Raw genomic sequence first — 110,428 nt, 5'->3', positions numbered from 1 at the left:
TAAAGGCGCCAACGCCGGCCACGCCACCGAAGCCAACATGGACCGCCTCGACGGTGCCGGCGCCGCTGCCGCCGTGGAAGCCCGTGCCGTCACCGCCAACGACTCCGCCGCCATCGTGCGCGCCAAGGCCGCCCTGGACAAACTCGACGTCGCCGAAGGCCTCGCCGAGCTGGAAGGCGCCTCCGCCCGCGTCGCCGTTGACGAAAAGCGCATGATCAACTGCCGCGCCGACCTCAACCAACTCGTGCCATTCAAGTACGACTGGGCCTGGCAGAAGTACCTCGACGGCTGCGCCAACCACTGGATGCCGCAAGAGGTCAACATGACCGCCGACATCGCCCTGTGGAAAAACCCCGAAGGCCTGACCGACGACGAACGCCGTATCGTCATGCGCAACCTGGGCTTCTTCTCCACCGCCGACTCCCTGGTAGCCAACAACCTGGTGCTGGCCGTGTACCGCCTGATCACCAACCCGGAGTGCCGCCAGTACATCCTGCGCCAGGCCTTCGAAGAAGCGATCCACACCCACGCCTACCAGTACTGCATCGAATCGCTGGCCATGGATGAAGGCGAGATCTTCAACATGTACCACGAGATTCCATCGGTCGCCAAAAAGGCCGCCTGGGGCCTGAAGTACACCCGCTCGATCTCCGATCCGAAGTTCGAAACCGGCACCGTCGACACCGACAAGGAACTGCTGCGCAACCTGGTCGCCTACTACTGCGTATTGGAAGGCATCTTCTTCTACTGCGGCTTCACCCAGATCCTGTCCATGGGCCGCCGCAACAAAATGACCGGCGTGGCCGAGCAGTTCCAGTACATCCTGCGCGATGAGTCGATGCACCTGAACTTCGGTATCGACGTGATCAACCAGATCAAAATCGAAAACCCACACCTGTGGGACGCCGAGATGAAGGAAGAAGCGACCCAGATGATTCTGCAGGGTACGCAGTTGGAGATTGAATACGCGCGTGACACCATGCCTCGCGGTGTTCTCGGCATGAACGCGGCGATGATGGAAGACTATCTGAAGTTCATAGCTAACCGTCGCCTGTCGCAGATCGGCTTGAAGGAAGAGTACCCAGGCACGACTAACCCGTTCCCGTGGATGAGCGAGATCATGGACTTGAAGAAAGAGAAGAACTTCTTCGAGACCCGTGTGATCGAGTACCAGACCGGCGGCGCGCTGAGCTGGGATTGATCCGGACTAAGCGCTAAAGGAAGCCCTGGCATGTTCAGGGCTTTTTTTCGTCGGTAAAAAAGGAATTTGCTATTTCTTGAAGTCCATCACGTCAAGCACCTGGCCCAGAAGGGCTCGGATCGCATCACCAATGCTGTAGCCTTGTGCCCAATTGCCATCAGCGTTGTCATCGGTCGAGTTGTCGGGAGGCTTTTAGCGAAAGGCTTTACGCCAAGATCGGAAGACTGGCACGGGAGTAGGCTCCTGTTGTCATAGCTGATGCATGCTTAATACTATTAGATAGGACCTAGGCCAACCCGTGTACCCAGACATGCTCGAAGCCGAACCTAAGGCCTGAGTACTCTCTGCCTCCGACAAGCCTACACTCTCTTTTTTCGTTCAGAACCAGCGCCTGACCTTCCACTTCATCGGAAGTGCAAATCCGTGAGCCAATATGCCGAAAAAGGCAATCCACTCGATGATGGGATATTGAATAATAAAATCAGTCCTAATCCCAAAAAAAGGAAACTCGCCATACTTAATAACCTCAATATAGGACACCACAAAATAGCCGTTATAGACCACACAAGAATACAGCTTTATATGATTCAAATCACACCCAGAAAACCTCCTTTTCAGAGCATAAGCGGACCATACGCCACCCATCACAAACAACGCAGACCAGAGCACAATCATTCATTAAGCCTTTTATATATTTGCCTACCGGTCTCGTAGTCGGTATAAGCTTCCAACCCTAACGGCGCGGCACCCATAGTTTTATAAGCCCGTTCTTTATCTGATCTTATGTATCTAAACAATCGCCATGCGTCAGGTTTAATCACACGCCTACCAAGACTGTACATTGACAATCCTATATCAGTACCACCGTAGGCTAGGTCGCCTTCACGCTCACCATATCCAAATGACGTTGCTGCGGCGCGATATGCGCTCCTGACTGGTCCCGCTGTATCTGAGACATCATTCATTAAATTGCGACCGTTCTCATAAATATTATTAGCGCCGTGTGCCATGATCGGGATACCCGCCAGCAAACACAGCGTACCGACTGAGGCGTAGCAAATTCCTGCCCCAGTCGCAAACTGAAGTGCGCCCGCGATAACCCCGATGCCTTTGCTCCCCACCTCCAGGGATTGGTTTATGAGGCTTTTTTGTTCGCGCTTTATTTCCTTCAACCCCTGATCAATTGTTTTCCTGCCTTCCTCAACATCCCTAACAATACTCCGCGCGTAATAAGCCACCTCCCGATTGAACTGTAACCGAACAACCCCATCATTAATATTCCGAGCACTGATGGTACAAGCTTGGTTAGTCAGATACGCTGCAGCCTGACTAACCACCCAGATATCGTAAAATGTGGGCTGCTGTTTTTCATATTTTTTATTCACCGACCTGTCCCCCAAGTACTGAAGCCACTTGTACCCGCCTTATGGTGAGTCCAGATTATTTCACGATATTTAAGCGCAACATGCTCTTGTGCCTCTGCATCAATATGCAAAACAGAATGCGGTACGTCGACAGTGAGGTCGGTGATGATGCAGCCTCGAATATCGACGCTGTAGTATTTTTCATGCCAGCCCGATTGGGCGATCCGATAAAAATTGATGACGCAGTTGAGCTCTTCCCTGTTGGAGAGCGCTACCGCCAGCAAGGGTGACGATTTATCGATATTTTTGGTAATGGCAATCGGCCCATGACTCGACGCCCTGACGTTGCCCCTGTTGGCCATATTATGGTGGAAGGACAGCACCATTATCTCGTCGCAGTGCCCCTCCTGCCACTTGTTGCCGATAGAGTCTTGAGTCGAACACTTTGCAGAAATCAGACCTTGGGATTTGCCGCTGATGGTCATGTAGCCGTGGTTTGCCATAGGGTTAACGCCTTGTTGTTTTTGGCATTTACCATACGAAAAATAGCAAATAGGAAATATCGGAAAGTTCGCTTTAAGTGGTGCGAGTGGTATGTAGGAAATTTAACCCACACTCCAATCAGTCGGCCAAAACACTTGTAAGACCTAACTGCACTCGCTCTCGAATGAGCGTGCCGGAACCTCGGAAGCCCCACTCCTGGCTCAGGGGTAGTAAACTCGTATCGCCATAAACGCATGGACCGTCGCACGCACACAAAAGAGCGCAGAGGCTGACCCGCAGCGACCAGGCTGAACCGTCAACCTGAACCCCGGCAGGCAAGCGCCAGTCACAACGCTATGAAACCGCCCTACCTGATAAGGACCACCCGTGAACCCAGACATGCTCGAAGCCGGCCCCGCAGACGCCAAAGTACTTTCCGTCTTTGACTTCGACGGCACCCTCACCCACCACGACAGTTTCGTGCCCTTCCTCAAGTTTGCCTTTGGCCCCGGTGAGTTTTATGGCCGGATGGTCAAGCTCGCGGTGCCTGGGCTGCGGTTTTTGGTCCGGCAGATCAGCCGGGATGAGTTGAAGGCACAGTTGATTCGCACCTTTATGACGGGTGTGGAAAAGACCTGGGTGCAGCAAAAAGCCGAGGAGTATTGCCAGCGTAATTGGGCGCGGTTGATGCGCCCTGCGGGGGTGTTGTCAGTGGAGCAGGAGTTGGGCTCGGGGGCGGTGGTGACGCTGTGCTCGGCGTCGCCTGCGTTGGTGTTGCAGCCGTTTGCGGATCGGCTTGGGATCAAGTTGATTGGCACTGAGCTTGAGGTGGTCGACGGTGTGTTGACCGGCAAGCTCACCGGCAATAACTGCCGCTGTGAGAACAAGGTGCTGCGCCTTGAAGCGGTTTATGGCGACCTGGGGGAGTATCGGCTCAGGGCCTGGGGCGATACGCGTGGGGATCGGGAGTTGTTGGCGGCGGCGCAGGATGCGCATTTTCGGCATTTTCATGCGAAGAAGAAAAAGCTGGCTCGGTTGCAGCGGTGATGCGGGTAGGTGGGGTTGGCGGGGAGACCGAGGCGATCCCATCGCAGCCTCGCTGGGGCTCGACAGCTCCCACATTTGAGTTTTGTTGAGGCTTAGGCCGAGGTCTTCAGGTCTACACCCAGCGCTGTGGCAAAGGCTTTTACCATCGGGCTTCTCGGCGCGTTGTGGCGCAGGATCAGGTTGAACGCGGTGCTTAAATGAACCTGCTCTGGGCACAGTTCGCGCAGGCGCCCTTCCCTGACCAGTGGCGTGGCGTAGTGTTCTGGCAGAAAGCCCAGGAAGCGGCCGGTGAGGATCAGGATGGCGACGGCTTCCACTTGTGAAGCCGAGGCGGACTGGCTGTCGTGGCTGACGAAGTTGGCCTTGTCGCGATGGATCGCATACCGATGGTTGACCACTTCGTATTGGCGAAGCGCATCGGGGGTGATGTCGCTCGCAGTGAACAAGGGATGCCCTACGGCGCAGTAGGCGTGGGCCTTTTCTTCGTAGAGCGGGAAGTAGTCGAATTCTTCACGGCGTTGGTACACCGGGACAATGCCGGCGACCAGGCGCCCTTCCACTACTCCGCGTTCAACTTCGTCCAATTGCGAGGCATGTAGGCGCAATCTTATTTTTGGCGATTGGCGATGTAAGTTGCCCAGGGCGGTAATCAGCGGGGAATTGACATCCGAGACGGTGTTATCAATAACGCCCACACTCAGGTCGCCGATCAGTTCGTTTTGCGCCGAACTAAGCTTGTCGCGAAAACTGTCCACTGAGGTAAATAACTCGATGGATGCCTGATACACCAACTTGCCTTCTTCGGTCAGCCCGAACCCTTCGCGGCCCCGTGTGCACAGGCGCATGCCGATGCGAATCTCGAGGTCGGAGATCTGTTTGCTGATGGCCGCCAGGCCCACGTTCAGCTCGTTTTGCGCGGCACTGAAGCCGCCCGCTTCGACCACGGCCATGAACACGCGCAGCAATTTGAAGTCCAGCCCACTCAGTTGCAGCGGTGCTCGTGTGCCGGGTTTTGGCGGCAGGTTTCCAGAAGTGGAAAGTGGGGTTTCCATAATGCGCGTTGACCTCGAGTGCCATATTCAACAGGCTTGAACCCAATCCTTGAACATAGCCAGGCGGCGATAATGAACATAAACATCCGCCCTTGGCAACCTTGAATACGGCGCGTCAGATGCCGGTTCTACACCGATAAACTTCTGTTGAAACTGCCTCCGACTCTTCTAAAAACAAGCGTGAGGAATACCCATGTCCCAGCCCACCGACCGCCTTTGGGGCGCTCGTTTCAAGACCGGTCCGTCTGCGGCGTTGGCCGCGTTGTCGCGTTGCCCTGAGCGCTATTTTCGCCTGACGCCCTACGACCTGGCCGGCTCCCGTGCCCATGCCCGTGAGTTGCAGCGCGCCGGTTTGCTGGATGAGTCGGAAACCCTGCGCACCCTCGAAGCCCTGGACCGTATCGGTGAGGATTTCGCCGCCGGTCGCCTGCATCCCACCCTGGATGACGAGGACGTGCACACCTTTATCGAACGCGTATTGACCGAGCGCCTCGGTGCCCTGGGCGGCAAGTTGCGTGCCGGACGCTCGCGCAATGACCAGACGGCCAATGATCTGCGTCTGTTCCTGCGCGACCATGCGCGCACCATCGCCAACGAGGTGCTGGGTTTGCAGCAGGCGCTGGTTGAGCAGGCCGAGCAACATGTGGAGAGCATCTGCCCGGGCTTCACCCATTTGCAGCAGGCGCAACCCATTGTGTTCGCCCATCACTTGCTGGCCCACGCGCAGTCGATGCTGCGCGATGTGCAGCGCCTGGTGGATTGGGATGCGCGTACGGCCCTGTCGCCATTGGGCGCGGCCGCCATGGCAGGTTCGGCGATAGCGCGTCAGCCAGAGCACTCGGCCAGGGAAATGGGTTACACCGGGCCATGCGAAAACTCCATCGACGCCGTCGCCAGCCGTGACCATGTGGCGGAGTTCCTGTTTGTGGCCGGCATGCTCGGGGTGAATATTTCGCGGCTGTCGGAGGAGTTTTGCCTGTGGTCGTCGCGCCAGTTTTGCTGGGTAGTGCTGGACGATGCCTACGCCACCGGCAGTTCGATCATGCCGCAGAAAAAGAACCCGGACATTGCCGAATTGGCGCGGGGCAAGGCCGGGCGTTTGATCGGCAACCTGACCGGGCTGATGTCGACGCTCAAGTCGCTGCCGCTGTCGTACAACCGCGATTTGAGTGAAGACAAGCACAGCGTGTTGGACAGCGTGGACACCTTGCTGCTGGTGTTGCCGGCGATGGCCGGCATGGTGGCGACCATGAAGGTGCAGGTAGAGGAGTTGCGGCGCCAGGCGCCAATGGGCTTTACCTTGGCGACTGAGGTGGCGGACTGGCTGGCCACCCGTGGTGTGCCGTTCAAGGAGGCGCATGAGATTACCGGCGCGCTGGTGCAGGCCTGTGAGCAGCATGAGATTGAGTTGTGGCAAGCCTCACCGGCAATGTTGGCCGAGGTGGATGGGCGACTCACCGCGGACGTGCGCGACTGCCTGACCCTGGAGGCGGCGATTGCGGCGCGTAGTGGGTGGGGTGGGACGGCGCCGGAGCGGGTGAAGGAGCAGATCGGGCGGTTGAAGATTGCTTTGGCTGAACAGCAGAAGTGGGCTGAGAGTTATCAGGGGTTTCGGATTTAAGCCTTGGTAGGTGTGGTGAGCTCACCGGCGCTTTCGCAGGCAAGCCAGCTCCCACATTTGACCGGGTTTCAGCCGTAACACCGTGTACATCGGTTAGAGCGTCATTAGTTTTGGAGTAGCAGCATGAACCAAACCCCGGCCGAGCGCTTGGAAGCCGAGCGCAAGTTGTCCGAAAACCAGTTCGATATCACCCAGTACGAGCATGTGCCGCGGCGCTATTACGGGCGGATGTTTTTTGCCACCCTGATCGTGATTGTGTTGGCGGCGCTGTTGCGCGCGTTTGCCAATGGCCAGATCGAATGGTCCTACATTGGCCAGTTCCTTACGTCGCAAGCCATCCTCTGGGGCCTGGTGAACACCATCGTCATGTCGATCCTGGCGATGGCATTGGGCGTAGTGATCGGAGTGATCACGGCGATCATGCGCATGTCGGCCAACCCGATCCTGCGTTACGTGGCCATCACCTATACCTGGTTGTTTCGCGGTACACCGCTGATTTTGCAGCTGCTGCTGTGGTTCAACCTGGCGTTGATCTTCCCGGTGATCGCGATTCCGGGCCTGTTCAGCATCGACACCGTCGACCTGATGACGCCATTCGTGGCCGCCCTGCTCGGCTTGAGCATCAACCAGGGCGCCTATACCGCTGAAGTGGTGCGTGCCGGCTTGCTGTCGGTGGACACCGGCCAATACGAGGCGGCCAAGTCCATCGGCATGCCGAGCCTGCAGGCGCTGCGCAGGATCATTCTGCCGCAGGCGATGCGCGTGATCATCCCGCCCGTCGGCAACGAGTTCATCAGCATGGTGAAAATGACCAGCCTGGCCAGTGTGATCCAGTACTCGGAACTGCTGCACAACGCGCAAAACATCTACTACGCCAACGCCCGGGTGATGGAGCTGCTGATTGTGGCGGGCATCTGGTACCTGGCGGTGGTGACTGTTCTTTCATTTGGTCAAAGCCGCCTCGAGCGTCGTTTTGCCCGCGGCGCCGGCAAGCGTTCGTAAGCCTGGGTTGAGGAGATTTGCCCCATGAGAAGCATCGTCAAGGCTGTCAACCTGAACAAGTATTACGACCAGTATCACGCCCTGCGTGACATCAATATAGAGGTCGAGCAAGGCGAGGTGATGTGCATCATCGGCCCGTCCGGCTCGGGCAAAAGTACCCTGCTGCGTTGCGTCAATCAGCTGGAAAAGATCGACAAGGGCGGCCTGTGGGTCGATGGCGAATTGGTTGGTTATCGAGTGGTCGGCAACAAGCTGCACGAGATGAACGAAGCGCAGATCGCCCGCCAGCGCCTGGCCACCGGCATGGTGTTCCAGCGCTTCAATTTGTTCCCGCACATGACTGTGTTGCAAAACATCATCGAAGGCCCGTGCCAGGTGCTCAAGCGCTCGCCCAAGGAAGCCATCGAAGATGCGCTGGAACTGCTGGCCCGCGTTGGCCTGGCGGACAAACGCAATGCCTACCCGGTGGAGTTGTCCGGCGGCCAGCAACAACGTGTGGCAATTGCCCGGGCCTTGGCGATGCGCCCCAAGTTGATGCTGTTTGACGAACCCACATCAGCGCTCGACCCGGAGCTGGTAGGCGAAGTGCTGTCAGTGATGCGCGATTTGGCCACCACTGGCATGACCATGATCGTGGTCACCCATGAATTGGGCTTCGCTCGCGAAGTGTCCAACCGCATGGTGTTTATGGACGCCGGCCAGATTGTGGAAGCCGGCAGCCCGGAAGACATTCTAATAAGCCCACAAAACCCGCGTACCCAAAGCTTTATATCTGCCGTTCGCACTTAACTAAAAAACTAACGAGAACGCCCCCATGAAGAATATATTTATCCCTACCTTGCTTGCAGGCCTGATGGCCTCCTCGTGTGTATTCGCGGCCTTGCCGCAAGCCATCAAGGACAAGGGTGAGATCAGCGCAGCCATCGTGCCGAACTACCCGCCGATGGACTTCAAGGACCCGGCCACCAACAAACTCACCGGTTTCGATTTCGACCTGGGCAACGCCCTGGCCGAGCGACTGGGCGTGAAGATCAAATGGCAGGAAACCGGCTTCGAACAGATGCTCAGCGGCCTGACCACCAAGCGCGTGGACATCGTGCTGTCGGGCATGACCGATACCGCCGAGCGCCAGAAAGCCGTGACCTTCATCGACTACTTCACCAGCGGCCCGCAGCTCTACACTTTGGCCAAGCGCGAAGAGATCAAGGAATTGACCGACCTGTGCGGTAAAAAAGTCGGCACCAGCCGCCGCACCACCTGGCCGTCGGAAATTACCGCCTGGAGCAAGGCAAACTGCGAAGCGGCGGGTAAGCCGGCAATCGTGGTGATCGGCACCGAAGGCTCGGCAGATGCGCGGGCGCAGTTGCAGCAGAACCGCCTGGATGCGGCGATGCAGGGCAGCGAGACCATTCCTTATTTGATGTCGCTGGACAAGGGCAAGTACAAGCCGGTGGGGCTGGCGATTTCCAAGCAATTCACCGGGCTTGGGATTGAGAAGAGCAATACCGAGTTGGTCACGGCGATCAGTGAGGCATTGCAGGGCATGATTGATGACGGGACTTACGGCAAGATCCTGAAGAAGTGGGATCTGGAGCAGGGGGCGGTCGAGAAAATCACCATCAACTCTGGCCAATAACGCCATCGAATGTGGGAGCTGGCTTGCCTGCGATAACGGTGGGTCAGCTAAAACAATGTTGGCTGTTACTCCGCTATCGCAGGCAAGCCAGCTCCCACACTCAATCTGCGTTCGCTGGTGATCTGAGTCGTGTAGGTAAGAATCACAAGGAGCGCACCCCACCGTGGCCACCTACTCCCTGGTAATCCGTCGCCTGATGATCTGCTCGGTGACCATCGTGGTCAGCCGTGCCATGACCAGCCCGTTGCTGGCCCTCTGGCTGAGCACACGCCTGGGCCTCAACCAACAGGACATCGGCCTGCTGATGGGGGTCGCCGTGTTCATCGCCACGCTCCTGGGTTTGTACGGCGGCTACATCATCGACCGCCTGGAAAAGCGCAAGCTGTTGATCCTGGCCATGCTCTCCAGCTCCATCGGTTTTTTGTTGCTGACCTTTGCCAGCAACCTCTACCTCACCACGCTGACCCTTGTTGTGACTGAAGCCGCGTCAGCGCTGTTCCTGATCGGCTCCAAGGCGATCATCAGCGAAAACCTGCCGGTGGGTGAGCGCGCCAAGGTGTTTTCCCTGCGCTACACCCTGACCAATGTCGGCTATGCCACGGGCCCGATGTTGGGCGTAGTGATTGCCGGCCAATTGCCGTGGGCACCGTTTTTGATCGCCAGCGCCATTGCCTTTGGCAGCCTGTTCCTGATGATCGGCATTGCGCCGACCCAGCGCGACGACAGTCATAAGCCTCAAAGCTTCCTCAGCACCTTGCGCACCTTGCGCAGCGACCGCACGCTGATCCTCTTCACCAGCGGCAGCCTGTTGAGCACCATCGTCCATGGGCGCTACACCCTGTATCTGTCGCAGTTTTTGCTAGTGGCCTACACACCCGACCAGGCACTGAAAATTCTGTCTGCGGTGCTCGCCTGCAACGCCATCACCGTGATTTTGATGCAGTACCAAATCGGCCGATTTCTCAAGCGCGAGCAACTGCGCCATTGGATCGTGCTGGGCACCCTGCTGTTTATTGCCGGGTTGGTCGGCTTCAGCCAGGCGCACAGTCTGCTGACCTGGTGCCTGGCAATGTTCGTGTTCACCCTGGGCGAGATGATCATCTACCCCTCGGAGTTCCTCTTTATCGACACCATCGCGCCGGATGCACTACGGGGCAGTTATTACGGCGCACAGAACCTGGCCGCGTTTGGCGGGGCCATGAGCCCGGTGATTTGTGGCTATCTGCTGATCAATGCGGCGCCCACCAGCATGTTCTTTGCCCTGGCCGCACTCACGGCCATGGGCGGCACCCTGTGTTTCTTGAGCGGGCGACGCGTGGCAGTTTCTTGCTGATATTTACGCAAGATCCGGCTATTAATAGCCAAACCTCTGACGGACCCGAGCCCCATGAAATTCGACACGGCCTACAGCCTGAGTCTCGACGACAAGCTGTCGATCTACGACGTGCGAGATCTGAATTTCGATGAAACTACCGCCTTCGATTCCGACAAGGACAGCTTCCTGTGCCCCAACGACGCCTGCCGTGCGGCGTTCGATAGCGCCAATGCGTTGAGTACCTTCAACGCCAAGAACGTCAACTACCAGCGCACGCCGCACTTCAAGAACAAACCCGGCACGCGGCATATCGACGGCTGCCGCTATGCCGGCAGCCATAAACCTGCGATGGGTGAAAATGACGACGAGCGTGAGGAAAATTTTCCATCGGAATTTGTGCTGACGCGGCGACTGTACGAGCCTAGAACGCCGGTAGTCGGCACCGCTGGAAGCGTCCTGCAGGAGCCGACGAAAGTGCCCGCAAACCGCGCTACCATCTCTTCTGGCAGCAATGACTCGATCCCGGACAAAACCAGCGTATTCGCACACCCAGTGGAGTGCTACGTGTCCAACATCGATGACAAGGACAAGCTCAAGGCCATGCCTTTGAAGATCGGTGAGCACACAGCGACCTACTGGGCATTCTTCAAGAAGATTGAATACCTGCAAGACAACCAGGGTTTGATTTACTGGGGCAAGATCAAGACCATCAAAGACTACACCAGCAGTTTTCGCATCGACTTCGAAAAGAAGGTGTGGCTCGACAAAAAGCCCTATTCGGTAAATGTCTACCTGAGCAAAAAGCTTATCGAAAACTACCGCAAGCGCACGGCATTCCTGGAACAGATCAAGGCGGCAGCCAGCAGCGAACGGCCGCTGTATTGCTTTTTCTACGGAGTCACGCCGCAGCTTGTGCAGGTGCCCAGCCAGAAAAAACCCGAGCAGACGTTCGGGGTATTCAGCGCCAGGATCGAGAACCTGGATCACCTGATTATTCGTGAGGCACCAGGGCTGGAATCATAAGGGGTTGCAACGCCAGTGGATGAGCGGTAGAAACAACTGTACAAAAACACAGTATAGTTACACCTCCCCTGTCGAACCTGGAGAAACCCCATGTCCTCTCTGGCAATGAGTTCTTTCGTAGAACAACAGATCGTCTTGCATCAATTCACCACCAAACACTGCGCGCAGGCGCGCGTCATGCTTGGCTGGAGCCGCGAAGAGCTGGCTCGCCAGGCTGGCGTGGCGGTGCAAGCAATTGAGAAACTGGAAGGCCACGGCGATGTGGACGATGAAACTCGTTTGATCCTGGCGTTTCGCCTGGAGGCCGAAGGGCTGGTGTTTTTCCCGGGGTTCGCGCCGGGGTGGGGGATGAGTGCGCGGCGGTTTGATACCGCCGCAGCGCAACCTTCTGCGCAAGGCCTCATTTCCCGGTTGATGGGTTCAACCACCGCAACCATTGACTCACAAACGCCTCAACCCAATGGTGCGTAGAGTCCAGGCGTTTCTCCGGGCACCTCAATGGTTTCAAATGCACCCGTGGCGGTCGATTGAACCCTGGCACAACCTCTGCGAGGCAGCCGTCTGCAGAGGCTGATTCAAACTCAAGTGTCAGTAGTCTCAACCACGTCCTCTGTACTGGCAGGTGTCGGTGTGAAGGGAGCACCTGGGAGAAAAGCCGGTTTTTGAATGGCCTGTGAGGCTTGTTCATAACCATAGGCGACTGACAGCAAGGTGGCTTCACTGTTGGCGGAGCCATACACGTAAAGTGCCGTGGGCATGCCGTCTTCATCCATGCCTGACGGAACGGATATGCCTGGGTACCCGGCCGCAGCGCTGAAAAAATAACTGTCGGACTGGAAGTTCGACACCATGGCGTCGAGCTTGTGCTCCTTCATGGGGTCATCAATGGTGTTCTGAAATATAGGAAGAACGGCTTTCCACAGCGCATCGCGATCTTTCTTGCTGGTCTGCACCCCATTGATCATTTCCAGCTGTTTCTGGTCAGGCTCACCAGGTTTTTGGGTGCGGTTGATAAAAGCAATCAGCTCAGAGAGTGATTTGACCGGCAAACCTTCTCGCCCAGCCAGGTAGTCTTCCAGCGCTTGCCTGACGTCCGAGAACAGCGCGTTGTTATAATCGTCATAGGTTTGTTCGGGGACGCCAGCATCCAACCGCGCCACCGGCACCAGAATCGCCCCTTGGGCCTTCATCACGTCGAGCGCCGCCTCATAGTGCTTGCGGTCTGCTCGCTTGGCCGGGTCCTTGGCCTGCTCAGCGGACAACTCAGGTAAAGGGGTATAGCCAATTCGCTTGTCCTTCAAGGCGTCGGAGCGCAGGCCCTTGGTGTAGGCAGTGGTCTCGGTCATTGCGTTAAGCGCTTCTGCCGCATCACAGATATTGCGGGTAAAAGTCCCCACCGCATCCATGCGAGTGCTGGTCATGACGCCTTCGGTACTGACAAGGCCCGTCGTTGTTTTCAGGCCAAACACACCGTTGTAGGCGGCGGGGCTGATGATCGATCCGTTGGTTTCCAACCCCAGTGCCACAGGCACATGCCCTTGGGCGACCGCCACTGCCGAACCTGAACTCGACCCAGCCACCGGCCCTCCGAGTCGATGAGGGTTCAGCGTCTGGCCACCTCGAGAGCTCCAGCCATCCGCAGGTAATAGTGACCGAAAGTTGGACAGCTCACTCATATTGGTTTTCCCCACAATCACCACCCCGTGCTTCAACAAATTTTCGACAACCTTGGCGGTTTTAGTGGCCGGCGCGCCTACCAAGGCCTTCGAACCTGCACTGGTCTGCATGCGGTCGTTGGTTTCGAAGACATCCTTCAGCGCTATCGGCACCCCATGCAAGTGCTTGAGTACGCGGCCATTGGCACGTTCCTGGTCGCGGGCCTTCGCCTCCCTCATGGCATCCGGGTTGGTTTCCAAAAACGCATTGCCGCCCTGTAGCCCACGATCAATATTGGCAATCTGCTTGAGCGAGTCCCTCAACAGTGACTCTGAGGTAACGCCGCCTCCTTGGCCCATCTCCACTGACATTTGGCAGGCACTCTTGAAACCTTGCACAGGGTTTGAAAGCTCCTGAAGCAGGCCTGTTGCCCATCCGCTTACCGAAACTGGTCCGATCATGAAGTTCCCCTCTGTCTAACTGGATGTGAGCGTTATCGGTCGATAACACCGCACCAGTCTAAGAGCCGACACCCCATCACTATTTCGGGCGAATCCTGCTGCTGCGCCCTACTCTTCCCAGCCCGACGTAGTCTTCAATAACCTCTATGGCCGTAGCTGGCGGTAAGCGCGTACCAGTGCCGCCAAACGATCACCTGCCCAGCGTGCACCGTAAAACCAGACTCTGGAGCCATCCTCCAGGGTTTCACACACCGTGGGGTATCCGCTTCTCGAGGCGTTATGAAAGGCGGCTTCTGGATCTTCCGACACCAAGGCATCCAGGCGAAGGCCTGCCACCCGCTCATCGATTTCACGACAGGCCTGCTGACTGTCGCCGCTGCGCTGCATGTCCACCGCTACCCATTGGACACCGGCCCTGCGCAGGATGTCGAAGACTCGGTGCAAGGCCTCACTGTGTTCGACCCGTTCAACGTGATTGCCCTGCACATAGCGCTCGACATACCCGACCCGATAGCCCGTCAACGCCCGCGTGGCGGTGAACGTGGTGTTATTCAACACGAGCGGTACCTCTACCATCACTGGTTCGGTAGGGTCCTCGCCGCTGAGGGCGACAAGTGATAGCGCGGGGTCACGCACCGGCCGTAGATGGGGCGCCAGGGCGTTATACCCAGGGACGAGCATGGCGCCCGCAGCCTGCTCGGTGCCAAAGACAATAGAGGTGGGTGCTGCATGGGGTGGTGAAGCGGGTACGTCGGCGGCGTTCATTGGCGGGGGCAGCGGTTGGGCTGGGGCACAAGGCACCCCTATTTTCCAAAGCTTCTTACAGTGGCTGTCCATCGAAACATCCTCCCGGAAATAAAATTCCCGCGGGATCATCGCACTCTCATTTGCCCTTTGTCGCAGAGCAGAAATTCGATGAAAAACTCTTTTCCAAGCGGGCCACCTGCTCAGCTTGCTGCGTGTTCGTTGACCGGTTGAGGCTCCACTTCCAGCCACCAGGCCTGCCCGCGCTCGGGCTGGTTCAGGCGGAACGCCTGGCCCATTGCCGGAGTGGTGATCGAGACATTGCGCTCCCAGGCCAGGGCCATGATGCGGTCGAAGGGCTCGTGCCAGGCGTGGAAGGCCAGGTCGAAGGTGCCGTTGTGAATCGGCAGCAGCCACCGCCCTTTCAGATCGATATGCGCCTGCAGCGTTTGCTCCGGCTGCATGTGCACATGGGGCCAATCGACATTGTAAGCGCCGGTTTCCATCAGGGTCAGGTCGAACGGCCCGTACTGCTCGCCGATGCGTTTGAAACCGTCGAAATAGCCAGTGTCGCCACTGAAAAATATACGTCGCGTAGCGTCGATCATGACCCATGAGCACCACAGGGTCTGGTTGCCATCAAACAGGCCGCGCCCTGAAAAGTGCTGAGCCGGCGTGCAGACAAAACGAACGCCATCGACTTCGATGCCCTGCCACCACTCCAGCTGGCGCACTTTGCTGGCGTCTACGCCCCATTTGACCAGCGTGTCACCCACGCCCAGGGGCGCCAGGAAGTAGCGGGTCTTTTCGGCCAATTGGACTACCGTTTTACGGTCGAGATGGTCGTAATGATTATGGGAAAGGATCACCGCTTCCAGCGCTGGCAGCTCATCAAGACTGATGGGCGGCTGATGAAAACGCTTGGGGCCGGCCCAACTGAATGGCGAGGCGCGTTCGGCAAACACCGGGTCGGTGACCCAGAATTTACCGCGCATTTTCAGCAGTACAGTCGAATGGCCCAGGCGATAAACGCTGTGATCAGGTGCGGCCAGTAACTGCTCGCGGGTCAGTGGCTGCACCGGAATTTGCCCCACCGGCCGGGTCGTGCGCGGTTTGTTGAACAGCATGTTCCAGAAAATACGCAGGGTCTTGCCCAAGCCACCGTGTTGCACCGGGGCGTCGTTGCTGAAATGCCCCAGGCCCTGTTCGGCAGGCTTGGGCGCCGAAGGCGCCGGGTCGAGACGGGTTGAAATAGTGGCCATGACGATGTGACTCCGGCGGTCCGCTCAAGTATTACACTGCACAGTGTAGTTTCTAGATTGCAACAAAATCCGGAGCAAGTAAACTGCCCGGTGTAATTTCATTGTTGAGTCGAATGCCTTCCATGACTGCCCCCAAACGCCTCACCGAGCGTAAACGCGAAGCCATCGTGGCTGCGGCGATTGCCGAATTTCGCGAGCACGGCTTCGAGGTCACCAGCATGGACAAGATCGCCGCTACTGCTGGCGTTTCCAAGCGCACGGTGTACAACCATTTCCCCAGCAAGGAAGAACTGTTCGCCGAGATCCTCCACCAACTATGGGCCAGCAGCGTTGCCCAATTGGACGTGATCTATACCAGCGACCGCCCGCTGCGCGACCAACTGCGCACGTTGCTGGAAGCGAAAATGCAGATGATGTCGGACGCCAACTTCCTCGACCTGGCACGCGTAGCCATTGCTGCCACCATTCATTCGCCGGAACGCGCTCAAGACATGGTCAACCGCCTCAGCGCACGAGAAGAAGGCTTTACCCAATGGGTGCGCGCCGCCCAGGAAGACGGCCGTCTCACCTGCACCGACCCGGCGTTCGCCGCCCACCAGATCCAAAGCCTGCTCAAGGCGTTTGCATTCTGGCCGCAGATTACCCTCGGCCAGCCCACGCTCGACCCGGCCGCCCAGGCAGGTGTTATCGAATCAGCCATCGACCTGTTCCTGGCCGGCTACGAAGCCAGCACTCCGCCCTCACACTAAGACGCGTTATTGCAGAGCGTTTTGGCGTATTCCACCCGTTGCGTGGTCGCCCATCCGCCCTGAGTTGTCTGATGACACCTCGTCTGAAACTTCATTCGCCGGCCTGCCGCAATAGCATAATGCCGCCATTGGTCGCCTGGTCAAAATAGTCCTGCCTGACGGGCGAACTTCCAGGTCGGTTGATCACTCTGACACCGTTGTTCTACCCCCCTCTGTCAGCATCAGGAAGCTGGCAATGAGCAAGTCAACCGTAAGGCCAGGGGCCCTACGGGGTCAGGCGCAAATACATGGACCCCGAATACGCTTGCATGCCCGAGCCCTCCACCATGCTATTCAACGCTCACAAGAAAACCATCAGTACCCTGCAACACAGCCTTGCCCAACAGACCAGCCTGCTGGACGCCATCGAGCGCTCCATGGCCGTGATCGAATTCGACCTGCAAGGCACCGTACTGCGCGCCAATGACAACTTCATCAAGACCATGGGCTACCGCGCCGAACAGATCCTGGGCCAGCCCCATCGGATGTTCTGTACCCCGGCGTTCGCCCGCAGCGCGGACTACAACCAGCTGTGGACGCACCTGCGCAACGGCCAATTCCAGTCGGGCACCTTTGAACGAGTAGGCGCCAACGGCGCCTCGGTGTGGCTGGAAGCCAGCTATAACCCGGTACGGGATGAGGCGGGGAATGTGATCAAAGTGGTGAAATACGCCATGGACGTCACCCCGCGCCTACAAGCCGAAAGCGAAGCCAACGCCAAGCTCGAAGCCATCGACCGCGCCATGGCGATGATCGAGTTCAACCTCGACGGCACCATCATCACCGCCAACGGCAATTTCCTGCAGCGCATGGGTTATAGCCTGGCGCAGATCCAGGGCAAGCATCACCGCCTGTTTTGCACGCCCGAGCTGGCCAACAGTGCGGCCTACAGCGAGTTCTGGAAGCGCTTGAACCAGGGCGAGCTGTTCAATGGCCAGTTCGAGCGGGTGGATAAACACGGCCAGGTCGTGTGGCTGGAAGCCAACTACAACCCGGTGTACGACGCCAGCGGGCGCCTGTGCAAAGTGGTGAAGTTCGCCTCGGATGTCACCGCCCGCGTGCTACAGCATGCCGCTGACGCACAGAGCGCCGCCCAGGCTTACCACCTGTCGTTGAACACCCAGGAGATGGCGGAAAAAGGCGCCGAGGTGATTCAGAAAACCGCCAGCGGCATGCGCGAAATTGCCGTGGATATCGACACCTCTTCGCAACTGATCGCCAAACTCGGCGAACGCTCGCAACAGATCACCGCCATCGTCAATACCATTCGCGGCATTGCCGACCAGACCAATCTGCTGGCCCTCAACGCCGCCATTGAAGCCGCCCGCGCCGGCGAGCAGGGCCGTGGCTTTGCCGTGGTGGCCGATGAAGTGCGGCAACTGGCGGCGCGCACCAGCGGCTCCACTGCCGAAATCTCCGGCATGATCGCCATGATCCAGGACGAAACCCGCCAAGCCATCGACAGCATGGACGCCACCCGCGACCGCGCTGCCCAGGGTGTGGAACTGGCCAACCAGGCCGGCACGGTGATCCTGCAGATTCGCGAAGGCACCGGCGAAGCAGTACAAGCGGTGAGCGCGTTTGCCAATGAGCGGGGCAATCGCTGAGCCATTGGCGCTGGCTGTCTGCAGGTTAACTTCGCAGCCAGCGCACATGCCGCCCCAGTTCATCAAATAGCGTCACCACCGAGCGTAACGCCCGGCAATCAGGCCGCGTCAACAACCACAGCGCCGTATCGTGCCCTGCCAGCGCAGGGCCCAGCGGTTGCAGGCCATCGCCCATCAGAAAATCCGGCAGCGCCGCCACGCCCAACCCCGCGCGCACTAATTCGGTCACCGACTGCATGCTGTTGCACCGATAACGGAGACGCACGCCCGGCAAATGCTCACGGCGCCAGATGACGGTGGGGTGATCGGGTAAAAAATCGTCCGGCGCGATCCAGGCCAGGTCGGCCCACTCATGGTCTGGGTGCAGGCGCGTATAGTCGGCACTGGCACACACCTGATAGGTCACCGCCCCCAGGCAACGTCCGACAAGATGCGCTGGCGGCGTCCTGGTCAGGCGCAGGGCGATATCCGCATCGCGGCGGCTGAGGTTGGCGAAGTCATTGGAGGTGCTCAGCTCCAGGGTCAACGCCGGGTAGGCCGGCATGAACTGCGCGAGGGCCGGCAACAGCAAGCCTTGCAACACCGAGTCGGTGCAGGTCAGGCGCACGGTGCCGCTGATGACTTCACCGCCCTGTTCCACACCGATGCGCGCGGCCTCCAGCGCCTGCTCCGCACGCTCGGCCTGTTGTGCCAGGTTGCTCGCCAGGCTGGTGGGCAAATAACCGGCACGGCTTTTTTCAAACAGGGTCTGGCCCAGCGCAGCCTCCAGCCGCCGCACCGCACGGAATACCGTGGATACATCCACCCGCAGCAGCGCCGCCGCCCGCGCCAGGGTCCCCCCGCGCACCAGGGCCAGGATCAATGACAGGTCGGCGTAGTCGATTTGATAGTGCGTGACTGCATTGAACATGTGGGCAAACGCCAATATTGATTGCGTGAGCGCCAATCTATAGTGGGTATCACCCCACCACAAGTCATGGACGTACATGATGCCAACACCCGCGCTGCACCTTGCCCTGATCGGTGATTACAACCCCGATGTGACCGCCCACCACGCCATTCCCATGGCCCTGCAACAGGCCGCCGACGTTCTGGGCCTGAACGTCCAAGTGCAATGGCTGGCCACCGACACCCTCACCTCCACATCTGCCCTGAGCGACTTCGACGGTTTCTGGTGCGTGCCCGGCAGCCCCTATCGCTATGTCGACGGCGCCCTGCGGGCGATACGTTTTGCCCGCGAACAAGATCGCCCTTTCCTCGGTACCTGCGGCGGTTTTCAACATGCCGTGCTGGAATATGCCCGCCATGTGCTCGGCTGGGCCGATGCCCAGCACGGCGAATTAATGCCGGATGCTGAACGCGCCGTCATCACGCCGCTGGACTGCTCCCTGGTGGAGGTGAGCGACACCGTGCGCCTGGCCCCGTACACGCGCATTGCCCAGGCCTACGGCCGCCTGGACATCCACGAGGGTTACCGTTGCCGCTACGGCATCAACCCCACCTTTGCCGACGCCCTGCTGGACACCAACCTGATTCCCACCGGCCACGATTCGGCGGGCGATCTGCGCGCGGTGGAACTGCTCGACCACCCGTTCTTCGTCGCCACCCTGTTCCAGCCCGAACGCGCCGCACTCAAGGGCATCACGCCGCCGCTGGCGATTGCGCTGCTCAAGGCCTGCCAGGAGGTATCGGTATGATCGCCAAGACACCCGCCCCACCTTATTACGCGGTGATTTTCAGCTCGCTGCGCACCGACGCCGACCTGGGTTATGGCGAGGCCGCCACACGCATGCTGGAACTGGCCAGGCAACAACCGGGGTTCCTGGGGGTAGAATCGGCGCGGGAGGATGGACTGGGGATCACCGTGTCCTACTGGGCCAGTGAGGCGGCGATACTGGCCTGGAAACAGCAGGCCGAGCATCGGCAGGTGCGCGAGCAAGGGCGGGCCACCTGGTATGCGGCGTTTCACACACGGGTATGCAAGGTAGAGCGGGCCTACACCTTCTCCACTTGAATCACCGAACCCGGTGGGAGCTGACTTGCCTGCGATGCAGACACCTCGGTGATGCAGTGAAACCGCAGTGATACTATCGCGGGCAAGCCAGCTCCCACATTTGCTCGTCATCGTTAGCAAAATCGCGGACGCTCAGCTCACCAAACTACGCAACGCGCTGATCTGCGGGATCTCTACCCGGCGCATATACACGCGTAGCGGCTCGGTGATGTTGATGCGCTCGTCGATATTCTGGTCGAGCAACAACTGCAGGCGGACTCGGCACAGGGTCATGGTGTGGTCGGCGGCCGGCAGCCAGACGAACTCGGCCGTGGGGATGATGCCGTCATCGGCCACGTCCATGCCGAATGAGTCTTCGCTGAAACGTACGATGTACTGGCCGGTCTTGCGGTTGAGGCCGACAAATCCCTGGAGTTGGTCGGCGGCCTGGCAGATAAGCTCGGAAGTGATGCGCATGGTAAACCTCACTGAAAAGTCCCACAGGGACTGGAAAGATGGTTTACACGCGTGGCAGAAATTACCGCCCTCTGACGGGGCAGCTACCCGTAAGAATACTGCAACCCCCTGCAAAAAAGTCGACAAAATTGGCCGGTGCGCACGTTAATGTCGGTTTGGTGATAGCGCCGTTCGCAATCAATTGTTAAAAAGGACACCTTCTAAAAGTTACCTCCACGAAAGGACTTCGCATATGCCTGTCACGTTTTCCAAAAGCGCCTTGCTGCTGGCGTTGATGCTCGGCCTTGGCCAGGCACAGGCTGCCGAACCGGTCAGCCCGGCCGAATTGGCGACAAACGAAGGCATCCCCTATCCTGCCGTGATCGCTCACCGTGGCGCATCCTACGACGCACCTGAATCCACCGCCGCTGCCTACAAGGTTGCACGCGACCTGGGCGCCGACTACCTGGAACTGGACCTGCAACGTAGCAAGGACGGCGTACTGTTCGCCCTGCACGACAACAACCTGCAGCGCACCACCGACGTTGCCACCAAGTTCCCCGAGCGCAAAGACGCGCCTGCCAACGAGTTCACCTGGAAAGAACTGCAAACCCTCGACGCCGGCAGCTGGTTCAACGCCGCCTACCCGGACCGCGCGCGCCCTGGTTTCGTTGGCCTGAAAATCCTGAGCCTGGACGACATCATCAAGATCGCCGAAGGCAACCCCTCGCACAAACCCGGCCTGTACATCGAGACCAAGGAGCCCAAGCAGTTCCCCGGTATCGAAGCTGACCTGAAAAACAAGCTGCTCGACAAAGGCTGGCTGAGCTCCGCCGGCTCAAAACTGGGCAAGAGCAACACCGGTGTCGGCCAAGGCAAGGGCCGCGTGGTGCTGCAAACCTTCGAAACCGCCAGCCTCAAAGAGCTGCAGAAAGAAATGCCCAACACCCCGAAAATCCTGCTGCTGTGGGTGGGTGAAGGCAGCATCGAACCCAAATCCAAAGTGACCTTCGCCGAGTCTGGCGAACCCACCAAGGCCGCCTACTACGCCAAGCAAGAGCCCAAAGACGCCGCCGAATTCGAAAAGTGGGTCGATGAAGCCAAAAGCCTCGGCGCCATCGGCACCGGCCCGTCGGCAGAGCTGACCGACCACGGCGACCAGAGCTACACCGACCTGGTGAAGCCGGAAATGAACAAGCTGACCCACGACAAGGGCCTGCTGGTGCATGTGTATACCGTGGATGAGCCGGTGGACTTCGAGAAGGTCATGAAGGCCGGCGTCGATGGCATCTTCACCAACCGCGCCGCCGAGCTGTTGAAGTTCTACAAGCGCTGGCCGTCGTCCAGCGTGCAAGACCTGCTCAACGACCATAAGTACTAAAAGCGTTGGTGTCAGTGAGCCATTAAGGCTGAGTTAAGTTGCGCTGGTTAATCTGGCGCCACTTAAACAGCTCAACCTAAGAAGGACATACACCATGAAAACCTTGACTGCCCTGTTCGCCGCTACTGCCCTGACCTTGACCGCCGGCCTGGCCCAGGCTGATGTCCGTCCAGACCAGATTCCCAGCCTGCTCAAGTCCGGTGAAGTGATGGCGTTCGAAAAGCTCAACGCCGCCGCCGTCGCCCAACATGCCGGCGCGACCATCAACGATACCGAGTTGGATCACGAAGCTGGCAAGCTGGTCTACGAAGTGGACCTGACCGACACCACCGGCAAGAAATGGGATGTGAAGCTCGACGCCAAAACCGGTGCCGTGCTGGAAAACAAGCAAGACACCTGAGTTGAACCTTGAAAAAACGCGCCACCTTTGGGTGGCGCGTTTTTTTATGCGAGCCTCAAACCGTCACATAACCGTCATACCGCCTTGCAATGATTCGCTCAGGAACCTGTGAAACGTCCTACAGGCCCTTTCTCTGCGAGTCGCCATGAACCACAGCATCGACCACGGCCATCAGGATTCCGATCTGTTTGGCCTGCTTTACGGTTTTCGTTTTCGCCCCGGCGAGAAAGGCCAGCAAATTGATTCCGCCACCGCCCTCGCCGCCTTGCAGCAACCGCCAGACCCGGAAGAATTCCTGTGGCTGCACCTGAACCTGGCGCACGCCGCCTGCGAGCGCTGGATGCAGGCGCATTTGTCACTGCCAGAAGAGTTTTTTGAAGCTTTGCACGAGGGCTCACGCTCCACGCGCATCGAGCATGTGGACTCGGCCTTATTGGCCGTGGTCAACGATGTGGTGTTCAACTTCAGCAGCATGGTGTCGTCGGATATTTCCACGCTGTGGGTGTGCGCGCGCAGCCGCTTGCTGGTGAGCGCACGCCTGCAGCCGTTGCACTCGGTGGATAAATTGCGCTCGTCGGTGAAGGCCGGCGAGCACTTTCGCTCCCCCTTGGAGCTGTTGGTGCACCTGCTGCGCGACCAGGGCGAAGTGCTGACGCAGATCGTGCGCAAGACCAGCATCAGCGTTGACCAAATCGAGGATCAGCTGTTGTCTTCGCGCCTGTCCACCAATCGTGCCGAACTGGGCGCCGCCCGCCGCGTGCTGGTGCGCCTGCAACGCCTGCTGGCTTTGGAGCCGGGCTCGCTGCTGCGCCTGCTCAATCGCCCGCCGCAATGGCTGCAAAAGGAAGACGTGAAGGAATTGCGCAAATCTACCGAAGAGTTTGCGCTGATCATCAACGACCTGACCGCCCTGGGCGAACGCATAAAACTGTTGCAGGAAGAGATCGCCGCCAACCTCAATGAACAGAGCAACCGCACGTTGTTTACCCTCACGGTGGTGACGGTGCTGGCGCTGCCGATCAATATCATTGCCGGTTTTTTTGGCATGAATGTGGGTGGGGTGCCCCTGTCCCAAGATCCGGAAGGCTTCTGGATACTGGTGGCCTTGGTTGCAACTTTTACCCTGATCGCCGGGCGGTGGGCATTCCGCAAATTCTCAAGTTGAAATAAACCCTTACTGTGGGAGCTTGCCTGCGATTGCGGTGTATCAGCCAAGGCGATGCAAGCTGACCCACCGCTATCGCAGGCAAGCCAGCTCCCACAGGTTTTTGCGTTTATTCAGTGATTGAAACGTCCAGCCATCGCCCTCACGATGCTGGCGCGGCCTTGATCACTGGCCAGTGGGCATTGCGCAAATGCTCAAAGCAACGAAGATCAAATGTGGGAGCTGGCTTGCCTGCGATTGCGGTGGATCAGCCAAAGCGATGCAAGCTGACCCACCGCTATCGCAGGCAAGCCAGCTCCCACAGGGTTATGCGTATGTTCAGTGTTTGAAGCGTCCAGCCACTGATCACCAGGCATTGCGCACATTCTCAAATTGAAATGAGCCAGCTCCCACAGGAGTTTGCGTTTATTCAGTGATTGAAGAGTCCCGTCATCGCTTTGAGCCGCTTCTTGTACACCCGCCGCGCCTCCAAAGCCTCCTCCAGACTCACCGCCACAAACCCCGCTCGCTGGTTGGGCTGCATCTGCCCGATCAAGTCCAGGTCGGCGCTGATCACCGTGCCAATCATCGCGTAGCCACCGCCCGACACCGCATCGCGGTGCAGCACAATCGGTTCCAGCCCGGCCGGCACTTGAATCGAGCCAATCGGGTAGCAACTGTCCACGATGTTGGAAGGATCGGAGCCCGCGCCAAACGGCTGCTCCCGTGGCTGGAAGCTCAACGCGCTGCCGCCCTTGAAGCGATAGCCAATGCGATCGGCCTCGGAGCCGACCGTCCACGGCTCGGCAAAAAAGCTGCTTTTGGCCTCCAAGCTCAAGCGTTCGTAATACAGCCCCGGCACCACCCGCAACGTCACATCGCCGCCGACCGAACGCCGCAACGCCATCGGCAAGCTGTCGCCCGCACGCCCGGTGCCGCTGGCGGTACCGATCGGCAATTGATCGCCCTCCTGCAAGCGTCGGCCATTAAACCCGCCGAGGGCGCCGAGGGTGTAGGTGGAGCGGCTGCCGAGCACCAACGGCACGTCGATACCGCCGGCGACGGCGAGGTAGGTGCGTGCGCCGGCCTTGGGAAACTCGAACCGCAGCACCTGCCCGGCGCGTACGGCAAAGGCGGTGTCCTGATGCACCACTTCATCGTCCAGGCGCGGCGACATCAAGGCGCCGCTCAAGGCCACCAGCGCGTCCTGCTGGAACTCCAGCTCCGGCCCGATCAGCGTGCATTCCAGGCCCGCCGCGCCCACGGGATTGCCCACCAGGTGGTTGGCCGCACTCAACGCGTATTGGTCCAGCGCCCCCGATGGTGGGATGCCCAAATGGTAATAACCTTCGCGGCCCAGGTCCTGCACGGAGGTGGCGAGGCCGGGTTTGAGGACCTTGATCATGCCAGCGCCTCCTGCAGGGTTTTCGGATAGCCGATGGGGTCGGCGAGAAAGGCATCCAGGGAAAACTCCACCGGGCGAATGCGCAAGTCGAAACGCCCGGCGTCCACCTCGGCGACCGCCAGGTCATATGCCTCGCGGTCCATCGGCTTGAACTGCACGATATCGCCAGGGCGGAAGAACACCATGTGCTCCTTGAGGTACGCCAACTGCTGCGCCGGGTCGTAGATCGGTGCCGGGGTAACGCCGAACATCTGATAACCGCCCGCCCCTCGCACTGAGTAGATACAGCCAAAGCAACCGCCATGGCCCAGGGTCAGTTTCGGTGTGTCGGTGCGTGGCCGCAGGTATTTGGGCACCTGCAATTGCCGCTCGCGTTCGACCATCTGGAACATGAACGGCAAGCCCGCGACAAAGCCGACCATCGACACAAACCACGGCGCGCCACTGTGGGCGGCGATGAACGCGTCCACGTCGGCCAGGCCATTGATGCGTGCGGCGTATTCCAGGTCTGTGCCGCTGGGGTCTTGGTGGCGGTCACGAAAGCGCATCAGGGTTTCGTGGGTCCAGGGGTCGTTATAGAGCACCGGGATTTCGATGATGCGCGTGCGCAAGGTGCGCTCAGTCACCGCCTGGGCTTCGGCGCTTTGCACGGCGTCGAGCAACGCGTGAGGCGCGATGCGGTCGGGGTCGAAGCGAATCTGGAACGATGAATTGGCCAGGCAGACATCCAGTACGCCTTCCAGGGCCAGGCGCTCCACCGCACGGGTCACCGCCATGCCCTTGAAAAAAGCCTCCAGGGACATGCTGTCGCTGACCTCGGCAAACAGGTGTTCATCACCGCCGAAGCTGTAGCGGATGGGGGACGTTTCAGCCATGTCTGTTCCTCTTGGAATCATTGTAGAAAGGCAGGCAAAAAAGTAAGGGTTGGATCTTATCGGGGTGTTCTGACGTCGATACCCGCCTGGTCCAAGGCTTCACGGGTAGCCTCCACCAGATCCAGGGCGCCAGGGGTGTCGCTGTGCAGGCAGATGGAATCGAACTCGATCGCCAGGTCTTCGCCTTCGACGGTACGTACCAGGCCGGCCTGACACGCACGCAAGACCCGGGCGGCCACTGTGGCTGGATCCAGCGCCCGCACATTGCGGGTAAACACGATGGAGCCGCTCAGGTCGTATTCACGGTCGGCATAGAACTCGCGCACCACCGGCTGCCCCAGTTCCTTGGCGATGCGCCAGATCACCGAGTTGGGCATGCAGTACAGCATCAGCGTGGGCTCAATGATTTGCAGGTTCTGCACCAACAGCCGGGCGGCCTCTTCATCACGGGCCAGGTGCATGTAAAGCGCGCCGTGAGGTTTGATATGTTGCAGGGTCACGCCTTGGGCACGGGCCATTTCACGCAGGGCACCGAGCTGGTAGAGCATGTCGTCCACCAGTTCCTGGGCCGGTGCGTTGATATGCCGGCGACCGAACCCCACCAGGTCACGAAAGCCTGGGTGCGCGCCGATGGCCACACCCAGTTGCTTGGCGCGCTCGACGGTGCGGCGCATGGTGCCGGGGTCGCCGGCGTGAAAGCCGGTGGCGATATTGGCCGAGCTGATATAGGCCATCAGCTCTGCGTCGACGCCGTCGCCGATGGTCCAGGGGCCAAAGCTTTCGCCCATGTCTGAATTGAAATCCACTGCCTGCATCGGGGTCGCTCCGCCAAAGGTGATGCCCGCAAAGTAGGCCGGGGCTTGACCCCTTGGGAAGATCTATTATCAGATGGCCCATCTTCTGAAAATCAGATATCGCTCATGTCCCTCACCTTGCGCCAGGTTCGCTACTTCGTCGCCACTGCCGAGATCGGCCAGATTTCCCAGGCAGCAATTCACCTGAATATTTCCCAATCGGCGGTGACCACGGCGATCAAGGAGCTGGAAGCCATGCTCGGCGTGCAGTTGTTCGTGCGCTCGGCCCAAGGCATGAACCTCACCGACGCCGGGCGGCATTTTCTCAACCGTGCCTATGTGATTGTGCGCAGCGTGGAGGACGCCCTCAACAGCCCGCTGCCGGACTACCGCGCCAGCGGCGTGCTGCGGGTGGCGGCCAGTTACACCGTGCTGGGTTATTTCTTGCCCCACCATTTACAGCGCATGGAGCATTGGCATCCGGACGTAACCATCGAGGTGTTCGAACAGGAGCGCCAGGCCATCGAACAGGGCCTGCTCGACGGCCAGTTCGACATGGCCGTGGTGCTGACCGCCAACCTTACCCACGCGGATATCGTCTCGGAAATTCTGTTCAACTCCGAGCGCCGCTTGTGGCTGCCCAGCCATCACCCGTTGTGCGAACGCGGTGCCGTGAGCCTGGCCGACGTGGCCCAAGAACCCTACATTTTGCTCACCGTCGACGAAGCCGAACACAGCGCCATGCGCTACTGGGAACAGGCCGGGCAAACGCCCAAGGTGCGGCTGCGCACCAGCTCAGTGGAGGCGGTGCGCAGCATGGTTGCCAACGGCAGTGGCGTGGCGATCCTGTCAGACCTGGTACACCGGCCCTGGTCCCTGGAAGGCAAACGCATCGAAACCCTGACCGTGACCGACCCGGTCACACCCATGAGCGTCGGCCTGGCCTGGCACCGCGAGCGTGCGTTTACGCCAGCGATGCAAGCGTTCCGAGATTACTTTCACGACGCGTTCCTGGCGCCCCAGCAGTTGTCGGCACGCCGTTAAAGATGAGCTTGCAGGGTGGCGGTCAACCAGTCCATGAACACCCGCACTCGCAACGGCAGATGCCGCTGGCCGGCGTACAGCAACGACACATCCAACGGCGGCGCTTGGTAGTCGGGCAGCACCGCCACCAACTCGCCGCTGGCCAATAAGTCGCGTATCCCGAGCTGCGGCACCTGGGTGATGCCAAACCCGCCCAGGCACGCCGATTGATAGGCGTCGGTGCTGTTGACCGTCACCCGGCCTGCCATCGGCAGCCGCTGCACCTTGTTGCCCACCATGTATTCGAACCCGGCCGAGCGTGCGCCCAGCGGCCGCACGTAATGCACCAACTGGTGATGCGCCAGGTCTGCCAGGGTTTCGGGCACGCCATACCGTTGCAGGTATGCCGCGCTCGCGCAGTTGACCATCGGCATGCTGCACACCCGCCGCGCTACCACGGTTTGATCGGGCTGCGCGCCGACGCGCACCACGCAATCAAAACCTTCGGCGATCAGGTCCACCTGGCGGTCCGAACCGCTGATCTCCATGTCGATCAGAGGATGGCGCGCCATGAACGTGGGCAAGTTCGGCAAGATCAAGCCCCGCGCCATGACGTTGGGCATGTCCACCCGTATGCGCCCGGCCAATTGGGTTTCGTCCTGACGGAACAAACCTTCCAGCTCTTCCATATGCGCCAGCAGATCCTTGCTGCGCTCATACAACACACGACCATCCTGGGTCGCCTGCACCTTGCGCGTGGTGCGTTGCAACAGCCGTGCGCCGAGCAACTCCTCCAACGCCTGCACATGCTCGGAGACCGTAGAGCGCGGCAAGCCCAGACTTTGACCGGCCTGGGTAAAACTCGACAACTCAGTGACGCGTACGAAGGTGCGCAGCAACTCAAGCTTGTTCATTAGATTGTTCGCCTTATCCGGCCAGTGATTCCGATATCAGCCTGTTTATCACGTTATGGCCGGACAAATACACTCAGTCCCACTCACCCCATTCGAGGACTGCACCATGACCCGTAAAATCGCACTCATCACTGGCGCCAGCCGTGGCCTGGGTAAAAGCGCCGCCCTGCACCTGGCTGCGCAAGGCATCGACATCATCGGCACTTACCACAGCGCAGCGGCTGAAGCCCAAGCCGTGGTTACCCAGGTAGAGGCCTTGGGCGGTCGCGCCGCCATGCTGCAGCTGGACGTCAGCCAGAGCGCAACCTTCGATACATTCGTTGGCCAGATCGGCACCCTGCTCAAGGATGTGTTCGCCCAGGAACATTTCAACTTCCTGATCAACAATGCCGGGGTTGGCACCTACGCAAGCTTTGCCGAAACCACCGAAGCCCAGTTCGACCAGTTGGTGGCGATCCATGTGAAGGCACCGTTTTTCCTTACGCAAAAACTGCTGCCGCTGATCAGCGATGGCGGGCGCATTATCAATGTCTCCAGCGGCCTGGCGCGCTTCAGCCTGCCGGGTTATGCCGCTTACGCGTCCATGAAAGGCGCGGTGGAAGTCTTGTCGCGCTACCAGGCTAAAGAACTGGGCCCACGGGGTATTACCGTGAACACCCTGGCACCGGGTGCTATCGCCACCGACTTCGGCGGCGGTGCGGTGCGCGATAACACCGATGTGAATGCGATGGTGGCCAATAACACCGCCCTGGGCCGCGCTGGTTTGCCGGACGACATTGGCGGGGCGATTTCGATCTTGCTGGCCGATGGCAGCCACTGGATCACCGGCCAGCGGATCGAGGCGTCGGGCGGGATGTTCCTATAAGCGACGTACGCCTACGGGGTAACTGGGGTTTTACCGGCGAATTTCTCGCGCAATACGTCATAACCCCAGTGGTACACGTAGGTGTACGGCAGGAAGAACAACAACACGCCTATGTCGAGGATGAAGGCTTCCAGCAGGCTGATCTTCATCAAAGCGGCAATCAACGGCACAGCCAAGAGGATCAGGCCGCCTTCAAACAGCAGCGCGTGCAGCACACGGGTCCAACCACTGTTGGCCAGTTGCAGGCGGGTTTTAAGGCGGTCGAACAGGCTGTTGAACACCACGTTCCAGCTCAGTGCCAACAGGCTGATGCCCAGGGTCACTGCGCCCATTTCCAGCGCCGGCCGGCCGGTGATCCACACCAACAGCGGCGTGCAAATCAATAAGGCCAGCCCTTCGAAACCAAGGGCTTGAAACACGCGTTCAGTAAAGGATTTGGTAGGGGTCATGACCCGGCTCCGTGAGTGACGATGGTTGCCATGATCAGGCTTTGTCTCGATACTTCATAACCAATAACCATCGATCAAGGCGATAGTCATGGCCTCCCATGAAGTGCTCCAGGCATTTGTCCAGGCAGCCATCCAAGGCTCGTTTTCCGCGGCGGCGCGCAAGCTGGGCAAAAGCCAGTCCACCGTGAGCGCGGCAGTGGCCAGCCTTGAGATTGACCTGAACGTGGTGCTGTTTGACCGCAGCAGCCGCAAGCCGACCCTCACGCCGGCGGGGCAAGTGTTGCTGCAACGGGCAGAACAGGTGCTGGAAGCCAGTAGCCGCCTGGAGCTGGCAGCCAGTCAGTTATCGCAAGGCCTGGAGCCGAAATTGAGTATCGCCATGTCCGATACTTACCAATCCGATCGATTCGAGGTCGCCCTCACTGCCTTCGAGCAACGCTACCCGGACCTTGAGCTGGAATGCCTGATCGCGGAATGCGAAGACTTGATTGCGCTGGTGCAAAGTGGCCGGGCGCAGATCGCGTTTATCGAGAAACAAGAAGCCTACCCGCCGGACCTTTCCTTCTCCACGGTGGAGGAGCGCACGGAGATCGCACTGTTCGTCTCGCCTGGACACCCATTGGCGAGTCTGGACAAGGTTCATCCGCACACCTTGCAACAACACCGGGAGTTGCGTTTGGCGAGCATCATCAGCCCCAATGAAAACCGCGGCACGCAGCGAGTATGGTCGGCGCCGAGTTACCTGATGCTGATGGAAATGGCACAGCTGGGGTTTGGCTGGGCACCGATTCCACGCTGGCTGGTGGAGCGCTTTGGCGGTAACCAGTTGGTTGAACTCAAGGTGCGCAGTTGGCCGCGTTCGGTGGCGGTGGATGCGCTGTGGTCCCGGCACCAGCCGCCGGGGCCTGCGGGGAGCTGGTTGCTGGGCAAGATGCTGGAGTGAACGCAGTGAAATGTAGAGGGGGCCGTTAGAGAGACGTTGGCTGTCAGGCCGTCATCGCAGGCAAGCCAGCTCCCACATTGGATCGCGGGGCGTCATAACATCGTGTTGGCTATTTGAGTTCGGCGAGGCGTCGCGTGATGAAGCGTTTTTCTGGCGCCTGTTGCGTCAGCGACAGCGCTTTTTCGTACGCGCTGCGAGCTTCGTCAAACCGCCCCAACTGCCGGCAAAACTCCCCACGCGCCGAATGCGCCAAGTGGTAGTCCTGCAACTCACCGCGCTGCAAAAGGTTGTCTACCAGCACCAACCCCGCCAACGGCCCCTGCTCCATTGCCACCGCTACCGCACGGTTCAACTCGATCACCGGCGACGGCACAGACCTGAGCAATACATCGTAGAGCCCGACAATCTGCCGCCAATCGGTTTCCCCTGCGCTGGGCGCCTCGGCATGCACGGCGGCAATCGCAGCCTGCAAGCAATACGGCCCGAAGCGTGGCGTAACCAGCGCCAGCTCCACCAATGCGCAGCCTTCAGCGATCAAGGCCCTGTCCCAAAGCGTACGATCCTGAGCGTCCAACAGCACCAGTTCGCCGCTGGCAGAAGTGCGGGCAGGCCGACGCGACTCGTGCAGCAACATTAACGCCAGCAAGCCCATGACTTCCGGCTCGGGCAGCAACTCCAGCAGCAAACGCCCCAGGCGAATGGCCTCCAAGGTCAAGTCCTCGCGGGTGAGGTCGGCACCCGCCGAGGCCGAATAGCCCTCGTTGAACACCAGGTAAATCACCCGCAGCACACTGTCCAATCGTTCGGGCAATTCGGCGCGAGACGGCACTTGATAGGGAATTTTCGCCTCACGGATCTTGCCCTTGGCGCGCACGATGCGTTGGGCAATGGTGGTGGGCGTGGCAAGAAAAGCGTGAGCGATGGCCTCGGTGCTCAGGTCGCAGATCTCGCGCAAGGTCAGCGCAACCTGGGCATCGGCCGCCAACGCTGGGTGGCAGCAAGTGAACATCAGGCGCAGGCGGTCGTCTTCCACGTCGTCATCACTCCAAGGCACGGCCTCCAACGCCTCGGCCTGCTCCTCCAATAACGGGGTAAAACGCGACTGCCGACGCAGACGGTCGATGGCTTTGAAGCGGCCGGTGGACACCAGCCACGCCCGTGGATTATCCGGCACGCCATCCTCGGGCCAGCGCTGCAAGGCGACGAGAAATGCTTCGTGCAGCGCCTCCTCGGCCAAGTCGAAATCCCCCAGCACACGAATCAACGTCGCGAGCACGCGGCGTGATTCGCGGCGGTAAATAGCGTCGATCTGCTGGGTCAATCGACCATGTCCTCGGTCACCAACTTCACCAGGCGGTCCAGGCTCTGGCCCCAGCCGTCATGAAAGCCCATGGCTTCATGGGCCTGCTTGTCCTCGGCACTCCAGTGCATGGCGCGGGCGGTGTAGAGCGTCTTGCCGCCGACATCTTCAAAGGTGACTTCGGCGCTCATGAACGGCTTGCCCGAGGGCACCCAACCCGGCATGAACGCGTCGGTAAACACCAGGCGGTTGGGCGCGTCGATTTCCAGGAACACTCCCTGGGTCGGGTACTCGCTGCCATCCGGGGCGCGCATCAAGGTGCGGAACAAGCCGCCGACCCACAGGTTCATCTCGCATTCAGGGGTGGTCATGCCGTGGGGGCCCCACCATTGTTGCAGCAGGGTTGGCTCAGTCCAGGCGCGAAACACCCGGCGGCGCGGCGCATCGATCAAGCGGCTGATGGACAGTTCAAATTCGGCGGGTTGAGTGTTCACGGGAAACCTCCTCAAGTCTTTTGATTATTGTGTTGAGAGATTCAATTGGCGCACGGGGCGCACTTCCACACTGCCGACCCGGGCCGCCGGAATGCCGCCAGCCACCTGGAGCGCTTCATTGAGGTCCTTGGCGTCGATCAGGTAGAACCCGGCGAGCTGCTCCTTGGTTTCGGCAAACGGCCCGTCGGTGATCGACAGCTTGCCGTTGCGCATGCGCACGGTGGTGGCGGTGGTCACCGACTCCAGCGGCTCGGCGGCCAGCATGCGCCCGCTGGCCTGGATGGCCTCGGCGTAGGCCAGACATTCCGAGTCATGGGGGCTGTCGGGCGAAGTGTGCAACGCCTGTTCGTTGCTGTAGATCAGGCACAGGTATTTCATGGCGTTCTCCGTTTTCGGACTACTGACTATAGTTCGCGGTGCTCAAGGTTTCAGGTCGAACAACGCCGTGCCGCTTTGCATATCAAACGGCGCCGACCAGTGCTCGTGCACCACCTTCCATTGGCCATCGATGCGCTGGTAGCCGGCGGTGACACGCATCCAGCAAGCCTTCACCTCACCGTCCGGCCCGGCACCGCCGCAGTGGGCCAGCCAGTGGGCGAATGCGCTGTCTGGCGCTTCGACGACATGCAGTTCATGAAACTCGAAGATGCCGGGGCCGGGGCAGTGCTCCATGCACGCCTCCCAATGCGCGCGATAGGCCGCCTTGCCCTTGAATTGCAGAGCGGTTACAGCGTCGAACGAGACGATATCGTCGGCGTAAAAGCTGACAATTTTGTCGATTTGGCGACTGACGACGGCGTCTTTCCATTGCTCGATCAGGCTCTTGATTGCAGTGCTCATGGCGATGACTCCTTGGGGTGGAAAATCACGGAAGACACCCTTAGTCGAATGGCCCCGAGGGAAATCGACATCCCCCTGAAAAATAATTTCCCGTGGCTCAAACCCGATAAACTGCCACTTCCCTTGCAGCCGTTCGGATAGTCCCATGCCAACCCGCCTCGTTGCCTACGAGGCGCTGAACGCTGTGCAACAACAGCAAGTCGGCGCCATCGAAGTTCACCCTGAACAACTGCCGTTTTGCGGTGATATGTATTGCGCCCTCAATACCCTGCTCGCCAACCCGAGCCCTGGGGTCAAGGGCTTTGCGCTGTTGGCCGACGACCTTCCCGTGGCGTTCCTGCTGCTCAAGCGACCACCGTGCCTGCCTCATTGGGCCGATGAACACAGCGCCACACTCCACGCGCTACAGGTAGACCGGCATCAGCAGGGGCGTGGATACGGCAAGATGTGTTTGCAGGCGTTGCCTGCCGTGGCGCGCGAGGCCTGGCCGCAGATCAAGGGGTTGGAGTTGTCGGTGGATGCCCACAACCTGGCGGCAATGGGATTGTATCTGGGGGCGGGATGGGTGGATCGCGGTGAGGCGTACAAGGGTCGCGTAGGGTATGAGCGCCGGTTGAGTTTCAGGTTTAATCCATAGCGGCAATGTCACGTAAACATGACTTTTAAGCGTGCATGTCGTGTTTACGTGACATCGGGTGCAGTGTCAGCCCCGCTCCCCGATCGGCAGCCAGATTTCCACCGTCCCCGTGCCCTTCCTGGCATCGAAGTCCGCGCTATAGCGCTCGAAATCCGCGCCCATGACCTTGTAGCCCGAATGCGGCAGCCATTCGAACATGATGCGCTCGTAGGTTTGCTCAAGCGCCTGCACCGGCCCGTAGTGGGGGAACACGGCATAGTTGAGTGGCGGAATTTCGATCACCTCGAAATTGCTCGGCACGTCCTTCCTGGCCGGGACTTCAACACCTGCCAGGTAATCGAATTCACCGTGATGCGGGTTATGGCACACCCCGTAGGTCACACCGCCGACGCGCTTCTTGATGTCCTTGATGCAGGTATCGAACAACTCCCACAGCCGTGGGATATCGCCCACGGTGGCCTTCGAATATCGCCCTTGTACCCCGGCGATCACCAGGGCCTTGCCGGCTTCCAGGCGTGGCTCCAACGGTTGTTTTGTCTGCTGATCCATACGAACAGTCTCCTTCTTATGAGGGAACAAACCCGCATCGAGTATAGGGGCATATCCGCGTTGTACTCCATGTAGAAAAATTTCCTACACATCTGGACAACTGGCCATCATCGCCCGTATTGTCTGCCCCGCAGGCCACCGCAGTGGCCGACGTCGCTCGGACGGTTCCGGGCGCTTACGTACCTCGAGGCAACAATGGCAGACCAAGGTTCGCCGCGCCGCTTTGCGCGCATAGATCGACTCCCCCCGTATGTATTCAATATCACTGCCGAGCTGAAGATGGCTGCGCGTCGGCGCGGCGAAGACATCATTGACTTGAGCATGGGTAATCCTGACGGCGCCACGCCTCCTCATATCGTGGAGAAAATGGTCACCGTCGCCCAGCGTGAAGACACCCACGGCTACTCCACCTCCAAAGGCATTCCGCGCCTGCGCCGGGCGATTTCGCGTTGGTACAAGGACCGTTATCAGGTGGATATCGACCCGGAGTCCGAAGCCATCGTGACCATCGGTTCCAAGGAAGGCCTGGCGCACTTGATGCTGGCCACCCTGGACCAGGGCGATACCGTGCTGGTGCCCAACCCCAGCTACCCGATTCATATCTACGGCGCAGTGATTGCCGGCGCCCAGGTACGTTCGGTGCCGCTGATACCGGGCGTGGATTTCTTCGCAGAGCTGGAGCGCGCGATTCGTGGCTCGATCCCCAAGCCGAAGATGATGATCCTCGGCTTCCCGTCCAACCCGACCGCGCAGTGTGTGGAACTGGACTTCTTCGAACGGGTGATCGCCCTGGCCAAGCAGTACGACGTGCTGGTGGTGCACGACCTGGCCTACGCCGACATCGTCTACGACGGCTGGAAAGCCCCCTCGATCATGCAAGTGCCCGGCGCCAAGGACATTGCGGTGGAGTTTTTCACCCTGTCCAAGAGCTACAACATGGCCGGCTGGCGCATCGGCTTCATGGTGGGCAACCCGGAACTGGTCAACGCCCTGGCACGCATCAAGAGCTACCACGACTACGGCACCTTCACCCCGCTGCAAGTGGCGGCGATTGCGGCGCTGGAAGGCGACCAACAGTGCGTGAAGGACATCGCCGAGCAGTACCGCCAGCGTCGCAATGTGCTGGTCAAGGGCCTGCATGAACTGGGCTGGATGGTGGAGAATCCGAAGGCGTCGATGTACGTCTGGGCCAAGATTCCCGAGCAGTACGCGGCCATGGGCTCGCTGGAGTTTGCCAAGAAACTGCTATTGGAAGCGAAGGTGTGTGTGTCGCCGGGGATCGGCTTTGGTGAGTATGGCGACGATCATGTGCGCTTTGCGCTGATCGAAAACCAAGACCGGATTCGCCAGGCCGTGCGTGGGATTCGCGGGATGTTCAGGGCGGATGGGTTGGTGACTAAAGCCTGACCTGATCTACCTGAAGAAACCCAATCAATGTGGGAGCTGGCTTGCCTGCGATGGCAGTGTTGGATTCACTACCGCTATCGCAGGCAAGCCAGCTCCCACATTTGATCAGTTCCCACCCTTGCTTTGGGGTGTGGCTTACACCACCAACGACAGCAACATGATGAAGATCAGTGCCACGATCGACAGAATGGTCTCCATCGCCGTCCAGGTCTTGAACGTCTCGGCCACGGTCATGTTGAAGTACTGCTTGACCAGCCAGAACCCCGCATCGTTGACGTGAGACAGGATCAACGAACCCGCGCCCGTCGCCAGTACCAGCAACTCGCGGTTAACCCCAGGGATCATCCCCACCACCGGCACCACAATGCCCGCGCCGGTAATGGTCGCGACCGTCGCTGAACCGGTGGCAATCCGAATCACCGCCGCCACCAGCCACGCCAGCAGGATCGGGTTGATCTGCGCGTTCACCGCCATATGGCCGATCACGTCGCCCACGCCGCTGGTCACCAGCATCTGCTTGAAGCCACCACCGGCACCGATGATCAGGATGATCGCGGCGGTCGGCGCAAGGCTGGCGTCGAGCAGCTTGAGGATCTGCTTGGAGTGGATGCCCTGACGATGGCCAAAGGTGTACAGCGATAACAGCAAAGCCAGCAACAGTGCGGTGATCGGGTGGCCGATCATGTCCATCCAGTTGCGTACCACGTTGCCTTCGACGAACGCGATGTCGGCAAAGGTTTTGAGCAGCATCAGGAACACCGGCAGCAGCACGGTGACCAGGGTGATGCTGAAGCTTGGCAGCGACTTGTTATCGGTTTCGCGGGCCAGTTGGTCCACCAGTTCCTGGGACGGGTTGCCCGGGATGTACTTGGCGATGAACGTACCGAAGATCGGACCGGCGATGATGGCGGTCGGCAGTGCGACGATCAGGCCGTACAGGATGGTCTTGCCGATATCAGCACCGAACACGCCGATGGCCAGCAGCGGGCCCGGGTGCGGTGGCACCAGGCCATGCACCGCCGAGAGACCAGCGAGCAGCGGAATACCGATCTTGATCAACGACACGCCGGTACGCCGGGCGACGATAAACACCAGCGGGATCAGCAATACAAAGCCGATCTCGAAGAACAGCGGGATGCCCACCAGGAACGCGGCGAACATCATGGCCCACTGGACCTTCTCTTTGCCGAAGGCGCGGATCAGGGTCTGGGCGATCTGATCGGCACCGCCGGACTCGGCCATCATCTTGCCGAGCATCGTGCCGAGCGCGAGGATGATGCCGACAAAGCCGAGGACCCCGCCGAAACCGTCCTGGAACGCCTTGATGATCTTGTCCACGGGCATGCCCGAGGTCAGGCCGAGGAAACCGGCCGCGATGATCAGTGCAATGAACGGGTGCACCTTGAACTTGGTGATCAGTACGATCAACCCAATGATAGTGACTACTGCATCTAGCAGCAGGTAAGACTCGTGGGACATGCCAAACATGGGGGGTCTCTCCTGTTTGTTGTTGTTATTAAAGCGGGTGTTGAACTTCCTGCCGGGGATAGCGCTATCTTTTCCGGCAAAAAATTAATGAGTAGGTTCAAAGCCGTGCTTGCGCCACCAGGTATGGGTCTGCGCGGCCAGCTCCTCGACGCTGTCTTCACTGGCGTTCAAGGCCAGGGTCAGCGGTTCGCCCTTGGGCGATTCAAGGGTGGCGAACTGGCTGTCGATCAGGCTTGCCGGCATGAAATGGCCGGGGCGGTGAGACACGCGGTCGGCGGCGACTTCGCGGGTCAGCTCCAGGAAGACAAAACCCAGGCCCGGCGCAGCTTCGCGCAGGTGGTCACGGTATTTTTTCTTCAGGGCCGAACAGGTCAGTACAGGATGCTCGCCCGCTTTCAACGCGCGACGCAGTTCATCGCACAGGATATCGAGCCAGCCGGCGCGGTCGTCGTCGTTGAGGGGGTGGCCGGCGCTCATCTTTTCGATGTTCGCGGCAGGGTGAAAGCTGTCGCCTTCAATGGCAGTGGCGCCGTTAAGGGCGCACAGGGCTTGGCTGACGCTGGACTTGCCACAGCCGGAAACACCCATGATGACCAGGGCGGTAACAGGTTGACTCATGAAACACCTCAGGACGCAGATAGCGCTACCTTTGCATAGCGTAAGGCTAGTGCAAAAACAGGCTTTTCCCGCGCCGACTTGTCATTTTTATGGAGTGACGCGTGCATCCGTTCCAACAGATTGACTTCAAGAGCTGGACAGGATCAGGCAACCCTTTATCCAAGAATTTGCAGCCCTTTGGAGACAGCGCTACCTTAGTGCCTCGATTTTTGTTTGGCAAGCCGCCTGATGACCTCCAAGAACGATAAAAATACCCGCACGACGGGCCGCCCTACCCTCAATGAAGTGGCGCGCCTGGCCGGCGTCAGCCCGATCACGGCCTCCCGTGCCCTGCGCGGTATCAGTACCGTGGCCACCGAACTGGTGGAAAAAGTGCAACAGGCCGCCGCCGAACTGAGCTACGTGGTCAACCCCGCCGCCCGTGCCCTGGCCTCGGCGCAGAGCCATTCGGTGGTGGTGCTAGTGCCGTCACTGTCCAACCTGCTGTTTATCGAAACCCTCGAAGCCATCCACCAAGTGCTGCGGCCCAAGGGCTTTGAAGTACTGATCGGCAACTCCCATTATTCGCGCGATGAAGAAGAAGACCTGTTGCGCAACTACATGGCCTACCAGCCACGGGGTTTGTTGCTGACCGGTTTTGACCGCACCGAAAGCGCGCGACGAATGGTCGAGGCCAGCAATGTGCCCTGTGTGTACATGATGGATCTGGACCCCAATGCCGGGGTGAACTGTGTGGGTTTCTCGCAACTGGCCGCCGGCGAGACCGCGGCGGCGCACTTGCTGTCCCGTGGTCGCAAGCGCCTGGCCTATATCGGCGCACAACTGGACCAACGCACCTTGCTGCGCGGCGAAGGCTTTCGCCGCGCCTTGCAACAGGCCGGCATGTACGACCCGGCGCTGGAGCTGCTGACGCCACGCCCGTCTTCCGTGGGCCTGGGAGGCGAACTGTTTTTGCAACTGCTGGCCGCCCATCCGGATGTGGACGCGATCTTCTTCGGCAACGACGACCTGGCCCAGGGCGCCCTGCTCGAAGCCCTGCGCCATGGCATCAAGGTGCCTGAACGTGTGGCGGTGCTGGGCTTCAACGACCTACCCGCCTCGTCATTCATGGTGCCGCGCCTGAGCAGCATCAGCACGCCACGGGAAGCCATCGGGCGTCGGGCAGCAGAGCATCTGCTGACGATCATGGCGGGCAACAAGGTGGCCAAGCCAGTGGTGGATATGGGGTTTGAGTTACAGGTGCGCGAGAGCACCTGAGCGTCGAGCCGAACGCAATCAATGTGAGAGCTGGCCATGTAGTGTCCACAGAATCAGCGCCTGGCACAGATCCCCTGTGGGAGCGGGCTTGCTCGCGAAGGCGGTGGGTCAGTCAACGCATCTTCAACTGAACCACCGCTATCGCAGGCAAGCCAGCTCCCACATTTTCGACCGTGCCCGCTTCATACCCTCGCCGTCGTGCCCGGCCCCTGCTAGATTGGTCATTCTCCAAATGCCAGGGAAGCACCATGGGCCATTCACTGAAAATCTTGGGTCGTACCTCTTCAATCAACGTGCGAAAAGTACTGTGGACCTGCCAGGAATTGGGCATCGACTACGTGCGCGAAGACTGGGGCATCGGTTTCAAGCCTACCCAATCCCCCGATTTCCTCGCCTTGAACCCCAACGCCCAGGTGCCAGTGCTGATCGACGACCATGGCGTGCTATGGGAGTCCAATACCATCTGCCGCTACCTTGTCGGCCTCTATCAGCGCCATGACTTGCTACCCGTTGAGCCTGCCTTGCGTGCACGGGTCGAACAGTGGATGGACTGGCAGGCCACCGAACTCAACCCTTCGTGGGGCTATGCGTTCCACGCACTGGTGCGTCAAAACCCGGACTATCAGGACCCGCAACGCATCCAGGCGGGTGTGCAGGCCTGGAATGACAAGATGGCCCTGCTAGAACAACAGTTGACCAAGACCGGCGCCTACGTGGCCGGCGAAGAGTTCACCCTCGCTGACATCTTGATTGGCCTTTCGGTACATCGGTGGCAGATGACACCCATGGAGCGGCCGTCCTACCCCGCCATCGCGGCGTATTACCAACGCCTCAGCCAGCACGCCGGCTTCAAGACGTTCGCGCTCGACGGCCACAATTAGAGAAGCAGTTGCGCACTTTAAGCTCCAAGCCCAATAGCGGTTTGGCTTAAAGCTCGAAGCTTCCAACTCGCCCAACTGAAGGTTATTCATGCCCCCACTCGCCGCCTGCGTCTCAGACCCCACCCGCGCCGCCCACATCAGCGCCCGCATCGACCGCCTGCCCGCCGTCGCCACTATTTGGCGCCTGGTGGCGTTGCTCTCCATCGGCGGTTTTTTCGAGCTGTATGACCTGTTCCAAACCGCCTATATCAGCCCTGGCCTGATCAGCGACGGAATTTTTCATACCGGCAGCGAAGGTGTTTTCGGCTTTTCGGACCAAGCCGCTTTCGCCTCGGCCACGTTCCTCGGCCTGTTCCTCGGCGCCAGCCTGCTCAGCCCCATCGCTGACCGCTTCGGGCGACGCGCGATTTTCACCTTTGCGTTGGTCTGGTACACAGTGGCCACAGTGTTGATGGGCATCCAGACCTCGGCCGTGGGCATCATCTGCATGCGCTTTCTGGTGGGCATTGGCCTGGGTATCGAACTGGTAACCATCGACGCCTACCTTTCGGAGCTGGTGCCCAAGCGTATGCGCAGTTCGGCGTTTGCCTTTGCGTTTTTTATCCAGTTTCTGTCGGTGCCGGCCGTGGCGTTGATGTCGTGGTGGCTGGTGCCACAGGCGCCGTTCGGTATCGCGGGCTGGCGCTGGGTGGTGCTCTCAAGTGCGGTGTTTGCGCTGTTTATCTGGCAACTGCGCAAGCGCCTGCCGGAGTCACCGCGCTGGCTTGCACAAAAGGGACGCTTCGAAGAGGCCGACACGATCCTGAACAACCTGGAGGCACGCTGCCGAAAGGACCACGGCAAGCCGCTGGACGAACCTGAACCCGAAGCGATCAGCGTGCAGGGCAATGGCCGTTTCGCCGATATCTGGCAGCCGCCCTACCGTCGCCGCGCCTTGATGCTGATCGTGTTTCATGTATTCCAGGCCATCGGCTTCTTCGGCTTCGGCAACTGGCTGCCGGCCTTGCTCTCGGGCCAGGGTGTCAGCGTGACCCACAGCCTGCTCTATGCCTTCATCATCACCCTCGCCTACCCGCTGGGCCCGCTGTTGTTCGTCAAGGTGGCCAACCGCTTTGAGAACAAGTGGCAAATTGTCGGCTCGGCCATGGGTGCAGTGATCTTCGGCAGCCTGTTTGCCCTGCAAACCACAGCGTTAGGGCTGATTTTCTGCGGGGTGATGATCACCTTCTGCAATGCCTGGCTGAGCTTCAGTTATCACTCGTACCAGAGCGAATTGTTCCCCACCAATATCCGTGCGCGGGCGGTCGGGTTCTGCTATTCGTTCAGCCGTTTATCCACGGTGTTCAGCAGCCTGTTGATCGGTTTTATCCTCGAGCACCTGGGCACGCCGGGCGTGTTGGCGTTTATTGCCAGCAGCATGTTGATCGTGATGATTACCATCAGTTGGTTTGGGCCGCGCACGCGCAACCTGGCGCTGGAGAACATCGCTCACTGACGGCAACGGTTGGCCGCACAAGGAGAAGGCTTGCCGCGCCGACGACGCCAGCCCCAGTAAACACTGGGGTCTGGCAACCGGCACAGTATTTGCTCCAGCTGTCGCACCGTCTGTTTTCATAGGTGAACGATCATGCTGGTTAACAACACTCAAGCGGCGTCGAACGTGCAACAGATCACGCGACCCGACATGGACCCCGCCAACGCCGCCGCCAGTGCGCTGTACAGCGGCGCCCTGCAGGCTGCGCAACACAGCGTGACAGTGCCCGCCGCGCAGAGGGAATTGGACAAGGCCAGCGATCGCATCGACGAAGCCTTCGCCAAGACTCGCGTGCAGTTACAGGCCACAACTAATGGGGCGCGTACCGAGTTCACCGAATACATGAGCAAGACCCCAGCCGAACGTATTCGTGAACAGTTACTCAAGGAACAAGGGCTGACCGAAGAACAAGTGCAGGCGATGCCCCAGGACAAACAAGACGCCATCGCCAAACAAGTGGCCGAGCGTTTGAAGGAGCAGCAACAGCAGCAGGTGGCGGCGAAGGCTACTGTCTCGCCAGCCCAGACAATGAAAGAGACCCTGGCTGCGATCTGAACCTGTGGGAGCTGGCTTGCCTGCGATAGCATCACCTCGGCTCATCTGATACACCGAGGTGTCTGTATCGCAGGCAAGCCAGCTCCCACACTGATCGGTTCAGGGGTCTGGCTCATGGATGGCCAAGGGGCTTGAAGACAGCCTGCTGCACATCGACTTTTTTCGGGATCAGGCCGTTGGCAAAAAACAGGTCGGCGGTGCGTTGCTGGTTGGCAATGTCGATGGCCGCCAAGGGGCGGATCGGCTCGGGCGAGCGATGTTCGAAGTAGCTTTTGACCACCGCCGGTTGCAGGCCCAGGGTGCCGGCCATCAGCGTGATGCTCGCGTCGGGCTGATCAAGCGACAGGCGCTGCGCCTTGCCAAGCGTCTGGATAATCGTGTCGATGGCCCCTGGGTGCTGCTTGGCAAACGGGTGGTTGACCACGAAGAAACTACCCGCAGGGTTCAACCCTTGCCCGTCCCGCAGCACGCGTGCCGAGCCGTCGATCACGGCGGCCGAGTAGTACGGGTCCCACACCACCCATGCGTCCACCTTGCCTTGTTCGAACGCGGCGCGGCCGTCGGAAGGCGACAGGTACACCACGTTCACATCCTTCCACTGCAACCCGGCGTGCAGCAGGCTTTTGAGGAACAGGTTGTGGGCACTGGAGCCCTTGAGCAATGCCACGCGCTTGCCCTTGAGTTCGGCCACGTTCTGCACGGCACTGGCCTTGGGCACCAGCACTGCTTCGGCCTTGCCCTCGTTAGGCTCGACGGCAAAATACTGCAAGTCGATCCCGGCCGCCTGGGCGAAGATCGGCGGGATATCGCCAATATTGCCGATGTCCAGGCTGCCGGCGTTGAGCGCTTCGATCAGCGGCGGGCCACCGAGGAATTCGGTCCACTGCACCTGGGTGCCCGGCAGTGCGGCTTCGAAGAGCTTGTGCTCACGGGCGAGCACCATGCTGACCGAGCTTTTCTGGTAGCCGATGCGCAGCGTGGAAGGTTCGGCCGCCGAGGTGGGTTGCGCCAGTACCGCCAATGCCAGCAGCGAACTGCCCAGCAGGTGTTTGATTGCTTTCATAAGTTGCCTCTTGGTGGTTCGATTCAGATTCAAAGTGAGCACCGTCAGTGTGGGATTCGAGGCCGGTAACAGCGCGGGCCATGTAGTCACTGACCGAGCGCTGGGAAATCCCCAGTTCGGCGGCAATCTGGGGGTAAGTCAGGCCGTTGACGCGAGACAACAGGAACGTCGTCTTGACCTTGGCCGGCAAGCGGTCGAGCGATAGATCGATGGCTTGCAGGGCTTCGAGTACCTGGGCCCGATCCTCGGTGCAGGCTGCATCGTCATCCAACGCAGCGAAGTAGGCACGCTCCAGGTCACGCCGGCGCCACACCTGGTACACCAGGCGCTGGGCAATGGTGGTAAGCAATGCGCGGGGCTTTCGTATTGGCGCTAGCTGAGGTGCACTCAGGAGCTGGACAAAGGCGTCGACGGCGATGTCTTCGGCGTGGGCACGGGAGTTGAGGTAGCGGTGCAAGCGGCTGCACAGCCAAGGGTAATGAATGCGAAACAGTGAGCCCACGTAGTCGCTGTGAGCACGATCGGCGCCGGACATAGTGGCTCCTTCTGAGTAGGTTGCGCGGTATGTCCGGTGTTCCGGTGAAGCAATCCTAGCAAGGCTTCTTATGCTTTAATAATATTTAAAACGTATTTTTATATAACCTTATTGAAGTACCGGATAGCCGATGCTGGCGGCTTTACGCTGGTAATCCAACACCACCTGGTAGTCATCTTCGCTGGCAGGAAGCACAGCTCGGACACCGAGGGTTTGCGCCACCTGCGGCAGGTCCTGCAACGCCAGGTTCATCGCCTCACGAATCTGCGCTACCTGCGCATCGCTCAAGCCCAGCGCGCCTATGTAGGGCAAAGTCGGGCTCGGCGCGCTGCGGGCGATGACGCGCAGGCCCGCGACCTCTTCGGGGGCGAATCGGGCGAGGTAGTCGTAGGTGACGCTGTCGATGGCAGCGAGGTCGGCGCGGCCTTCACGCAGCCAACGCAAGCTCTCGCGGTGGGCGCCGCTGATGCCGACGCTGGCGAAGAACCGCCCGTCGCGCTGCAACGGCGCCAGGCAGTCACGCAGCAGGTTCATGCCGCTGTTGGAGTCGTGGTCGTTGATCACGCCGCGGCTCTGGTAGAACTGCGCCAGGCGGGTACGCGGGTTGTCAGCGCGAGTCAACAGCAGGCTGCAATGTTCGCCGTGGCTGCTGTGGGCCAACTCGTAACGGGGGCGCCCAATGATGCGCACCTGGCCGCGCAGTTGGGTCATCAGCGGGTAGCCGCAGGTTTGGCTGACGAGCAATTGCGGCGCCAGCCACAGGCCGGGCAAGTCGAGGTGGTCGGCATCAAGACGATGCAACTTCAAGCGCTCGAGGATGCGCGCCAGCCAGTGTTGATTGGCCTGCTGGATGGGCTCGGGCGCAACGTACATGCGCAGGTCGGCGTAGTGCTCACTCATGGTCGTCTCTCAGGCAAACGGGTGCCGGGGACTGTCGATGGCCTTGAGGCCGTGGCGGCTGATCAACTGGCCGTACCCTTGCACCAGGAAACCACCGCTGCGCGCCAGCCACTGCTCGCGCCGGGCACGGTACACCCTGGGCAGCAGGTACCACGGCAACTTTGGCAGATCGTGGTGCACCAGGTGCAGATTGTTGTTGAGAAACAGCCAGGCCCAGGGCCAGGACGCTTCGTTGAGCACTGTGCGCTGTTCCGGCCGGGGATGGGGGCGGTGCTCATAGAAGGAACGGATCGAGGCCAGGGACAAGGCTGGCACGCTGACCAGCAGCAGGTAATGCCATACCGCAAGCGCGCTGTAGTAGGCGATGAAACTCAGCATCAGCACAGTGACGGCGCCGTGGGCCAGCCACATCGGCCATACCTGGGGCAGGCGTTGAAACTCGTGACGTGCCAACCGGCCAATGGCCAACGGCGCAGCCAGCAGGAAGCGGCCAAACACGGTCTTGGTCAGCCAATGCACGCCACGTTCGAACAGTGAGCTGTTGTTCCATTGCTGCTGATTGAGGTAGCGGCTTTCCGGGTCGATGCCCGGCAGGGTCAGGTCATGGTCGTTATGGTGCAACAGGTGGCTGTCGCGGTACAGCGTGTAGGGATACCACACCGCGAAAGGGGCATAGCCGAGGAGTTTATTCAGCCATAACGAACGGGTCGGATGGCCGTGGAGCAATTCGTGCTGCACCGATAGCCACAGGGTCAGCAGCGGAATCAGCAGCAACATGCTCAGCCACAGGCCCAGCCACCGGCTGCCAAGGATCACCGCAAACCAGCCGGCATATACGCCGATCAACAGCAGCCAGGTCGGCCACTCGGTTCTTGCCACAAAGGTCGTCGCCAGGGCTTCGATTTCCCGGCGGTGGGTCGGATCAAGGTAATTGGCCATCGGCAGCTCAGAGCAGGTGTTTCCTGCTCTGTGCAATGAGGCGGGAAAATCTTGCAGATCGTTTGGTTCTAAGCGTGTAACTCAGTGACCGAAAAGGCCTGCTTCGGATTTTTTGGTCTTCTTGTCCGCGCGTTTTTCATCCGCGGTCTTTGCCGGTTTTTTCTTCGCGGCTTTCTTTGAATCCATACCTTTGGCCATGATGCATGCTCCATTAACAGGGGATGTAGCACTGGGTATACCACCTATTGCCCGGCAGAAGGCGCTTATAATCCCCTGCCCTGGATAACGCTTGTCTGAACCCCATGCCCCCATTGCACATCGAACCGCTGGCCGAGCCTCTATGGCCACTGCTGAACAAGTTTTACCGCAGCCACAATTCATCGATGAAAGCGCTCAAGGGCGGCCGTTTGTGGGTAGTGCGAGATGGCGAGATCGTGGCCGGCTTGTGCTTGAGCCCGGTGATGGGTGGGCAGTGGCTGACGGGGGTGTTTGTGGCGCCGACTTATCGTGGCCAGCAGCTGGCGGCGCGACTGATTAGCGAGGCCGTGGCAGGTTGTGAGGAGACTGTCTGGTTGCTGTGCCATCCGGACCTGGAAGGGTTGTATCAGGGCATGGGGTTCAGCCAGGACACGGTTTTGCCGCAATCGCTGAGTGAGCGGCTGGTGCGTTACAAGCGCAATAAACCGATGATTGCGATGGGGCTCAATGCCCCAAAACACTGATCCAATGTGGGAGCTGGCTTGCCTGCGATGGCGGTGTATCAGCTACAAATAAGGTAGCTGGCCCACCGCCATCGCAGGCAAGCCAGCTCCCACAGTTGAACTGTGAGTGTGTCAGAAGGGCTATTCGTCAGCCGTTGGGTCCAGCTCCGGGAACATCACTTCAATAAATCCGAATTTGCTGAAGTCGGTAATCCGCGATGGGTACAGCCTGCCGATCAAATGGTCGCACTCATGCTGCACCACCCGCGCATGGAAGCCGTCGGCAAAACGTACGATCGGCTCGCCTTTGGGGTCGAACCCTTCGTAGCGGATCTGCTGGTAACGGTTCACGGCGCCGCGCAGGCCGGGCACTGACAGGCAACCTTCATAGCCCTCTTCCTGCAGCGGGCTGAGCGGTGTGATCAGCGGGTTGATCAAGATGGTCTGCGGCACAGGCGGCGCGTCCGGGTAGCGTTCGCTGGCCTCGAAACCGAAGATCACCAGTTGCAGGTCCACGCCAATCTGCGGCGCCGCCAGGCCAACGCCGCCCACGTGCTCCATGGTCTGGAACATATCGTCGATCAGTTGCCACAACTCCGGGCTGTCGAACATTTCCGGCGGCACCGGCGGGGCGATACGCAGCAGGCGCTCGTCGCCCATTTTCAGGATTTCACGGATCATTGTTCAGGCTCGGTCATAGGCTTGGAGTGGTCCCGGCCTAAGCCAGAGACGTGTTGTTTTTCATCGGTGTGGCCCGGCTCGCCTATTTCCTTCTCACCGGGGTCCTTGCCCTCGGCAGACATATGCTCGATCACCGCGTTCATCTCCGCGCCCAGCAGCAGTACGGCGGCAGAGATGTAGAAATACAGGAGCAAGACAATGATCGCACCAATACTGCCATACATGGCGTTGTAGTCCGCGAAGGTCTTGACGTAGTAGCCAAAGCCAAGGGAGGCGACGATCCATACCACCACGGCCAAGACGGAGCCGGGGGTGATAAAGCGGAATTCCTGTTCGACGTCCGGCATCACGTAGTACATGAGGGCCACGGCGAACATCAGCAAGATCACAATCAGCGGCCAGCGCAGGATGGTCCACAGCGTGACCACGAATTCCTGCATGCCGATCTGCCCGGCCAGCCACTCCATGACTTGCGGGCCCAGCACCATCAGCGCGGCGGCCGCCAGCAGCATGCCGGCGATACCCACGGTGTAGAAAATCGACAGCGGGAAACGCTTCCAGATCGGCCGACCTTCAACTACATCGTAGGCGGCGTTCATGGCGCTCATCATCAGGCGCACGCCCGCAGAGGCCGTCCACAGGGCGATAACGATACCCACCGAGAGCAAGCCGCCCTTGGACTGCTGCAACTGATCGATCACCGGGTTGACCTGTTCCAGCGCCTGGGGAGGCAACACCAGCTCCGATTGCAGGCGCAGCCAACTGAAGAAGTCGGGCAAATGCAGGAAGCCGATCAGAGCAATGAGGAACAGCAGGAACGGAAACAAAGAGAACAGCATCTGGTAGGCCAGTGCCGAGGCGTAGGTAGGCATCTCGTCATCGACGAATTCCTTGATGGTGCGTACCAGCACCTTGTGCAGCTTGAGACCATCGAGTACTGGAAAAAGCATAGCGTCTCCTTTCGCCGCAAAAGAGGTTGAGTTCGTGGGCGACTCAGGGGCCGTTTTCTACATCAAAGTAGCCCATTTGGCGACTTTGAAACAATTTCGAAAGTTTAGTTGCAGCACCGGATACAAAAACGGCCATCCGTGGATGGCCGTCGGGCTGCTGGGTTCAGCCAGCCAGGACATGTTACTCAGTGGCTTTTTTCACTGCGTCCTTGGTCTTGCCCACTGCTTGCTGAGCTTCGCCTTTTTTCTCTTGGATCACGCCTTCAGCACGCAGCTTGTCATTGTCTGTGACTTTACCGACGCCTTGCTTGATGTTACCGACAGCTTCGTTCGCCAAGCCCTTTACCTTATCGGAAGTGCTGCTCATGGTATTACTCCTGATAACAATCAAATGGTTTTTGGTCACTACGTAGCGGTTGACCTGAAGCGCAACGGCAGAGTTTCAATTATTTTTGCGCAAGCATTTCATCGCAAGCGGCAGGTTTGGCTTTATGTTTTGCAGCCAACCCACGAGAATGCCCGGCACATTCAGGCTGCAACGCTGAATAACAGATCCCGTAGGAAGGTTATGAAACTCAATAAAGCACAGGCCATTGCCCGCAGAAACCAGGAACTGGGCGGTGCCGTACTCGGCGTCAACAACTGCCACTTCACCGACCTGGACCGCAAACGCAACATCTGGTGGTTCGACCTGCCGGTGGGGCGTATTGCCGTAGGCCAGTACGAGTGGATCCACCTGTTGATGCACAACGCCGACACCGACCAGTTGCTGCACCTGAAGGTGCCGACCGTGTTCCTGCGTGAAAAACTCGAAGGGCTGGTGGTACGCAATGCGGGCAAGCGCAAGCCGGAGATTACCCTGGAGCTAAGCGCGGATAAGGACTCGTTCTTGAAGGACGTACGCCCCGCCGGTGCGGGTGTGAGCTTCGCGCAGTTCGCGCTGTAACCCCGGTAACCCTGTGGGAGCGGGCTTGCCCGCGATAGCAGTGAGTCAGGCGATACAGCAGTGGCTGCTGTAGCGCTATCGCAGGCAAACCAGCTCCCACAGGGGGTAAGTGTTTCGCCAGCGCCCCCCATAAGAAACCCCGCATCGGCGGGGTTTTTTATGGGTTACTTTTTAAGACCGAGTTTCTTCAGTTCTTCATCACGCAATTCACGCCGCAGGATCTTGCCCACGTTGGTGGTCGGCAGCGCATCACGGAACTCGACGGCCTTGGGCACCTTGTAGCCGGTGACGTTGGCGCGCATGTGTTCCATCACCTGGTCCTTGGTCAGGGTAGCCCCTGGCTTGACCACGATGAACAATTTGATGTGCTCGCCGGATTTTTCATCCGGTACGCCGATAGCCGCACACTGCAGCACACCCGGCAGGCCCGCCAGCACGTCTTCCAGCTCGTTGGGGTAGACGTTGAAGCCGGAGACCAGAATCATGTCCTTCTTGCGGTCGACGATACGCATGTAGCCGTCTGGCTGGATGATCGCGATGTCGCCGGTCTTCAGCCAGCCCTCGCTGTCGAGCATCTCGTCGGTAGCGTCCTGGCGCTGCCAGTAGCCCTTCATCACTTGCGGACCTTTCACACACAACTCGCCAGTTTCGCCCAGTGCAAGCTCGGTACCGTCGTCGGCGATGACTTTACACGCGGTGGAAGGCACCGGAATGCCGATGGTGCCGATCTGGATGTGCTGGATCGGGTTGACCGTAGCCACCGGGCTGGTTTCGGTCATGCCGTAGCCTTCGCAGATCGCGCAGCCGGTCACAGCCTTCCAACGCTCCGCCGCAGCCAGTTGCAACGCCATGCCGCCCGACAGGGTGACCTTCAGCGCAGAGAAGTCCAGCTTGCGGAAACCCTCGTTGTTGCACAGTGCCACGAACAGGGTGTTGAGGCCGACGAAGCCGCTGAACTTCCACTTCGACAGTTCCTTAACCATCGCCGGCAGGTCGCGCGGGTTGCTGATCAGGATGTTGTGGTTGCCGATCAGCATCATCGCCATGCAATGAAAGGTGAAGGCATAGATGTGGTAGAGCGGCAGCGGCGTGATCAGGATCTCGCAGCCTTCATTGAGGTTGGAGCCCATCAGCGCCTTGCATTGCAGCATGTTGGCGACGAGGTTGCGGTGGGTCAGCATCGCGCCCTTGGCCACGCCGGTGGTACCGCCGGTGTATTGCAGCACGGCCACATCGCCGCTGGCCGGGCTGGCATCGTTGACCGGCTGGCCATGGCCCTTGGCGAGTACGTCGTTGAACTTGATGGCCTGGGGCAGATGATAGGCCGGGACCATTTTCTTCACGTACTTGATCACGCTGTTGATCAGCACGCGCTTGAACGGCGAGAGCAGGTCGGCAACTTCGGTGACGATCACGTGCTTGACGGCGGTCTTGGGCACGACTTTTTCAGCCAGGTGCGCCATGTTGGCCAGGCAAACCAGGGCCTTGGCCCCCGAATCATTGAATTGGTGTTCCATCTCCCGCGCGGTGTACAGCGGGTTGGTGTTGACCACGATCAGGCCGGCGCGGATCGCACCGAATACAGCGACGGGGTATTGCAGAACGTTGGGCAGTTGCACGGCGATTCGATCGCCGGGCTTCAAATCGGTATGCTGTTGCAGATACGCGGCGAATGCGCCGGACAATTCGTACAGTTCACCGTAGGTGACTGTCTTGCCCAGGTTGCTGAAAGCCGGTTTGTTGGCGAAGCGCTGGCAGGACTGCTTCAGTACCGCCTGAATATTCGGATACTCGTCTGGATTGATCTGTGCAGCAATCCCGGCGGGGTACTTATCCTTCCAAAAGTCTTCATTCATGGAAGCCCACTCCTCAGCGACGCGAATTCATCATCGCATTTGATGCGATTATTATTGGTGTATGTTTTTAGGTGAGTCTGGCGCTTTCAAGCAGGCCTAGAAGTCACAAAGCGCGCCGAGAGTAGCAGCTTTGCCAAGGGCCGCCTAGAGCCAAAAGAGGGCCCTACAGTCATAAACATGACTCAAGAACATCCAATGGTCACTTTTAGAGCAAAAATTCTATAACGCCAGGAATGGCTCTAGAACAGGCTCTCAAGGGCGAAAAATACAGTGTGGGAGCTGGCCTGCCTGCGATAGCGGTGGATCAGTCAATTCAACAGGCGACTGAAACACTGCTATCGCGGGCAAACCAGCTCCCACATTTTTGTACCCTATTTCAATTCAAGCGATGTCGCGCAACTCCCGGCGCAGAATTTTCCCCACCGGCGTCATCGGCAACGACTCTCTCAACACAATATGCTTGGGCACCTTGTACCCTGTGAAGTTGGCCTTGCAGTACGCCTTCAGTTCCTCGAGGCTCACCCCCTGGGCCCGCGCCACCACGAACAGCTTTACCGCCTCCCCCGTGCGCTCGTCCGGTACGCCGATCACGGCGCAGTTGGCCACGGCCGGGTGGGCCATGATCACGTCTTCAATTTCGTTGGGGTACACGTTGAAACCCGAGACGATGATCAAATCCTTCTTGCGATCCACAATACTGATATAGCCATCGGTGTCGATCACCGCAATGTCACCGGTCTTCAACCAGCCATCGGCGTCCAGGGTTTCGGCGGTGGCGGCCGGTTGCTGCCAGTAGCCCTTCATCACTTGTGGGCCCTGGATGCACAGCTCGCCGCGCTCGCCCAATGGCAGTTCTTGCCCCAGGTCATCCACGACTTTCATCGCCGTACCCGGCACCGGGATGCCCACGGTACCCAGGCGCGACAGGCCCCCATAGGGGTTGGTACTTGCCACTGGCGAGGTTTCGGTGAGGCCGTAGCCTTCGCCGATGGCGCAGCCGGTCACCGCTTTCCAGCGTTCCGCCGTGGCCTTGACCAGGGCGGTGCCGCCGGAGTTGGTAATCTTCAGGTGGGAGAAATCCAGGGTCTTGAAATCCGGGTGGTCCATCAGCGCCACAAACAGTGTGTTGAGCCCCAACAGGCCGGAGAACTGCCACTGTTTGAGCTCCTTGATAAACCCGCCGATGTCCCGTGGGTTGGTGATCAGCACGTTGTGGTTACCGGAGACCATCATGCACATGCAATTGGCCGTGAATGCATAGATGTGGTACAGCGGCAGCGGTGCAATCATCACCTCCTGCCCTTCCTTGATCAGCGGATGGCCGTCGTCGCCCAGTTGCGACATGCACGCCCGCACTTGCTGCATGTTCGCCACCAGGTTGCCGTGAGTGAGCATCGCGCCCTTGGCCAGCCCAGTGGTGCCGCCGGTGTATTGCAGCACGGCGACGTCGTCCAGGGTCACCGGATGGCGCGTCACTCCAAGGCCCGCGCCCATGCGCAGGGCGCGCTTGAACGACACCGCCCGTGGCAGGTGATAGGCCGGGACCATCTTCTTCACCTTGTCGACCACGGTGTTGACCAGCCAGCCTTTAGCGGCGGGCATGAAATCGCCCATCCTGGCTTCGATCAGGTAGTCGATCTCCGTGTCGGTGCACACCTCCTGCACACGTGAACCGAACAGGTTGAGGTAGACCAGCGCCCGCACACCGGCATCCTTGAACTGATGGCGCATCTCGCGCGGCGTATAAAGCGGGTTGGTGTTGACCACGATCAGCCCGGCGCGCAGTGCGCCGAACACCGCAACCGGGTAATGCAGCACGTTGGGCAGCTGCACCGCGATGCGCTCGCCGGGCTTGAGGTCGGTGTGCTGCTGCAGGTAACCGGCAAACGCCGCACTCTGGCGCTCAAGCTCGGCGTAGGTGAGGGTAATGCCCATGCTGCTGAATGCCGGACGGTCGGCAAAGGTCTTGCAGGAACGCTCGAAGACCTCGATCACCGACTTGTAGGTGCTGAGGTCGATGGCATTGGGGACTCCCGCCGCGCGTTTGTCATTCCAGAAATCAGGTTGCATTATTCTTGTCCTCTTTACCTGAGTGTGTCCGGCCGCTGCCATGCAGATGTGCAGCAATAAGAAGCGGAGCTTTGGGGAAGTTAGCAGCTATGGCCAAACAGGCAAGACGCTGAACTGTGTCATTGATTGTATGAATCTTGTACCTAAGGCGTAGGCAGATACCCCGCCTCACGCCGGATGAGCTATACAATGCCACCACCCTGAGCAAAGGAAGCCGCCATGAACCACAGCACCTTCTGGCTGACCGCGAACGACCACACCCGTCTGTACGTCAACCAATGGATGCCCGACGGCCCGCCCAGGGCCGTGGTGATGATTTCCCATGGCATGGCCGAGCACGGCGGTCGCTATGCGCGCCTGGCGCAGGCGTTGTGTGGCGCAGGGTATGGCGTATATGCGCTGGACCAGCGTGGGCATGGCCGTACCGCCGAGGCCGGCACCGTTGGGCTATATGCTGAAACGGATGGCTGGAACAAAGTCGTGGGCGATCTGGCCAGCCTTAATCAGCACATCGGCCAACAGCACCCCGGGCTGCCGATCATCTTGCTGGGCCACAGCATGGGCAGCTATATCTCCCAGGCGTACTTGCTGCATCACAGCGCCAGCTTGCATGGCGCAATACTCAGCGGCTCGAATTTCCAACCGGTGGCCCTCTACCGTGCAGCGCGAATCATTGCGCGCATCGAGCGTGCACGCCAAGGCCTGCGAGGGCGCAGTGCGTTGATCGACTTCTTGTCGTTCGGCTCATTTAACAAAGCCTTCAAACCCAATCGCACCGCCTTTGACTGGCTCAGCCGCGACCCGGTTGAAGTGGACAACTACATCAACGACCCACTCTGTGGCTTTCGTTGCACCAATCAACTGTGGATCGACCTGTTGGGCGGCTTGCAGCAGATCAGCAAAGTCTCCAACCTGGCGCAGATTGATCCCGGCCTGCCGATCCTGGTGATGGGCGGCGATCGTGATCCGGTGAGTGAAGGCAAGCGTCTCAAGCACCTGGCCCACGCCCTGCGTGAGGCCGGTTGCCAGGACGTGCAATTGACGCTTTACCCGCAGGCGCGCCATGAAGTATTCAACGAAACCAACCGTGATGAAGTCACCGCCGACCTGCTGACCTGGCTCGACCAGGCGCTGGCGTTGCGCAGGCCCACCCGCTGCGAATAGTTTTTGCTTTAAAATCAGCCGATTAATTACCGTTAAGCCACAGGATGCACGTTGAGATGACCCAGGTAACCAACACCCCGTACGAAGCGCTTGAAGTGGGCCAGACTGCCAGCTTCAGCAAAACCGTCGAAGAGCGCGATATCCAGCTGTTCGCCGCCATGTCGGGTGACCACAACCCGGTGCACCTGGACGCTGAATACGCCAAGGCGACCATGTTCAAGGAGCGGATTGCCCACGGCATGTTCAGCGGTGCGCTGATCAGCGCGGCGGTGGCCTGCGAGTTGCCTGGGCCAGGCACGATCTATATCGGCCAGCAAATGACCTTCCAGAAACCGGTGAAGATCGGCGACACCCTGACCGTGCGTTTGGAAATCCTCGAGAAACTGCCGAAGTTTCGCGTGCGCATTGCCACTCGGGTGTTCAATCAGCGTGATGAGTTGGTAGTCGATGGCGAGGCGGAAATTCTGGCGCCACGCAAACAGCAAGTCGTGACCCTGACCGAGCTGCCGCCAATCAGCATCGGCTGATCTACATTCCAGCCTTTGCATAAAAAAATGTGGGAGCGGGCTCGCCCGCGAATGCGGTGTATCAGCCAATACAACAGTGACTGATCCACCGCTTTCGCGAGCAAGCCCGCTCCCACACTAGGTCCAGCGTAGGTCTTACCTCAGGTCTTACGACTGAGCGCGAGCCTGGTTACGCAGGGCTTTTACCTGGTCGTGGTTACGCTGTACACCGTGGTACTGACGCTCAACCAAGTCACGAATGCCCACCAGGTTGTGCTTGTTGATCTTCTCGATCGCTTCCTTGTAAGCCTTCAGTGCGTGGTCTTCACCGCGCTCGGCTTCGTTCAATACGGCCTCTTCGTCCTTGCCGGTGACCATCGACTTCACGTCGACCCAGCCACGGTGCAAGGCGCCGGCCATGCTGCCGGAATCTTCAGGATCGCCACCCAAGGCACGCACAGCAGTTTTCAGTTCAGCAGCGGCTGTCGCGCAATCAGCGGAGCGCTTTGCAAACAGGGCCTTGAGTTCTGGATGCTTGATGTCTTCAGCGCATTCCTTGAAACCCTTTTGGCCGTCGATGCTGGTCTCGATCAGGTCGTTCAGTACGGAGATCGATTCTTTGTTGATATCAGTCATTTTTCAATTCCTTGTACGGGTTAGAAGGTTGCCTTGGTTATTGCAGCGCCCGTGCCAGGTTTATAAAAATTATTTTTATGTTTATTTTCAATATCTTACGAATTATTGAACCATCTGTATGTTGGTTATTTGCATGATCTGTCATTTGGCCTTCATGCAGAATGCCTGTATTTTCGAAAGCCTGGCCTCAACCCTACGACGCTCATGAATCCCGAAAAACTCGAACTGCTGATCACCCGCCAAATGCCCTTTGGCAAATACAAAGGCCGGATCATTGCCGACCTGCCCGGGCCCTACCTGAATTGGTTCGCCCGTGAAGGTTTCCCCCACGGGGAACTGGGCGGTTTGCTGGCCTTGATGCAGGAAATCGACCACAACGGCCTGTCCGAATTGCTTGAACCACTGCGCGCCAAACATGGCAGACCCGCCCCCCGCCATTGAGAGACTCACCATGCCAAGGAATGCCGATAACGAACCGCACTGGCACGCCATCGCCCAGCGCTATGAATACGAGCCCGGCCCGATCAACCTGGAAAACGGCTACTTCGGGCGCATGAGCCGGGCGGTGCAGGCCCAGTACCTTGAGCACATCAGCTTTATCAACCGCAGCAACTCTGTGCATGTGCGCCAGCGTTTTGAGCAGGGTGAAAACAACGAGATACGCCGCCAGTTGGCCGGGTTGATTGATGTCGACCCCGAATCGGTCGCTTTCACCCGTAACGCTACCGAAGCCTTGCAGTCACTGATCCGCAACTACAACCGCCTGCAACCCGGCGACCAGGTGCTGATCAGCGACCTGGAATACGACACGGTCAAAGGCGCCATGCGCTGGCTGGCAGCGACTCGCGGCGTGGAAGTGATAGAGGTGGCCCACACCCACCCGGCCAGTTTCGACAGCCTGGTGCAGACTTATCACGATGCGTTTGTGCAGTACCCGCGTCTGAGATTAATGGCCTTGACCCATGTGACCCACCGTACGGGCCTGGTCATGCCGGTTGCGGCCATTGCCAAGGCCGCGCGCGAACGCGCAATCGACGTGATCCTCGACGGCGCCCACGCCTTGGGCCAGATCGACTTCAACCTGGCCGAACTGGGCATTCAGTTCGCAGGCTTCAACCTGCACAAGTGGATCGGCGCGCCGCTGACCCTGGGCTTTTTGTACATCGCACCGGAGCGCCTGGCCGATATCGACCCGGATATGGGCGAGTTTCACTACCCAGCCACCGATGTGCGAGCGCGTACGTCCTATAGCACGCCGAACTTTCCGGCGCTGATGACCTTGCCCCTGGTGTTTGAAGAGCATCGACAGTTGGGTGGCGCTGCGGCCAAGGGCGCACGCGTCAATTACCTGCGCAACCTGTGGGTAAACCAGGTACGGCCGCTGCCGGGGATTGAAGTACTGACCTCGGATGACCCGCGACTGTACTGCGGGATCACAGCCTTCAAGTTCATCGGGCGTGATCAGCAGACGATGGTGGACCGGTTGCTCAAGGAGCACGGCCTGTTCACCACTACGCGCACGGGGGCAGCGTTTGGCACCTGTATCCGGGTGACGCCGGGGCTGGTGACGTCGAAGGCGGACATCAATGTACTAGTCCACGCGATCACCAAACTAAACACCGTTTAAAACTGTAGGAGCTGGCTTGCCTGCGATAACGGTGTATCAGCCAAAGATGGGCTAACTGATAAAGAGCTATCGCAGGCAAGCCAGCTCCCACCTTCAAAGCGGCGATGTGCTTGAGGTTTTTTTACAGGCAAAAAAAAGCGGCACACCGACCAAGTGCGCCGCAAAAATGCCGTTAAGCACAGCAACAACGATTCGATAAATCAGTTCAGTCCAGCAGCGCCAGCGCCTGGGCAGTGACTTCCTGGATACGCGCCCAGTCGCCGTTCTTGACCCACTCCGGATCCAGCATCCAGCTGCCGCCCACGCACATCACGTTTTTCAACGCCATGTAGCTCTTGATGTTGGCCGGGCCAACACCGCCAGTCGGGCAGAATTTGACTTCGCCGAACGGGCCGCCGAGAGCCTTGATGGCAGCAACACCACCGCTGACTTCAGCCGGGAACAGCTTGAAGCGGCGATAACCCAGGCCGTAGCCTTCCATGATGCCGGAGGCGTTGCTGATGCCCGGCAACAGCGGGATCGGGCTGTGTACCGAGGCTTCCAGCAAGTCACGGGTGATGCCGGGGGTGACGATAAATTGCGAGCCTGCCACTTCTGCCGCTTCGAGCATGTGACGGTCGAGCACGGTACCGGCACCGGTGCACAGCTCAGGACGTTGCTCGCGCAAGACCTGAATGGCCTTGAGGCCGAACTCGGAACGCAGGGTCACTTCCAGCGCGGTCAAACCGCCAGCGGCCAGGGCGTCGGCCAACGGCAGGATGTCCTGCTCGCGGGCGATGGTGATCACCGGCAGGATCCGCGCCTTGGCGCAGAGGCTGTCGATCAAGGCAACTTTATCCGCCATGGACACGGTCGGTTGAGGGCTTTTCATAGCGGCTGATCCTTGGCTCATGGGCACCAGTAAATCTCTAGAGTAGGTTGCAAAAACGCGCGAATCGGCATGGCAGCAACATCGTCGCTGGCCAGGGCGGCGCTCAAGGTAGTCAATTTCGAACTGCCGGAAATCGACAGCACGGTGTAGCTGGCCGTGGCCAGCAGCGCACGACTCATGGTCAGGCGCTGGTGCGGCACAGTGGGCGCCAGCATCGGCCAGCAACGGCGGGTACCGTCGGCCTTCAGCGCTTCGCTCAGGTTAGGGCTGTTGGGGAACAGCGATGCGGTGTGGCCATCATCGCCCATGCCCAGCACCAGCACATCAATGGCTGGCAACTCGCCCAGCAGGCGATCGGCCTGCTCGGCAGCATCTTCAAGGTTGGCAGCGGGGCTGTACAGGCTCAAGAACTTCGCCTTGGCCGCCGGACCTTGCAGCAAGTGTTGCTTCAACAGGCCAGCATTGCTGTCGGCGTGTTCGACCGGCACCCAGCGCTCATCGGCCAGGGTGATGGTGACCTTGGACCAGTCCAGGCCCTGCTTGGCCAGGTTCTGGAAAAACGCCACGGGGCTGCGGCCACCGGACACCACCAACGTGGCCTCGCCACGGGCGCTGATGGCCGAGCGCAGTTGCTCAGCCACGTCATTGGCCAGGCCATCGGCCAGCAGCGCAGGCGTACGGTACTCATGGGCAGTGACGCCCTGAGGCAGTTTCAATTCAGATATCGCCATACCACGACCTCCCATCCCGCGTGATCAGTGCAATGGAGCTCATCGGCCCCCAGGACCCCGCCGCATACGGCTTGGGCGCATCACCGGATTTTTTCCACCCGGCGATCAACTGGTCACACCACTTCCACGCGGCTTCGATTTCATCTTTGCGAACAAACAGGTTCTGATTGCCGCGCATCACTTCCAGCAACAATCGCTCGTAGGCATCGGGGATGCGTGCGCTGCGATAGGTGTCGGAAAAATTCAACTGCAGTGGTCCGCTGCGCAGTTGCATGCCTTTGTCCAGGCCCTGCTCTTTGGTCATCACACGCAGGGAAATACCTTCGTCCGGCTGCAGGCGGATGATCAGCTTGTTGCTGATCTGCAGGCGCTGCTCCGGGGCGAAGATGTAGTGGGACGGTTCCTTGAAGTGAATGACGATCTGCGACAGTTTTTGCGGCATACGCTTGCCGGTACGCAGGTAGAACGGCACGCCGGCCCAGCGCCAGTTACGGATATCGGCACGCAGGGCAACGAACGTCTCGGTGTCGCTCTGGGTGTTGGAGTTGTCTTCTTCCAGGTAACCCGGCACGGCTTTACCAGCGCTGTAGCCGGCGATGTACTGGCCACGGACTACCTGAGTGGTCAGGCCCTCGGGGCTGATCGGCGCCAGCGCCTTGAGCACCTTGACCTTCTCGTCGCGGATGCTGTCGGCAGACAGGTCGGCAGGCGGGTCCATGGCAATCAGGCAAAGCAGTTGCAACAGGTGATTCTGGATCATGTCGCGCAGTTGGCCAGCCTTGTCGAAGTAGCCCCAACGGCCTTCGATGCCGACCTGCTCGGCCACGGTGATTTCCACGTGGGAGATGTAGTTCTGGTTCCACTGGGTTTCGAACAGGCTGTTCGCGAAACGCAGGGCGATCAGGTTCTGCACCGTCTCTTTGCCCAGGTAGTGGTCGATGCGATAGGTGCGGTTTTCCGGAAAGAACTGCGCCACGGCGTCGTTGACCTTGCGCGACGACTCCAGGTCCGAACCGATGGGTTTTTCCAGCACTACGCGGGTATTTTCCGCCAGGCCGACCTTGGACAGGTTTTCGCAGATCGCGCCGTACACCGCCGCCGGGGTGGCGAAGTAGGCAATCAGGCGTTGCTCGCTGCCGGCTTTTTCGGCCAGGGCGACGTAGTCGTCGGCCTTCATGAAGTCGACATGCACATAAGCCAGGCGTGCGAGGAAACGCTGGGCCACGGCTTCGTCGAGCTCTTTGCCGACGTATTTACGCAATTCTTTTTCGATATGGGCCAGGTGTTGCTGCTCGGAGCCGGCTTCACGGGCCAGGGCCAGGATGCGTGTGTCGTCGTGCAGCAACCCGGCGCCATCGAGTTGATAAAGGGCAGGAAATAACTTGCGCAGCGCCAGATCACCCAAGGCGCCAAACAGGGCAAAGGTGCAGGGTTCCACGGTTATCGAAGGCATGATGTTTGTTCTTTTATCAAGTTAAGCTACAAATACCTTTTTTCAAGGCATCACTCAAGGAAAAATGTAGTAATAACCACAACATTTTCCCGAAATACGCATTGCGAGTGGTGGTGTTCAGCTACCCTCAGTAGGATAGGCCACCGCGAAACGCCACTCATCGATTGGTTACCGCCTTTTTATTTGCATCGTCGCCCGAAGGAAAGACTGAATGGACCGCGTGCGAAATCTTCTGGAACAGATCCGGAACCGCCTCGAAGAATTGAACAAGGCCGAGCGCAAAGTCGCTGAAGTGATCCTGCTCAACCCGCAGCAGGCCACACGCTTCTCGATCGCCGCCCTCGCCCAGGCCGCCTCGGTCAGTGAACCGACGGTCAACCGCTTCTGCCGTTCGTTCGGTGTCAGCGGTTACCCTGAACTCAAATTGCAGTTGGCGCAAAGCCTGGCCAGTGGCGCCGCGTATGTCAGCCGCGCCGTGGAGGCCGATGATAACCCCGAGGCCTACACCCAGAAGATCTTTGGCAGCGCCATTGCCTCCTTGGACAGTGCGTGCCAGGCCCTGGACCCGGCGCTGATCAGCAAGGCCGTGGACTTGTTGATCCAGGCGCGGCAAATCCACTTCTTTGGCCTCGGCGCTTCGGCCCCCGTAGCCATGGACGCGTTGCACAAGTTCTTCCGCTTCAACCTGGCGGTGACCGCCCATGCCGACGTGCTGATGCAACGCATGATCGCCTCGGTGGCGCACACCGGTGAGTTGTTCGTGATCATTTCCTACACCGGCCGTACCCGCGAGCTGGTGGAAGTGGCGCGTATCGCTCGGGAAAACGGTGCGTCAGTGCTGGGCGTGACCGCCGAAAACTCGCCGCTGGCCAAGGCCAGTACGGTGAGCCTGAACATCCCGTTGCCGGAAGACACGGATATCTACATGCCGATGACTTCTCGGATTATCCAATTGACGGTATTGGACGTGTTGGCAACGGGTATGACCCTGCGTCGCGGAGTGGATTTCCAGCCGCATTTGCGCAAGATCAAAGAGAGTTTGAATGACAGCCGGTATCCGGTTGGGGATGAATTCAACTAGCAGGCAGCTCTACCAGCAGTACCGGCGCTATCGCAGGCAAGCCAGCTCCCACAGGGGAATGCATTCCAAAGGTGGGAGCTGGCTTGCCTGCGATAGCGCCATCAGCCACACCGCTAAACCCCTGCCCTGGCCTGCAAACTCAAGTGGGCCCTCTCCCCCGGCGCCAGGCTCGCCGCCGCCATCGCCGCCTCTACGCACACAAACCCCGACGCTTCGTTAAAACTCACGCCCAACAGCGGCCGGCTCCCCGGGTGCCACACCACCGTGTCGGCGCTGTCGCCGGTGTCGATGCACAGTTCACGCTGCCAGGCGTGGTCCTTGAGCTGCAATTCGCCCTCATGCTGGAACACCCGCTGGCATCCGCCATCGACCCGCAATTCACCTTCCTGCTGGCAAACCTGGCGATTGAGCTGGTCGTAACCTTGCGCTCCTTCGAGCCCAGACAGCGCTACCTCATCAACGTGACCAATACGCCAGTAAGCGTGCAATGCATGACTCAACTGGCACGGCAGCTCGTCGTGATGCTCGGTGCTCAGGCGCAGTTTCAGGGTGTCGCCCAGGTGCGCGTGCAAATCCACCTGCCAGTCGCACAGCTGCAATTGCCAATGCAGGCGCACGCCGTCGTCATCGGTGCTGCTGTCGAGCAGTTTCCAGTCGATCAAGCGGGCCCATCCGTGGGAAGGCCAGGCATTTTCGCTAGGGTGGCGGCCATACCACGGCCAGCACACCGGTACGCCGCCCCGAATGGCGCCGACCTGTGGCCACTTGGCCGCGCACCACAGCCATGGCTTCTGGCCGGTGGGCTGAAAATGCAACAATTGCGCGCCCTGGCGACTGAACACCGCCTGACACAACGGATGGTCGATCACCAACACATCGCGCATCTGAAAGCGCTCCCAGGCGAACACCGGACGCTCGCGCAGGGATTTGAAAAAGCGTTGCAGCGGTTGCTCGTGCATGTGCCCAGATCCCGAATATCACAGTGCCACGCAAAAAAAAGCGGATAGCCATGGCTACCCGCAAATGCGCACAGAGAGAGGAGCTTATCGCAACAGCGTTAGAACGTAGACTGAATTTTCAGGCCCGCTACCAGCGCGTTGTCGACTTTATCCACGCCGCCAGGCTGGACAACGTACTGCAGGTTCGGACGCACAGTCAGCCAGTTGGTGACGTGGAAACCGTAGTTGAGTTCGACGTTGTATTCAGTCTCACGAATCGGCGTGTACAGCGGATTGTCGTAGTCGCTCACACCATTGGCGGCGTTGAGCAATTGAGAGTTCTTCTTCACGTCATCGTTGACATGCAGGCGAGCGACGCCAATGCCGACGTCATCTTTTGGACGCGCGTCGAATGGGCCTTTGTACACGAGCATCAACGACTGGTAGTTGTCGACCAGGTTGGTTTCCTTGTCATGGAAGGTCGCGTTGGCTGCAATGTTCAGGCCACGGGAAGCGTCGCCGTTATGGGTGGTGAGTTGCTGTTGCGCAACGAACCAGTAGCCTTTCTTGCTGCTGCGGGTACGGAAGTCGGCGCCGCTGAGGACCGCATCGTTACCGTTGACGTCTTCACGTACATCCGGAGCATCGGCCGCACTTTTATAGAAACCCACACGGTATTCGCCCGGCAGGTTATTAACCTTCGGCGACCAGACCAATTCCACCGGAATCACGGTGCCCTTGGTACCACTGCCGCTGAGTTTGAAGCCGTTGCCGTGCTCCAGCTGCGACGGGTTCTGGTTGTAGGCACCGATTTGCGCATACAGCTCAGGCGTGATGTTGTATTTCACGCGAATAGCGGCCTGGGCGACCGGCCAGTTGTACCAGGTATTGACGTAGTTACCGACCTGCGAGCCGCAGAACGACAGGTTCTGGAAGTCACAAGGGAAGGTGTTGAAGTCTTCGCCTTCACCGAAGTAACCGAGCTTCACGTCCAGCTTGTTGTCGAACATCTGGTGCTGAATCCAGAACTGGGTCAGACGCACCATGTGGCCACGGCCATACACTTCTTGCGAGGAACTCAAGGTGCCGGCACGCGGGTCGCCAATGCGGTCATTGGAGATGTTCTGGCCATTACGATTGGTCAACTGGATCTTGGCCTGGGTGTTATCCCAGCCCCACAGTTTTTGCAGGTCCAGCGCCACGCCCAGACCGAACTGGTCGGAGTAACGACCGGTCTTGTCGTCGTTGTAGCCGCCATGGGCGTTGTAGCCCATCTCGCCCACGTAGTCGGCCTTGATGTCGATACCTTGCTCGATCAGCTTGGTACGCTCACCGCCCCAATCGCCGGTCATCCACTTGGAATCGGCGCTGAATGCATCGGCCGCCATCGCATTGGCGGACAATACAAGGGCTGCTGCCGCTGACAGTTGGCAGATCAGCCGGGTGTTATTGTGTTGCTTTTTCATCCCTACATCCTCGTCTTTATTGTTATTAAACTGTTTTTATCTAACGCGGGTTACATTTTTTAACTAAAACAATCACTTATCTTGCTTAACGGCCCTTGAACTGGGTCACATTGTCGGCATGCCCCTGTGCCGGCAATGAAGCCACTGCGCCCAACCGCTCACCGGTCTTGGCGTCAAACAGCAATACCTTGGCCGGGTCGAACTGCAAGGTCAGGGTCTCGCCCACTTGCGGCGCCACGTCCGGCGCCAAACGGCAGCAGACCTTGGTGTCGTTGAGCTGCACAAACACCAGGGTGTCCGGGCCGGTAGGCTCGGTCACCTGCACTTCGGCGCGAATGCTCGACGAGCCGTTGCCCTCGCCCGCTGCCAGCACGATCTGCTCCGGGCGCAGGCCCAGGATCACATCGCGGTCTTCCAAACCGGCGTCATTCATGCCCAGCGGCAACTCGCAACGGGCCTGGCCGCTGTCGAGCAGCGCGACCAGACCACCGTTCTGGCGTTTTAGACGCATGGGAACGAAGTTCATCGGTGGTGAACCGATAAAGCTTGCCACAAACAGGTTGGCAGGGTCGTTGTAAATTTCCTTCGGGGTGCCGAATTGCTGAATGATGCCGTCCTTCATCACCGCCACTTTGTCGCCCAGGGTCATCGCTTCGATCTGGTCGTGGGTCACATAAACGGTAGTGGTTTTCAGACGCTGGTGCATCAGCTTCATTTCGGTACGCATCTCGACGCGCAGCTTGGCGTCGAGGTTGGACAGCGGTTCGTCGAACAGGTAGATCTTCGGCCGACGCGCCAGGGCACGGCCCATGGCCACGCGCTGTTGCTGGCCACCGGACAACTGGCCCGGCTTGCGGTTGAGCAGGTGTTCGATCTGCAGCAACTTGGCCACGCGCGCCACTTCGGCGTCGATGTCGGCTTGCGGCATCTTGCGGATCTTGAGGCCGAACTCGATGTTCTCGCGCACGCTCATGGTCGGGTACAGCGCGTAGGACTGGAACACCATGGCGATGTCACGGTCCTTGGGGCTCATGCCGCTGACGTCTTGATCACCGATCATGATCGCGCCGCCGGTGATGGTCTCAAGGCCGGCGATGCAGTTCATCAGCGTGGATTTACCACAGCCCGACGGGCCGACCAGGATGAGGAACTCGCCTTCCTTGATCGACAGTTCGATGTTCTTCAAGGTGTCGGGCAGGCCGGCGCCATAGGTCTTGTTTACATTGCGAAGTTCAAGCGTAGCCATGATTACCCCTTGACCGCGCCGGCCGTGAGGCCGCGCACGAAATACTTGCCTGCGATCACATAGACCAGCAGGGTCGGCAGCCCGGCGATCATCGCCGCCGCCATATCCACGTTATATTCCTTGGCCCCGGTGCTGGTGTTGACCAGGTTGTTCAGCGCCACCGTGATGGGCTGGGAGTCGCCGCTGGAGAACACCACACCGAACAGGAAGTCGTTCCAGATCTGGGTGAACTGCCAGATCAGGCAGACCATGATGATCGGCGTCGACATCGGCAGGATGATCCGGCGGAAGATGGTGAAGAAACCCGCTCCGTCCAGGCGTGCCGCCTTGATCAGCGCATCCGGGATGCTCACGTAGTAGTTACGGAAAAACAGCGTGGTGAACGCCAGGCCGTAGACCACGTGGATAAACACCAGGCCGGTGGTGGTGCTGGCCAGGCCCATCTTGCCGAGGGTGAACGACGCGGGCAGCAGTACAGTCTGGAACGGCAGGAAGCAGCCGAACAGCAGCAGGCCGAAGAACAACTGCGAACCGCGGAAGCGCCAGAACGACAACACGTAGCCGTTCAAGGCGCCAATGGCGGTAGAGATGAGCACAGCAGGAACGGTGATCTTGATCGAGTTCCAGAAGTAGCCATCCACGGTGGCCCAGGCCTTGACCCAGCCGATGCCGCTGACCACGGTGGGCCAGCTCAGCAGGTTACCGGTGCTGATGTCTTCCGGGGTCTTGAAGCTGGTGAGCAGCATCACCACCAGCGGCACCAGGTACAGCAGCACCGCCAGGATCAGCACCGCGTAGATCGCGATGCGGCTCAGGCTGATGGCAGGTTTTGCGGCGAGACTAGTCATTGCGCTTGGTCCTCAGCTCGGAATACAGGTACGGCACAATGATCGCGAGGATCGCACCGAGCATCAGGATTGCACTGGCCGAACCCATGCCCATCTGGCCGCGACTGAAGGTGAACGAGTACATGAACATCGCCGGCAGGTCGGACGAGTAGCCCGGGCCGCCTGCGGTCATTGCCGCCACCAGGTCGAAGCTCTTGATCGCAATGTGCGCCAGGATCATCACCGCACTGAAGAACACCGGGCGCAGGCTCGGCAGCACCACGCTCCAGTAGATACGCGGCAGGCTTGCGCCATCGATCTGCGCAGCGCGGATGATCGACTGATCAACACCGCGCAGGCCGGCGAGGAACATCGCCATGATAAAGCCCGAGGCTTGCCACACAGCGGCGATCACCAGGCAGTAGACCACGCGGTCCGGGTCGATCAGCCAGTCGAGACGGAAGCCTTCCCAGCCCCAGTCCCGCAGGAGTTTGTCCAGGCCCATGCCCGGGTTGAGCAGCCATTTCCAGGCGGTACCGGTGACGATCATGGAGAGCGCCATCGGGTACAGGTAAATGGTGCGGATAAAGCCTTCGCGGCGGATTTTCTGGTCGAGGAAAATCGCCAGCAGCACACCGATCACCAGGGTGATGCCGATGAACATGCCGCCGAACACGGCCAGGTTCTTGCTCGCCACCCACCAGCGGTCGTTATCGAACAGCCGCTGATACTGCGCCAGGCCCGCCCATTTGTAGCTGGGCAGGAACGTCGAGGTGGTGAACGACAGCACGAACGTCCACAGGATGTAGCCATAAAAGCCCACCAGCACGATGAACATGCTCGGCGCCAGCACCAGTTTAGGGAGCCAGCGCTGCAGCACATCGAATGGCGAGGCCTTGCTGAACACAGCAACAGAACTCATGGGAAAATCCAGTACAGGGAAAAAGGACTACAGCCTGCAGGAACCCGCTTTTGTGGCGAGGGAGCTTGCTCCCGCTCGGCTGCGAAGCAGACGCTGTCTTTGGGGGCGCTTCGCACCCCAGCGGGAGCAAGCTCCCTCGCCACAGCAAGCCGGGTTCCTACATAGGGTGTTACTTGGCCGACTTGATCGCCGCGCCAAGCTTCTTGGCCGTGTCGGCCGGGTCGGCTTTCGGGTCGTTGATGAAGTTGGTCACGACATCAAAGAACGCACCTTGCACCGCCAGGGTGGTGGCCATGTTGTGCGCCATGCTTGGCTGCAGGCCGCCAGTCTTGGCGTCGGCCAGGAAGTCCTTGGCGGCGGTCTGGGCGCAGGAATCAAAGCCGTAGGATTCCATCTTGGTCAGCATGTCGTTACGCACAGGGATCGAGCCCTTGTTGATGCTGAACACCTTCTGGAAGTTTTCACCCAACACTACTTTGGCGATGTCCTGCTGACCCGCAGCAGTGCCTTTGTCTTTCTGCTTGAACACCGCCAGGGAGTCGATGTTGTAGGTGAAGGCTTTATCAGTGCCCGGGAACGCTACGCACTCATAATCCTTGCCAGCGACTTTTTTGGCGGCGGTCCACTCGGACTTGGCCCAGTCACCCATGATCTGCATGCCGGCCTTGCCATTGATGACCTTGCCAGCTTCCAGGTTCCAGTCCTGGCCCTTGCCGTCGACGTCCATGTAGGTCGCGACTTTCTTCAGCTCGGTGAGGGCCTTGACCATTTCCGGGCCGGTCAGTGCGCCGTTATCCAGGTCGACCAGCGCTTTCTTGTAGCCATCAGCGCCCATTACCGAAAGCACCACCGCTTCGAACACGGTGCTGTCCTGCCAAGGCTGGCCGCCGTGGGCGAGCGCAATGAAGCCTGCAGCCTTGAGCTTGTCGCCCGCTGCATAGAATTCTTCGAGGGTGGTTGGGTTCTTGGTGATGCCGGCTTTCTTGAAGACTTCCGGGTTGATCCACAGCCAGTTCACGCGGTGGATATTCACCGGCACGGCCACGTAGTCACCGTCGTATTTCACGGTGTCGGAGACTTTCTTGTCGAGCAGCGAATCCCATTTTTCTTCTTTGGCGACGTCTTTGAGCACGTCGGTGTCGAGCAGGCCAGTAGAGGCCCATTCCTGGATATCGGGGCCTTTGATCTGGGCAACGCCTGGCGGGTTGCCAGCGACCGCGCGGCTTTTCAGCACGGTCATGGCGGTGGCGCCACCGCCGCCTGCCACTGCACCGTCTTTCCAGGTGAAGCCGTCTTTCTCAACTTGGGCCTTCAGGACATCCACAGCCGCTTTTTCACCGCCGGAGGTCCACCAATGCACCACTTCCACCGTACCTTTGGAGTCGGCGGCAAATGCACTGAGGGGGAACAACGAGGCAATGGAAATAGCGACGGCGAGGCGATTAATCGCGTTCATCTGAGTACCTTTTCTTGTTGTTATGCATGCAAGTCTAGAGCTTGCGCTGCACGGAGTTTAAACATGGATTTTCGGGGCGCAGGTAACAAAGGGACGTACAAATGTCACCACTTGGTGACATAGCATCCGCTGCCCAATGCACTGGCCAGGCTGGGTGCCAAGGGCAGTGCAGGCAGCACGACCGCTTGCCAGGCATGGTACAGGTCAGGTTTGCCGCCCCAGATTTTGCTGCTGGGTTGGTTGTGCGGGCTGAGTTCGTGGTGCCAACTGCCCTGGAGCCGGTCGATGAAGTGGGTTTCGCAAAACTCCCAGAAGCGTCGGTACCAGGTTTCGTAATGCAGCTCGCCGGTACGTTTGAGCAGCGCCTGAGCAGCGGCGCTGGCTTCAGCATGGGTCCAGTGCAGGCGCTCGCGTACCACCGGGCGCTGGTTCCAATCCAGAGTGTAGACAAGGCCCGGCGCACCATCCACCGCCCAGGCATACTCGCAGGCACTGGCGAACAGGCCTTTGGCGTCGCTCACCAGCCAGTCCGGCGCGGCCAGCTTGGCCTTGAGGCGCGCAGCTTCAAGGTGCAGCAGCAACCGCGCCCATTCGAAACCATGGCCGGGGGTGATGCCGTAGGGGCGAAAGCCATCGGCGGGGTTGTCTTGGTTGTAACCGAGCAACGGCTTCCAGTGCGCATCGAAATGTTCGATGACCATGAACTGGTTGCCAGCGGCGTGGGTGTGGATCACCCGTTCGACGATGCGCAGCGCACGGTCCAGCCAACGTGTATCACCACTGACATCGGCCAATGCCAGGAAAGCTTCGGTGGCGTGCATGTTGCTGTTGGCGCCACGATAGGCTTCGACGCCGCTCCAGTCCCGGACAAAGGATTCGAGCATGACGCCCTCCTCTTCGCTCCAGAAGAACTGGTCGATGATATGGACGGCGTCGTTCATTAATGTGTGCGCACCCGGCGCGCCGGCCACCACGGCAGAGCTGGCGGCGAGGGCCACGAAGGCGTGCAGGTAGGCGGCCTTGCCGGTGTTGCCATCAGCCGCCTGGGGCGCGGCGAACCAGCCACCGTGCTCACTGTCACGCAGCGGGCCGCTGAGCGCTGCCACACCGTGCGCCACCAGTTCGGCATAACCCGGCAACCCCATGGCATGGGCCATGGCAAAGCTGTGGGTCATGCGCGCGGTGTTCATGGTTTCGGCGCGGGCATTGGCCGGCAACTGGCCTTTATCGTCGAGGTTGCCGAACCCGTCCGGCAGGCGCGATGCCTTGGCGAACGCCAACAGGCGCTGGCCTTCTGCGGCGAGCCAAGCGTAATGGGCAGGTGCATTCAGCCAACTGCTGGCAGGCAGTGGGTGGGTGGTCATGGGTGGCCCTTATTGTTTTTTTGGGATGACTGGAGTCTAAACAAGGGCGCGGCAGGGGCAAGTAACGAAGGGGAAAAGAAATGTCACCGAGCGGTGACAATCAACACCCGAATGTAGGAGCGAGCTTGCTCGCGAAAAGCTCACAAGCGCCGCGTTTATTCCAGGAAACCTGCGTGATCGTTAACGTTTTTTGCGAGCAAGCTCGCTCCTACAGAGGATGATTTTGAGTTCATTGACCCAGTGGGGTGACCGCAGCAGGCGCATTGAGACGCTGATTCAAGTTCTGCACCTGGCTCTGCAAGGTGGTGATATTGCGCGTGGTCTGGATGCGGAACACGTCGAATTCCTTGTTGGTCGGCGCGTCGATGTTGGCCGGCTGGTTTTCCTGGGCGCTCTTGAGTACCACTAGGTCTTGCTCGAGACGGGCGATGGCAGCGCTTGGGTTGCCTTGCTTCTTCAACGCCGCCACATCGGTGGCCAGGCCCTTGATCTCGGCCTGTGCTGCCGTGAGGCCGGCGACCGCGTCAGTGAGGGCCTGCACCTGGCCTTGCAGTTTGGTATTGGCCGCTGTCAGTTCGGTGGTGCTGGCACTCATCTGGGCCAGGCGGCTGTCCAACTCGGAGGCTTGACCCGCTACGCCCAACTGTTGCTTGCCCTGCTCCTGCAACTGGGCTTCCAGTTGCTTGATCTGCAGCTTCAAGGCTTCGCTGCCGTTGTTCACATTCGCTTCGCTGGCCACGACCTTGCCGGAAATCGCCTGTAGCCGTCCTGCCGCTTCTTCGCTGATGCGGGCAAAGCTTTCCTGGGTGGCAACCAACTGCTGGCCCATCAGGGAAATCTGCTGGAAGCTCCACCAGGCCAGGCCCGCAAAAGCGATCAACAGCGCGCCGACCAGTGCCCACAACGGGCCAGTGCTGGCGCTCTTGACCTTGACCACGGGCGTCGTTCGCGAACGCACCGACGTCGCGGGGGTCGGCACGAAATCATCGTCATCCCCAAGGTCGGCCCGCAGGCTGGGAACGTTGTCGAAGTCGTCTTTAGCATCGTTACGCATGAATCTACCCTGAATCAATGAGATGGCTGGCTGTAAAGCCGAGCGGCAGGAGTATAAACCGCACTCCCGGCGCATGGATCGACTCGGAACCTGGAATTGGGTTCCCGAAGTGTTGCTGCTTATGAGGTTATTGGCGGCCCGGGTCCTGGGCTTTCCACCAACTGCAGAACTCGTCGAGCGCGGCCCACAGGCTGACCTTGGGCTCGTAGTCGAGATAATGCCTGGCGCGACTGATGTCGAGGGTGAAGTTTTTATTCATCACTTGCATGCCCAGACGCGATAACGCCGGTTCCGGCCGCCCCGGCCACATCGCGCAGAATGCCTCGTTCAACGCCGCCACGCTGTAGGACAAACCGTAGGACCGATAGCGGGTCACTTGGGGCAGCTCCATCTGCCGCATCACGTAGTTCACCACATCCCAGATCGGCACCGGTGCGCCATTGCTGATGTTGTAGGCTTTGCCCAGGGCCGAGCCGGTGGCGAGCAAACTGCTGAGCAGCGCCTCGTTGAGGTTGTGCACGCTGGTGAAGTCGACTTTGTTCAAGCCGTCGCCGACGATCGCCAGGCGGTTCTTGCGCTGCATTTTCAGCAAGCGCGGGAAGATGCTCATATCGCCGGCCCCGGTGACAAAGCGTGGGCGCAGGGCTATCACTTGCAGGCCGAACTCCTGGGCGCCGAACACCTTCTGCTCGGCCAGGTACTTGGTAGCGGCATAGGGATGCTTGAAACGCTTGGGCACTTGCTCTTCGGTGAGCCCAAGGTGATCGCGACCGTCAAAATAGATCGACGGCGACGACAGGTGCACCAGGCGCCCCACGCGCTGTTTCAGGCAGGCTTCGACGACGTTTTCGGTGACCAATACGTTGTTCTGGTGGAAGTCCTGGTACTTGCCCCACAGCCCGACGGCGCCGGCGCAATGCACCACGGCTTCGACATCGCGGCACAGATCGCGCACAAGGTCGGCATCATTCAGATCACCCTGGATGAACTCGGCACCGCGCCGCACCAGGTGTTCCACACCCTCTGCGCGCCGCCCGTTGACCCGCACGTCCAGGCCCTGCTCAAGGGCGAAGCGCGCAAAGCGCCCGCCAATGAAGCCGCTTGCGCCGGTGACCAGAATTTTCATGTCGTACTCCGTGTTCTTTCATTTTTCATCGCTCTTGCCTTGACGCGCGCCATCACTCCAACGGCACCAACCAATGGCCACACACATCGGCCAGATGGTCGGTCAACAAGCCCAACAGTTGCCCGCCACTGCGCCAATGATGCCAGTACAGCGGCACATCGATGGGCTTATCTGGCAATAACTCGACCAATACACCGGTTTCCAACTGGTCGCGTACCTGCAATTCAGGCACCAGGCCCCACCCCAGGCCGGCTTCCGTCAGGCGGATAAAACCTTCGGATGACGGGCACAGATGGTGTTCGAAACCACCGTCCACGCCAAGGGACGCCAGGTAGCGGTGCTGTAGGAAATCATCCGGGCCGAACACCAGCGCAGGCGTGCGCGCCAATTGGTCGGCCCGCACGCCTCCAGGAAAATGCCGCGCCAGAAAGGCCGGGCTGGCGAGCGCCCGATAACGCATGGCGCCCAGCAACAGGCTGCGAGCGCCGGCCACGGGACGCTCGCTGGCACAAATGCAGGCCGCCACTTCACCGGCGCGCATGCGCTTGAGGCCCACGGTCTGGTCTTCGACCACCAGGTCCAGCAACACATGCTGTTCGGCGCAAAAGTCGCTGACAGCCTCGGCCCACCAAGTGGCGAGGCTGTCGGCATTCAGGGCAATGCGCAGGCGCTCAGGCATGCCCTCCTCGTCCAGGGCCGGCACCTGGCTTTGCAGGTCACGCTCCAGCAACCGCACCTGCTGCACATGGTTGAGCAGGCGCCGACCGATATCGGTGGGCGTTGGCGGCGAGGCCCGTATCAACACCGGCTGGCCGACGCGCGCCTCCAATAGCTTGATGCGTTGGGAGATGGCTGATTGCGACAGCCCCAACACCTGGGCACCGCGCTCAAAGCCAGCTTGTTCCACCACCGCCGCCAAGGCGGAAAGCAATTTATAGTCGAACATCAGTTTCTCTAATGAGCGATCAGCAATATTGGTTTTTCTTATACAGCCCCGACCCGCACCATAGCCAGCATCGTTTGAGCATCAACAAGGATCTCCCTCTATGTGGCAAAGCTATATGAACGGTTTGCTGGTGGCCCTCGGGTTGATCATGGCAATCGGCAGCCAAAATGCATTCGTACTCGCGCAGAGCCTGCGCCGCGAACATCACTTACCCGTGGCGGCGTTGTGTGTGATCTGCGACGCACTGCTAGTGGCCGCTGGGGTATTCGGGCTGGCCACCGTGCTGGCGCAGAGCCCGCTACTGCTGGCGGTGGCACGCTGGGGCGGTGCAGCGTTCTTGCTCTGGTACGGCGCATGCGCGCTGCGCAGGGCGTGCTCCAAGCAGAGCCTGGACCAAAGCGACAGCCTCAAGACGCGCTCATTGCGCGCTGTGCTGCTGAGCGCTTTGGCGGTCACCTTGCTCAACCCCCATGTCTACCTGGATACCGTCCTGCTGATCGGCTCCCTGGGCGCGCAACAAACCGAACCCGGTGCCTACGTAGCCGGTGCAGCCAGTGCATCGTTCCTGTGGTTCGCCACCCTGGCGCTGGGTGCGGCATGGTTGGCACCCTGGCTGGCACGCCCGGCCACCTGGCGCCTGCTGGACCTGCTGGTAGCCGCGATGATGTTCTCGGTGGCCTATCAACTGATCAGCGCCTGAGCAATATTCCAAAACGCTCTGGAACCTCTATCCCACACAGTTGTTGCGTGGTTATGCCGCACCCCCGGTGCTATGATCGGACCCCTGCGCCGCAAAGAGTACAAACTCCCCGGCGCATGTTTGGCCGCCCGTGATCGGCCTTGCGCTCACCGCAACTGACCTGATTAGGAGAATCATCATGGCTTTCGAATTGCCGCCGCTGCCCTACGCACACGATGCCCTGCAGCCGCACATCTCCAAGGAAACCTTGGAATACCACCACGACAAGCACCACAACACCTATGTCGTGAACCTGAACAACCTGGTGCCTGGCACCGAGTTCGAAGGCAAGACCCTGGAAGAGATCGTCAAGTCTTCCTCGGGCGGCATCTTCAACAACGCCGCTCAGGTCTGGAACCACACTTTCTACTGGAACTGCCTGGCGCCGAACGCCGGCGGCCAACCAACCGGTGCACTGGCTGAAGCCATCAACGCTGCGTTCGGTTCGTTCGACAAGTTCAAGGAAGAGTTCACCAAGACTTCGGTCGGCACCTTCGGTTCCGGTTGGGGCTGGCTGGTGAAAAAGGCTGACGGTTCCCTGGCCCTGGCCAGCACCATCGGCGCCGGCAACCCGCTGACCAACGGCGACACCCCGCTGTTGACCTGCGACGTCTGGGAACATGCCTACTACATCGACTACCGCAACGTGCGTCCAAAGTATGTAGAAGCGTTCTGGAACCTGGTCAACTGGAAGTTCGTGGCTGAGCAGTTCGAAGGCAAGACCTTCACTGCCTAAGCGACGCTTGCAGTAAAAAGAGCCCGGCGATTGCCGGGCTTTTTCATGGGCGCCCTGATTGCCATGCCAGAAATCCCGGAACCCAACGGTAACTATTCACCACACAAACGCCAGGAGGAATAAACCTCCTGAATCAATGTGGAGAATGACAATGGATCCTATTTCAACGGCCGCGGGTGCAGTGCCAATGTTATCCGGTCTTCTTGAGAAGGGAATGGACCTGGCGAAAAGCGCACTGGACTTGACGAACAAACTCGTAGACATAGCGGGTGAACAGTCAAAGGTCGGAGGGGAAGAGCAACAGCCAGAGGGTAAGATCAATTTTTGAGAGCGTCGCCAAACAGAAGGCGGATCTGTTCCGCCTTCTTCTTCTCTGCCCGGCGTCCAGCCCACGCCTCAAACGTCCTGACATAAGCGGGTATCCCTCCACGTTTATCCAGCCCCTTCAATTAATCTCAAGCCCGAATGTCCCTTTGACTGCCATCACCAGATTGCCAATACTCATGGCATATTGACGGCCACCCGCATGAGACAAGGAATGCCCCTTTGAAGCTGGAACTCAAGAACAGCTTGTCGGTGAAGTTGCTACGGGTTGTGCTGCTGTCGGCATTGATCGTGGGTGTGGCGCTGAGCGTGGCGCAGATCGTTTTTGATGCCTACAAGACGCGCCAGGCCGTGGCGGGCGATGCCCAGCGCATCCTCGACATGTTTCGCGACCCCTCCACCCAGGCCGTGTACAGCCTGGATCGCGAGATGGGCATGCAGGTGATCGAAGGTCTGTTCCAGGACGACGCTGTGCGCATGGCCTCCATCGGGCACCCCAACGAGACCATGCTGGCGGAAAAAAGCCGTCCTTTACAGCAGTCGCCCAGCCGCTGGTTGACCGACCTGATTCTTGGCCAGGAACGCTCCTTTACTACTGCGTTGGTCGGCAAGGGCCCCTACAGCGAATATTACGGCGACCTGAGCATCACCCTCGACACCGCCACCTATGGCCGAAGTTTTCTGGTCAGCTCGGTCATCATCTTTATCTCGGGCGTATTGCGCGCCCTGGTCATGGGGCTGGTGCTGTACCTGGTGTATCACTGGATGCTCACCAAACCGCTGTCGCGGATAATCGAGCACCTGACCTCGATCAACCCGGACCGTCCCAGCGAGCACAAGATCCCTCAGCTCAAGGGCCACGAACGCAACGAACTGGGGCAGTGGATAAACACCGCCAACCAATTGCTCGAATCCATCGAGCGCAATACCCACCTGCGCCACGAGGCCGAATCGAGCCTGTTGCGCATGGCCCAATACGACTTCCTGACCGGCCTGCCGAACCGCCAGAAGTTGCAGGCGCAACTGGACAAAATCCTCACGGACGCCGGCCGCCGGCAACGCCGTGTCGCGGTGTTATGCGTGGGGCTGGATGATTTCAAGAGCGTCAACGAGCAATTCACCTACCAGGCCGGCGACAAACTCTTGCTGGCCTTGGCTGATCGCTTGCGCGCCCATAGTGGCCGCCTGGGCACGCTCGCCCGCCTGGGCGGCGACCAGTTCGCCCTGGTGCAAGCTGATATCGACCAGCCCTACGAAGCCGCCGAACTGGCGCAAAGCATCCTTGATGACCTGGAAGCAGAGTTCGCCCTTGAGCATGACCTGATCCGCCTGCGCGCCACCATCGGCATCACGCTGTTCCCGGAAGATGGCGACAGCACCGAGAAGTTGCTCCAGAAAGCCGAGCAGACCATGACCCTGGCCAAGAGCCGCTCGCGCAACCGCTATCAGTTTTATATCGCCAGCGTCGACAGCGAAATGCGCCGGCGTCGTGAACTGGAGAAAGACTTGCGAGACGCCTTGGGCCGCGAGCAGTTTCACTTGGTGTACCAACCACAAATCAGCTATCTCGACCATCACGTGGTCGGTGTGGAAGCGCTGCTTCGCTGGCAACACCCGGAACATGGGCTGGTACCGCCGGACTTGTTCATTCCGTTGGCGGAACAGAACGGCACCATCATTCCCATCGGCGAATGGGTGCTGGACCAGGCGTGTCGGCAACTGCGCGAATGGCATGACCAGGGTTTCACCGCGCTGCGCATGGCCGTCAACCTGTCCACCGTGCAACTGCACCACACCGAGTTGCCGCGGGTGGTCAACAACCTGATGCAGATCTATCGCCTGCCGCCCCGCAGCCTGGAGCTGGAAGTGACCGAGACCGGCCTGATGGAAGACATCAGCACCGCAGCCCAGCACCTGCTGAGCCTGCGTCGCTCCGGCGCGCTGATCGCCATTGATGACTTCGGCACCGGCTACTCATCCTTGAGTTACCTCAAGAGCCTGCCCCTGGACAAGATCAAGATCGACAAGAGCTTCGTCCAGGACCTGCAGGACGACGACGATGACGCCACCATCGTGCGCGCCATTATCCAATTGGGCAAAAGCCTGGGCATGCAGGTGATTGCCGAAGGCGTGGAGACTGCCGAACAGGAGGCCTACATCATCTCCGAGGGGTGCCATGAGGGGCAGGGTTATCACTACAGCAAACCGCTGCAGGCCCGGGAGTTGACGGCTTATCTGAAGCAGTCAGAGCGCAATAACGCCGTGAGTCTTTGAATTTACACTTCGATACTCAATATTTCCCGCGTATAAGCCTTTACACAAAATGCAAATCTTTCGCATTATGTCGCAGCGTTTGCGCTCCCCGCGCGCCCTTTCAACAACCGAAGCAGGATGTTCGCCATGATTCGTATGCCCCTGGCCACCGCCAGTCTGCTGGCCATTGCCATTTCTCTCGCCGGTTGCGGCGAAGGTAAAGACAAGGCCGCCGCGCCCCAGGCACCCGCTGCCGCCAGCACTACCGCACCGGCGGCTGCCCCGGCTGGCCAGGTCGACGAAGCGGCCGCCAAGGCCGTGGTCGCGCACTACGCAGACATGGTGTTTGCGGTGTACAGCGATGCCGAATCCACCGCAAAAACCCTGCAGACCGCAATCGATACCTTCCTCGCCAACCCGAACGACGAAACCCTGAAAGCGGCCCGTACCGCCTGGATCGCCGCACGCGTACCCTACCTGCAGAGCGAAGTATTCCGCTTCGGCAACACCATCATCGACGACTGGGAAGGCCAGGTGAACGCCTGGCCCCTGGACGAAGGCCTGATCGACTACGTCGACAAGTCCTACGAGCACGCGCTGGGTAACCCAGGTGCGAACGCCAATATCATCGCCAATAACGAGATCCAGGTCGGCGAAGACAAGGTCGACGTCAAGGAGATCACTCCGGAAAAACTCGCCAGCCTCAATGAACTGGGCGGTTCCGAAGCGAACGTCGCCACCGGCTACCACGCCATCGAATTCCTGCTGTGGGGCCAGGACCTCAACGGCACCGGCCCAGGCGCGGGCAACCGCCCGGCATCGGACTACATGACCGGTGACGGTGCAACCGGCGGCCACAACGAGCGTCGCCGCACTTACCTGCGCGCTGTCACACAACTGCTGGTCAGCGACCTGCAGGAAATGGTCGGCAACTGGAAGCCCAACGTCGAAGACAACTACCGCGCCACCCTGGAGTCGGAACCGGGCACCGATGGCTTGCGTAAAATGCTGTTCGGCATGGGCAGCCTGTCTCTGGGCGAACTTGCCGGGGAGCGCATGAAAGTGTCCCTGGAAGCCAACTCGCCGGAAGACGAACAGGACTGCTTCAGCGACAACACCCATTACTCGCACTTCTATGACGCCAAGGGCATCCGTAACGTCTACCTGGGCGAATACACCCGTGTTGACGGCACCAAGCTGACCGGCGCCAGCCTGTCGTCCCTGGTGGCCAAGGCCGATCCGGCAGCCGATGCAGCCCTCAAGGCTGACCTGGCGGCCACCGAAGCGAAGATCCAGGTGATGGTTGACCACGCCAACAACGGCGAGCACTACGACCAGTTGATCGCCGCCGACAATGAAAAGGGCAACCAGATCGTGCGTGACTCGATTGCCGCCCTGGTCAAGCAGACCGGCTCGATCGAGGCTGCTGCCGGCAAGCTGGGTATCAGTGACCTGAACCCGGACAGCGCTGATCACGAGTTCTGATCAAGCGCAGTTGAAAGAGGCGACCTGCGGGTCGCCTTTTTCATGCGCGCAATAACTGCCGCCGCTATACCTGTAGGAGCTGGCTTGCCGGCGATGGCGGTGGTCCGGTCGACTAATTGTCACGGATACACCGCCATCGCAGCAGAGGTATCTACACAACTTTGCAGACCGCCCGTAGCAGCCGACGGTAACCACGATGCGAAGCGAGTCGCTCTTGATCTTGCTCTTGATCTGCTTTTGATCTTAGGCGCCCCGTTAAACCACGCTGGCCGAACGCAGGCTTGAATTCGTGGGTAACCCGGCAGGACGCCGGGTTAGCCGCCCCGCGCCATGGATGGCGCGTGGCGGCGGCCCACGGATTCAAGTCTGCGTTCGGGCACACCGAGCCCAAGCGAGGTGCCGAGTGGTGGGGCAAGAGCGCTTTGCTTACTTTGCCGCTTTTGCAAAGTGAGCCGCCGTCAGGGCGGAACCCTAAGTAGCCGTTACCGCAGGAATGGATATGTACACAATCCAACTGTGTTGACTGTTAGGCAGTCTTCGCAGGCAAGCCAGCTCCCACATTTGGATCGTGGTGTGTCAGGGAAATCTGCGTCAGTTGATAGGTTGTCACGGGAGCAAGCTCCCTCGCCACAGCTTCAGCGTCGCTGCGAAGTTGTGTAAACACCAAGCCACACACAGGGGTTCTCCATCAACCGGCAGCCCTTGGTTTACAAGACCTGCACCGCAGGTAGAATGGCGCCTCTGCCCAATCACCCGAGCGAACTTCATGGCGTTGCCGACCCTGCGCATCATCGGTTTCATCATCGGCATCTTCCTGATCACCCTTGCGGTCGCCATGGTGATCCCGATGGCGACCCTGGTGATCTTCGAACGCACCAGCGACCTGCCCTCGTTCCTGTGGGCCAGCCTGATTACCTTTATCGCCGGCCTGGCGCTGGTCATCCCTGGTCGCCCAGAGCACGTGCACCTGCGCCCCAGGGACATGTACCTGCTGACGGTCAGTAGTTGGGTGGTGGTGTGCATCTTCGCCGCCCTGCCCTTTTTGCTGACCCAGCACATCAGCTACACCGACTCGTTCTTTGAAAGCATGTCCGGCATCACCGCCACAGGCTCCACCGTGTTGAGCGGGCTGGACAGCATGTCGCCGGGCATCTTGATGTGGCGTTCGCTGCTGCACTGGCTCGGCGGTATCGGCTTTATCGGCATGGCGGTGGCGATCCTGCCGCTGCTGCGCATTGGTGGCATGCGCCTGTTCCAGACCGAATCCTCGGATCGCTCGGAAAAGGTCATGCCTCGTTCACACATGGTGGCGCGCCTGATCGTGGCGGCGTATGTGGGCATCACCATCTTCGGCAGCCTGGCCTTCTGGTGGGCCGGAATGGGCGTGTTCGATGCGATCAACCATGCGATGTCGGCAATCTCTACGGGTGGGTTTTCCACCTCGGACGAGTCCCTGGCCCATTGGAAACAACCGGCGGTGCACTGGGTCGCGGTGGTGGTGATGATCCTGGGCAGCTTGCCGTTCGCCCTGTACGTGGCCACTTTGCGCGGTAACCGTCGGGCGCTGATCAAGGACCAGCAGGTGCAAGGCTTGCTCGGCCTGTTGCTGGTGACCTGGCTGGTACTCGGCACCTGGTACTGGTGGACCACCAACCTGCACTGGCTCGATGCCTTGCGCCATGTGGCGCTGAACGTGACGTCTGTGGTGACCACCACCGGCTTTGCACTGGGGGACTACAGCCTGTGGGGCAACTTCTCACTGATGCTGTTTTTCTACCTGGGCTTTATCGGCGGCTGCTCGGGCTCCACCGCGGGCGGTATCAAAATCTTTCGTTTCCAGGTGGCCTACATCCTGCTCAAGGCCAACTTGAATCAGTTGATCCATCCGCGCGCGGTGATCAAGCAGAAGTACAACGGCCATCGCCTCGATGAAGAGATTGTGCGGTCGATCCTGACTTTTTCGTTTTTCTTCGCCATCACCATCTGCATGATCGCCCTGGCCCTGTCGCTGCTGGGCGTGGACTGGATGACCGCGTTGACCGGCGCCGCCAGTACCGTTTCCGGCGTGGGCCCCGGCCTGGGGGAAACCATCGGCCCGGCCGGTAACTTCGCCACCCTGCCGGATGCCGCCAAGTGGATCCTGTCTTTGGGCATGTTGTTGGGTCGCCTGGAGATCATCACCGTGTTTGTGTTGTGCATTCCGGCGTTCTGGCGTCACTGACCGACGACATTTGTTGCAAGCGCGCCCGATATTCACCGGGCGTGGCATCGAACCAGCGGCGAAACGCGCGGAAAAAGTTGCTCGGGTCGGCAAACCCCAGCAGGTAAGCGATTTCCAGCAAGGTCATGCTGGGTTGTGCCAGGTACTGCTCGGCCAGTTCGCGCCGTGTGTCATCAAGCAAGGCCTGGAAGCTGGTGCCCTCCTCCTGCAGCCGCCGCTGCAAGGTGCGCTGGGACAGGTGCAACGTCTGGGCCACGGCTTCGCGCTTGGGCTCGCCCTGAGGCAACAGGCGGCACAGCACCTGACGCGCCTTATGGGTCACGCGGCTTTCGGAAAAACGCGCCAGGTATTCACCGGCAAAGCGATCATGCAACAGCGCCATGGCTTCGTTGGCCGTGGGCAGCGGCGCCTCCATGTCCGCCTGCTCGAAAATCAGCGCGTCATAGGGTGCATTGAATTGCAAAGGCGCATGAAAGGCCTGTTGGTAGGGCGCCAGGTCCGCTGGCTGCTCGCCTTGCAGCAGCACTTTGCGGGGCTGCAGTGTGCGCCCGGTGAGCCAGCCACATAGGGCCAGGGCGCTGGCCAGCGAGGCTTCGGCGCTTTGACGGGTCGGCGGCAAGTGATCGCCATGCACCGTCAGAATCAACGCATAGCCTTCGGGTAACAGTCGAAAACTCAAGTCAGCACTTTCGGCGATGATGCGCTGGTAGCGCACCAATCGCATAAAGCCTTCGGCCAGGGTGTTGCTGGACATCAACGCATAACCGGCAACATGAAACGAGGCAGGCCGCACCACCTTGCCCATGTTCAGGCCAATCGCCGGGTTGCCCGACACCTCTACCGCGCGTTGCCACAGGCGGGTCATGGCGTCTTGCGGGAAGCGCGCGTCGGGGTCACTGAGGGCGGCGTAGTCCAGGCCCAGTTGCTTGAACAAGGCACGGCAATCCAGGCCATCCATTTCCAGCGCCTTGACGATGCCCATCGCCCAGCTTGCAGAAGTTGTTCGTTCGCTCATGGCGTCTTCTTGTTGAAAGCAGGCTCAAACGGCAGCCAGGAAGCCAAGGATACTAACCTGTAGGGGGTAATTCACAGCCCTTTAAGATCAAGGGCTCCAGCGCGATAGAAATTTCGTGCTGGGGCTTCATAGGGCCTCTTGGGGTCCGCAATGCCAACATAATGACAGCTTGGCATTTTCTACGGCGTTCTGCCGGCCGAACACAATCCCTATTCCCCCAACCCATCATAAGCCCGCTCGCACGTCACTCCACGGCTCCCGCGTTGATCAGCAGTTGCCGCCAGGTCTCCCGCTCTTTGGTCAGCGCGCTTGAGCACGTCGGCAAACACCATGACGGCTCGGGTAGCTGCCTGGCTTGCGGCGGCAGTGCAGGAATGGTCGCCGGCTTGACTGGCTGCGACTCTACCGGCAGTTGCGTCGGCTGCATCCCGCAAGCTGCGATCATTGCGAGAAGCGGCAGCATCAGCATATGCCTGATCAATGACTTTCTGACCATCTTGGATCACCTTGTTGATTGTCTGTTGGCGGGCCTGCTCTTTGGCGCGCTCAGTGGATTCGTTCAGAGCCTTCGCCGCGGCGTCGTTGGTGTCTCGGGCGCTCCACTTGGCCTGCCACTCAGCATCGGTTACCGACTGGCCGTGGCTGTAGGCGAGGAACAGGCCGGCCAGGACGACGGCAAGCGCTGCTATATATGGAAGGGCTTTCAGCCACAGGGCGTTCATGCCAGCACCTTCAACGCAGCGTTATAGAAGGAAACGCGCTCGGCCAGCCCATTCAAGCCGCCATTGATGCGCCGGGTAATGCCATTGAAGTCTCCTGCGTCAGCCAGCTTGTTCAGGTCGCGGGAGCTCCAGAACCACCCGGCAGACTTGGCCGCCCACTCTGCCTGCTCAAGTAGTTCAGGGGTGCGCAGTAGGCGATCGTCACTGAACAGGGCCTTGCTGCACGCCAGGTAGTTGTCGCGCCCAGTGATCTGGATCAGCCCCCGCCCGCGATACTTCTGCCCGTCACCGTCGGCCTCTGGAGTATTTCCGAGACGCTTGGCCAGGGCGCCAGTGTCGTACTTGCTCAGGTACTGATCGCCGCCAAGCTCCCGAACGTAGCGGAATTGGCCCGACTCATGACCTACCTGGGCAATGAACGCGGCCATTCGTAGACGGGTATTAATCTGGTATTTGTCCATAGCGAGATTCAGCGCAGACGCAAAAACGCCGGCATTGCGGCCGGCGTTCGGGAGGATCTGCAGCAACTGCTGCTCGGTGATCGGCATGGCCTTCTCCAGGCAATAAAAAGCCCGCGCAATGGCGGGCGGTTAAAACGAGTTATGTAACTTCACTGACACACCGGGCAATCGCTTGTAGAATCCCGGCCAAAATCAATTAACCACTGGGCATGCCCAGAGATAGGGAAGTCATGCACAACAAAAACATGAGCTACCGGCCAGATATAGACGGTCTGAGAGCCATCGCCGTACTGCTGGTGGTGCTGAACCACGTAGGCTTTAGCGCGTTTTCTGGTGGATATATCGGCGTCGATGTGTTCTTCGTTATCTCGGGCTATCTCATAACTAGTATTATTTCGCGCCAGATGGAAAGAGGGGATTTTTCTTTCTCTGACTTCTACATGCGCCGGGCTCGACGGATATTGCCAGCGCTCTACGTAGTGTTGCTGTCCGTGATGGCTGCAGGCTATTACCTGTATCTGCCAAGCGACTACAGCGTTCTATCTCAAAGCACTTTGAGTGCGATCGCCTTTGCGTCAAACGTTTTTTTCTGGAAAAACTCTGGCGGGTATTTCTCATCCAGCGCCGAAGAAATGCCGCTCCTACACATCTGGTCGCTTTCGGTTGAAGAGCAGTTCTATTTCGTATGGCCGCTGGCCCTGATCCTAATCATAAAGCTCAAGTCCAGCGCCTGGCGCCTGGCTGTTATAGCCGCGGCACTCGTTGCGTCCTTCGCTCTTGCGGAAATAGGTGTTCAGCGCGAATGGTCCAGCACTTATTTTTTACTGCCTTCGCGAGCTGGTGAACTTATGGTTGGCGCTATCCTGGCCATTTGGCTCTCTAAACGCAAACCTATCAATACGGCGAGCATCGCACCCAATATCGCAGCGTTCGCGGGCTTGCTGATGATCATAGCGCCAGCTTTCCTGCTTTCCAAAAACTCTGGATTCCCTGGAGTAAACGCCCTGATCCCGTGCGTTGGCGCGGCCCTGATTATCGGGTCTCGGACCTTCGGAAAAACGCTGGTATCGCACGCGCTGTCAACTCGACCGCTTGTATTCGTTGGCCTTATTTCATACTCCCTGTACCTGTGGCATTGGCCGCTAATCAGCTTCTTGCGTTACTCCAAAGTTGAAATAACCACCGAGATAGCCGTAGGTTTGGTTGCTGCTTCCGCGCTGATGGGCTATCTGAGCTGGCGCTTTGTAGAACAGGCATTCCGCCACCGATCTACACCAATGACGGCTGCATTGATCTCAGCGGCTGTTGCCGGGCTTATCTGCACTATCGCTCTGCCTTTAGCTGTGTACCTCAAGGATGGCTACCCTGCACGCTTCCCGTACGCCTTGCTTACTCAGGACCAATTGACTGCGGAGCGGTCTAGATATTGGAATGGCATGACTACGAAGGCAACTCAGTTCGACGACTCAAGCAAGCTAAAAAAGGTTGCTGTCGTGGGGAATTCCCACGCTTATGATTTCTCATATGCGCTTACTGAAAATGGTTTTAACGGACAGATAAAGCTTATTGAGACATCATTCTACTGCTTTAATTTTTCAAACAATTTTGTTTGGCCTACCAAAGAGCAAGATTGCAAAAACGAGCTGAAAACTGTTTTGGAATCTCCTGAGCTGAAAACAGCTGATGCGATTTATCTGCATGATAATTGGGGCAGCAAAAATCTGGATGGACTGAAAGAGATGATTAACAAAATAAGAGCGATTAGCCCTGCTCCTATTTTTGTCATAGGTCCAAAGATGATCTTTAATGACACAGCGCTAAACATATCAAAATACGCCCAGCAGGCTCATAAAATATCACCATTGACGATAAACGCGTTTTCTAGAAGCTTCCAAACCGTAGAGCGTTACGCTTACGATCAGGAATTAAAAACCTTCTTCAATGAAAACAAGTTCGAAAACGTCAAGTATGAAAGCGCTCTTGATGTTCAGTGCGGAAAATCATACGAGTGCAACATAATCTCAGAAAAAGGCGCTTATCTGTACTTTGATGCCGAGCATTTCACGCTGGAAGGCTCGCGAGAATTCGGAAGTAGGCTAAAGATAGCCGCCCCCGAACTGTTCTAAAACAAACGCCCACATCCTAGTGGGCGTTTTTTATTGAAGAACGAACGCCGAACCGTCATCGATGCTTGTCGGCGCCCCAAACTTAATTCGCAGCTTGCTGGTGCCGGCCCATATGTGAAATCCATTTACGTTCAAATGAGGCGCGTTCCACGCTCCACCGATTTCTAAACCGGATGACTTGAACGTGCCAAGCGATGCGCCGGAACCATTCTGAATATCAACCTGGTTGACGGCTGTCGCGACAACGGCGGATAGCCTTGACCCGTTGTTGTCCTGGAAGATTACTGATGGTGCTGCCCCCCTCACAGTCTGTGCGTTTGCGCCGTATGACCGGGCCTCTGCAAGTGGCGAGATTCTCGACATGACACCAATGTGATGGTTTTCTCCAAGAAATATATTTCGCGTGGCAGACGCCGATCCGGAAATGTCATAACCAATCGCGCCAGGATCAGAGTTAAACGTCATGCTATTTATCATTGTTCGAAGAGATCCGTTAACAACAACATGCGCCAAATCTGATCCCGTGTCAGCGTTGTATTTCATGTAGTGGTCACGCATACCAACGCTTGCGGCACCTTCGATATTAATCTGGCTGCGATTTCCAGACAAAGCACAATCCTCACTATACCCTCCTGCTATACGGGCAATACAGCTTGCACCGTAAATCCCAATGCCCTCTACGGAAGATTTTTCGTTTTTACACCCCCACCATTCGACTTCACCAATATTCTCAACTCGCCAATTTATAGTATTGTTTACGGCATAAACCCGATTGAATGTAATGCATGTCGAGTAGGGGTTGTAAAAATGGAATCCGAATTCGTTTTCCCTGGACAGTACATTGTCAAAAAGAAAGTCAACCACAAAAGCGTCATCGTCGACAAACGTTTTACCATTAAACCTCTGCGATTGGCAGTCGCGCATCCAGGAGTGATGCATACCACCGATATTCACAGCTGTGCTTGCAATCCTCGATGCTCCAGACGTACCAATACCCCCGTCAAAAAGTATTCCTTCAATGCCGATGCTTTTGAACTCACCGCTCGCCCTGTCGGGTATCGATTGAGTAAAGATCGTACCATTGGGCTTAGTGCAGTAAACACGGGTATTCTTGGGGCCATCTCCGCGCACCACAATTCCCGATCTTAGCTGAATATCGGCAAAATCGTAATCATGCCCGCCAGGGAGGTGGATACGCATGCCGCTACGCTGCCCACTGTTTAGATTGTAAGATGCCTTATCAATTGCAATATTCATTGCGTCAGACCATGAGGTGCCGCCGCCCTGTTTGGCCCATACATCTTGAATGTTAATTTCGTCGTCAAGGCGATCCTTAAGAACTCGGCCAGAGTAGCCAAAAAGTGCGACGCCCTTTGTCTCATCCGTAGCGTTTGCAGCGTCAGCCTTGGACAATTTAGAATCAATTTCACTTTGCTGGGCGGCGCTGATGTCGTTAGGTTCCCAGCCAGACGCCCGATAAATATATTCAGTGCCGATCGGCAGAAGAATTACCCTGTCGCCAATCTGAAGCGGCTGACCATCATCTCTCTGTGTTGGAAGTGAATTGCTTGAAGACAAGAATCGTGCAACCTCAATCCTTGCGTCGTCGGCAGATTGTTGCGCAGACGCAGCTGCTTCAGTAGCTGTTTCAGTAGCCTCAATCACCGCAGCGGCAGAAAGTGACCTTTTACCAGTATCAACTGCTGCACCGCTAACTTTTTTCCAAACGGCGTAAATCTCATCTGCGTCAGAAGACTGAACAAGGAAAATCCCGCCTTCAGGAGTATTCGCTAGTCCAACCGCTGTGCTCGGATAGATCGAGCTTGATACGCTGGCCTTGTCCTCAATCTCCCTGATAATCAACTTCAGGTTTTTGATGTCGCCTGATTCTGTTGGGATACCGCCAGCATCAATCGCATCATTATTGAATCGGAAGGTGATATTGCTGCCGATCTCCGCGCGAACAGTCGCGATTTCAAGTCGCTGAGTCTGGTCAGTCATGTCGTTTCCTTGGGGCGTGTTTAATGAGCGCGGCCGGGTTCGGCCAACGAAAGTTGGGGCGGTTTAGTGGTTTCGGTTAAAGCCAGTTACCGGAGAAGAAGTCGCCGCTGTTGCTGATGAGCATGAATGACCATGTGATGTTTCCGGCGATCACGATTATCACAGACGAGCAGGCGATCGAGGGGCAGCCATGGTCTTCGGTATCGAAGGGGCCACTACAGGTGTTCGAAATTGGAAACTATGTCACCGTGTTCGGGGTGAGCCGGCAGACTATTGTGTTTAGGCGGATTTAGGTGTCAGACAAAAGAATGCCTGCGCGGATTAACCGACGCAGGCGTTCAGGCTCGTCAGACTATAGCGTAAGCCCGTACACCGACTGGATGTAAGATCTGATTTTGGATAGCAGTGCGACAGAATCGGTGCCTGCCGAGTTTAGGGCTACATTACTGATAAAAATGTCGGAAACGTCACCATCCCAAAACTGGCTACCACCGGGCAGACCGCCTAGCGCAAAGTCTGAAAGGCTTGGCGCGCCAGCAGCAGGAACCGTACTGAGAATTCCGTTTACCATCAGAAAGATGTTGACCCCATCGAACCCAGCAGCGAAAGCGAAAGGCTGCCCCAGAGTGATACCAAGCGCGGCCGTACTAGCTGTGCCGTACTGAAGCTTAAGCGCTGAAGTATTCAATGTGGCGTTTAGTATGCATCGCACACTTGTAGACGTGAAAGTGGCCAGCAGGTTGCTGGTGGCAGCATTAGTGCGCAGAGTGGCCACTCCGGCCCACGTAAACGGCAAGGCTAGATCAGTCATGGTGCCGGAAAAGATCGCTCGATCCGACTCCGCAGAGCTGAGTCTAGCTCCTGGGTAGATGCCGAAGATATTGTCGGTGAGTACCGGTGAGTTTCCAGCGCCCGCTCGGGTAAAAGCCGACGCCGTACCCTTCCTGTCTAGTAGGGCGATGATGTTGGACCCCTCTAATGTAACGCTGCGAGCGTCAGCCTGAAACCAGTTAATCAGGTGGCTGTCTCCGATCAGCGAATCGGCCAGCGAGCCGCCGATGGTCAGTGCATCATTGTTGAAGGCTTGGTTGATCCGGATTCCGGCGATGCTCATGCGGTAACTCCAATTTGTTGACGCAACAGGTTGTGTCGGATGTATTTTGGCGTGGCGTGTCCAAGGCGATGCGATGGCGACAGTGAATCTGTCAGGGCCACGGCATTACCAGCCATCGCATACCAGCCGGCGCCTGGGCCATTGTCCAAGGCGTAACGAATACGCGGGTTGGCGCCACTTGGCACCGAAGCCAATGTCAGGGTGATCGTGCTACCCGAATAGGCGACAGCAGTGATCGCGGTATCGCCGGAATCGTCTCGGTAGACAAAGCCGTCCTGGCTGACCTGCGGCACCCAATCAACATCCTTAGACACTGCTTTAGTGCCGGGAGGCAGCGCGACCGCGATGGTCACCGTCGCCCCAGAGCGTACGGCAGTGTTCATCCCAAGCGGCGACCAGGTCTTGCCGAGCGCTACCTGCAGGCGAAACTCGGCATGAACGTCGCCCTGCATGAGCCGGCCGAGAGCTGTCAAGTGCAGGGTGTCGAAAATCGGAAATGGGTACATGGCACCGACTAGCTTTGTATCGGTGCGGTTTTTGCTGGCGGCAATCTGCAGGGCCCCCACACCATTATCGGGAGCGGCGCCAACGATCTGCCACAAAGCAATATCGCAAACGCTGGCTTGCCCCAGTGCAGTTTTGAGCGCAGGAATCACCGCATCCGCCATTGATGCGAAATCAGCGGCCCAGTTGGTGCCGTTCTCGCCCTGGATGTAGGTCAGGAACCTGCACTCCACAGTTCTGCCGTACTTGGTGGCGCATACTTTTGCCCGGGCGGCGAAAGTCATCAAGTTGGTGTAGTTATTCGTGCCCGGCAAAAAACTGCCGGCGGGCTGCGACCCCTGCCAGGCGCTGGCCAAAATCGATGCAGCCTGGGGTATGCCGTTGTCGCATTGCAGTTGCGCCCATGCGATCGCCCGCATGGTGGCCGGGTACTGGCCGACCGTGGCGCCGGTCGGATCGTAGACTGGAACCAGATCAGTCAGCGTAGAGCCATCGACCAGCCCGTTGTTGCCCTGCATCTGGAAGCGCCCATCGAACGAAAGCGCCGTGTGCGGCCACAGCTTCCGGCTTTCTAACACGCCCGCAGTGCCTCCCTGGCCTGCGTTCGACTGCCCGTAGCTTGGGTCAAACTCCATCGGCACAGTACGATCAGCGACGATGGTGTCATAAGTGCCAGATGCCAACTGCTTGCCGTCGTATGTCTGACCGCCACGATCCTGGACGGCGGCGATGTTGAAGTCAGAATTTTTTCGAACGGAAAATACGGCGTACGATCCGCGCATATCACTCGGCGGCAGATAGGCCGAAACGCCACCGATGTTATCGGCGATGAACCTGATCGCTGAATCCGATAACAGCAAGTCCGTCCTACCATCATTTGGATTGAAAACTATCCCGTTCTTGCGGTCTACCAGGGACTGGATTATCGGAATGCCAAGCGGGCCGTCGCGGGCCGGCATGGAAGACGTGGAAGGGATCTCCAGGTGAGTTGCATACACGCCGCCGTTGATCAGAAAACCGACCACATTCCCTGTTTTACCCATTATCGGGAAAGCAAAGCCTGGCGCGCCGTCCCTATACAGGCCTACAGCATCATCACGGCTGATCCTGGCGTTTACCGCATCAACGGCTTTAGCGCTGGGTGACCGTCCAATCTCCACTGCCGCACCGGCATCATTGCGGTACTGGACAGAAAAATCGTTAGTCGCGCCGGGCACAGAGAACAGTCGATTTGTGGACCCGGTCCCGACTGTTGCGGCTATGCCGTCCGCTACTGTCAGGTACTGGTTGGCCGCAGCCATCGAAACGCTTGCCGCCAACTCGGATCGATCGGCGCTTTGGTCGGCAGAGAATACCGACCCCGTAAGATCCACTATCCCTTCCGCTACCGCCTGAACGATCGCCGCCTGGCCGTCCGCCTCAATACCGGCTGATACTTGCTTCAGATTCTGTATGTCGCCAGAGTCGGTTGGGATCGGCTCGGCCTCGACAGGATCATTAGAGAACCGGCTGACGATGTCGCTGGCGATCTCTGCTTTTACTGTGGCGAGTTCGAGCCGCTGTGTCTGGTCAGTCATGTCGTTTCCTTGGGGCGTGTTTAATGAGCGCAGCCGAGTTCGGCCAACGAAAGTTGGGGCGGGTTAGGGTTTTGGGTTAAAGCCAGTTGCCGGAGAAGAAATCGCCGCTGTTGCTGATGAGCATGTCCGCGACTGCGTCGAACATGGTGTCTACCTGGTCGTCGTGGTCGTGACTGTCATCGGCCGTGAAGGCTGATGCCTCGGTAAGGAAAGGCGCGACCCAGTCGGTGCTGGCGATTGTTTCGCCGCGATGATCCTTCACATGCTCTATCTTTCGTCCCTGGTCATCGAAAATTGCTGGCACGAAAACTCGGCCGGACTTGATCCAAGGCACCGCATCCATGCATCGGGTAACCTTGTTTGCCGCCGGTCCGCGGGGCTGAGGCTCAATTGGGATGGAGCCTTTCTTGCTGATGGTTTGAATCAGTCCAGTGCCTGACGATTTATCCTCTACCCGCATATATCGCAGCACGGCGGGCCGGAACGGATCCCAATCCCTCCACTTCTGCCAGATGCGTAGGGCTTCCGTTTCAAGATCGCCGGCATCCCATTTGCCGCGGTGCACATCGATGATGTAGAGGTTTCCGTCAACCCCCAGGCCGCAATGGTTGAACACCGAGAAGTCGTGCTGCTCGCCCGTTTTCTGTGCGGTATCGACGTACACGCCGCGCCAAACCAGAAAAGGCAACTGCTCGTATGTCTTGAACCAGTCGGCATCAATCATGCCCCCAGTGAGCGCCACCGGCTCCTGCTGGTATTGGCTGACCATGGTGTATGGGTCACGATCCCACAGAGCCATCAGGTCGACGACAGTTTCCTTGGCCGGCCAGTACGACCAATACTCCACGCCGCCACGGACGATTGAAGGGGCGCCAAAAACGTCTCGCTCGGCGTGTTCACGTATCTCGTCAGGAAGGCTGGCGATGTATTCGCGCGTAACCAGGGCTGGAACCTTGATGTGCGCGAAGTCCAGGCCCATGCCGCCCTTGAGCAGGAAGCCTGACACGTCGTCTGTGTGCAGGCGCTGCTGGGTGCAGATAACAGGGGTATCTGGCGAAGCCCTACGACTGCGCAGAGTGTTGGTGACAATCCGCTGGGCCTTGGCCCGCATGGTTGCGCTGAAGGCGCTGTCGGCCTTCTCCGGATCATCCAGGTTGATGAAGCCGGTGAAGCCTTCGGAGATATAGCCGCCACGCACACCGGTGATCTGGCCGCCAGTGGATCTGCTGAATATCTGGTGCTTATTGCGCCCGCGCTCGTCTGTGATGACCCAGTTGGCCACGTCGGCCTTTCCCAGGTCGCACGGCCACAAGTCCTGATATTCATCACTGGTGATGATGGACTTGATGCGGTTCGAGTTCTCCTCAACCAAAGCCTTTGAGTAGGAGACGTTTAGCGTGCGCGTGCGGTCGAATTTGGTAATGGCGTATGAAGGTACATGGATAGACCAGAATTCGGTCTTGGTTCCGCCCGGAGGCATGTTGAACACCACGTTCTTCAGTTCGCCCGACAGGACCCTCAAAGCCGTATGGTCCATGTAGCGGTGGTGCCAGTTGCAGAGCATCTTCATGCCCTGGTTAAGCTGGAAAAAAACGCGCATGAACGACAGCGGCGAGTGCTCGCTGATGAGTTTTGCTGCTTGTCGTTCTGCGCTGCTCATTACATCCCAGTCGAGCAGCTTGCTCATAGGCAGCCCAGGACAGAGTTCAAGGCCTTCTGATCGACCGTGACCGTGGAGCTGGTTTCAATCGGCGCGCCGTTCTTGCCGGTGAGCTCAACAATCTTCTTGTCCAGGCCCAAAAGCTTGGCCTTCCCCATGGTGGCTGAGACAGCTGCGGATGTCTGGGGGGTGTCGGCATCGAGCGCAGCCTTCCTGGCCTCCTCCAGCTCGGCAAGGAGCGTGTCCACGGTGATTTCGTGACGCTCCATGACTTTCTTCCTTAATTCTTCGAGCCTGGCTTGAACCTGGGGCTTCTGGAGTGTGTTGTAGCCTTCTCGGCCAATGGTGGCAGCGGCCATATTTTCTGTGTTGTAGGCGCGACGATAGGACTCGGCGGCGTTGGCTGTCTCGACGTAGGCAAGACAGAACTTTTCCATCTTGTCGCTGAAGTGACGCTTGCGCTTACGTTCCATATTTCACCTATACGCTGACGAGCTTCCACTTGTACCCGCTCCACTGGGCCATTTTCCCGCGAGGCGCGGCCGGGGGTTTTACTTCGACACAGCCTGCGGGGATCAGCCAGTTACCGATGTTTTGGGGGTCTGGGTCGGCCGTAGTCTCTCCGACATAAAATCCATTGGCGTCGGCCTGGTAAACAATCCGCTGATCGTTGGTAATCTGGTTATTCATCAGTATCGAATCCAATAATTGACGGTGAAGTTTTTTGGCCTTGTTTCGCTACCCCCGCTAACGCTTGCCTTTAAGAATCCGCTCGCTCTGCCAGCTTGCGCAGGGTTAAAGTTAAGGGAAGCGACATACGAGTTTGATACAGCCTCCACGCCCGCCATGTAAACGCGCTTGTCTAAACCATCAGTCCAGGCAGCGGTTACGTCGAGTTCGTGAGACTTGAGCGCATCTGATTGAGGAGCGCCGAAAACACGGCCAGCATCAACTCCGCTTCCATCATCAAATCCTCGTGCGAAGCCGCCTCGAGCGTCAGGAATCCTGAACTGGAGCGCGGTTTCACCGCCCGTGTTGAACGATGTTCCGATGACAGAAAACAGAAGCTGGTAAGACGATCGCAGCAAGAGCGCGCCATTGCACTTCAACCACCCTGTAGTGGGGATATTGTTGTGCGCGACCATCTTCAGATCGCCCGGACTATGCCCCGAGAAAAATGAAGGCCCACAATATCGCCAGAAACCAATAGTCGTAACGGGGTTATTACCGCGGTTGGCGTTGGCGATACTTTCGTAGTAATTGCCGTCGGAACCGTAGGAAGGCGCGCCCAGACCGTATACCGCTTGAGGGTGCCAGGACATGACGCCGTTTCGCTCTACGCCTTGCAAAGCGCTATCGACGCGGTTGTGCCACCAGTTCTCCTGGCCGGCCGGCGGTGCATCCTTGTCCTGGCCACCCTCCCATCCAGTCGACAAGCGAATATCGCTTGGCGTCTGGAAGCTGTTCAAGCTGCTCTCGGACTCAACATCCTGAGCCCAGCGCGTGTTGAAAGGCTGTCTTGCCATCAGGCTAAATCTCCAGGAAGGGTAACGTTTCCGTACTCGTAGATATGCGATGCCGAAGCTTCGATCGCATCGATATTCACCGGCAGCACGAATATCTTGTTGATGCGAGTGCCTTGAGGCCGCGGTATTAGGTCGAAGTTCTCGATGAGGTACAGCGTGGTGTTATCCAGTGCCGAGGCCACTCCTATATCGAACGACTTGTCACCGTTGTCCACCAAGGCAGTAACCTTTTCACCGATGATTATTTCAACCAACTGGATGATGCTATCGGCAGTACCGTCGCTGATGTTTCTGGCAATTTTCGCCTTGATCAGCTTTCGGTAAAGATCATTGTTGAGCGGGGCATCGATACCCTCACCATCGCCGATGTATGGCGCGATGTTGTAGTTCGTGTACCTGTCATTGCCTGCATACCCAAATACATCGAATTCCGCATCACGCAGTATTGGGCGGGCAACTCCGACGATTCGGCCGATGATGTCGAGCATTTCCCCGGTCACGGTGTCTACGTCGTAACTTCTGGAAATCTGATCAGTCGGGCCTTCAAGATGAAGGTTGGCAATATCTGGCGTGATGGTTAGCCACCGAATCATTCTTTGTTTGTTGCGGTACTCATTAATGATTCGAGACTTGGCGCGTGCCGCGTGATCCATGATCATGGAATCACCGTGATCGCGATGTTCTCCGGATCGAAGGTGACGATTTGGGAGATGGTGGGCTGGATTGGGTTTAACCCCTGGCTTGTCGCGGTACGACCAATTGTTAGTGAGGTGATATAGCTGTCACCGTACCGGCCAAGCACCTTGTTTACTGGAGTGTATAAGCGGCCAGGGGGCGCTTTCTCGCCGATGTCATAGCCGCCTCGATTAAAGCCTGTGGTGGTCTCACCACTGAAAAGGCTGCGCGTCGAGTCCGCAACAATCGCGGCCTTGATCAGCTCATCAATGTTCGATGGGAGATCGCCTTCACGCTGAATCGTTATCGACACGAAAACCGGCAGACCAGTGGCGCGCTGAAAGGTCATGGTGTACGGGTTGCCGGTCAATGGAGAAAGACCGGTGACCTTTACTCCGCTCGCCCCGGGCTGATCAACCCAAGTGTCAGTCTTGGCGCTGTACCTGGGCAGCATTGGCGTGCCGGGGTTGTGTTTTTCATACATGGCGAGGCCGATGTCTGCATCAGATCCGCCGTTCACAATTACCGCAATCCCAGTGTAAGGAACGCCGTCGATGTCGAAGGGCGAGTCACTGCTGTTCTCCAGAACCTTCACGTCGGTAACGCCATCGACGCTTGCGATGTTGGCTTCCATGTTGTCGCGCATATTGCTGCCAGCGCGCGACACTCCGTTGTTTCTTCGAATGCGGAAGTCTTCGTCGCTTTCCTGTGGAATTCCTGCGGCGGCCTCACCATTGGTTACGGACGACCAGCCGCCAATAGGGGTGCCAATAATCGTCAGCTCGCCTGGAGACGCGAGAACTCGACCTGGGGTTGTGCACGTTGCGAAGCCGGTGGCGGTCTGCCCCACACCTATGACTATCACGGCCGTTGTCAGCCAAACGGTGTTATCAATCCTGCTTCTGACCTGCGACTGAGCAGGAATAGGGGTTCCTGTCTGCCCGGTCACGGTAATGGGTGCGACTGAATAGGTCGCCTCTCGGATCGGGATACCTGAGATTTTTCCGATGTCGCGCAGAGCTTCGCCGGTGGCGCTGTCCGGGTCCTTGCTGCGATAGGCAGCGACTACCGCCTCGTCGAGGTTGGCAAACATCTCGGCTTCGATGCCGATCCGCTGGCCGTCAGGGCTGTCTGGGTCAATGTTCCATTCAGGGTCAATCGCCAGCGTCTTTTCTTTAATGTCGCCGAGGTACTCGTTCAGCGAGCGCCCGGTGATTCCTTGGTCCGTGATCTGAGCCATTAGACGATCGCCTGAACAAAATTGATTTCTGCGTTATCGCCCGAGGTGCTGACGATTGACGCGGTGACGGTGAGTTGTCGGGTATCGATGTCTGCAGTGAGGCTGAACGAGGTCATGCCTGCGCACCCTGGCGTTAGCAGGATGCGGCGACGGATCACCGACTCACGAGACGCCAGGATCGAGCCCTTGCCCAGCACGCTGCCGAACCAGTCCGTTCCGTCGGTTGTATCCAGGAACCACTCGCCGAAAAAGAACTTGAGGCGGGTAACCACGTTCTGCGCGACTTCCTCGGCGGTGTAGCCTGTCAGGAGCTCCTGAGGCCCCAGGGCTAGGTCGCCGTCGGCGTCCAGTTTTCGTACCGTCATGGCGTCACTACTCCAGATGTCCCACTTCCAGGCATTACGCCGCCGTGAGTGTGCTCGAGGCCGATGCTGACGCCCTGATTGGTAATGGTGGTAATGGTGGTTACGGCCTGTTCGAAGTTGGCAGACTTTTCAAAATTGACTGAGCACTTAACGTTGAGCGAGACGCCATCCATTTCGAGCGTCTTGTCATCGTGAATCCAAAAGTAAGCCGATCCGTCATTGCTACGCAGGCGGATGCCGTCGTTTGAGAAATCGGTGATCGCGCCTGGGATAGATCTGACCCCTGGGATGAAGTACGCATCATTGATGGAGAACCGGCGAGGCTCCGACTTAACGGCCACGCCGCCCTGGTCGACCCAGGAGTCAATGCACTCCTGGGAGAAGAACAGGACGCCTTCGGTGTTGCTGGCAACCCTGCATTCAAGCGTGCCGCCTGCGGCTCCCCAGAACTGAACTGGAACATGGATGATTGGGCGGCGTGGCTGCTGCGAGCCAAGGCGGTCTTCCAGCATCAGGCCGATCTGAACCTCTGCCATCTGCGTGGCCGGGTCGAAGCTAAGGACATGGCCTGGCACGCTGGTGCGCATGTTGTCTTTCAGGTACTCGCCGAATATGCCTCGCAGCATCTTGGAGTATTCAGCCTGTGTTCTTGAGGAGAGCGGATCACTCATCGCGTTGCCCTTTCTGAAATTCCGGCCTGGGCCGCCGCGCTGAGGCGTAGGCAGCTGATCTGGCTTTCCCACTGGTCACCGTGGGAGTCGCCCGCGAACACCAGTGAGTTGACCTTGTAGTAGCCCTCGCCGATGGTGCGCGGCACGTCGTAGAAGAAAGCCCCGGAGAACTCGAAGCGAGGCGCCATAGATTCAAGCTTGATGGTGTCGCCGAGCTTTATCTTGGGGTTTAGCGTGTAGCGGATGCCTACTTCGGTGTCGCTGACCACTGGCGAGCCGATCATCCCGGTGCCTGAGCTGATCACGTAGACCTGATTGTCCAGCGCAAAGTCGCGCTTGATGATCTTGATCGCGCCGTTCTCGACCATCCAATCGAATGCGAAGGTCTCGCCAAGCTCATTCATGCAGGAGGTCGGGCTGCCCTGCAGGACCGTTCCACGCGAGCGGCGTTTGAGTCCTGAGAAATCCCCATAGAACTGGATCTCGGCGCCGAACACTGAAGCGCATTCCTCAATGATCTGGACGGGGTCCGTCTCAGGCGCCAGGGTTAAATTGATCAGATTTTGATCGCGCTCTTTCGCGGAAGATTTGCAGAAGAAGCGAATCCCGCGGGTAGAGCCGCCATCCTCAAGGTGAATCTGAACGTTGGTGATTTGGCCCACGAATATCGAACCAAACAGCCCGTCGTATCCAGCCTCCAGGGAAATGAACTCGTATTTCCCCGTTGAGCCGTCACCAAGCATCTGCCTGGATGCGTAGCGCGACACGTTGTAGATGGTTATTTCGGCAACGCTGAACGCGCCGCCGGCGAAGTGCGTGACCTGAAATGTGAGGCGCAGCCCGTCCTGATCTGGGCTTGTTTCGTTGGGCCGCATCTCGTAAACACGAGAGCCCGTGCTGCGCCCGATCTTCAGTCGGTAATTGCGAAGGAAGATTTCATCATTCATCTGACCACACCAGAACGTTGTCGATACCCAGGTTATCGGGCGTTGCCTGATCGCCCTCCAAGACGAGCGACCCGTAGGAAATGGATGGCGGCGGGTAAAGGCCGGCCAGAAGGTCGATGTTCGGCAGAAGGAATCGCCCCATCGTGAGGGGGGAGCCCAAGGCGGTCAGGATGTTCACGCGGAACACCTCAAACCGTGCCATCCATTGCAGCTCTACGGTCACAGTGTTTTTGCCAAGGCGCGCAGTGAATGTCTGAGCCGGCAGTGCTTGGACGGCAACGCTGTAACGGCTCATGGTATTACCTCTACGGCAGCATCGCCGGCGGAGATCATCGGGGCGCCCTGGGTGGACACAGTGTCGTTCTTCATGAGCTGGTCAGCCGACGTGACGCCACGACCAACTGTTGAGCGAACAATCCGAACCTGCTGGAGCTCGGCGATAAACACCAGGCCATCCTCGTTCTCAGGCCGCGTACGCTCATCAAGCCGGATGATCATCATGTCGCGCATGATCTCCTTGCCAGTGTCCAGATCGAACTTGGCTCGAGCCTCCATGATGGCGGTTAGAGACGCCCAGGCAGTTGACGCCCGGGTATCATCGCCACCAGACAGGAGATAGGCCGACACAGCCGTGATCGCCGCCCCGCCAACACCTCCGACTGCCGTAGCAATAGCACCAGCCCCCATCATGCCAATGTCATCCAGGCCGAGGCCGAGAGGGCTATTCGACACAGCTCCGGTGAGCAGGTATCGGTTCGGCATGAGAATCGCGTGGTCGTTGGTATTTGCGCCAAACTCGACCGGATACTGAGTCAGGGTGATGGCCTTGCTGGTAATCCCCTCCAGCTTTGCGTCGAACTCAAGAGGGCCAATCTTCGGCAGTGTCTTGGTGAAGATGCTCATCAGGCTCATAGTTCTGGGCTCTTGAAGTCCTGCATGGTCTGCTCGGTCATCTGACCCATCTGCTCGTTGAGTACCTGCTTGACCTTCTCTGTGTCGGCGCCACTGATGTGATACACGCGGTTGTCGGTGTATCCCGCCGCGCTTGCGCCTCGTCTGGAGGCCTCGCCCGCAGCATCTGCAGGCCTCTCATATTCGCGGGAGACGATAGAAGCAGCGTCGTAGGAGCTGGTCGCGGCGCGTAGCTTGGTGCCGGCCGACTTCTCGTTGCCCCGAGTCAACTCGTGGTTGATGAACTCAAGCTGCTCGGCGCCAGTAGATTTGCGGATGTCCTTGCCGTACTGCTTGGCGAACTCGGCCTGGCGATCTGGGCGCCACTGGGCCAGGCCATATGCCTGACCGCCGTCACCGGTGGCGTTTGCCTTGAATCCGCTCTCAGCCTCGAGGTTGGCAGCGATCCCTTCGGCCTGCTCCTTGGTCCACCCCTTGGACGTGAAGTAGTCCACGACAGCGCCAATAGCCTCGCCGCCGCCTTTCTTCAGGCGATTGTTAAGCAGTTCGGTGTCTTCGCCGCTGTTCAAGCTGCTGGAATACAAGAGGGCTGCAGCGCTGCCGCCGGCGACTGCGAGCATTGAGGCGCCACCAGCGGCGGCAGCACCACCGGCAGATCCAGCGGCAGCAACACCACCGAGACCAACAATGGCGCGCAGAGCGGCCAAACCCTTGAGAGCAGCGCCACCACCAAGCAACGCCATGGCAATGGCGACAAGCTCAATGTTGTCAGCCAAGCCGCCGAAGAATTCCTTCAAGCCCGAATCTACGAGCTCTTTGTTGTTTCGGTAGAAGGCTACGAAGTCCTCGGCCATATCGGCCAGGGCCGGGGTCAGCTCGCCCGCAATGGTGTTACCGATGTCGGTGAACACCTGGTCAAGCTCGCTGGTTGCCTTCGTCAGGCGCGCAGAGTCATCGATTTGCTTCTGGGTCATCACGGCAAGCTTGCCGCGGGAATCCAGCTGCTTCTCTACCTCGTCCCGGCCGCGCATGAGCAGGCGAACCGTGGAATCGTCCAATCCCAGGGCCTGGCCGGCGAGGCGCTGGTTGAGCGCGCTCATGTGCTCGAACTCGCCAGCGATACCGGCCAGGGCGTCGGCCGTGTTCTGCGCGCCGATGATCACGTCCGGGTTAAGCCCGAGCTTGGCCACGTCGCCGAACCATCCGGTATCACCGGTGATCGGCGATGCCATCAGGTCCTGAATCTTCTTCATTGCAGAGAAGGCATCAGAGGCGCTGCCGCCCTGGGCCTTCAATGCCTGGCCGAGCGACTGCACGTTTTGCGTGCTCAACCCGGTCAGCTTGTTGAAGTTATTCAGCTCGGTACCGGCCTGCTTGAAATCGCCCACCACCTTGTCTATCGCCAGTTTCCCGGCGAACACAGCGCCGAGCTGCAAGGCCGACTTAGTCAGACCTCCAAACGCCGCATCAGCCTTTTGAAATGACTTTTCATCGACCTTCATGCCGAGGGCGATCAAGAAGCTTTCGAGAACTTTCAAATTTCAGCCCCTTGAAAAACAAAAGCCCCGCGAGTGCAGGGCTATTTCGGTCGATTGGCCTCAGCCAGATGGCGGGCGTAAATCATTTCATCCATGACCAGATTGGCCCGTTTGACCCATCCCAGTGAATGAGTGCCGTCCGTGAGCTGGCTATAGGTGCAAAGCGGCGGGCATAACCCAGGAATCCCTACGCAGGGTCTCCAGAGCTCCCAGTCGACGGCTGGGTTGATTCGTTCTCCTGACTCGAATCCGCCGCCGCGACTGAATCGGTAGATTTCTTGAAGAGGGTCAGGAGTCCGGAAAAATCCTCAAAGACATTACCGAGAGCCAGCACCACGATGGTGAAGTAAGTCTTCAAGCGGCCAGAAAAGTCTTCCATGGTGAGCGGCTTTTCGGCGCCTTCCTTGAAAAGCTTGCCCAGCATGGAGTCACAGACGAAGTTGAAGTCGTCCTCCGGCATACGGGCGAGCATGGTGCCGACGATCCCGCCAGCAACTACAAACGACGATGCCGCGCCAAGCTCTGCCAGGGCCAGGCCCTTGATCATTGGCTCTACGCCGTACTTGCCAAGGCGGAACAGAACCGCCCGCTGCTTCTCCGCGCTTGGCATGCCGAAACGGTAGGTTACGCCGTCATGCTCAATGGTGCGAATATAGGATTCAGCCTGGCTCATACGATATTGCCCTTGTTGAACTCGATCACGAAGGTGGCGTCATTCATGCCTGGACCGCCGCGAGCCATGGACTTTCCGCGAGTGATAACGCCTTCAGAGAACACGCTACCCTCAAGGCCGGAGATTGAGGCATAAGAACCTGAGATTTCAGCCCGGGCCGTCACCTGAGCCTGCATTGCGAGCGCTTGAGGACTTCCTGGCATGAAGTTCACAGTGAGTCGAAGGCCTGGGTTCTTGCGGTGGAAACGAACAGCGTTCCCACCCAGACCGCGGCTAAGGTTCGCAACGTCGTCGATGTTCTCAATCGTGAAAGGCGGGTCGGTGCGGCCCCAGTCGTCCAACACGCCGACGCCGGTGATGACCACAATTGTGTTTTCTACAGAAAGATCAGCTAAAGACATGTGGGCGATCCTTATTCAACGTTGGCGGTCAGGTCGACAGCATGGATAGCGCCAGCGCGGAAGATGCGCATGCGGATTGGGGCAGAGTCACGATTGGCGCGCTCGGCATCGGAAATCAGGAGGATTTCATCAGCCTTCGTCAGCGTCTCGTAACCGCGGCTCAGTTTTTCTTCACCGGTTTGTTCGTCGGTGTAGTAGCGCTCGCCCAGATAACCGTTGTCGATGAAGACCTCACCAACTTGGGATGCGGCGTTGAGAAGCACCTGCTGTCCTGGCGGGGTCTGACGCAGCTTCGTAGGAACCTTGGTGAGAGCGTTGTACAGCGCCACACGCTCAAAGTTGACGAAGGCGTCAAGATTGAACACGTCGTCGATGTACTCGCCGAAGGTTGAGGTGGTCTTGGAGTTGATGATTCGCCCCATGTCCTTCTCGCCACCGGTTTCGACAACCGTGTAGAAGATGGCGCCCTTCGACTTCATAGTGCTGTAGGCGGTCGGCGTCAGGCTTTCGGCGTCGATGCCCGGGAGCTTTTTGAATTCGCCGGTGATGGTCGAGTTGGCCGCATTGAAATTTACGCGACTGAACACAGCCGCCAGCTCGAAACCAGCGTAGGGCTCGGTGGCGTGGCTCACGATGAGCATGCGGCGAGAACCCTGCAAAAATGCCTTGCTGACGATGTCGGTAGTTACCGATGGGTCTCGAACGGTTGCCTGGTTGGTGGTGAAGGCAAAAAACTTGCTTGCAGCATCGCCGGCAGCGGCCAAAGCCAAAACATCAGCATCCACGGCACGGATCGACGTCTCAAACTCGTACCAGTAGAACCAGATCCCCTTGCTAATCGCGTCATTCAGCGACTCAACAGGGGTGTCTTCCTCGATGCGCAGGTAGATTCGCAGGGTCTTCGGCTTGGGAATAGCAGAGAACCATGCCAGTGCAGCCGCGTAAGGGTCGGAGGCAATGTTGAAGTCTGCCGCCACCTGGGCCGCTGTGCCGTAGTCCCGGTAGGTCCCGGTCACGAATGTTGCATCGCTCGACGAATCGAAGTCAGCAAACACCATGCCCGCGCCGAAGTTGGAAGTCCCCAGCCCGGCCGAGTTGATCAGGACGTTGATGTTGATGATTTCTTCAGCCGGATAAGCCATTTACTTCCCCTTGCGCGATGGCGCCAGATTGTTCGGTTTCCACAGAGAAGCCGGCGCGATAGATCCGCTGTACGCGGTCTTCTGCGATGGATTCGCCATACAGGTAGAGGGTGAGCTGGGAGCGCTCTTCCATGGCGGCCTGATATAGGCCGGTCAGGTTGTTGATCGGTGACACGCGGGACCAGCCAAGCTTTGCAGCGCGCAGGATGGTTTTCACCGGTTCTCGCTTGTTCGCCTCACACAGGGCGGCGGCATACATCACGGCGCCAGCCCGGTAGAAGTTGATGCTGAACCCCAGCGTGAACTGGGTGGCCACCTTGGCGATGATGTCCTCGTATTGAGGGTCGTCAACCGCCGGAACGTTTGTTTGCGAGTTGAGCGCCTGACCGAATTGCTCAGGGTTTTGCAGTCGTACGGCGCAGTAGCTGCCAGAAGGGGCCGCGGTGTTGTTGTCCGCAAGGATCACCTTGTCGGCCGGCAGGCCAGTAACCGCCACGACAATCCGGCAAACCGCCTTGGATAGAGCTTTGGAGTCAAGCATCTGTGTGCGCCTCCAGGCTGGCTATCTCGGCAGGGTCAAGCTTGGCCACCACTGAGCGGCAGAAGTTGTGCCAGGGCCGGTAGTCGGTGGCGATGGACTTCCACCAGGTGGCAGGCTTGTCGGGCGTCTCGGAGAACACCAGGATGTCGGCCAGCTTTCCAGGGGTCGAAACCTCGATTCCCTTGCCGTCATTGCGGTGAATGACTCGCACGTCGTTGATTCGCTCGGCACCGATCTGTAAAAACTGGATCTCTACATCGCCGACAGGCTGCACGTTGGCGTCAAAAGTGTCCGTGTAGGTGATAGCCAGTACCGGTTCAAAGTCCACAATTGCGCTGGAATACCGGTTGAGCACCACGCCCTTGTGGGTGATGAATGGCCCGCTGACGTGGCCGCGCATGTTGAGACCCATCACAAACCCTCTTCGAGTGGTTCCGTGCTCTCGTCGATGACGTAGCGGATGGATTGGCGAAGAGCCCCCGTATCAATCAGCGGGCTGCTTGAGCCCTTTCTGTCGATGGTGGACTGAGCGTTTGGCGGCGTATCCAAGTCGGTGATTTCTTGCTTTACATGCCCTTCGGCCAAGTTACCCATCTGTTCAAGCAGGGTCGTCATGGCCATAGAACCGGAAAGCACCTTGGGAATCATTATCTCGGCGAGTCGCTGGTACTGCGGCGCGCCCTTCGTGATTGCAGGCTCAAGGAACGGTCGAGCCGGGATATGCCCATCTGCAGAGCCGAAGTTGTTCACCGCGGCGATGGTGGCGATGGTCAAACCGCCTTCGTACGAGCCGGCGCCTTCTGGCACCCCAACCAATACACGAGTCTGACCTTCAAGTCGCTTGGCGAGCTGCTTCAGTGCCTGTTCGACCTGCTGCGTCCCGACCATACTTATGGTTGGCTCGATCATACGCAGATCGCTCCCATGCCAGCCCGTGAGCGAAGGTGCAGGTACTCGACACCGTACGGGGTTAGGGCCAGGGCCGCCTCCCAGGTCGTCAGCGAGTCGTTCGCGCCTGGAATGGCGTATGACACCGACTCATCGCGCACGCTCTTGCTTGACTGCGCGTAGGGGGTCGATGCACTGCCGTCCGTCGATGTTGCATCAGTCGCCAGCTTGTTCCAGGTCAGGTAATGCGCCGCGAGGGCGAACCAGCCGCGCTGGAGGAATGAGTAGGGCTTGTAATCTCCCCACCCAGCACAGCCGCAGCCGCCAAACTCGCCGCGTGCGATGTACAGCGCTTTGGTGATCTTGGCATCAGGCCAAATAGCACTGTCAGAAAATTCTTCGTAGAACGCTCGGAAGTCCGCAATGATCGCCGGCGTCACTTCAATGGTCAGTTCAGCCACGGGTCAGACTCCAGAATGAAACAGCCCCGCACTGGCGGGGCTATTGGGTTTTGCTCAGATTAGTCTTTGGGAGGGATCTGCTTTTTCAACTCTTCGATCTCGGCCAGCAGTTCCGACTTCTCGGTGCCTGCGGTGAGCAGTTGACCGCGCAGAGTTTCAATCTCAGCGCTCAACACTTCGATCTGGCCAGCGCCGTCATCGGTCAGAGTCGGCGCACCAGATACCAGCACGCCATGCTCTTCCCACAGCGAACCTTCAGCGAACTCAGCCTGCTCGGGGGTGGTTTGCTCGCCAGCCCCCACAGTGCTGCCATCGCCCAGGATCACTGGGTTTTTGCTGATGTTGGTCCAGACGGTCGCTTCCGACGAAGAGGATTCACCGGTTTGCTTTTTCTTCGCAGCCATGTGATCTCCTTAGATGCCGTCAACGTACAGGTGGGACATCGGAACACGCAGCTCAGTACCAGCAGTGCGCACCACGCCAGCAGCTTCGAAGCGCAGGCCGCCGTGAGACGGGATCGGCGCGTTCAGCGTGTAAGGCATTGGGAGGTGGAACTTGGCGAACTGGGCGTTCTTGGTGTAGACCATCATGCGATTACCGCCACCAGCGCCGGCGGTGGACGCCTGCAGGATTGGCTCAATCTTGATGTTCAGCACACGCTCGAGGTAGCTGACCAGCGTTTCCGAGGTGTTCGGGATCCGGAAAGTGGTCAACAGGCCGTATTCAACCAGCGGCAGCAGGATGTGAGTCGGGCGGAAGATCGAGTTGGTCTGAGTAGCGTAAACACGCAGGATGGCGTTGTTCAGCAGGGTCAGGATCTCGTTTGCAGCCGTCTCACCACCACCGGCCAGGATCTGGGCGATGGTCTTGTTCGCGCCACCCAGCAGGGTGCCGGTAGCAACGACTGGTACGCCTGGATACTTCAGCAGGCCGCCAGTGGTCAGCGAAGGCCAGCGAGCATCACCGACGAACGCTACACGGTCCAGCCACTGCTCGGTCAGGGTGCGGGTTGCGATTGGCTTCTCGGCCAACAGGTTGATCGCGCCGCCGAAACCGACGGAGTTGGCGATTTGCATGGCCTTGCCGACTTCGATCTGGGTGTAGGTGTAGCCCAGGCCAGCCTGAACCACGTCAACACCGCCTACTTTGGCAGCGATTTCAGCCAGCGGGAAGTCGTGGGAGACATCACCAATTGGCGCTGGCTCACCCTTGTAGTCGAGAACCTTGAAGGCGATCGACTCGGTGTAATCCGGCGCCGAGGTGTCGACGGTCAGGATCGAAGGGTATTTGATTTCTGGGTACGGCTGGCGCAGGACTTCCTGTTCAACGTAGGTCAGTTGACCCAACAGAAAGCCCAGTTGCGCCTGGGGGGAGGCGTCGAAAGTCTTCATTCGATCTGATCCTTAAGCGGCGATGGTGGTGGTGACGTCGGACTTGACCTGTACCAGCGCCAACTCACCCGCCGCCGCGGTGGTCTTGAATACGCAGCCAGGCAGCAGGTGATTGCCTGCGGTGGAAGCGTTGGTCAGCTCGCCAGTCAACGGCACGGCGTAGACCTGGGCACCCTTGGTGGCACCGGCCAGGGTCTTGACCCAGATACGGCCAGTGCTGAGCAGGCTGACTTCTTCGTTCAGGCGGTAGCCGCCAACTGCGTTGCCGCTATCGGAGACTTGGCCGGTCATGTAGCTGCCGCTCACGCCCACAGGCTTACGCACGGAGATGCCCAGGAAGAAGCCGGCGCCGGCGGCAGGCAGTGCGCCTTGCTTGTCGACAGCGGCCGAGACCACAGCGCGCGCGAATGGAATGGCGACCGAGGCCACTGCGGTAGTGACATCCGCCATGCTCAGGTCATTAATCTGGCCTTCGTAGGCCTTACCGGCGTACTGGCCGAAGGTATCAATTGCAGTAGCCATTACTTGCCACCTCGCAGGAACGTGTTGTAAGCGTCAGTGCCATCAGTGGTCGGCTTCAGGCCGCGAGCAGCTGCGTCCCTGGCAAACTGCTTGAGGCTGTCGTTGACTTTCGACTTGTCGTCATCGTCATCTTCGTCCTCGGTTTTCTTCTCTTCGGCCTCATCGGCTGCGGAATCGAACGCGGCGGTCACGTAGGCCTCAGACTTGGATGCCCAGTCGCGGGTCGGCTTGAGTTGAGCCATCGCGGCGCGCTTGATCTCCAGAGGGGAGACCAGGCCTTTGGCGTCGAAGGACTTAACCACCTTGGCTGCCAGCGCGATGGTGTCGAGGGTTGCTTTCACGCGCAGGCCGATAGCGGCGTCGGAAGTTTCCTTCTTGGCCTCTTCCAGCTTCTCTTCGGCTTCGTCCTTGGTGGCTTCAGCTTTGTCTGCGCGATCCGACTCTTCGTCCGCGAACTTTTGCAAGGCGGACACGGCGTCTTCGACTACCGTTGCGGCCTCTTCGTCCAGGATGATGGAGCGGCTTTTCTTGGAGTCCAGAAAGACTTTCCGGGTCGCCATATGGGTAATACCTTTCGGTTTGTGGTCAAAAATGCGGGCGACCTTGCCGCCTCGCGCTGCTTCTACAACGGCGACGTGGTTTATCTGGATGTCACGCTGCTCGTATTCGTAGGGCGTGCCGTCAGGGGCTACGCCTGGGGCGTGGACGTACTCGGCGAGATAACCCGGTGATAACTCGGCCTTGCCTGAGTCGATGTCATCAATGGCCGACTGATCCTTGATGATCAGATCTACCTCAACGTTTTCACCTTGCTGGGCGGCGCCGCGCACATGACCGGATGAAACTTCCTTGAAGGTGGTCGAGTCGACCAAGTCATTCGGGTGGTCATTGGTCACGTCCTTATCGGCGTAGGTCGCCATGGACTCAGGCTTGAATACCTCTTCCGGCGACCGGTAGACGTTGACGATTCGCTCAGGCCCATCCAGATCCAGCTCGCTCGACAGGTACTGATAAACCCCGGTGCGCGCTGCAACCCCTTTCACGCAGAGGAATCCCTCGGGCGTGAGCGTTCGCGACGTAGGCTTGAAGGCCTCATCGATGGTCATTCTTTTCATATATTTGGTTTCGCCTATTGACTAGGAAACTGTTTCCTATATAGTAAGACCCATGCCAGCCACTCAGGCGAGGCGAAATCGGAGCAAGACGATATGAGCGAATTGATTTCGGTGTGCGCGAAAGACCTGTCGGGCTCGGCGCTGTCCGCTCTTTGGGCGCACGCCAGCTCCCTTGATGTCCAGTTCCCGCACTGGATCGGCGGCGATGATACTGACCAAGGCCCGTCCTACTGTCTTGAGTGTGCAGAGGCGGAGGTTGCAGCGGGCAGGGCTGAATATGTTGATGGCGGATGGCAGCAGGAAAATGATGGCTGTTGTCACTGCGAGACGTGCGGCCGGCTGCTCGAATACACGCTGACGAAATATGGCGCGAGCGAAGAGATTGATCACTACCTGAGCGCCAAGCTAACAGGCCCAATATCGCCAGAAGATGCTTTTCACATTGCAAAGATGCTTGAGCACGATGAAGGCAATTCCGAGGCAATCTCGATCGCGATACAGGCTGTCGAGCTGATTAAGTCAGCGGCAGCTAATGCAACAAATCCGGTCGAGGCAGTCCAAGCCCCCGACGAGCTCTTCGAGACAAAATCAAATGAAGCCTGACGCCTCACTGTACAACCCAGACCCGGAATATCTGCGCGGGCTGCTGGACAAGGCCGGCATCAGCCAGCGAAAGGCCGCCAACCTGCTCGGCGTCAGCGACCGCATGATGCGGTACTACTTGGCCGACGAGGGTAGCAAGCAGCACAGGAAGGCGCCGTACCTTGTTCAGTTCGGCCTTGAGTGCTTAGCCGATCAGCCCTTGTCGGGGAAGTAGTTCACGCCAGGGATTTGAGCCAATCCGACGCATCGGCAAAGCACGTGATGCTTTCCGGGGTGCAACCCTGTCTTGCCGCCCCATGGTGCGCCGTCAGCTACCTTGTAGATGCCTGGGCCGTAGCCAATGTCCTGGCGGGCAATTCCGTAGCAGCTGATCTTGGCGTTCGGGTATTTACCGCCTGGTGCGCCAGATACGCGTTGATCGCCCGCATCCACCGCCTTGTAGAATTCGATCCCCGCTGCTGCCTGTCGCTGGCGGGTCAGGTCGCTATTGAGTTGCGACACCTGATCACGCGCAATGAGCTTGGCCCGTCTGGCACTTACACCGGTCTGCTCCTGTATCTGCTTGGCGATGGCGGTAGGTGCGAGACCATCCTTCATGCCGCCCAGCACTATCGTCTCGACGTTTTTGAAGTATTCGTCGGGTATAGACTTGATCAGGTTGACGTTTTCGGCGGTTGAGGCCTCCAGATAGTCCTGCATGCCCTTGGGCCGGGTGATCAACTGGAAGTCGACGCCGACCGCTTGATTGACAGACTTGCGGAAGTCCTCGGCGTTATCGGATTCGGCTCGGCTGACAGTACTGGCCGCCACCCGCTGGATCTGCGACTCGAACAGGGACGAGCTGAACCTGCGCGAAACCCCGCGTATCGCTGCGAGGATGTCATCGGTCCAGCCATCCATGGTCGGCATGGCATCTGCGGTGTAGTCACGCTTGAGGCGTTTCAGCTCAGGCTCAAGCGCCTTGACCAACTCTTCAGCCATCAGCCTAACCATGCCTCTAAGCTGGCCGCTGTAATAGCGCTCAGCCTCTTGGCTTGGCAGAACAGGCTTAGGGGCGCGGGGTTTCTTTTTCCGCTGCTCCATCATCGCCAGGTTTGTCGCCGTCAGCTTCTCCAAGGTCGAAACCTGGGAGGTCTTTGCCGTCGTCGCCGATTCCATTGTCCTGATCCTTCTCGATCTTCTCTTGGGCGGCGATCTGCTCGTCGGTTATGGCATACGTGCCTTTCGACTGAACGCGGCGCATGGCATGGCTCGGGCGAATGACTCGGGATTCAATGCTCAGCGCGTCGGCCTGGGCGTCCGCCAGATCCTCCTGGGCCTGTTCAGTCCCTGTAGGCAGGGATAGAGGCTTCCATTCGAATTCAAGATCATTGGGGTAGTCGCCCAGGGCAGAACGGATCAGCACCTGGTCGAGCGCCTCAAGGTCGAGACGCATCTGGCCGTCTTGTTTGCCCTTGATGGTGCCTTCGTAGGTCTTGCGGTCACCTTCACCGGTGGCGCTCAGGCCGGAGGCTGATTGGCCCCACAACTCAGTGACAGGCATCTCGGCGGCGCCGGCAGTCCATACCATGAACTGCTCCATGATCTGACTGAGCCCGGAGAACGAGATGCTGTTGCGTTCGTACTTTTCGTTGTCCTGGTCAAGCAGGCCGAGGTTAACCAGCGACTTCATCATGCCGAACAAACGGTAACGCTCTGTGACCTGGTCGCACTGGGCGCTTGCTAGTGCACCCTGGAGACCCTTAACGCTAACTGTATCGACGTTGGCTTCCAGCACAAGGGAAGCAATGCCTCCCTTGGTAGCCACCACATCACGCAGGTCAGACATGCAGCGACGTAGACGACTGTCACCCCAGCCCTGCTCAAACATGCGCATACGGCGCGGCAAGCGAGCCCCTGTGCGGCGAATGATGTGGCTGTAGTGAATGCGCTGCTCGCCGTTCACCATCATGTAGAACTCAGGGAGCATCCAGTTCGGTTTGAGCGGGTCGGTCAGGTTGAATTCTGTAGGCTGGATGTCCCAACGGTCGAGAACCACCAGGTTCTTCAGGTCGCCCTTCTTGATCTTCTTCAGGTCGAGGGGCTCACTCAGGTCCTGGCCGGTCACCATCAGCAACGCGGCCCCACCATACAGGTCAGCCCAGCAGCACGTATCAAGGTAGGCCTGCTGCACACCCAAGCGACGCTCTTCGTTCGCGATGTCCTTGGCCTGCTTGCCATTGAATGTTCGCCACTCACGCAGCGCATCCTCGTTCGGCTTGTCAACGATCCGGCGGGCAATCCAGTTCGACTGGTACGCCGCTTCAAGTTCAATCTGGTTGACGAACTCAAAGCCGAATACGTTGTGGGTCCGCTTGTCTCGGTTGGTGCCGATGTTGGCCACCATGTTCGACAAACTGTCAGTCGAGACGACCTGGCCGCCACGGATCTGAACCCTTGGCAAATTTCGCGGTTTTGATGTGGTCATAAATTGATCTATCTCGCGCCACGAAACGGCGGTTGTGAAAACGTGGCGCGGATTACTGCTTGGGCTGTTCGATGCTTTCTGGAGCCTTCGGGCAACCCATGCACTGTTCGCAGTTGAGCGTCTTGCACAGCCAGGCCTTGACCGTCTGCCAGTAGGTAACCATGAAGATATGGCGGGCACCTGCCATGGCCAGGGCGACATGGAGCGTCAGGCCAGCAGTGGTCGGGCCGAAGAAGATGTTCTGGCTGCGCACCGACACGACGAAACCGGTGATGGCGATCGTGGTGTAGATCAGCTTCCCAAGGATGCCGTCCCTCACCTTCCCGCTCAGTACGCACCAGGTCGCCCAAGCAGCGATAAGTCCGCAGGCGATGGAGTTGATCAGTTCAAGATTCATGGTGGATTGCCTCCCCCGAACCGCTGGCGGATAAGCGCCCAGAGGTCAGCGGCTTTGATGGCTCGGTTGATGGCCAGCAAGAGTGAGCCGCCAAACGTCCCGAGCAAGAAGCCGATACCGGCCACAATACTCGGCTCTGTGACATTCAAGTAAGCGCTCACCATGCCGGTTAGGTACAGGGCGCAGACGATGCCAGTGAACAGGAACTTGGCCCAGGCTCGCCAGTCGGTCAGATCGTCCTTGTGCCACCAGCTGGCTACGATCGCCCCAATGAGGCCCGCGATGGCCCAGTCGATTCTGTCGAGCAGGCGATGCAAATACTCCATGCGCGCTACTCCGTGGGGCATGTTTGGGAATTGAATCGGCTCTCACAGCACTCCCAGCTCGGAGCAATGGGTGTGGTGGAGCCGAAAACGAAAAGGCCCCGATCAATGTCGAGGCCCTGAATAGGCACCGAGGCACTCCCCCTCGGTTGCTCAAGTTGTTTTGGCTCCCT

Annotated in this window: 117 protein-coding genes and 1 pseudogene (1 of these 118 cut by a window edge); 41 read left to right on the top strand and 77 right to left on the bottom strand. The window is 58.9% G+C overall.

Annotation, left to right across the window (positions count from 1 at the left end):
* Positions 1-1,201, top strand: the 3' portion of a protein-coding gene (locus JJD66_RS12910; protein WP_014719604.1) for a ribonucleotide-diphosphate reductase subunit beta. It extends 50 nt beyond the left edge of the window; 1,201 of the gene's 1,251 nt are visible here — the last part of the coding sequence; its start codon lies beyond the left edge, outside the window; its stop codon occupies positions 1,199-1,201.
* Positions 1,202-1,267: 66 nt separating this feature from the next.
* A pseudogene (locus JJD66_RS12905) lies at positions 1,268-1,440 on the top strand (HNH endonuclease); the annotation flags it as partial.
* A 139-nt stretch (positions 1,441-1,579) separates the two neighbouring features.
* On the opposite strand, the gene JJD66_RS12900 reads toward JJD66_RS12905, so the two are convergent.
* From JJD66_RS12900 to JJD66_RS12890, 3 genes are read right to left on the bottom strand one after another with little or no spacing between them, the layout of a single operon-like run.
* A complete protein-coding gene (locus tag JJD66_RS12900; RefSeq protein WP_034128474.1) occupies positions 1,580-1,876 on the bottom strand; it encodes a hypothetical protein in 297 nt (98 codons plus the stop codon).
* The gene (locus JJD66_RS12895; protein WP_200648318.1) at positions 1,873-2,586 is read right to left on the bottom strand and encodes a DUF4225 domain-containing protein; all 714 of its coding nucleotides are present in this window, start codon (positions 2,584-2,586) and stop codon (positions 1,873-1,875) included. Before JJD66_RS12895 ends, JJD66_RS12900 begins: the two co-directional genes overlap by 4 nt.
* On the bottom strand, positions 2,583-3,068 hold the full coding sequence (locus JJD66_RS12890) for an Hcp family type VI secretion system effector (RefSeq protein WP_200648317.1): 486 nt from the start codon (positions 3,066-3,068) through the stop codon (positions 2,583-2,585). Before JJD66_RS12890 ends, JJD66_RS12895 begins: the two co-directional genes overlap by 4 nt.
* A gap of 379 nt (positions 3,069-3,447) precedes the next feature.
* Between JJD66_RS12890 and JJD66_RS12885 the strand changes: the two genes are divergently transcribed.
* Entirely contained in the window at positions 3,448-4,095 is a 648-nt protein-coding gene (locus JJD66_RS12885) for an HAD-IB family hydrolase (RefSeq protein WP_200648327.1), read from the top strand.
* 92 nt (positions 4,096-4,187) lie between these two features.
* On the opposite strand, the gene JJD66_RS12880 is transcribed toward JJD66_RS12885, so the two are convergent.
* A complete protein-coding gene (locus tag JJD66_RS12880; protein ID WP_105228062.1) occupies positions 4,188-5,147 on the bottom strand; it encodes a LysR family transcriptional regulator in 960 nt (319 codons plus the stop codon).
* A 193-nt stretch (positions 5,148-5,340) separates the two neighbouring features.
* Here JJD66_RS12880 and argH point away from each other — a divergent pair, with 193 nt between their 5' ends.
* From argH to JJD66_RS12845, 7 genes are all read left to right on the top strand, one after another.
* A complete protein-coding gene (gene argH, locus JJD66_RS12875; RefSeq protein WP_200648316.1) occupies positions 5,341-6,768 on the top strand; it encodes an argininosuccinate lyase in 1,428 nt (475 codons plus the stop codon).
* Between the two features lie 123 nt (positions 6,769-6,891).
* Entirely contained in the window at positions 6,892-7,770 is an 879-nt protein-coding gene (locus tag JJD66_RS12870; RefSeq protein ID WP_019819278.1) for an amino acid ABC transporter permease, read from the top strand.
* Between the two features lie 24 nt (positions 7,771-7,794).
* Positions 7,795-8,559, top strand: a complete 765-nt coding sequence (locus tag JJD66_RS12865) for an amino acid ABC transporter ATP-binding protein (protein WP_003193648.1) — start codon at positions 7,795-7,797, stop codon at positions 8,557-8,559.
* Positions 8,560-8,584: 25 nt separating this feature from the next.
* Positions 8,585-9,406, top strand: coding sequence for an ABC transporter substrate-binding protein (locus JJD66_RS12860; RefSeq protein ID WP_200648315.1), 822 nt, complete (start codon positions 8,585-8,587; stop codon positions 9,404-9,406).
* A gap of 163 nt (positions 9,407-9,569) precedes the next feature.
* Positions 9,570-10,739: an MFS transporter gene (locus JJD66_RS12855; protein WP_105228068.1), complete on the top strand. Its 1,170-nt coding sequence runs from the start codon at positions 9,570-9,572 to the stop codon at positions 10,737-10,739.
* 54 nt (positions 10,740-10,793) lie between these two features.
* Positions 10,794-11,744 (top strand): hypothetical protein, encoded by a 951-nt coding sequence (locus JJD66_RS12850; protein ID WP_200648314.1) that lies wholly within the window; start codon positions 10,794-10,796, stop codon positions 11,742-11,744.
* Between the two features lie 90 nt (positions 11,745-11,834).
* Positions 11,835-12,215, top strand: a complete 381-nt coding sequence (locus JJD66_RS12845) for a helix-turn-helix domain-containing protein (RefSeq protein ID WP_054896732.1) — start codon at positions 11,835-11,837, stop codon at positions 12,213-12,215.
* A 110-nt stretch (positions 12,216-12,325) separates the two neighbouring features.
* Here the strand turns inward: JJD66_RS12845 and JJD66_RS12840 are convergent, their stop codons facing one another.
* From JJD66_RS12840 to JJD66_RS12830, 3 genes are all read right to left on the bottom strand, one after another.
* On the bottom strand, positions 12,326-13,861 hold the full coding sequence (locus tag JJD66_RS12840; RefSeq protein ID WP_234452223.1) for an amidase family protein: 1,536 nt from the start codon (positions 13,859-13,861) through the stop codon (positions 12,326-12,328).
* A 144-nt stretch (positions 13,862-14,005) separates the two neighbouring features.
* A complete protein-coding gene (locus JJD66_RS12835; protein ID WP_234452222.1) occupies positions 14,006-14,542 on the bottom strand; it encodes a hypothetical protein in 537 nt (178 codons plus the stop codon).
* Between the two features lie 266 nt (positions 14,543-14,808).
* The gene (locus JJD66_RS12830; RefSeq protein ID WP_200648313.1) at positions 14,809-15,867 is read right to left on the bottom strand and encodes an MBL fold metallo-hydrolase; all 1,059 of its coding nucleotides are present in this window, start codon (positions 15,865-15,867) and stop codon (positions 14,809-14,811) included.
* Between the two features lie 122 nt (positions 15,868-15,989).
* On the opposite strand from JJD66_RS12830, the gene JJD66_RS12825 reads away from it, so the two are divergent.
* Positions 15,990-16,616 (top strand): TetR/AcrR family transcriptional regulator, encoded by a 627-nt coding sequence (locus JJD66_RS12825; RefSeq protein ID WP_105229186.1) that lies wholly within the window; start codon positions 15,990-15,992, stop codon positions 16,614-16,616.
* Positions 16,617-16,942: 326 nt separating this feature from the next.
* A complete protein-coding gene (locus JJD66_RS12820) occupies positions 16,943-18,262 on the top strand; it encodes a methyl-accepting chemotaxis protein (RefSeq protein ID WP_034128572.1) in 1,320 nt (439 codons plus the stop codon).
* Positions 18,263-18,287: 25 nt separating this feature from the next.
* Here JJD66_RS12820 and JJD66_RS12815 read toward each other — a convergent pair whose 3' ends face one another.
* On the bottom strand, positions 18,288-19,172 hold the full coding sequence (locus JJD66_RS12815; protein WP_200648312.1) for a LysR family transcriptional regulator: 885 nt from the start codon (positions 19,170-19,172) through the stop codon (positions 18,288-18,290).
* A 79-nt stretch (positions 19,173-19,251) separates the two neighbouring features.
* On the opposite strand from JJD66_RS12815, the gene JJD66_RS12810 reads away from it, so the two are divergent.
* Positions 19,252-19,959 (top strand): CTP synthase C-terminal region-related (seleno)protein, encoded by a 708-nt coding sequence (locus JJD66_RS12810; RefSeq protein ID WP_198716813.1) that lies wholly within the window; start codon positions 19,252-19,254, stop codon positions 19,957-19,959.
* Positions 19,956-20,276, top strand: a complete 321-nt coding sequence (locus JJD66_RS12805) for an antibiotic biosynthesis monooxygenase family protein (RefSeq protein WP_198716812.1) — start codon at positions 19,956-19,958, stop codon at positions 20,274-20,276. The genes JJD66_RS12810 and JJD66_RS12805 overlap by 4 nt, the downstream gene beginning before the upstream one ends.
* 132 nt (positions 20,277-20,408) lie before the next feature.
* On the opposite strand, the gene JJD66_RS12800 is transcribed toward JJD66_RS12805, so the two are convergent.
* The gene (locus JJD66_RS12800) at positions 20,409-20,732 is read right to left on the bottom strand and encodes a DUF2025 family protein (protein ID WP_200648311.1); all 324 of its coding nucleotides are present in this window, start codon (positions 20,730-20,732) and stop codon (positions 20,409-20,411) included.
* Between the two features lie 232 nt (positions 20,733-20,964).
* Here JJD66_RS12800 and JJD66_RS12795 point away from each other — a divergent pair, with 232 nt between their 5' ends.
* The 3 genes from JJD66_RS12795 (at position 20,965) to JJD66_RS12785 (ending at position 23,657) form a co-directional block, all read left to right on the top strand.
* Complete coding sequence (locus tag JJD66_RS12795) at positions 20,965-22,092, top strand: glycerophosphodiester phosphodiesterase (RefSeq protein WP_105228078.1); 1,128 nt, start codon at positions 20,965-20,967, stop codon at positions 22,090-22,092.
* A 94-nt stretch (positions 22,093-22,186) separates the two neighbouring features.
* On the top strand, positions 22,187-22,492 hold the full coding sequence (locus JJD66_RS12790; RefSeq protein ID WP_014719623.1) for a PepSY domain-containing protein: 306 nt from the start codon (positions 22,187-22,189) through the stop codon (positions 22,490-22,492).
* Between the two features lie 145 nt (positions 22,493-22,637).
* Positions 22,638-23,657: a transporter gene (locus JJD66_RS12785; RefSeq protein WP_200648310.1), complete on the top strand. Its 1,020-nt coding sequence runs from the start codon at positions 22,638-22,640 to the stop codon at positions 23,655-23,657.
* A 409-nt stretch (positions 23,658-24,066) separates the two neighbouring features.
* Here the strand turns inward: JJD66_RS12785 and JJD66_RS12780 are convergent, their stop codons facing one another.
* The 3 genes from JJD66_RS12780 to JJD66_RS12770 are packed head-to-tail and all read right to left on the bottom strand — an operon-like array spanning position 24,067 to position 26,731.
* Positions 24,067-25,041, bottom strand: a complete 975-nt coding sequence (locus JJD66_RS12780) for a biotin-dependent carboxyltransferase family protein (RefSeq protein WP_200648309.1) — start codon at positions 25,039-25,041, stop codon at positions 24,067-24,069.
* On the bottom strand, positions 25,038-25,916 hold the full coding sequence (locus JJD66_RS12775) for a 5-oxoprolinase subunit B family protein (RefSeq protein WP_200648308.1): 879 nt from the start codon (positions 25,914-25,916) through the stop codon (positions 25,038-25,040). The genes JJD66_RS12780 and JJD66_RS12775 overlap by 4 nt, the downstream gene beginning before the upstream one ends.
* A gap of 56 nt (positions 25,917-25,972) precedes the next feature.
* Positions 25,973-26,731 carry a 5-oxoprolinase subunit PxpA gene (locus JJD66_RS12770; RefSeq protein WP_105228084.1) on the bottom strand — a complete coding sequence of 253 codons (759 nt, stop codon included), beginning with the start codon at positions 26,729-26,731 and terminating at the stop codon, positions 25,973-25,975.
* A 105-nt stretch (positions 26,732-26,836) separates the two neighbouring features.
* Here JJD66_RS12770 and JJD66_RS12765 point away from each other — a divergent pair, with 105 nt between their 5' ends.
* Positions 26,837-27,754 carry a LysR family transcriptional regulator gene (locus tag JJD66_RS12765; RefSeq protein WP_014719628.1) on the top strand — a complete coding sequence of 306 codons (918 nt, stop codon included), beginning with the start codon at positions 26,837-26,839 and terminating at the stop codon, positions 27,752-27,754.
* Here the strand turns inward: JJD66_RS12765 and JJD66_RS12760 are convergent.
* On the bottom strand, positions 27,751-28,647 hold the full coding sequence (locus tag JJD66_RS12760; RefSeq protein ID WP_096144838.1) for a LysR family transcriptional regulator: 897 nt from the start codon (positions 28,645-28,647) through the stop codon (positions 27,751-27,753). The two genes, JJD66_RS12765 and JJD66_RS12760, sit on opposite strands and share 4 nt — an antisense overlap.
* A gap of 106 nt (positions 28,648-28,753) precedes the next feature.
* Here JJD66_RS12760 and JJD66_RS12755 point away from each other — a divergent pair, with 106 nt between their 5' ends.
* Positions 28,754-29,512 (top strand): SDR family NAD(P)-dependent oxidoreductase, encoded by a 759-nt coding sequence (locus tag JJD66_RS12755; RefSeq protein ID WP_200648307.1) that lies wholly within the window; start codon positions 28,754-28,756, stop codon positions 29,510-29,512.
* An 11-nt stretch (positions 29,513-29,523) separates the two neighbouring features.
* Here JJD66_RS12755 and JJD66_RS12750 read toward each other — a convergent pair whose 3' ends face one another.
* On the bottom strand, positions 29,524-29,961 hold the full coding sequence (locus JJD66_RS12750; RefSeq protein WP_200648306.1) for a multidrug/biocide efflux PACE transporter: 438 nt from the start codon (positions 29,959-29,961) through the stop codon (positions 29,524-29,526).
* A gap of 88 nt (positions 29,962-30,049) precedes the next feature.
* Here JJD66_RS12750 and JJD66_RS12745 point away from each other — a divergent pair, with 88 nt between their 5' ends.
* Positions 30,050-30,904, top strand: a complete 855-nt coding sequence (locus JJD66_RS12745) for a LysR family transcriptional regulator (RefSeq protein ID WP_200648305.1) — start codon at positions 30,050-30,052, stop codon at positions 30,902-30,904.
* 109 nt (positions 30,905-31,013) lie between these two features.
* On the opposite strand, the gene JJD66_RS12740 is transcribed toward JJD66_RS12745, so the two are convergent.
* The 4 genes from JJD66_RS12740 to JJD66_RS12725 are packed head-to-tail and all read right to left on the bottom strand — an operon-like array spanning position 31,014 to position 33,538.
* Positions 31,014-32,225, bottom strand: a complete 1,212-nt coding sequence (locus JJD66_RS12740) for an RNA polymerase sigma factor (protein WP_200648304.1) — start codon at positions 32,223-32,225, stop codon at positions 31,014-31,016.
* Positions 32,222-32,698: an SRPBCC family protein gene (locus tag JJD66_RS12735; RefSeq protein WP_103452391.1), complete on the bottom strand. Its 477-nt coding sequence runs from the start codon at positions 32,696-32,698 to the stop codon at positions 32,222-32,224. The genes JJD66_RS12740 and JJD66_RS12735 overlap by 4 nt, the downstream gene beginning before the upstream one ends.
* A gap of 24 nt (positions 32,699-32,722) precedes the next feature.
* Positions 32,723-33,076 carry a YciI family protein gene (locus JJD66_RS12730; RefSeq protein WP_105228096.1) on the bottom strand — a complete coding sequence of 118 codons (354 nt, stop codon included), beginning with the start codon at positions 33,074-33,076 and terminating at the stop codon, positions 32,723-32,725.
* A gap of 42 nt (positions 33,077-33,118) precedes the next feature.
* The gene (locus tag JJD66_RS12725; protein WP_198714532.1) at positions 33,119-33,538 is read right to left on the bottom strand and encodes a YybH family protein; all 420 of its coding nucleotides are present in this window, start codon (positions 33,536-33,538) and stop codon (positions 33,119-33,121) included.
* 145 nt (positions 33,539-33,683) lie between these two features.
* Between JJD66_RS12725 and JJD66_RS12720 the strand changes: the two genes are divergently transcribed.
* A complete protein-coding gene (locus JJD66_RS12720; protein ID WP_198714533.1) occupies positions 33,684-34,175 on the top strand; it encodes a GNAT family N-acetyltransferase in 492 nt (163 codons plus the stop codon).
* 66 nt (positions 34,176-34,241) lie between these two features.
* Here the strand turns inward: JJD66_RS12720 and JJD66_RS12715 are convergent, their stop codons facing one another.
* Entirely contained in the window at positions 34,242-34,724 is a 483-nt protein-coding gene (locus JJD66_RS12715; protein ID WP_014719638.1) for a GyrI-like domain-containing protein, read from the bottom strand.
* Between the two features lie 195 nt (positions 34,725-34,919).
* On the opposite strand from JJD66_RS12715, the gene alaC reads away from it, so the two are divergent.
* Entirely contained in the window at positions 34,920-36,131 is a 1,212-nt protein-coding gene (gene alaC, locus JJD66_RS12710) for an alanine transaminase (RefSeq protein WP_200648303.1), read from the top strand.
* A gap of 135 nt (positions 36,132-36,266) precedes the next feature.
* Here alaC and JJD66_RS12705 read toward each other — a convergent pair whose 3' ends face one another.
* Together JJD66_RS12705 and JJD66_RS12700 are read right to left on the bottom strand one after the other, a co-directional pair.
* Positions 36,267-37,619 (bottom strand): GntP family permease, encoded by a 1,353-nt coding sequence (locus JJD66_RS12705; protein ID WP_200648302.1) that lies wholly within the window; start codon positions 37,617-37,619, stop codon positions 36,267-36,269.
* Positions 37,620-37,703: 84 nt separating this feature from the next.
* Positions 37,704-38,237: a gluconokinase gene (locus tag JJD66_RS12700; protein ID WP_034128504.1), complete on the bottom strand. Its 534-nt coding sequence runs from the start codon at positions 38,235-38,237 to the stop codon at positions 37,704-37,706.
* Between the two features lie 225 nt (positions 38,238-38,462).
* Between JJD66_RS12700 and JJD66_RS12695 the strand changes: the two genes are divergently transcribed.
* From JJD66_RS12695 to JJD66_RS12680, 4 genes are all read left to right on the top strand, one after another.
* Entirely contained in the window at positions 38,463-39,494 is a 1,032-nt protein-coding gene (locus JJD66_RS12695; RefSeq protein ID WP_161793224.1) for a LacI family DNA-binding transcriptional regulator, read from the top strand.
* A 248-nt stretch (positions 39,495-39,742) separates the two neighbouring features.
* Positions 39,743-40,375, top strand: a complete 633-nt coding sequence (locus tag JJD66_RS12690) for a glutathione S-transferase family protein (RefSeq protein WP_200648301.1) — start codon at positions 39,743-39,745, stop codon at positions 40,373-40,375.
* Between the two features lie 88 nt (positions 40,376-40,463).
* The gene (locus JJD66_RS12685; protein ID WP_200648300.1) at positions 40,464-41,870 is read left to right on the top strand and encodes an MFS transporter; all 1,407 of its coding nucleotides are present in this window, start codon (positions 40,464-40,466) and stop codon (positions 41,868-41,870) included.
* A 132-nt stretch (positions 41,871-42,002) separates the two neighbouring features.
* A complete protein-coding gene (locus JJD66_RS12680; RefSeq protein WP_200648299.1) occupies positions 42,003-42,464 on the top strand; it encodes a hypothetical protein in 462 nt (153 codons plus the stop codon).
* Positions 42,465-42,576: 112 nt separating this feature from the next.
* Here the strand turns inward: JJD66_RS12680 and JJD66_RS12675 are convergent, their stop codons facing one another.
* The 4 genes from JJD66_RS12675 to JJD66_RS12660 form a co-directional block, all read right to left on the bottom strand.
* Positions 42,577-43,485: an aliphatic sulfonate ABC transporter substrate-binding protein gene (locus JJD66_RS12675; RefSeq protein ID WP_232914628.1), complete on the bottom strand. Its 909-nt coding sequence runs from the start codon at positions 43,483-43,485 to the stop codon at positions 42,577-42,579.
* A complete protein-coding gene (locus tag JJD66_RS12670; protein WP_232914626.1) occupies positions 43,391-44,062 on the bottom strand; it encodes a sigma-70 family RNA polymerase sigma factor in 672 nt (223 codons plus the stop codon). Before JJD66_RS12670 ends, JJD66_RS12675 begins: the two co-directional genes overlap by 95 nt.
* A gap of 108 nt (positions 44,063-44,170) precedes the next feature.
* On the bottom strand, positions 44,171-44,962 hold the full coding sequence (locus JJD66_RS12665; protein WP_200648298.1) for a phosphate/phosphite/phosphonate ABC transporter substrate-binding protein: 792 nt from the start codon (positions 44,960-44,962) through the stop codon (positions 44,171-44,173).
* Positions 44,963-44,971: 9 nt separating this feature from the next.
* Positions 44,972-45,901 (bottom strand): fatty acid desaturase, encoded by a 930-nt coding sequence (locus JJD66_RS12660; protein WP_200648297.1) that lies wholly within the window; start codon positions 45,899-45,901, stop codon positions 44,972-44,974.
* Between the two features lie 302 nt (positions 45,902-46,203).
* Between JJD66_RS12660 and JJD66_RS12655 the strand changes: the two genes are divergently transcribed.
* The gene (locus tag JJD66_RS12655; RefSeq protein ID WP_200648296.1) at positions 46,204-46,623 is read left to right on the top strand and encodes a GNAT family N-acetyltransferase; all 420 of its coding nucleotides are present in this window, start codon (positions 46,204-46,206) and stop codon (positions 46,621-46,623) included.
* 120 nt (positions 46,624-46,743) lie between these two features.
* On the opposite strand, the gene def is transcribed toward JJD66_RS12655, so the two are convergent.
* From def to JJD66_RS12640, 3 genes are all read right to left on the bottom strand, one after another.
* Complete coding sequence (def, locus tag JJD66_RS12650; protein ID WP_034128513.1) at positions 46,744-47,283, bottom strand: peptide deformylase; 540 nt, start codon at positions 47,281-47,283, stop codon at positions 46,744-46,746.
* Complete coding sequence (locus tag JJD66_RS12645; RefSeq protein ID WP_032895581.1) at positions 47,280-48,233, bottom strand: YihY/virulence factor BrkB family protein; 954 nt, start codon at positions 48,231-48,233, stop codon at positions 47,280-47,282. The genes def and JJD66_RS12645 overlap by 4 nt, the downstream gene beginning before the upstream one ends.
* A 181-nt stretch (positions 48,234-48,414) precedes the next feature.
* A complete protein-coding gene (locus JJD66_RS12640) occupies positions 48,415-48,600 on the bottom strand; it encodes a CsbD family protein (protein ID WP_003193737.1) in 186 nt (61 codons plus the stop codon).
* A gap of 201 nt (positions 48,601-48,801) precedes the next feature.
* Here JJD66_RS12640 and JJD66_RS12635 point away from each other — a divergent pair, with 201 nt between their 5' ends.
* A complete protein-coding gene (locus tag JJD66_RS12635; RefSeq protein WP_003193739.1) occupies positions 48,802-49,179 on the top strand; it encodes a hypothetical protein in 378 nt (125 codons plus the stop codon).
* Between the two features lie 164 nt (positions 49,180-49,343).
* Here JJD66_RS12635 and fadD1 read toward each other — a convergent pair whose 3' ends face one another.
* Both fadD1 and fadD2 read right to left on the bottom strand, forming a co-directional pair.
* The gene (fadD1, locus tag JJD66_RS12630; protein WP_200648295.1) at positions 49,344-51,035 is read right to left on the bottom strand and encodes a long-chain-fatty-acid--CoA ligase FadD1; all 1,692 of its coding nucleotides are present in this window, start codon (positions 51,033-51,035) and stop codon (positions 49,344-49,346) included.
* Between the two features lie 381 nt (positions 51,036-51,416).
* Complete coding sequence (gene fadD2 / locus JJD66_RS12625) at positions 51,417-53,105, bottom strand: long-chain-fatty-acid--CoA ligase FadD2 (protein ID WP_054918241.1); 1,689 nt, start codon at positions 53,103-53,105, stop codon at positions 51,417-51,419.
* 219 nt (positions 53,106-53,324) lie between these two features.
* Here fadD2 and JJD66_RS12620 point away from each other — a divergent pair, with 219 nt between their 5' ends.
* Positions 53,325-54,269 carry an alpha/beta hydrolase gene (locus JJD66_RS12620; protein ID WP_198714540.1) on the top strand — a complete coding sequence of 315 codons (945 nt, stop codon included), beginning with the start codon at positions 53,325-53,327 and terminating at the stop codon, positions 54,267-54,269.
* Between the two features lie 56 nt (positions 54,270-54,325).
* Entirely contained in the window at positions 54,326-54,796 is a 471-nt protein-coding gene (locus JJD66_RS12615; RefSeq protein WP_003193747.1) for a MaoC family dehydratase, read from the top strand.
* A 147-nt stretch (positions 54,797-54,943) separates the two neighbouring features.
* Here JJD66_RS12615 and JJD66_RS12610 read toward each other — a convergent pair whose 3' ends face one another.
* Positions 54,944-55,411 carry a ferritin-like domain-containing protein gene (locus JJD66_RS12610; protein WP_003193748.1) on the bottom strand — a complete coding sequence of 156 codons (468 nt, stop codon included), beginning with the start codon at positions 55,409-55,411 and terminating at the stop codon, positions 54,944-54,946.
* 204 nt (positions 55,412-55,615) lie between these two features.
* Here JJD66_RS12610 and JJD66_RS12605 point away from each other — a divergent pair, with 204 nt between their 5' ends.
* Complete coding sequence (locus JJD66_RS12605) at positions 55,616-55,852, top strand: DUF3820 family protein (protein WP_003193750.1); 237 nt, start codon at positions 55,616-55,618, stop codon at positions 55,850-55,852.
* A gap of 10 nt (positions 55,853-55,862) precedes the next feature.
* On the top strand, positions 55,863-57,038 hold the full coding sequence (locus JJD66_RS12600) for an aminotransferase class V-fold PLP-dependent enzyme (RefSeq protein WP_200648294.1): 1,176 nt from the start codon (positions 55,863-55,865) through the stop codon (positions 57,036-57,038).
* Between the two features lie 205 nt (positions 57,039-57,243).
* On the opposite strand, the gene JJD66_RS12595 is transcribed toward JJD66_RS12600, so the two are convergent.
* From JJD66_RS12595 to zwf, 3 genes are read right to left on the bottom strand one after another with little or no spacing between them, the layout of a single operon-like run.
* On the bottom strand, positions 57,244-57,909 hold the full coding sequence (locus tag JJD66_RS12595) for a bifunctional 4-hydroxy-2-oxoglutarate aldolase/2-dehydro-3-deoxy-phosphogluconate aldolase (protein WP_026067364.1): 666 nt from the start codon (positions 57,907-57,909) through the stop codon (positions 57,244-57,246).
* A 17-nt stretch (positions 57,910-57,926) separates the two neighbouring features.
* Positions 57,927-58,640, bottom strand: coding sequence for a 6-phosphogluconolactonase (gene pgl, locus JJD66_RS12590; protein ID WP_034128520.1), 714 nt, complete (start codon positions 58,638-58,640; stop codon positions 57,927-57,929).
* The gene (gene zwf, locus JJD66_RS12585) at positions 58,627-60,093 is read right to left on the bottom strand and encodes a glucose-6-phosphate dehydrogenase (RefSeq protein ID WP_034128521.1); all 1,467 of its coding nucleotides are present in this window, start codon (positions 60,091-60,093) and stop codon (positions 58,627-58,629) included. The genes pgl and zwf overlap by 14 nt, the downstream gene beginning before the upstream one ends.
* A gap of 220 nt (positions 60,094-60,313) precedes the next feature.
* Between zwf and JJD66_RS12580 the strand changes: the two genes are divergently transcribed.
* Complete coding sequence (locus JJD66_RS12580; protein ID WP_169856377.1) at positions 60,314-61,174, top strand: MurR/RpiR family transcriptional regulator; 861 nt, start codon at positions 60,314-60,316, stop codon at positions 61,172-61,174.
* A gap of 113 nt (positions 61,175-61,287) precedes the next feature.
* Here JJD66_RS12580 and JJD66_RS12575 read toward each other — a convergent pair whose 3' ends face one another.
* From JJD66_RS12575 to JJD66_RS12530, 10 genes are all read right to left on the bottom strand, one after another.
* Positions 61,288-62,133, bottom strand: a complete 846-nt coding sequence (locus tag JJD66_RS12575; RefSeq protein WP_200648293.1) for a D-hexose-6-phosphate mutarotase — start codon at positions 62,131-62,133, stop codon at positions 61,288-61,290.
* 98 nt (positions 62,134-62,231) lie between these two features.
* Positions 62,232-63,578, bottom strand: coding sequence for a carbohydrate porin (locus JJD66_RS12570; protein WP_054918236.1), 1,347 nt, complete (start codon positions 63,576-63,578; stop codon positions 62,232-62,234).
* Positions 63,579-63,663: 85 nt separating this feature from the next.
* Positions 63,664-64,824, bottom strand: coding sequence for an ABC transporter ATP-binding protein (locus tag JJD66_RS12565; RefSeq protein ID WP_096144824.1), 1,161 nt, complete (start codon positions 64,822-64,824; stop codon positions 63,664-63,666).
* Between the two features lie 2 nt (positions 64,825-64,826).
* Complete coding sequence (locus JJD66_RS12560) at positions 64,827-65,672, bottom strand: carbohydrate ABC transporter permease (RefSeq protein WP_003193763.1); 846 nt, start codon at positions 65,670-65,672, stop codon at positions 64,827-64,829.
* Positions 65,665-66,573: a carbohydrate ABC transporter permease gene (locus JJD66_RS12555; RefSeq protein WP_003193765.1), complete on the bottom strand. Its 909-nt coding sequence runs from the start codon at positions 66,571-66,573 to the stop codon at positions 65,665-65,667. The genes JJD66_RS12560 and JJD66_RS12555 overlap by 8 nt, the downstream gene beginning before the upstream one ends.
* Positions 66,574-66,742: 169 nt before the next feature.
* Positions 66,743-68,029: an ABC transporter substrate-binding protein gene (locus JJD66_RS12550; protein WP_003193767.1), complete on the bottom strand. Its 1,287-nt coding sequence runs from the start codon at positions 68,027-68,029 to the stop codon at positions 66,743-66,745.
* A gap of 104 nt (positions 68,030-68,133) precedes the next feature.
* Entirely contained in the window at positions 68,134-69,393 is a 1,260-nt protein-coding gene (locus tag JJD66_RS12545) for a D-mannose isomerase (protein ID WP_200648292.1), read from the bottom strand.
* Positions 69,394-69,622: 229 nt separating this feature from the next.
* Entirely contained in the window at positions 69,623-70,447 is an 825-nt protein-coding gene (locus JJD66_RS12540) for an ATPase (protein ID WP_200648291.1), read from the bottom strand.
* Positions 70,448-70,574: 127 nt separating this feature from the next.
* Entirely contained in the window at positions 70,575-71,573 is a 999-nt protein-coding gene (locus tag JJD66_RS12535; RefSeq protein WP_034128528.1) for an NAD-dependent epimerase/dehydratase family protein, read from the bottom strand.
* Positions 71,574-71,625: 52 nt separating this feature from the next.
* Positions 71,626-72,519 carry a LysR family transcriptional regulator ArgP gene (locus JJD66_RS12530; RefSeq protein ID WP_054896698.1) on the bottom strand — a complete coding sequence of 298 codons (894 nt, stop codon included), beginning with the start codon at positions 72,517-72,519 and terminating at the stop codon, positions 71,626-71,628.
* 100 nt (positions 72,520-72,619) lie between these two features.
* On the opposite strand from JJD66_RS12530, the gene JJD66_RS12525 reads away from it, so the two are divergent.
* From JJD66_RS12525 to JJD66_RS12505, 5 genes are all read left to right on the top strand, one after another.
* Positions 72,620-73,219, top strand: a complete 600-nt coding sequence (locus tag JJD66_RS12525; RefSeq protein WP_200648290.1) for a LysE/ArgO family amino acid transporter — start codon at positions 72,620-72,622, stop codon at positions 73,217-73,219.
* 178 nt (positions 73,220-73,397) lie between these two features.
* Positions 73,398-73,994, top strand: a complete 597-nt coding sequence (locus JJD66_RS12520; protein ID WP_003175739.1) for a superoxide dismutase — start codon at positions 73,398-73,400, stop codon at positions 73,992-73,994.
* Between the two features lie 546 nt (positions 73,995-74,540).
* Positions 74,541-76,592, top strand: a complete 2,052-nt coding sequence (locus tag JJD66_RS12515) for a putative bifunctional diguanylate cyclase/phosphodiesterase (RefSeq protein ID WP_105228129.1) — start codon at positions 74,541-74,543, stop codon at positions 76,590-76,592.
* A 126-nt stretch (positions 76,593-76,718) separates the two neighbouring features.
* Positions 76,719-78,056, top strand: coding sequence for an imelysin family protein (locus tag JJD66_RS12510; RefSeq protein WP_105228131.1), 1,338 nt, complete (start codon positions 76,719-76,721; stop codon positions 78,054-78,056).
* A 766-nt stretch (positions 78,057-78,822) separates the two neighbouring features.
* A complete protein-coding gene (locus tag JJD66_RS12505; protein WP_003193780.1) occupies positions 78,823-80,277 on the top strand; it encodes a TrkH family potassium uptake protein in 1,455 nt (484 codons plus the stop codon).
* Here JJD66_RS12505 and JJD66_RS12500 read toward each other — a convergent pair.
* The 3 genes from JJD66_RS12500 to JJD66_RS12490 form a co-directional block, all read right to left on the bottom strand.
* On the bottom strand, positions 80,234-81,292 hold the full coding sequence (locus JJD66_RS12500; protein WP_034128534.1) for an AraC family transcriptional regulator: 1,059 nt from the start codon (positions 81,290-81,292) through the stop codon (positions 80,234-80,236). The two genes, JJD66_RS12505 and JJD66_RS12500, sit on opposite strands and share 44 nt — an antisense overlap.
* A gap of 209 nt (positions 81,293-81,501) precedes the next feature.
* Positions 81,502-82,014 (bottom strand): DUF2514 family protein, encoded by a 513-nt coding sequence (locus tag JJD66_RS12495; protein WP_200648289.1) that lies wholly within the window; start codon positions 82,012-82,014, stop codon positions 81,502-81,504.
* A complete protein-coding gene (locus JJD66_RS12490) occupies positions 82,011-82,562 on the bottom strand; it encodes a glycoside hydrolase family 19 protein (RefSeq protein ID WP_200648288.1) in 552 nt (183 codons plus the stop codon). Before JJD66_RS12490 ends, JJD66_RS12495 begins: the two co-directional genes overlap by 4 nt.
* Positions 82,563-82,705: 143 nt before the next feature.
* On the opposite strand from JJD66_RS12490, the gene JJD66_RS12485 reads away from it, so the two are divergent.
* Complete coding sequence (locus JJD66_RS12485; RefSeq protein ID WP_200648287.1) at positions 82,706-84,601, top strand: acyltransferase family protein; 1,896 nt, start codon at positions 82,706-82,708, stop codon at positions 84,599-84,601.
* Between the two features lie 30 nt (positions 84,602-84,631).
* Here the strand turns inward: JJD66_RS12485 and JJD66_RS12480 are convergent, their stop codons facing one another.
* The 26 genes from JJD66_RS12480 to JJD66_RS12355 form a co-directional block, all read right to left on the bottom strand.
* Positions 84,632-86,602, bottom strand: a complete 1,971-nt coding sequence (locus JJD66_RS12480) for a hypothetical protein (protein WP_200648286.1) — start codon at positions 86,600-86,602, stop codon at positions 84,632-84,634.
* Positions 86,603-86,954: 352 nt separating this feature from the next.
* Complete coding sequence (locus JJD66_RS12475) at positions 86,955-87,716, bottom strand: hypothetical protein (RefSeq protein WP_200648285.1); 762 nt, start codon at positions 87,714-87,716, stop codon at positions 86,955-86,957.
* Positions 87,713-89,797, bottom strand: a complete 2,085-nt coding sequence (locus JJD66_RS12470) for a hypothetical protein (protein WP_200648284.1) — start codon at positions 89,795-89,797, stop codon at positions 87,713-87,715. Before JJD66_RS12470 ends, JJD66_RS12475 begins: the two co-directional genes overlap by 4 nt.
* Positions 89,798-89,873: 76 nt before the next feature.
* Complete coding sequence (terL, locus tag JJD66_RS12465; protein WP_200648283.1) at positions 89,874-91,484, bottom strand: phage terminase large subunit; 1,611 nt, start codon at positions 91,482-91,484, stop codon at positions 89,874-89,876.
* Complete coding sequence (locus JJD66_RS12460; protein WP_200648282.1) at positions 91,481-91,930, bottom strand: terminase small subunit; 450 nt, start codon at positions 91,928-91,930, stop codon at positions 91,481-91,483. Before JJD66_RS12460 ends, terL begins: the two co-directional genes overlap by 4 nt.
* 7 nt (positions 91,931-91,937) lie before the next feature.
* A complete protein-coding gene (locus JJD66_RS12455; protein WP_200648281.1) occupies positions 91,938-92,147 on the bottom strand; it encodes a hypothetical protein in 210 nt (69 codons plus the stop codon).
* Entirely contained in the window at positions 92,147-92,983 is an 837-nt protein-coding gene (locus JJD66_RS12450; protein ID WP_200648280.1) for a phage tail protein, read from the bottom strand. Before JJD66_RS12450 ends, JJD66_RS12455 begins: the two co-directional genes overlap by 1 nt.
* Positions 92,983-93,642, bottom strand: coding sequence for a DUF2612 domain-containing protein (locus JJD66_RS12445; RefSeq protein ID WP_200648279.1), 660 nt, complete (start codon positions 93,640-93,642; stop codon positions 92,983-92,985). Before JJD66_RS12445 ends, JJD66_RS12450 begins: the two co-directional genes overlap by 1 nt.
* Positions 93,639-94,898 (bottom strand): baseplate J/gp47 family protein, encoded by a 1,260-nt coding sequence (locus tag JJD66_RS12440; protein WP_200648278.1) that lies wholly within the window; start codon positions 94,896-94,898, stop codon positions 93,639-93,641. The genes JJD66_RS12445 and JJD66_RS12440 overlap by 4 nt, the downstream gene beginning before the upstream one ends.
* Positions 94,898-95,263, bottom strand: a complete 366-nt coding sequence (locus JJD66_RS12435) for a hypothetical protein (protein ID WP_200648277.1) — start codon at positions 95,261-95,263, stop codon at positions 94,898-94,900. The genes JJD66_RS12440 and JJD66_RS12435 overlap by 1 nt, the downstream gene beginning before the upstream one ends.
* Positions 95,260-95,934, bottom strand: a complete 675-nt coding sequence (locus JJD66_RS12430) for a Gp138 family membrane-puncturing spike protein (protein WP_200648276.1) — start codon at positions 95,932-95,934, stop codon at positions 95,260-95,262. Before JJD66_RS12430 ends, JJD66_RS12435 begins: the two co-directional genes overlap by 4 nt.
* Complete coding sequence (locus tag JJD66_RS12425) at positions 95,931-96,881, bottom strand: baseplate hub protein (protein WP_200648275.1); 951 nt, start codon at positions 96,879-96,881, stop codon at positions 95,931-95,933. Before JJD66_RS12425 ends, JJD66_RS12430 begins: the two co-directional genes overlap by 4 nt.
* Positions 96,874-97,176, bottom strand: a complete 303-nt coding sequence (locus JJD66_RS12420; RefSeq protein ID WP_177033527.1) for a phage baseplate plug family protein — start codon at positions 97,174-97,176, stop codon at positions 96,874-96,876. The genes JJD66_RS12425 and JJD66_RS12420 overlap by 8 nt, the downstream gene beginning before the upstream one ends.
* On the bottom strand, positions 97,173-97,793 hold the full coding sequence (locus JJD66_RS12415) for a phage baseplate protein (RefSeq protein WP_200648274.1): 621 nt from the start codon (positions 97,791-97,793) through the stop codon (positions 97,173-97,175). Before JJD66_RS12415 ends, JJD66_RS12420 begins: the two co-directional genes overlap by 4 nt.
* Positions 97,790-99,331 (bottom strand): phage tail tip lysozyme, encoded by a 1,542-nt coding sequence (locus JJD66_RS12410; protein ID WP_234452221.1) that lies wholly within the window; start codon positions 99,329-99,331, stop codon positions 97,790-97,792. The genes JJD66_RS12415 and JJD66_RS12410 overlap by 4 nt, the downstream gene beginning before the upstream one ends.
* 187 nt (positions 99,332-99,518) lie before the next feature.
* Positions 99,519-100,004: a phage tail assembly chaperone gene (locus JJD66_RS12405; RefSeq protein ID WP_200648273.1), complete on the bottom strand. Its 486-nt coding sequence runs from the start codon at positions 100,002-100,004 to the stop codon at positions 99,519-99,521.
* Positions 100,001-100,405 carry a hypothetical protein gene (locus tag JJD66_RS12400; RefSeq protein WP_044274820.1) on the bottom strand — a complete coding sequence of 135 codons (405 nt, stop codon included), beginning with the start codon at positions 100,403-100,405 and terminating at the stop codon, positions 100,001-100,003. The genes JJD66_RS12405 and JJD66_RS12400 overlap by 4 nt, the downstream gene beginning before the upstream one ends.
* Before the next feature lie 11 nt (positions 100,406-100,416).
* Positions 100,417-101,547 (bottom strand): DUF3383 family protein, encoded by a 1,131-nt coding sequence (locus JJD66_RS12395; RefSeq protein WP_200648272.1) that lies wholly within the window; start codon positions 101,545-101,547, stop codon positions 100,417-100,419.
* Complete coding sequence (locus JJD66_RS12390; RefSeq protein ID WP_200648271.1) at positions 101,531-102,088, bottom strand: phage neck terminator protein; 558 nt, start codon at positions 102,086-102,088, stop codon at positions 101,531-101,533. The genes JJD66_RS12395 and JJD66_RS12390 overlap by 17 nt, the downstream gene beginning before the upstream one ends.
* A complete protein-coding gene (locus JJD66_RS12385) occupies positions 102,081-102,500 on the bottom strand; it encodes a hypothetical protein (RefSeq protein ID WP_200648270.1) in 420 nt (139 codons plus the stop codon). Before JJD66_RS12385 ends, JJD66_RS12390 begins: the two co-directional genes overlap by 8 nt.
* The gene (locus JJD66_RS12380) at positions 102,500-102,997 is read right to left on the bottom strand and encodes a hypothetical protein (protein WP_200648269.1); all 498 of its coding nucleotides are present in this window, start codon (positions 102,995-102,997) and stop codon (positions 102,500-102,502) included. Before JJD66_RS12380 ends, JJD66_RS12385 begins: the two co-directional genes overlap by 1 nt.
* Entirely contained in the window at positions 102,994-103,437 is a 444-nt protein-coding gene (locus JJD66_RS12375) for a DUF4054 domain-containing protein (protein WP_052439822.1), read from the bottom strand. Before JJD66_RS12375 ends, JJD66_RS12380 begins: the two co-directional genes overlap by 4 nt.
* A gap of 59 nt (positions 103,438-103,496) precedes the next feature.
* Positions 103,497-103,841, bottom strand: coding sequence for a hypothetical protein (locus tag JJD66_RS12370; RefSeq protein WP_044274824.1), 345 nt, complete (start codon positions 103,839-103,841; stop codon positions 103,497-103,499).
* A 9-nt stretch (positions 103,842-103,850) separates the two neighbouring features.
* A complete protein-coding gene (locus JJD66_RS12365) occupies positions 103,851-104,828 on the bottom strand; it encodes a major capsid family protein (protein ID WP_044274825.1) in 978 nt (325 codons plus the stop codon).
* A gap of 12 nt (positions 104,829-104,840) precedes the next feature.
* Positions 104,841-105,350: a structural cement protein Gp24 gene (locus tag JJD66_RS12360; protein WP_200648268.1), complete on the bottom strand. Its 510-nt coding sequence runs from the start codon at positions 105,348-105,350 to the stop codon at positions 104,841-104,843.
* Positions 105,350-106,456 (bottom strand): DUF2213 domain-containing protein, encoded by a 1,107-nt coding sequence (locus JJD66_RS12355; protein ID WP_234452226.1) that lies wholly within the window; start codon positions 106,454-106,456, stop codon positions 105,350-105,352. The genes JJD66_RS12360 and JJD66_RS12355 overlap by 1 nt, the downstream gene beginning before the upstream one ends.
* A gap of 102 nt (positions 106,457-106,558) precedes the next feature.
* Here JJD66_RS12355 and JJD66_RS12350 point away from each other — a divergent pair, with 102 nt between their 5' ends.
* Both JJD66_RS12350 and JJD66_RS12345 read left to right on the top strand, forming a co-directional pair.
* Complete coding sequence (locus JJD66_RS12350) at positions 106,559-107,068, top strand: hypothetical protein (RefSeq protein WP_200648266.1); 510 nt, start codon at positions 106,559-106,561, stop codon at positions 107,066-107,068.
* Entirely contained in the window at positions 107,058-107,282 is a 225-nt protein-coding gene (locus tag JJD66_RS12345; RefSeq protein ID WP_200648265.1) for a hypothetical protein, read from the top strand. The genes JJD66_RS12350 and JJD66_RS12345 overlap by 11 nt, the downstream gene beginning before the upstream one ends.
* Here JJD66_RS12345 and JJD66_RS12340 read toward each other — a convergent pair.
* The 4 genes from JJD66_RS12340 to JJD66_RS12325 all read right to left on the bottom strand — a co-directional run bounded on the left by JJD66_RS12340 (position 107,261) and on the right by JJD66_RS12325 (position 110,258).
* Complete coding sequence (locus JJD66_RS12340; RefSeq protein WP_200648264.1) at positions 107,261-108,049, bottom strand: phage head morphogenesis protein; 789 nt, start codon at positions 108,047-108,049, stop codon at positions 107,261-107,263. The two genes, JJD66_RS12345 and JJD66_RS12340, sit on opposite strands and share 22 nt — an antisense overlap.
* A 67-nt stretch (positions 108,050-108,116) precedes the next feature.
* Complete coding sequence (locus tag JJD66_RS12335; protein ID WP_200648263.1) at positions 108,117-109,535, bottom strand: DUF1073 domain-containing protein; 1,419 nt, start codon at positions 109,533-109,535, stop codon at positions 108,117-108,119.
* 52 nt (positions 109,536-109,587) lie between these two features.
* Positions 109,588-109,932, bottom strand: a complete 345-nt coding sequence (locus tag JJD66_RS12330) for a hypothetical protein (RefSeq protein WP_200648262.1) — start codon at positions 109,930-109,932, stop codon at positions 109,588-109,590.
* Positions 109,929-110,258, bottom strand: coding sequence for an MFS transporter (locus JJD66_RS12325; protein ID WP_200648261.1), 330 nt, complete (start codon positions 110,256-110,258; stop codon positions 109,929-109,931). The genes JJD66_RS12330 and JJD66_RS12325 overlap by 4 nt, the downstream gene beginning before the upstream one ends.
* Positions 110,259-110,428 lie beyond the last annotated feature (170 nt).

This window comes from Pseudomonas sp. MF6751, from assembly GCF_016613265.1.
Taxonomy (GTDB): Bacteria; Pseudomonadota; Gammaproteobacteria; order Pseudomonadales; family Pseudomonadaceae; genus Aquipseudomonas; species Aquipseudomonas fluorescens_BV.
The sequence above is the reverse complement of the archived record's forward strand: the minus strand, read 5'-3'. Positions and strand labels throughout refer to the sequence as shown.

Excerpts from the sequence above, each read along its gene's own strand:
- JJD66_RS12900 (WP_034128474.1), bottom strand. The coding sequence starts at position 1,876 with ATGATTGTGCTCTGGTCTGCGTTGTTTGTGATGGGTGGCGTATGGTCC.
- JJD66_RS12890 (WP_200648317.1), bottom strand. The coding sequence starts at position 3,068 with ATGGCAAACCACGGCTACATGACCATCAGCGGCAAATCCCAAGGTCTG.
- JJD66_RS12885 (WP_200648327.1), top strand. The coding sequence starts at position 3,448 with ATGCTCGAAGCCGGCCCCGCAGACGCCAAAGTACTTTCCGTCTTTGAC.
- JJD66_RS12880 (WP_105228062.1), bottom strand. The coding sequence starts at position 5,147 with ATGGAAACCCCACTTTCCACTTCTGGAAACCTGCCGCCAAAACCCGGC.
- argH (WP_200648316.1), top strand. The coding sequence starts at position 5,341 with ATGTCCCAGCCCACCGACCGCCTTTGGGGCGCTCGTTTCAAGACCGGT.
- JJD66_RS12870 (WP_019819278.1), top strand. The coding sequence starts at position 6,892 with ATGAACCAAACCCCGGCCGAGCGCTTGGAAGCCGAGCGCAAGTTGTCC.
- JJD66_RS12865 (WP_003193648.1), top strand. The coding sequence starts at position 7,795 with ATGAGAAGCATCGTCAAGGCTGTCAACCTGAACAAGTATTACGACCAG.
- JJD66_RS12860 (WP_200648315.1), top strand. The coding sequence starts at position 8,585 with ATGAAGAATATATTTATCCCTACCTTGCTTGCAGGCCTGATGGCCTCC.
- JJD66_RS12850 (WP_200648314.1), top strand. The coding sequence starts at position 10,794 with ATGAAATTCGACACGGCCTACAGCCTGAGTCTCGACGACAAGCTGTCG.
- JJD66_RS12845 (WP_054896732.1), top strand. The coding sequence starts at position 11,835 with ATGTCCTCTCTGGCAATGAGTTCTTTCGTAGAACAACAGATCGTCTTG.
- JJD66_RS12840 (WP_234452223.1), bottom strand. The coding sequence starts at position 13,861 with ATGATCGGACCAGTTTCGGTAAGCGGATGGGCAACAGGCCTGCTTCAG.
- JJD66_RS12835 (WP_234452222.1), bottom strand. The coding sequence starts at position 14,542 with ATGCTCGTCCCTGGGTATAACGCCCTGGCGCCCCATCTACGGCCGGTG.
- JJD66_RS12830 (WP_200648313.1), bottom strand. The coding sequence starts at position 15,867 with ATGGCCACTATTTCAACCCGTCTCGACCCGGCGCCTTCGGCGCCCAAG.
- JJD66_RS12825 (WP_105229186.1), top strand. The coding sequence starts at position 15,990 with ATGACTGCCCCCAAACGCCTCACCGAGCGTAAACGCGAAGCCATCGTG.
- JJD66_RS12820 (WP_034128572.1), top strand. The coding sequence starts at position 16,943 with ATGCTATTCAACGCTCACAAGAAAACCATCAGTACCCTGCAACACAGC.
- JJD66_RS12815 (WP_200648312.1), bottom strand. The coding sequence starts at position 19,172 with ATGTTCAATGCAGTCACGCACTATCAAATCGACTACGCCGACCTGTCA.
- JJD66_RS12810 (WP_198716813.1), top strand. The coding sequence starts at position 19,252 with ATGCCAACACCCGCGCTGCACCTTGCCCTGATCGGTGATTACAACCCC.
- JJD66_RS12805 (WP_198716812.1), top strand. The coding sequence starts at position 19,956 with ATGATCGCCAAGACACCCGCCCCACCTTATTACGCGGTGATTTTCAGC.
- JJD66_RS12800 (WP_200648311.1), bottom strand. The coding sequence starts at position 20,732 with ATGCGCATCACTTCCGAGCTTATCTGCCAGGCCGCCGACCAACTCCAG.
- JJD66_RS12795 (WP_105228078.1), top strand. The coding sequence starts at position 20,965 with ATGCCTGTCACGTTTTCCAAAAGCGCCTTGCTGCTGGCGTTGATGCTC.
- JJD66_RS12790 (WP_014719623.1), top strand. The coding sequence starts at position 22,187 with ATGAAAACCTTGACTGCCCTGTTCGCCGCTACTGCCCTGACCTTGACC.
- JJD66_RS12785 (WP_200648310.1), top strand. The coding sequence starts at position 22,638 with ATGAACCACAGCATCGACCACGGCCATCAGGATTCCGATCTGTTTGGC.
- JJD66_RS12780 (WP_200648309.1), bottom strand. The coding sequence starts at position 25,041 with ATGATCAAGGTCCTCAAACCCGGCCTCGCCACCTCCGTGCAGGACCTG.
- JJD66_RS12775 (WP_200648308.1), bottom strand. The coding sequence starts at position 25,916 with ATGGCTGAAACGTCCCCCATCCGCTACAGCTTCGGCGGTGATGAACAC.
- JJD66_RS12770 (WP_105228084.1), bottom strand. The coding sequence starts at position 26,731 with ATGCAGGCAGTGGATTTCAATTCAGACATGGGCGAAAGCTTTGGCCCC.
- JJD66_RS12765 (WP_014719628.1), top strand. The coding sequence starts at position 26,837 with ATGTCCCTCACCTTGCGCCAGGTTCGCTACTTCGTCGCCACTGCCGAG.
- JJD66_RS12760 (WP_096144838.1), bottom strand. The coding sequence starts at position 28,647 with ATGAACAAGCTTGAGTTGCTGCGCACCTTCGTACGCGTCACTGAGTTG.
- JJD66_RS12755 (WP_200648307.1), top strand. The coding sequence starts at position 28,754 with ATGACCCGTAAAATCGCACTCATCACTGGCGCCAGCCGTGGCCTGGGT.
- JJD66_RS12750 (WP_200648306.1), bottom strand. The coding sequence starts at position 29,961 with ATGACCCCTACCAAATCCTTTACTGAACGCGTGTTTCAAGCCCTTGGT.
- JJD66_RS12745 (WP_200648305.1), top strand. The coding sequence starts at position 30,050 with ATGGCCTCCCATGAAGTGCTCCAGGCATTTGTCCAGGCAGCCATCCAA.
- JJD66_RS12730 (WP_105228096.1), bottom strand. The coding sequence starts at position 33,076 with ATGAAATACCTGTGCCTGATCTACAGCAACGAACAGGCGTTGCACACT.
- JJD66_RS12725 (WP_198714532.1), bottom strand. The coding sequence starts at position 33,538 with ATGAGCACTGCAATCAAGAGCCTGATCGAGCAATGGAAAGACGCCGTC.
- JJD66_RS12720 (WP_198714533.1), top strand. The coding sequence starts at position 33,684 with ATGCCAACCCGCCTCGTTGCCTACGAGGCGCTGAACGCTGTGCAACAA.
- JJD66_RS12715 (WP_014719638.1), bottom strand. The coding sequence starts at position 34,724 with ATGGATCAGCAGACAAAACAACCGTTGGAGCCACGCCTGGAAGCCGGC.
- alaC (WP_200648303.1), top strand. The coding sequence starts at position 34,920 with ATGGCAGACCAAGGTTCGCCGCGCCGCTTTGCGCGCATAGATCGACTC.
- JJD66_RS12705 (WP_200648302.1), bottom strand. The coding sequence starts at position 37,619 with ATGTTTGGCATGTCCCACGAGTCTTACCTGCTGCTAGATGCAGTAGTC.
- JJD66_RS12700 (WP_034128504.1), bottom strand. The coding sequence starts at position 38,237 with ATGAGTCAACCTGTTACCGCCCTGGTCATCATGGGTGTTTCCGGCTGT.
- JJD66_RS12690 (WP_200648301.1), top strand. The coding sequence starts at position 39,743 with ATGGGCCATTCACTGAAAATCTTGGGTCGTACCTCTTCAATCAACGTG.
- JJD66_RS12685 (WP_200648300.1), top strand. The coding sequence starts at position 40,464 with ATGCCCCCACTCGCCGCCTGCGTCTCAGACCCCACCCGCGCCGCCCAC.
- JJD66_RS12680 (WP_200648299.1), top strand. The coding sequence starts at position 42,003 with ATGCTGGTTAACAACACTCAAGCGGCGTCGAACGTGCAACAGATCACG.
- JJD66_RS12670 (WP_232914626.1), bottom strand. The coding sequence starts at position 44,062 with ATGTCCGGCGCCGATCGTGCTCACAGCGACTACGTGGGCTCACTGTTT.
- JJD66_RS12665 (WP_200648298.1), bottom strand. The coding sequence starts at position 44,962 with ATGAGTGAGCACTACGCCGACCTGCGCATGTACGTTGCGCCCGAGCCC.
- JJD66_RS12660 (WP_200648297.1), bottom strand. The coding sequence starts at position 45,901 with ATGGCCAATTACCTTGATCCGACCCACCGCCGGGAAATCGAAGCCCTG.
- JJD66_RS12655 (WP_200648296.1), top strand. The coding sequence starts at position 46,204 with ATGCCCCCATTGCACATCGAACCGCTGGCCGAGCCTCTATGGCCACTG.
- def (WP_034128513.1), bottom strand. The coding sequence starts at position 47,283 with ATGATCCGTGAAATCCTGAAAATGGGCGACGAGCGCCTGCTGCGTATC.
- JJD66_RS12645 (WP_032895581.1), bottom strand. The coding sequence starts at position 48,233 with ATGCTTTTTCCAGTACTCGATGGTCTCAAGCTGCACAAGGTGCTGGTA.
- JJD66_RS12640 (WP_003193737.1), bottom strand. The coding sequence starts at position 48,600 with ATGAGCAGCACTTCCGATAAGGTAAAGGGCTTGGCGAACGAAGCTGTC.
- JJD66_RS12635 (WP_003193739.1), top strand. The coding sequence starts at position 48,802 with ATGAAACTCAATAAAGCACAGGCCATTGCCCGCAGAAACCAGGAACTG.
- fadD1 (WP_200648295.1), bottom strand. The coding sequence starts at position 51,035 with ATGAATGAAGACTTTTGGAAGGATAAGTACCCCGCCGGGATTGCTGCA.
- fadD2 (WP_054918241.1), bottom strand. The coding sequence starts at position 53,105 with ATGCAACCTGATTTCTGGAATGACAAACGCGCGGCGGGAGTCCCCAAT.
- JJD66_RS12620 (WP_198714540.1), top strand. The coding sequence starts at position 53,325 with ATGAACCACAGCACCTTCTGGCTGACCGCGAACGACCACACCCGTCTG.
- JJD66_RS12615 (WP_003193747.1), top strand. The coding sequence starts at position 54,326 with ATGACCCAGGTAACCAACACCCCGTACGAAGCGCTTGAAGTGGGCCAG.
- JJD66_RS12610 (WP_003193748.1), bottom strand. The coding sequence starts at position 55,411 with ATGACTGATATCAACAAAGAATCGATCTCCGTACTGAACGACCTGATC.
- JJD66_RS12605 (WP_003193750.1), top strand. The coding sequence starts at position 55,616 with ATGAATCCCGAAAAACTCGAACTGCTGATCACCCGCCAAATGCCCTTT.
- JJD66_RS12600 (WP_200648294.1), top strand. The coding sequence starts at position 55,863 with ATGCCAAGGAATGCCGATAACGAACCGCACTGGCACGCCATCGCCCAG.
- JJD66_RS12595 (WP_026067364.1), bottom strand. The coding sequence starts at position 57,909 with ATGAAAAGCCCTCAACCGACCGTGTCCATGGCGGATAAAGTTGCCTTG.
- pgl (WP_034128520.1), bottom strand. The coding sequence starts at position 58,640 with ATGGCGATATCTGAATTGAAACTGCCTCAGGGCGTCACTGCCCATGAG.
- zwf (WP_034128521.1), bottom strand. The coding sequence starts at position 60,093 with ATGCCTTCGATAACCGTGGAACCCTGCACCTTTGCCCTGTTTGGCGCC.
- JJD66_RS12575 (WP_200648293.1), bottom strand. The coding sequence starts at position 62,133 with ATGCACGAGCAACCGCTGCAACGCTTTTTCAAATCCCTGCGCGAGCGT.
- JJD66_RS12570 (WP_054918236.1), bottom strand. The coding sequence starts at position 63,578 with ATGAAAAAGCAACACAATAACACCCGGCTGATCTGCCAACTGTCAGCG.
- JJD66_RS12565 (WP_096144824.1), bottom strand. The coding sequence starts at position 64,824 with ATGGCTACGCTTGAACTTCGCAATGTAAACAAGACCTATGGCGCCGGC.
- JJD66_RS12560 (WP_003193763.1), bottom strand. The coding sequence starts at position 65,672 with ATGACTAGTCTCGCCGCAAAACCTGCCATCAGCCTGAGCCGCATCGCG.
- JJD66_RS12555 (WP_003193765.1), bottom strand. The coding sequence starts at position 66,573 with ATGAGTTCTGTTGCTGTGTTCAGCAAGGCCTCGCCATTCGATGTGCTG.
- JJD66_RS12550 (WP_003193767.1), bottom strand. The coding sequence starts at position 68,029 with ATGAACGCGATTAATCGCCTCGCCGTCGCTATTTCCATTGCCTCGTTG.
- JJD66_RS12545 (WP_200648292.1), bottom strand. The coding sequence starts at position 69,393 with ATGACCACCCACCCACTGCCTGCCAGCAGTTGGCTGAATGCACCTGCC.
- JJD66_RS12540 (WP_200648291.1), bottom strand. The coding sequence starts at position 70,447 with ATGCGTAACGATGCTAAAGACGACTTCGACAACGTTCCCAGCCTGCGG.
- JJD66_RS12535 (WP_034128528.1), bottom strand. The coding sequence starts at position 71,573 with ATGAAAATTCTGGTCACCGGCGCAAGCGGCTTCATTGGCGGGCGCTTT.
- JJD66_RS12530 (WP_054896698.1), bottom strand. The coding sequence starts at position 72,519 with ATGTTCGACTATAAATTGCTTTCCGCCTTGGCGGCGGTGGTGGAACAA.
- JJD66_RS12525 (WP_200648290.1), top strand. The coding sequence starts at position 72,620 with ATGTGGCAAAGCTATATGAACGGTTTGCTGGTGGCCCTCGGGTTGATC.
- JJD66_RS12520 (WP_003175739.1), top strand. The coding sequence starts at position 73,398 with ATGGCTTTCGAATTGCCGCCGCTGCCCTACGCACACGATGCCCTGCAG.
- JJD66_RS12510 (WP_105228131.1), top strand. The coding sequence starts at position 76,719 with ATGATTCGTATGCCCCTGGCCACCGCCAGTCTGCTGGCCATTGCCATT.
- JJD66_RS12505 (WP_003193780.1), top strand. The coding sequence starts at position 78,823 with ATGGCGTTGCCGACCCTGCGCATCATCGGTTTCATCATCGGCATCTTC.
- JJD66_RS12500 (WP_034128534.1), bottom strand. The coding sequence starts at position 81,292 with ATGAGCGAACGAACAACTTCTGCAAGCTGGGCGATGGGCATCGTCAAG.
- JJD66_RS12495 (WP_200648289.1), bottom strand. The coding sequence starts at position 82,014 with ATGAACGCCCTGTGGCTGAAAGCCCTTCCATATATAGCAGCGCTTGCC.
- JJD66_RS12490 (WP_200648288.1), bottom strand. The coding sequence starts at position 82,562 with ATGCCGATCACCGAGCAGCAGTTGCTGCAGATCCTCCCGAACGCCGGC.
- JJD66_RS12485 (WP_200648287.1), top strand. The coding sequence starts at position 82,706 with ATGCACAACAAAAACATGAGCTACCGGCCAGATATAGACGGTCTGAGA.
- JJD66_RS12480 (WP_200648286.1), bottom strand. The coding sequence starts at position 86,602 with ATGACTGACCAGACTCAGCGACTTGAAATCGCGACTGTTCGCGCGGAG.
- JJD66_RS12475 (WP_200648285.1), bottom strand. The coding sequence starts at position 87,716 with ATGAGCATCGCCGGAATCCGGATCAACCAAGCCTTCAACAATGATGCA.
- JJD66_RS12470 (WP_200648284.1), bottom strand. The coding sequence starts at position 89,797 with ATGACTGACCAGACACAGCGGCTCGAACTCGCCACAGTAAAAGCAGAG.
- terL (WP_200648283.1), bottom strand. The coding sequence starts at position 91,484 with ATGAGCAAGCTGCTCGACTGGGATGTAATGAGCAGCGCAGAACGACAA.
- JJD66_RS12460 (WP_200648282.1), bottom strand. The coding sequence starts at position 91,930 with ATGGAACGTAAGCGCAAGCGTCACTTCAGCGACAAGATGGAAAAGTTC.
- JJD66_RS12455 (WP_200648281.1), bottom strand. The coding sequence starts at position 92,147 with ATGAATAACCAGATTACCAACGATCAGCGGATTGTTTACCAGGCCGAC.
- JJD66_RS12450 (WP_200648280.1), bottom strand. The coding sequence starts at position 92,983 with ATGGCAAGACAGCCTTTCAACACGCGCTGGGCTCAGGATGTTGAGTCC.
- JJD66_RS12445 (WP_200648279.1), bottom strand. The coding sequence starts at position 93,642 with ATGATCATGGATCACGCGGCACGCGCCAAGTCTCGAATCATTAATGAG.
- JJD66_RS12440 (WP_200648278.1), bottom strand. The coding sequence starts at position 94,898 with ATGGCTCAGATCACGGACCAAGGAATCACCGGGCGCTCGCTGAACGAG.
- JJD66_RS12435 (WP_200648277.1), bottom strand. The coding sequence starts at position 95,263 with ATGACGGTACGAAAACTGGACGCCGACGGCGACCTAGCCCTGGGGCCT.
- JJD66_RS12430 (WP_200648276.1), bottom strand. The coding sequence starts at position 95,934 with ATGAGTGATCCGCTCTCCTCAAGAACACAGGCTGAATACTCCAAGATG.
- JJD66_RS12425 (WP_200648275.1), bottom strand. The coding sequence starts at position 96,881 with ATGAATGATGAAATCTTCCTTCGCAATTACCGACTGAAGATCGGGCGC.
- JJD66_RS12420 (WP_177033527.1), bottom strand. The coding sequence starts at position 97,176 with ATGAGCCGTTACAGCGTTGCCGTCCAAGCACTGCCGGCTCAGACATTC.
- JJD66_RS12415 (WP_200648274.1), bottom strand. The coding sequence starts at position 97,793 with ATGAGCCTGATGAGCATCTTCACCAAGACACTGCCGAAGATTGGCCCT.
- JJD66_RS12405 (WP_200648273.1), bottom strand. The coding sequence starts at position 100,004 with ATGAGCCAGGCTGAATCCTATATTCGCACCATTGAGCATGACGGCGTA.
- JJD66_RS12400 (WP_044274820.1), bottom strand. The coding sequence starts at position 100,405 with ATGTCTTTAGCTGATCTTTCTGTAGAAAACACAATTGTGGTCATCACC.
- JJD66_RS12395 (WP_200648272.1), bottom strand. The coding sequence starts at position 101,547 with ATGGCTTATCCGGCTGAAGAAATCATCAACATCAACGTCCTGATCAAC.
- JJD66_RS12390 (WP_200648271.1), bottom strand. The coding sequence starts at position 102,088 with ATGCTTGACTCCAAAGCTCTATCCAAGGCGGTTTGCCGGATTGTCGTG.
- JJD66_RS12385 (WP_200648270.1), bottom strand. The coding sequence starts at position 102,500 with ATGGGTCTCAACATGCGCGGCCACGTCAGCGGGCCATTCATCACCCAC.
- JJD66_RS12380 (WP_200648269.1), bottom strand. The coding sequence starts at position 102,997 with ATGATCGAGCCAACCATAAGTATGGTCGGGACGCAGCAGGTCGAACAG.
- JJD66_RS12370 (WP_044274824.1), bottom strand. The coding sequence starts at position 103,841 with ATGGCTGCGAAGAAAAAGCAAACCGGTGAATCCTCTTCGTCGGAAGCG.
- JJD66_RS12365 (WP_044274825.1), bottom strand. The coding sequence starts at position 104,828 with ATGAAGACTTTCGACGCCTCCCCCCAGGCGCAACTGGGCTTTCTGTTG.
- JJD66_RS12360 (WP_200648268.1), bottom strand. The coding sequence starts at position 105,350 with ATGGCTACTGCAATTGATACCTTCGGCCAGTACGCCGGTAAGGCCTAC.
- JJD66_RS12355 (WP_234452226.1), bottom strand. The coding sequence starts at position 106,456 with ATGACCATCGATGAGGCCTTCAAGCCTACGTCGCGAACGCTCACGCCC.
- JJD66_RS12350 (WP_200648266.1), top strand. The coding sequence starts at position 106,559 with ATGAGCGAATTGATTTCGGTGTGCGCGAAAGACCTGTCGGGCTCGGCG.
- JJD66_RS12345 (WP_200648265.1), top strand. The coding sequence starts at position 107,058 with ATGAAGCCTGACGCCTCACTGTACAACCCAGACCCGGAATATCTGCGC.
- JJD66_RS12340 (WP_200648264.1), bottom strand. The coding sequence starts at position 108,049 with ATGGCTGAAGAGTTGGTCAAGGCGCTTGAGCCTGAGCTGAAACGCCTC.
- JJD66_RS12335 (WP_200648263.1), bottom strand. The coding sequence starts at position 109,535 with ATGACCACATCAAAACCGCGAAATTTGCCAAGGGTTCAGATCCGTGGC.
- JJD66_RS12330 (WP_200648262.1), bottom strand. The coding sequence starts at position 109,932 with ATGAATCTTGAACTGATCAACTCCATCGCCTGCGGACTTATCGCTGCT.
- JJD66_RS12325 (WP_200648261.1), bottom strand. The coding sequence starts at position 110,258 with ATGGAGTATTTGCATCGCCTGCTCGACAGAATCGACTGGGCCATCGCG.